General features: G+C 37.4%; 93 protein-coding genes (2 of these 93 cut by a window edge). 84 read left to right on the top strand and 9 right to left on the bottom strand.

Translation table 11 applies throughout. The annotated features are described in order from the left end of the window. Both KO505_RS06050 and KO505_RS06045 read left to right on the top strand, forming a co-directional pair. Window positions 1-219, top strand: the end of a protein-coding gene (locus KO505_RS06050; RefSeq protein WP_216054581.1) for an energy transducer TonB. It extends 327 nt beyond the left edge of the window; 219 of the gene's 546 nt are visible here — the last part of the coding sequence; the start codon falls outside the window, past its left edge; it ends in the stop codon at window positions 217-219. A 55-nt stretch (window positions 220-274) separates the two neighbouring features. Further along, window positions 275-1588 carry a tetratricopeptide repeat protein gene (locus tag KO505_RS06045; protein WP_216054549.1) on the top strand — a complete coding sequence of 438 codons (1314 nt, stop codon included), beginning with the start codon at window positions 275-277 and terminating at the stop codon, window positions 1586-1588. A gap of 33 nt (window positions 1589-1621) precedes the next feature. On the opposite strand, the gene KO505_RS06040 is transcribed toward KO505_RS06045, so the two are convergent. Both KO505_RS06040 and KO505_RS06035 read right to left on the bottom strand, forming a co-directional pair. Then, window positions 1622-4741: an ATP-binding protein gene (locus KO505_RS06040; protein ID WP_216054548.1), complete on the bottom strand. Its 3120-nt coding sequence runs from the start codon at window positions 4739-4741 to the stop codon at window positions 1622-1624. Between the two features lie 2 nt (window positions 4742-4743). Further along, entirely contained in the window at window positions 4744-6873 is a 2130-nt protein-coding gene (locus KO505_RS06035) for an EAL domain-containing protein (RefSeq protein WP_216054547.1), read from the bottom strand. Window positions 6874-7026: 153 nt separating this feature from the next. Between KO505_RS06035 and KO505_RS06030 the strand changes: the two genes are divergently transcribed. The 72 genes from KO505_RS06030 to KO505_RS05675 all read left to right on the top strand — a co-directional run bounded on the left by KO505_RS06030 (window position 7027) and on the right by KO505_RS05675 (window position 92115). Beyond that, window positions 7027-11502 carry a response regulator gene (locus tag KO505_RS06030; RefSeq protein WP_216054546.1) on the top strand — a complete coding sequence of 1492 codons (4476 nt, stop codon included), beginning with the start codon at window positions 7027-7029 and terminating at the stop codon, window positions 11500-11502. Between the two features lies 1 nt (window position 11503). Then, complete coding sequence (locus tag KO505_RS17565; RefSeq protein WP_371819960.1) at window positions 11504-12439, top strand: diguanylate cyclase; 936 nt, start codon at window positions 11504-11506, stop codon at window positions 12437-12439. Between the two features lie 125 nt (window positions 12440-12564). Continuing rightward, the gene (locus KO505_RS06020; RefSeq protein WP_216054545.1) at window positions 12565-14679 is read left to right on the top strand and encodes a methyl-accepting chemotaxis protein; all 2115 of its coding nucleotides are present in this window, start codon (window positions 12565-12567) and stop codon (window positions 14677-14679) included. Between the two features lie 95 nt (window positions 14680-14774). Next, a complete protein-coding gene (locus tag KO505_RS06015; protein WP_216054544.1) occupies window positions 14775-15098 on the top strand; it encodes a hypothetical protein in 324 nt (107 codons plus the stop codon). A gap of 89 nt (window positions 15099-15187) precedes the next feature. Further along, window positions 15188-17221: an NAD-dependent DNA ligase LigA gene (gene ligA / locus KO505_RS06010; protein WP_216054543.1), complete on the top strand. Its 2034-nt coding sequence runs from the start codon at window positions 15188-15190 to the stop codon at window positions 17219-17221. Beyond that, on the top strand, window positions 17221-17553 hold the full coding sequence (locus KO505_RS06005; protein WP_216054542.1) for a DUF3392 domain-containing protein: 333 nt from the start codon (window positions 17221-17223) through the stop codon (window positions 17551-17553). The genes ligA and KO505_RS06005 overlap by 1 nt, the downstream gene beginning before the upstream one ends. Window positions 17554-17686: 133 nt before the next feature. Then, entirely contained in the window at window positions 17687-19165 is a 1479-nt protein-coding gene (locus KO505_RS06000; protein WP_216054541.1) for a sigma-54-dependent Fis family transcriptional regulator, read from the top strand. Window positions 19166-19278: 113 nt separating this feature from the next. Beyond that, window positions 19279-19452 carry a hypothetical protein gene (locus KO505_RS05995; protein WP_216054540.1) on the top strand — a complete coding sequence of 58 codons (174 nt, stop codon included), beginning with the start codon at window positions 19279-19281 and terminating at the stop codon, window positions 19450-19452. 34 nt (window positions 19453-19486) lie between these two features. Beyond that, window positions 19487-20242, top strand: coding sequence for a cellulose synthase operon protein YhjQ/BcsQ (locus tag KO505_RS05990; protein WP_216054539.1), 756 nt, complete (start codon window positions 19487-19489; stop codon window positions 20240-20242). 3 nt (window positions 20243-20245) lie between these two features. Then, on the top strand, window positions 20246-22885 hold the full coding sequence (bcsA, locus tag KO505_RS05985; RefSeq protein WP_252731659.1) for a UDP-forming cellulose synthase catalytic subunit: 2640 nt from the start codon (window positions 20246-20248) through the stop codon (window positions 22883-22885). A 90-nt stretch (window positions 22886-22975) separates the two neighbouring features. Then, on the top strand, window positions 22976-25600 hold the full coding sequence (gene bcsB, locus KO505_RS05980; RefSeq protein WP_216054538.1) for a cellulose biosynthesis cyclic di-GMP-binding regulatory protein BcsB: 2625 nt from the start codon (window positions 22976-22978) through the stop codon (window positions 25598-25600). After that, window positions 25600-26712, top strand: coding sequence for a cellulose synthase complex periplasmic endoglucanase BcsZ (bcsZ, locus tag KO505_RS05975; RefSeq protein WP_216054537.1), 1113 nt, complete (start codon window positions 25600-25602; stop codon window positions 26710-26712). Before bcsB ends, bcsZ begins: the two co-directional genes overlap by 1 nt. Beyond that, complete coding sequence (locus KO505_RS05970) at window positions 26702-30550, top strand: cellulose synthase subunit BcsC-related outer membrane protein (RefSeq protein ID WP_216054536.1); 3849 nt, start codon at window positions 26702-26704, stop codon at window positions 30548-30550. Before bcsZ ends, KO505_RS05970 begins: the two co-directional genes overlap by 11 nt. A gap of 87 nt (window positions 30551-30637) precedes the next feature. Then, on the top strand, window positions 30638-32185 hold the full coding sequence (locus KO505_RS05965; RefSeq protein WP_216054535.1) for a BcsE family c-di-GMP-binding protein: 1548 nt from the start codon (window positions 30638-30640) through the stop codon (window positions 32183-32185). 165 nt (window positions 32186-32350) lie between these two features. Beyond that, window positions 32351-33955, top strand: coding sequence for a cellulose biosynthesis protein BcsG (bcsG, locus tag KO505_RS05960; RefSeq protein ID WP_216054534.1), 1605 nt, complete (start codon window positions 32351-32353; stop codon window positions 33953-33955). A gap of 264 nt (window positions 33956-34219) precedes the next feature. Continuing rightward, entirely contained in the window at window positions 34220-35449 is a 1230-nt protein-coding gene (locus KO505_RS05955) for a PAS domain-containing sensor histidine kinase (RefSeq protein ID WP_252731658.1), read from the top strand. After that, a complete protein-coding gene (locus tag KO505_RS05950) occupies window positions 35446-36825 on the top strand; it encodes a sigma-54 dependent transcriptional regulator (protein WP_216054533.1) in 1380 nt (459 codons plus the stop codon). The genes KO505_RS05955 and KO505_RS05950 overlap by 4 nt, the downstream gene beginning before the upstream one ends. 224 nt (window positions 36826-37049) lie before the next feature. Beyond that, window positions 37050-37397 carry a flagellar hook-basal body complex protein FliE gene (gene fliE / locus KO505_RS05945; protein ID WP_216054532.1) on the top strand — a complete coding sequence of 116 codons (348 nt, stop codon included), beginning with the start codon at window positions 37050-37052 and terminating at the stop codon, window positions 37395-37397. Between the two features lie 112 nt (window positions 37398-37509). Further along, window positions 37510-39159 carry a flagellar basal-body MS-ring/collar protein FliF gene (gene fliF, locus KO505_RS05940; RefSeq protein WP_216054577.1) on the top strand — a complete coding sequence of 550 codons (1650 nt, stop codon included), beginning with the start codon at window positions 37510-37512 and terminating at the stop codon, window positions 39157-39159. Then, window positions 39152-40195 (top strand): flagellar motor switch protein FliG, encoded by a 1044-nt coding sequence (fliG, locus tag KO505_RS05935; protein ID WP_216054531.1) that lies wholly within the window; start codon window positions 39152-39154, stop codon window positions 40193-40195. Before fliF ends, fliG begins: the two co-directional genes overlap by 8 nt. 53 nt (window positions 40196-40248) lie before the next feature. Then, the gene (locus tag KO505_RS05930) at window positions 40249-41286 is read left to right on the top strand and encodes a flagellar assembly protein FliH (RefSeq protein ID WP_216054530.1); all 1038 of its coding nucleotides are present in this window, start codon (window positions 40249-40251) and stop codon (window positions 41284-41286) included. 1 nt (window position 41287) lies between these two features. Next, window positions 41288-42625 carry a flagellar protein export ATPase FliI gene (fliI, locus tag KO505_RS05925; protein ID WP_371819962.1) on the top strand — a complete coding sequence of 446 codons (1338 nt, stop codon included), beginning with the start codon at window positions 41288-41290 and terminating at the stop codon, window positions 42623-42625. Between the two features lie 19 nt (window positions 42626-42644). Next, window positions 42645-43112: a flagellar export protein FliJ gene (fliJ, locus tag KO505_RS05920; RefSeq protein WP_216054529.1), complete on the top strand. Its 468-nt coding sequence runs from the start codon at window positions 42645-42647 to the stop codon at window positions 43110-43112. A 115-nt stretch (window positions 43113-43227) separates the two neighbouring features. After that, complete coding sequence (locus tag KO505_RS05915; RefSeq protein ID WP_216054528.1) at window positions 43228-45186, top strand: flagellar hook-length control protein FliK; 1959 nt, start codon at window positions 43228-43230, stop codon at window positions 45184-45186. Between the two features lie 140 nt (window positions 45187-45326). Beyond that, entirely contained in the window at window positions 45327-45854 is a 528-nt protein-coding gene (fliL, locus tag KO505_RS05910) for a flagellar basal body-associated protein FliL (protein ID WP_216054527.1), read from the top strand. Between the two features lie 21 nt (window positions 45855-45875). Continuing rightward, a complete protein-coding gene (gene fliM, locus KO505_RS05905) occupies window positions 45876-46946 on the top strand; it encodes a flagellar motor switch protein FliM (protein WP_216054526.1) in 1071 nt (356 codons plus the stop codon). 13 nt (window positions 46947-46959) lie between these two features. Next, a complete protein-coding gene (gene fliN, locus KO505_RS05900; protein WP_216054525.1) occupies window positions 46960-47361 on the top strand; it encodes a flagellar motor switch protein FliN in 402 nt (133 codons plus the stop codon). Next, a complete protein-coding gene (gene fliO / locus KO505_RS05895; RefSeq protein WP_216054524.1) occupies window positions 47336-47845 on the top strand; it encodes a flagellar biosynthetic protein FliO in 510 nt (169 codons plus the stop codon). Before fliN ends, fliO begins: the two co-directional genes overlap by 26 nt. After that, entirely contained in the window at window positions 47842-48597 is a 756-nt protein-coding gene (gene fliP, locus KO505_RS05890) for a flagellar type III secretion system pore protein FliP (protein WP_216054575.1), read from the top strand. The genes fliO and fliP overlap by 4 nt, the downstream gene beginning before the upstream one ends. 3 nt (window positions 48598-48600) lie before the next feature. Beyond that, window positions 48601-48870, top strand: coding sequence for a flagellar biosynthesis protein FliQ (gene fliQ / locus KO505_RS05885; protein ID WP_216054523.1), 270 nt, complete (start codon window positions 48601-48603; stop codon window positions 48868-48870). Between the two features lie 15 nt (window positions 48871-48885). Continuing rightward, window positions 48886-49659, top strand: coding sequence for a flagellar biosynthetic protein FliR (gene fliR / locus KO505_RS05880; RefSeq protein ID WP_216054522.1), 774 nt, complete (start codon window positions 48886-48888; stop codon window positions 49657-49659). An 11-nt stretch (window positions 49660-49670) separates the two neighbouring features. Next, entirely contained in the window at window positions 49671-50801 is a 1131-nt protein-coding gene (gene flhB, locus KO505_RS05875) for a flagellar biosynthesis protein FlhB (protein WP_216054521.1), read from the top strand. 83 nt (window positions 50802-50884) lie between these two features. Then, the gene (flhA, locus tag KO505_RS05870) at window positions 50885-52987 is read left to right on the top strand and encodes a flagellar biosynthesis protein FlhA (protein WP_216054574.1); all 2103 of its coding nucleotides are present in this window, start codon (window positions 50885-50887) and stop codon (window positions 52985-52987) included. Window positions 52988-53013: 26 nt separating this feature from the next. Further along, window positions 53014-54516 (top strand): flagellar biosynthesis protein FlhF, encoded by a 1503-nt coding sequence (gene flhF, locus KO505_RS05865; RefSeq protein WP_216054520.1) that lies wholly within the window; start codon window positions 53014-53016, stop codon window positions 54514-54516. Continuing rightward, the gene (locus KO505_RS05860) at window positions 54509-55363 is read left to right on the top strand and encodes a MinD/ParA family protein (protein ID WP_216054519.1); all 855 of its coding nucleotides are present in this window, start codon (window positions 54509-54511) and stop codon (window positions 55361-55363) included. The genes flhF and KO505_RS05860 overlap by 8 nt, the downstream gene beginning before the upstream one ends. 10 nt (window positions 55364-55373) lie before the next feature. Continuing rightward, window positions 55374-56096, top strand: coding sequence for an RNA polymerase sigma factor FliA (locus KO505_RS05855; RefSeq protein WP_216054518.1), 723 nt, complete (start codon window positions 55374-55376; stop codon window positions 56094-56096). A 64-nt stretch (window positions 56097-56160) separates the two neighbouring features. Beyond that, window positions 56161-56544: a chemotaxis response regulator CheY gene (gene cheY, locus KO505_RS05850; protein ID WP_216054517.1), complete on the top strand. Its 384-nt coding sequence runs from the start codon at window positions 56161-56163 to the stop codon at window positions 56542-56544. 18 nt (window positions 56545-56562) lie between these two features. Next, a complete protein-coding gene (locus KO505_RS05845) occupies window positions 56563-57324 on the top strand; it encodes a protein phosphatase CheZ (protein ID WP_216054516.1) in 762 nt (253 codons plus the stop codon). 17 nt (window positions 57325-57341) lie between these two features. Continuing rightward, window positions 57342-59453 (top strand): chemotaxis protein CheA, encoded by a 2112-nt coding sequence (locus KO505_RS05840; RefSeq protein ID WP_216054515.1) that lies wholly within the window; start codon window positions 57342-57344, stop codon window positions 59451-59453. Window positions 59454-59473: 20 nt separating this feature from the next. After that, window positions 59474-60643, top strand: coding sequence for a chemotaxis response regulator protein-glutamate methylesterase (locus tag KO505_RS05835; protein ID WP_216054514.1), 1170 nt, complete (start codon window positions 59474-59476; stop codon window positions 60641-60643). Continuing rightward, on the top strand, window positions 60636-61385 hold the full coding sequence (locus KO505_RS05830) for a flagellar motor protein (protein ID WP_216054513.1): 750 nt from the start codon (window positions 60636-60638) through the stop codon (window positions 61383-61385). The genes KO505_RS05835 and KO505_RS05830 overlap by 8 nt, the downstream gene beginning before the upstream one ends. Window positions 61386-61396: 11 nt before the next feature. Beyond that, window positions 61397-62362 (top strand): OmpA family protein, encoded by a 966-nt coding sequence (locus KO505_RS05825; protein ID WP_216054512.1) that lies wholly within the window; start codon window positions 61397-61399, stop codon window positions 62360-62362. A 9-nt stretch (window positions 62363-62371) separates the two neighbouring features. After that, on the top strand, window positions 62372-63139 hold the full coding sequence (locus KO505_RS05820) for a ParA family protein (protein ID WP_216054511.1): 768 nt from the start codon (window positions 62372-62374) through the stop codon (window positions 63137-63139). Window positions 63140-63144: 5 nt separating this feature from the next. Further along, a complete protein-coding gene (locus KO505_RS05815; protein WP_216054510.1) occupies window positions 63145-64008 on the top strand; it encodes a chemotaxis protein CheW in 864 nt (287 codons plus the stop codon). Window positions 64009-64034: 26 nt separating this feature from the next. Beyond that, a complete protein-coding gene (locus KO505_RS05810) occupies window positions 64035-64529 on the top strand; it encodes a chemotaxis protein CheW (protein WP_216054509.1) in 495 nt (164 codons plus the stop codon). Between the two features lie 71 nt (window positions 64530-64600). After that, window positions 64601-65038 carry a DUF2802 domain-containing protein gene (locus KO505_RS05805; RefSeq protein ID WP_216054508.1) on the top strand — a complete coding sequence of 146 codons (438 nt, stop codon included), beginning with the start codon at window positions 64601-64603 and terminating at the stop codon, window positions 65036-65038. 183 nt (window positions 65039-65221) lie between these two features. Then, window positions 65222-65989, top strand: a complete 768-nt coding sequence (locus tag KO505_RS05800; protein WP_216054507.1) for a flagellar basal body rod protein FlgF — start codon at window positions 65222-65224, stop codon at window positions 65987-65989. A gap of 22 nt (window positions 65990-66011) precedes the next feature. Further along, window positions 66012-66800 carry a flagellar basal-body rod protein FlgG gene (gene flgG / locus KO505_RS05795; RefSeq protein WP_216054506.1) on the top strand — a complete coding sequence of 263 codons (789 nt, stop codon included), beginning with the start codon at window positions 66012-66014 and terminating at the stop codon, window positions 66798-66800. An 18-nt stretch (window positions 66801-66818) separates the two neighbouring features. Beyond that, window positions 66819-67541: a flagellar basal body L-ring protein FlgH gene (flgH, locus tag KO505_RS05790; RefSeq protein WP_252731656.1), complete on the top strand. Its 723-nt coding sequence runs from the start codon at window positions 66819-66821 to the stop codon at window positions 67539-67541. 9 nt (window positions 67542-67550) lie between these two features. Further along, a complete protein-coding gene (locus KO505_RS05785) occupies window positions 67551-68645 on the top strand; it encodes a flagellar basal body P-ring protein FlgI (RefSeq protein WP_216054505.1) in 1095 nt (364 codons plus the stop codon). 46 nt (window positions 68646-68691) lie between these two features. Continuing rightward, window positions 68692-69102 (top strand): hypothetical protein, encoded by a 411-nt coding sequence (locus KO505_RS05780; RefSeq protein WP_216054504.1) that lies wholly within the window; start codon window positions 68692-68694, stop codon window positions 69100-69102. Between the two features lie 211 nt (window positions 69103-69313). Beyond that, window positions 69314-70384: a flagellar assembly peptidoglycan hydrolase FlgJ gene (gene flgJ, locus KO505_RS05775; protein WP_216054503.1), complete on the top strand. Its 1071-nt coding sequence runs from the start codon at window positions 69314-69316 to the stop codon at window positions 70382-70384. A gap of 1 nt (window position 70385) precedes the next feature. Then, a complete protein-coding gene (gene flgK, locus KO505_RS05770; protein ID WP_216054502.1) occupies window positions 70386-72398 on the top strand; it encodes a flagellar hook-associated protein FlgK in 2013 nt (670 codons plus the stop codon). Between the two features lie 10 nt (window positions 72399-72408). Next, entirely contained in the window at window positions 72409-73920 is a 1512-nt protein-coding gene (gene flgL / locus KO505_RS05765; protein WP_216054501.1) for a flagellar hook-associated protein FlgL, read from the top strand. A 314-nt stretch (window positions 73921-74234) separates the two neighbouring features. Further along, window positions 74235-75776, top strand: coding sequence for a flagellin (locus KO505_RS17520; protein ID WP_216054500.1), 1542 nt, complete (start codon window positions 74235-74237; stop codon window positions 75774-75776). Window positions 75777-76144: 368 nt separating this feature from the next. Continuing rightward, window positions 76145-77725, top strand: a complete 1581-nt coding sequence (locus tag KO505_RS05755) for a flagellin (protein ID WP_216054499.1) — start codon at window positions 76145-76147, stop codon at window positions 77723-77725. A gap of 169 nt (window positions 77726-77894) precedes the next feature. Continuing rightward, complete coding sequence (locus KO505_RS05750; protein WP_216054498.1) at window positions 77895-79457, top strand: flagellin; 1563 nt, start codon at window positions 77895-77897, stop codon at window positions 79455-79457. A 104-nt stretch (window positions 79458-79561) separates the two neighbouring features. Next, on the top strand, window positions 79562-80008 hold the full coding sequence (locus KO505_RS05745) for a flagellar protein FlaG (protein ID WP_216054497.1): 447 nt from the start codon (window positions 79562-79564) through the stop codon (window positions 80006-80008). Window positions 80009-80044: 36 nt separating this feature from the next. Further along, window positions 80045-81469, top strand: coding sequence for a flagellar filament capping protein FliD (fliD, locus tag KO505_RS05740; protein WP_216054496.1), 1425 nt, complete (start codon window positions 80045-80047; stop codon window positions 81467-81469). Further along, complete coding sequence (locus KO505_RS05735; RefSeq protein ID WP_216054495.1) at window positions 81469-81750, top strand: hypothetical protein; 282 nt, start codon at window positions 81469-81471, stop codon at window positions 81748-81750. The genes fliD and KO505_RS05735 overlap by 1 nt, the downstream gene beginning before the upstream one ends. A gap of 12 nt (window positions 81751-81762) precedes the next feature. Beyond that, on the top strand, window positions 81763-82137 hold the full coding sequence (gene fliS, locus KO505_RS05730) for a flagellar export chaperone FliS (RefSeq protein ID WP_216054494.1): 375 nt from the start codon (window positions 81763-81765) through the stop codon (window positions 82135-82137). A 69-nt stretch (window positions 82138-82206) separates the two neighbouring features. Continuing rightward, a complete protein-coding gene (locus tag KO505_RS05725) occupies window positions 82207-84063 on the top strand; it encodes a hypothetical protein (protein WP_216054493.1) in 1857 nt (618 codons plus the stop codon). Next, on the top strand, window positions 84056-84826 hold the full coding sequence (locus KO505_RS05720) for a phytanoyl-CoA dioxygenase family protein (RefSeq protein WP_216054492.1): 771 nt from the start codon (window positions 84056-84058) through the stop codon (window positions 84824-84826). Before KO505_RS05725 ends, KO505_RS05720 begins: the two co-directional genes overlap by 8 nt. A gap of 17 nt (window positions 84827-84843) precedes the next feature. Beyond that, entirely contained in the window at window positions 84844-85584 is a 741-nt protein-coding gene (locus tag KO505_RS05715; RefSeq protein ID WP_216054491.1) for a TylF/MycF family methyltransferase, read from the top strand. Beyond that, window positions 85581-86396 (top strand): hypothetical protein, encoded by an 816-nt coding sequence (locus tag KO505_RS05710; RefSeq protein WP_216054490.1) that lies wholly within the window; start codon window positions 85581-85583, stop codon window positions 86394-86396. The genes KO505_RS05715 and KO505_RS05710 overlap by 4 nt, the downstream gene beginning before the upstream one ends. Beyond that, a complete protein-coding gene (locus KO505_RS05705) occupies window positions 86393-87016 on the top strand; it encodes a hypothetical protein (protein WP_216054489.1) in 624 nt (207 codons plus the stop codon). The genes KO505_RS05710 and KO505_RS05705 overlap by 4 nt, the downstream gene beginning before the upstream one ends. 11 nt (window positions 87017-87027) lie before the next feature. Then, on the top strand, window positions 87028-87960 hold the full coding sequence (locus tag KO505_RS17560) for a GNAT family N-acetyltransferase (RefSeq protein ID WP_216054488.1): 933 nt from the start codon (window positions 87028-87030) through the stop codon (window positions 87958-87960). Beyond that, window positions 87945-88967, top strand: coding sequence for a hypothetical protein (locus KO505_RS05695; protein ID WP_216054487.1), 1023 nt, complete (start codon window positions 87945-87947; stop codon window positions 88965-88967). Before KO505_RS17560 ends, KO505_RS05695 begins: the two co-directional genes overlap by 16 nt. A gap of 44 nt (window positions 88968-89011) precedes the next feature. Beyond that, entirely contained in the window at window positions 89012-89776 is a 765-nt protein-coding gene (locus tag KO505_RS05690) for a TylF/MycF/NovP-related O-methyltransferase (RefSeq protein ID WP_216054486.1), read from the top strand. 9 nt (window positions 89777-89785) lie between these two features. Then, window positions 89786-90631 carry a phytanoyl-CoA dioxygenase family protein gene (locus KO505_RS05685; RefSeq protein ID WP_216054485.1) on the top strand — a complete coding sequence of 282 codons (846 nt, stop codon included), beginning with the start codon at window positions 89786-89788 and terminating at the stop codon, window positions 90629-90631. Between the two features lie 45 nt (window positions 90632-90676). Beyond that, window positions 90677-91432 (top strand): TylF/MycF/NovP-related O-methyltransferase, encoded by a 756-nt coding sequence (locus KO505_RS05680; protein ID WP_216054484.1) that lies wholly within the window; start codon window positions 90677-90679, stop codon window positions 91430-91432. After that, on the top strand, window positions 91432-92115 hold the full coding sequence (locus tag KO505_RS05675) for a class I SAM-dependent methyltransferase (protein WP_216054483.1): 684 nt from the start codon (window positions 91432-91434) through the stop codon (window positions 92113-92115). The genes KO505_RS05680 and KO505_RS05675 overlap by 1 nt, the downstream gene beginning before the upstream one ends. Here KO505_RS05675 and KO505_RS05670 read toward each other — a convergent pair. Both KO505_RS05670 and KO505_RS05665 read right to left on the bottom strand, forming a co-directional pair. Further along, window positions 92088-92861, bottom strand: a complete 774-nt coding sequence (locus KO505_RS05670; RefSeq protein WP_216054482.1) for a WbqC family protein — start codon at window positions 92859-92861, stop codon at window positions 92088-92090. The two genes, KO505_RS05675 and KO505_RS05670, sit on opposite strands and share 28 nt — an antisense overlap. Before the next feature lie 3 nt (window positions 92862-92864). Beyond that, the gene (locus KO505_RS05665; protein ID WP_216054481.1) at window positions 92865-93992 is read right to left on the bottom strand and encodes a DegT/DnrJ/EryC1/StrS family aminotransferase; all 1128 of its coding nucleotides are present in this window, start codon (window positions 93990-93992) and stop codon (window positions 92865-92867) included. 267 nt (window positions 93993-94259) lie between these two features. Between KO505_RS05665 and KO505_RS17515 the strand changes: the two genes are divergently transcribed. The 4 genes from KO505_RS17515 to KO505_RS05645 all read left to right on the top strand — a co-directional run bounded on the left by KO505_RS17515 (window position 94260) and on the right by KO505_RS05645 (window position 99195). Beyond that, window positions 94260-95825, top strand: coding sequence for a flagellin (locus tag KO505_RS17515; protein ID WP_216054480.1), 1566 nt, complete (start codon window positions 94260-94262; stop codon window positions 95823-95825). 128 nt (window positions 95826-95953) lie between these two features. Continuing rightward, the gene (locus tag KO505_RS05655; RefSeq protein WP_371819956.1) at window positions 95954-97726 is read left to right on the top strand and encodes a flagellinolysin; all 1773 of its coding nucleotides are present in this window, start codon (window positions 95954-95956) and stop codon (window positions 97724-97726) included. 93 nt (window positions 97727-97819) lie between these two features. Then, a complete protein-coding gene (locus KO505_RS05650; protein ID WP_216054479.1) occupies window positions 97820-98632 on the top strand; it encodes a flagellin in 813 nt (270 codons plus the stop codon). A gap of 110 nt (window positions 98633-98742) precedes the next feature. Next, window positions 98743-99195: a DUF2919 family protein gene (locus tag KO505_RS05645; protein WP_216054478.1), complete on the top strand. Its 453-nt coding sequence runs from the start codon at window positions 98743-98745 to the stop codon at window positions 99193-99195. Between the two features lie 24 nt (window positions 99196-99219). Here the strand turns inward: KO505_RS05645 and KO505_RS05640 are convergent, their stop codons facing one another. Both KO505_RS05640 and metK read right to left on the bottom strand, forming a co-directional pair. Then, complete coding sequence (locus KO505_RS05640) at window positions 99220-100857, bottom strand: response regulator (RefSeq protein ID WP_216054477.1); 1638 nt, start codon at window positions 100855-100857, stop codon at window positions 99220-99222. A 156-nt stretch (window positions 100858-101013) separates the two neighbouring features. Next, window positions 101014-102165 (bottom strand): methionine adenosyltransferase, encoded by a 1152-nt coding sequence (gene metK, locus KO505_RS05635; protein ID WP_216054476.1) that lies wholly within the window; start codon window positions 102163-102165, stop codon window positions 101014-101016. A gap of 271 nt (window positions 102166-102436) precedes the next feature. On the opposite strand from metK, the gene KO505_RS05630 reads away from it, so the two are divergent. Continuing rightward, window positions 102437-105250 (top strand): pitrilysin family protein, encoded by a 2814-nt coding sequence (locus KO505_RS05630; RefSeq protein ID WP_216054475.1) that lies wholly within the window; start codon window positions 102437-102439, stop codon window positions 105248-105250. Window positions 105251-105459: 209 nt separating this feature from the next. Continuing rightward, on the top strand, window positions 105460-107625 hold the full coding sequence (locus KO505_RS05625) for a M3 family metallopeptidase (protein ID WP_216054474.1): 2166 nt from the start codon (window positions 105460-105462) through the stop codon (window positions 107623-107625). An 81-nt stretch (window positions 107626-107706) separates the two neighbouring features. On the opposite strand, the gene KO505_RS17555 is transcribed toward KO505_RS05625, so the two are convergent. Next, window positions 107707-108210: a DM13 domain-containing protein gene (locus KO505_RS17555; protein WP_216054473.1), complete on the bottom strand. Its 504-nt coding sequence runs from the start codon at window positions 108208-108210 to the stop codon at window positions 107707-107709. A gap of 279 nt (window positions 108211-108489) precedes the next feature. On the opposite strand from KO505_RS17555, the gene tkt reads away from it, so the two are divergent. The 3 genes from tkt (at window position 108490) to KO505_RS05605 (ending at window position 112859) form a co-directional block, all read left to right on the top strand. Next, a complete protein-coding gene (gene tkt / locus KO505_RS05615) occupies window positions 108490-110481 on the top strand; it encodes a transketolase (protein ID WP_216054472.1) in 1992 nt (663 codons plus the stop codon). Window positions 110482-110603: 122 nt separating this feature from the next. Continuing rightward, entirely contained in the window at window positions 110604-111638 is a 1035-nt protein-coding gene (gene epd / locus KO505_RS05610) for an erythrose-4-phosphate dehydrogenase (RefSeq protein ID WP_216054471.1), read from the top strand. 57 nt (window positions 111639-111695) lie between these two features. Next, window positions 111696-112859, top strand: coding sequence for a phosphoglycerate kinase (locus tag KO505_RS05605; RefSeq protein ID WP_216054470.1), 1164 nt, complete (start codon window positions 111696-111698; stop codon window positions 112857-112859). A 95-nt stretch (window positions 112860-112954) separates the two neighbouring features. On the opposite strand, the gene KO505_RS05600 is transcribed toward KO505_RS05605, so the two are convergent. Next, complete coding sequence (locus KO505_RS05600) at window positions 112955-113686, bottom strand: glutathione peroxidase (RefSeq protein WP_216054469.1); 732 nt, start codon at window positions 113684-113686, stop codon at window positions 112955-112957. Between the two features lie 99 nt (window positions 113687-113785). Further along, window positions 113786-114862: an energy transducer TonB gene (locus tag KO505_RS05595; protein ID WP_216054468.1), complete on the bottom strand. Its 1077-nt coding sequence runs from the start codon at window positions 114860-114862 to the stop codon at window positions 113786-113788. A gap of 142 nt (window positions 114863-115004) precedes the next feature. Between KO505_RS05595 and KO505_RS05590 the strand changes: the two genes are divergently transcribed. After that, on the top strand, window positions 115005-115343 hold the start of the coding sequence (locus KO505_RS05590) for a MalY/PatB family protein (protein ID WP_216054467.1). 789 nt of this gene lie beyond the right edge of the window; 339 of the gene's 1128 nt are visible here — the first part of the coding sequence; it begins with the start codon at window positions 115005-115007; its stop codon lies beyond the right edge, outside the window.

Raw genomic sequence — 115343 nt, 5'->3', positions numbered from 1 at the left:
CAGCGTGGTATTGAAGGGTATGTGATTGTCGAATTTATGGTTGATAAAACTGGAGCTGTGAAAAATCCAGTGGTTATCGAAGCCAATCCAGAAGGTTTATTTGACAGGGCGGCAATGGATGCAGCACTTAAATTTAAATATAAACCGAGAGTGGTGAACGGTGCCGCTACGGAAGTATCCGGTGTGCAAAACCGTATTACATTTGAAATGGCCAAATAACCACGCGCTATTTCTTATTAATAAAGTATTAGGTTAAAAGTAGTTAGGATTAATCATGAAAGTATTGTTTATACGTACCACATTAGCGTGTGCCATTACGTTAACCTCGAGCTTGTTCAGTGTATTGCCTGGTATTGACATGTCTTATGTACAGGCATCTGAAGACACAAATAAAGTTGAGAAAAAACGTAAACGCACGCCAGCGTTAGGGGCAAGAGTTTACAGCCAACTAGCTAGGGCTCAAGAGGTTGCTGATGCCGGTGACATGCAAGCAGGGTTAGATATCTTAGACCAAGTTAAATCTAAGTCTTCTAGTCTTAACAGTTATGAGCGAGCCATGTTGCATAACTTTTACGGATTTATTTATTACAACGCGGGCAAAACCGAACAAGCGATTGCGGAGTTTGAACAAGTAGTGGCACAAGATCCCATTCCAGAATCATTGGAAAAGGGCACGTTGTTTTCGTTAGCGCAGTTGTCAATGGCAAGTGGGAATTACGGTAAAACCATTTCATTTTTAGACCGATGGGATGAAGTTAACCAAGGATTAGCGCCAATAAATAATAATGTATTAAGAGCGCAAGCATCATATCAATCAAAAGATTATAAAAATGCTGCTAAATATATTGAAAGCGTTATCACGCAAGCTGCGGAGCAAGAAACTGAAGCGGAAGAAACTTGGTATATCTTGCAACGTGCTGTGTATTTTGAGTTAAAAGATAATAAAAAAGTTACTGCAATTTTAGAGCAAATGGTGCGCTTGTTTAATAAACCGGAATATTGGCTGCAACTTGCAGGTATGTATGGCGAATTAGAGCAAGAAGATAAACAGCTCGCGGTAATGGAAGCGGCTTACCAACAAGGTTATGTGACGCAAAAATCAGAGTTGATGACTTTATCGCAAATATATTATTTTAATGGATTACCTTATAAAGCGGCTAAGGTATTGAGCCAAGGTATAGAGCAAAAAATAATAGAAAAAAATGCTAAGAACTTAAAGTTTTTAGCCCAGTCTTGGCAGGGAGCCAAAGAAGCGGACAAAGCAATTGCGGTGCTTAATCAATTGGCCAGTATAACCGATGACGGAAATGCAGATGTAAATATAGCTGAGATATATTTACAACAAGGTAAATCTGAGTTGGTAATTAAACATGCAGAACAAGCAATCACGAGAGGCAAACTGAACAATAGTGGTAATGCATATTTGGCATTAGGTATGGCTAACGTGAACCTTAAACAACTTGATTCAGCACTTGAAGCGTTTAAATCGGCGAAAGAAATCCCGAGTTCTCAACGTATGGCTACACAGTGGTTAAAGTTTGTTGAACAAGAACAGCAAAATATTAAACAACTCGCTGCTTTAAAATAGGTCACTAGTTCAATAAAAAAACCTAGAAGAACTCTAGGTTTTTTTGTTGATATCCACTGAGTCTGGATTAACTACTGGTTTTTTTAACCAGTTAGAAACGGTATTTCGAAAGCCAGTTACTTCCAAAGGCTTCATAATAAAATCATCCATTCCTGCTTGAATACACGCATCCTTATCTCCAGCCATTGCGCCGGCTGTCATCGCAATGATCACTATAGATGAGTTATCAGAGCCAGCTTGTCCTTTTCTTATTAATTCAGTCGCTTGAAAGCCGTCTAATACAGGCATTTGGCAATCCATTAAAATAAGGTCGAATTTGTTATCTGAGTTATTTAATAAATCTATCGCTTCTTGACCATTTGCTGCTGAAGTTATTTCTATAGGAAGAGACTCTAACAACCCTGCTGCGACAATTCTGTTAATCTCATTATCATCAACTATCAGTACCGAATGTTGGTTAGTCACATTTATTTTTTTATTGCTTTTAACGGTTGGTGCCTTTGTGATTTCATGGGTAAAAATGGAATCAACAATATTGGCAAACTGATATGGCAAAATTGGGCTTTCTGCTATTTCAAAGTGCACGTCGGTTACATTTGAATCAAATGGTGATGTAGGGTTTTGTAATATGATTAATTTACAGTTGTTTTCTGACTCACAAAATTGAGAGTAATCTTCAATATGTGTATTAAAAACTTCACTATCAACCAGCATTAAATCAGGTGCCGTTGCGTTATGAATATGTTCCTCAGCTTGTCGTTTATTTAGTAAATACACTTCAGCTTGCCAGTTTTTAAGTTGGCTTAAAAGGGCGTCATAAGGTGTTGAACTGTTACTGATCAATATAATTTTCTTACCTAACAATTTTGCACTTGATAATGGGCTTGTTCGTTTTGAAAGTAATTTTGATTGAATTGAAAAGGTAAACGTGCTGCCCACGTTTTCTTCACTTTTAACGCTGATAGTGCCGCCGAGTAGCTTAGTTAATTTTTTCGAGATAGATAAGCCTAAACCCGTTCCACCATATTGTTTATCTGTACTTGCCGTTGCTTGTGTAAATGGTTGAAATAACTTGTTTTGTTGAGCTTTACTCATCCCTATGCCGTTATCTTTAACATTGATAATACATTCTACAAGTTCAGGGTTTTGATCATTTAACTGGGTATGAGCAGAGACCAGAATTGTGCCTTCATCAGAAGTAAACTTAATCGCATTACCGATTAAATTGATTAACACTTGTTTAATTCTGTAATCGTCACTGACTAAATACTCGTGTTTCACATCACGCCAATCAAAACGTAAATCAATATTCTTTTCTTTGCACTTGATGGACATGGTTTCTATTACAGAACTGATTGTTTGGATGATATTAAACTCATCTAATTCTATATCTAATTTCCCAGACTCAATTTTAGATAAGTTTAACAAGTCATTAATCAGTACGGTTAAATTAGTAATGCTGCTTTTGGCTAACTTTACATAATTTATTTGTTTGGCTGACAAAGGGTCATTGCTTATTAACTCTAACATACCTGCTATGCCATTTAATGGTGTACGTATCTCGTGGCTAATATTGGCAACAAAAGCACTTTTAGATTGGTTGGCATTGACCGCTTCTTTAGTGGCAATTTCTAATTGTTTGGTGCGTTGTTGAACTTCAACTTCTAGTGATTCGTTATGATTAAGGATCTTCAGTTCATTGGTTTTAGATTCTGTGATGTCTCTAATTATCGCTGCTACGGAACTCGCTGATTCGGAGTCATGTGGGAATACTGGTGACAAACTCACCGAATAATATATTGGTTCTGCTTCATCGGACGTATTTATTACCTCATACAATGCGGGTTGTTTTTTGCTTATTACTTCACTCAATTGTTTTTTTGAAATTAAGTACTTCTTTTCAGTGACACCTATGACTTGGTTAATACCTTTAGTCAGAGCCATGTCTGAATTTAAACCAAATAAGTAAGTGGCTGACTCATTCCAACTTAAAATTTTTCCAGTTAAGTCAATGTTAATTATCGCATCAGATGAGCCTGAAATGATAGCTTCATAGCGGGATTGATTATCGTATAAACGTAAGATTTTATTAATATACCTTTGGTAAAATACTGCAAGTATAAAAAACAAAACAAATAGTGAACTGATGATAATCAAAACAAATTCACGTTGATCTTGCCAAATTTGGTTTATGTTATTTTCTGCCACTGCTCCAACTATATTTAAACTTCGAAAGTCGCGAAGGGACAGTCGTACATTTTTTCCATACATATAGTATGGCTTTTGGTTGAAAAGCACTTCGTGGATTGTTTCGTCGTTAATTAATTTGGTTGTATTGGTTAGTTTTGACCAAGTTGCATCATGGTTATCTAGTTCAAATCCAAAGGTCATCGCCTCGTTTTTGGCGCTAACAAAGTAACCGTCAGTATTTAATAAATATAAGTTAAAGTCTGATTTGGAATATTCATGTTGTAATTGAGCTAACAGCGATGTGGCATCTATGTTTAATATTAGAAAACCAAAAAATTGATACTCTTCGTCGAAAATAGGTCTGGCGACTCGGTAGGTAGGCCAAATGGGATCTTCAATGATCCCATATTCACGGTTTAATGTGATATCCGAAATGTAATCTTCGTTGATATGTAATTGTTCAATGGCTTTATAATAATCAGTTTCCTGCTTATTTTGTAATAAACCATCAGATAAAATGACAACTTTATTATCTTGCCGTTCTACTCGAACGAGCTCTCTTCCTGAATTCAGTTTTGTAATGTATCTAATTTGTCTAATTTCTGGATTGTTAGTGATAAAAGCTGAAAAAATAGTTTCTAATCTGTTTTTCCATTGTTTGGTCGTAGTGCCGTCAAATGGGTCGATACCCTGATTATTTATTGCTCGAGTAATTCCTTGAACTGGTGGGGTAGAGAATAAAAAATGTAACATGGCTTTATTTTCAATAAAGCGCTTGTTTAAAAAGTCATGAGTAGACTCTGTTTTAATCTCTAACTCATGCAGCAAATCGGCTTTTATTTCTTGCTTGGCTAAGTGACCATATATGGCGTAAATAATTATACAAATTAAAGCAAAGCCACCAATAGTTAGCGGTAATAATTTGTTGTATTTACTTATTGAAACATTGACTGCTTGGGACATAACTAATGCTCACTTGTTTGCTGAACAGAGGTTTTTAAAAATGCTAAAAAATCGTCAGAGGATAAAGGTCTACTGTATAAATAACCTTGACCTTTAGAACAACCTAAATCGGTTAAGGCGGTAACTTGTTCTTCAGTTTCAACACCTTCAGCGACAACATCAAGTGATAAAGAATGGCCTAAAGAGATGATGGTTTTAACTATTTCATAATCGTGTTTATTGTTTAACATATCTTTAACAAACGACATATCCACTTTCATGGTATCGACATCAAATGTTTTTAAATAAGACAGGCTTGAATATCCAGTGCCAAAATCATCAATGGAAATGTTAATCCCTAAGTTTTTTAGTATAACCAGCTTCGCTTGAGTTTCATTAATGTCACCCATTAATGAAGTTTCGGTTATTTCTAATTCTAAGTATTGTGGAGGTAATTGCGATGTACTTAACACATCGGTAATTACACTCTCAAGTTCAGAGCCGGTGAATTGAGTGGCTGCAATGTTAACTGAAACACAAATTGGCGTGCCCGAAGCAAGCCACTTAGCGGCTTCGGTACACGCTTTTAGTAAAACTTGATTGCCCAACGCGCCAATTAAATTTGATTCTTCAGCAATTGGTATAAAATCAATAGGGGAGATAAAATTGCCACTTTCATCGACCATCCTCACTAACGCTTCAGCACCAACGATAGCTTTGGTATGTAAATTAAACTTGGGTTGATAGACAACAACTAATTCATCATTAGTAATAGCGTGACGCAGTTTCAATTCAAGTGCATGGCGTTGCAATAAACCTTCTTCTAATTTACCAGAGAAAAAGCAGAAGTGATTGCGACCTTCTTTTTTAGCGCTGTACATAGCAACATCGGCATGCCTAATTAACTCTTCGGTATCAACGGCGTCATCAGGAAATACACTGACGCCAACACATACTGATACGTTATAAGGCGTGTTTTCCAAAGTATACGATTGATGCATAACAGAAACTAATTTGGATGCTAAGCTTAATGCTGGTTCGATAGTATTAATTTCATCCATTAAAATCACAAATTCATCGCTGCTATTGCGAGCTAAAGTATAAGATGGGGGTAATAAAAATTTAATTCTATCGGCAATCTGACAGATCAGTAGGTCACATAATTGGTGTCCAATGGATTCATTTAAGTATTTAAAATTTTCAATCCCTAACAATAATACGGCGACTTTTTCTCTTTTTCTTTGTGCGTTTTGTATGGCGACGGTTAAACGGTCTTGTAACAAAATACTATTCGGAAGATCGGTAAGTTGGTCATAATTTGCCAAATGACTCATTTTTAGTGCCAGCGCCGTCGCTTCACTTACATCATGGAAAACGATAATAGCGCCAATTGTTTCACCCGCTGCATTATTGATAGGTGCCGCGGAGTCCTCAACCGAGTAAACATTAAGCGTGTGCGAAAGTAACTCACTATTGAGTGCCATTCCAGCTATACGTTTCTCACTTAACGCGATATAAATAGGGTTTAATAACGGTTCTTTTGAATTTGAATCACGAAGTAACATGACCTCTTCAATTTTGATATGTGAATCTTTCTTAAAGTGCCAACCTGTCATTCTTTCTGCAATTGGATTCATAAAGGTTATATAGCCTTTAGTATCTGTCGCTATAACGGCATCACCTATGGACTCTAGAGTAATTCGTAGTCTTTCTTTCTCATAAAACAAGGCTTGTTCAGCATGTTGTAATATCTTTGATTGTGAGACTAGTTTTAACTGATTTTTCACCCTCAAGTGGCAAATTTTAGGATCAAAAGGTTTGGTAATGAAATCAATAGCGCCTTGAGCTAATGCTAACTCTTCAGCATCTGGCTGATCAACACCAGTGATAAATATGATTGGGATAGCCAGTGTAACTGGGTTGCTTTTGAGTTCTTTACAGACTTGCCATCCATCCATTTCTGGCATAGCAATATCTAAAATAATGATATCAGGACTCATTTTATTAGCCATGGCTAAGCCTTCTATCCCACTTAACGAAAAATGAATGTCGGCTAAATCGGATAAAGAATTTTGCAAAAACAGGACGTTTTGCAGGGAATCATCGATGATTAATATTTTCTGAGTTTCTAAGTATTGAGGCGATTTAAACATTGCTACACCTTCCGTGAGTAACCTTAGTTAAGCAAAACATGCAAAAACCATTTAATTAAGAACAATTATTTAAAATTAATCATAGCCTATTTTATTTATTTGACTATGATTAATTTAAATTTTTCATTTTTAAAATCAAAGGACTAATTACAAATGAGCCAAGGGAAATTAACCGGGGTAACGACGTCTATTAACCCTTTACTTGTTAGATTTTTTGTCGTTTCCATCATTATTTTCTTGAGTGGGTTATATGTTGCGGTTTCGTCTGAAAAGAACACTGTAAGCCAGAATAAATCCAAAATTAATGAACAAATAAATAAAGAGTTGGCTGCAGTTTCTGCAGATATCCTATCTGAATTGAGTAAGTACGAGCAGGCCTTGCATGGATTACGAGGCACTATCAATACGGTCAAGTTAGAAGACTTTACTCATAAACACCATCAGGAATACTTTCGCAGTCGAGATTATAAAAATGAATTCCCAGGATCCAGAGGTTTTGGTGTTATTAAAAAGGTGGAACAAGACGAACTTGCCTCATTTTTGAAAAATGCAGCAAAAGATAGAGATGGAAAGTTTGAATTAAAACAATTAGATAATCCACAAGACCCATTATTCATAATTCAATATATAGAACCGGAGAAAGACAATCTCCAAGCAATAGGTTTGGATATTGGCTCTGAACATAACAGACGAATGGCAGCGATAAAAGCTGCGATCTCTAACACAACTCAGTTGACCGGCCCTATAACGTTAGTGCAAGCAGATAGTAAAGTTAAACATGGCTTTTTATTATTGTTGCCAATTCAAAATGCCCGAGAGGCGAACGTAAACGAAAAAAGTGATTTTATCGCTTGGGTGTATTCTCCTTTATTAATTAGTGAAATTTTAGATTCTGTATCTAGCTTAAATGCTAACTTTCAAATTAGTATTTCAGATGTATATTTAAAACAAGAAACCAACTTTTATAATTCTGAGACAGACTCAGAAATTAACAAACGATTTAAATTAACCAACAGCTTAGATGTCTTTGGTAGAAAATGGCTAATCACATTATCTCCAACCATAAATTATATTGATTCTTTAGAGCTCACTCCTCCACAGTTAATTCGTAATCAAATCATACTTATCTCATTACTTTTGTCGATTTTTGTGTTTTTTATTGGCCGCACGTTATCCAAACGGTTTGAGTCAATCACTCGTAAATTAAGTTATGCAGCAGTTGTTGAAAATACCAGAGAGTCAATAATCGCAGTTGATAAAGACTTTTTAGTCTTACATTGGAATCACGCTGCAGAAGACTTATTTAACAAGTTTCAACACCTTGAAAAGACAAAATCTGAGACCTTGTTGGAGTGGTTAAAGCCATACATAAAACAGTCAGAATTAGTCAGTTACTTTAAACAAGTGAGTCGTGGTGAATCTATTTTAAACTTACCTTTTTTTGTTAAAAACGCCGAAAGTGAAACAACAAAACAATTACAAATAAGTTTAATTCCTTTAATGAAAAACGGTTCGTTTTTAGGGGCGACGGTGAGTATCAGTGATATCACCAAACTTATTCAATTACAAAACGACTTAAAAATAAAAAATGAATTGTTAGAACAACAGGTGACGGTTAAATCGGGTGAGGTAATACGCAGATCTCAGTTTCAAAGTAGTGTTTTAAATAGCAGTCAAACAGCAATTATTGCTACCAATATGGACGGCGTAATTTCGTTGATAAATCGAAGTGCACAGGATTTGTTAAAACTCAATGAAAAAGACACTGTAGACTGTTTAAATATTATTGAACTAATACAATCTACCTTCTTCGATAACGATGAACATTCCAATTTTTCAGAATGGGTTGCCAAGTTATTGGAAGATAACGCTTCAACGTTGGTCACATTTTGTAATCATAATATTGATTTAGATGTTCCTATTGAATTGACCACCACAACTATTTTAGATGAGTTTGGCAAAGAAAGTGGTTATGTATTTTTAGCTGAAGATATTCGCGAAACTCTGTCGTTAAAACGCCACGTCTCTTTGATAAATAGTGCCTTAGATAATTCTCAAGATGTCCTGTTATGGTTAGATCCGCAAGGGCATATTGTTCATTTAAATAACTATGCAAATATCCAATTAGGTTATACAAACACTTCTATTCAATATCAATCAATCAATGAAATTATCATTTATAAAGAAGATGAATCTTGGGAAGCCCTTAAAAATAATATAGACGTTAATAACAGGATCAGTTTAGAGCGTTCATATCAACAAGGTAACGGTCAAACTATACCTATGCTTATCTCTTGCTGTAAATTGATGATAGATGATGATGTATTTTATTATTTAGCGGGTAAGAATATTTCGCTTAGGTTGATTGAAGAAACGAAATTAAAAACGGCCTTATCTAATGTAGATGCCGCGAGTAAGTCCAAATCGACCTTCATATCAAAAATGAGCCATGAGTTAAGAACCCCACTTAATATTGCCAATGGCATGTTACAAATGTTGGAATTGACCGTACTAACTGACATACAACGCACTAGTGTTGATGGTGCTAAACAATCCATGAAACATTTAACTTACATCATCGATGACATTATGGATTTGAGTGATGCGGAGCGTGGGTTATTAACATTAGAAAAGACAGAATTTGTATTTGATGAAGTGTTAGACGATATAGGTTTCCACTTATCCAACTTGATTGGCGATAAACCTTTAGAAGTTCACTTTGACATGGATGCCGATGTACCTTTAATTTTGCTTGGCGATGAGAAAAAATTACGCCAAGTTATCCTAAATATAGCCGCGAACGCAGTTAAATTTAGTTTAGAAGGTGAGGTCATCATTCGAATTAGTGTAGAGCGTTTAGAAGATAATAAGGTAACCTTATTATTCTCCATTACCGATTCTGGCATAGGTATCGAGCCAGAAAAATTGGCGAAAATTTTTGAGTTATTTTCTCAGTCTGATGATTCTAGTGCTCGTCACTATGGTGGTTTGGGTGTCGGTTTATCAATAGCCCATCAATTTGTAAATTTAATGGGTGGCGAGTTGACCGTCGTCAGTAAAAAAGGCGTTGGCTCCACATTTAGTTTTAACATCGATTTAGTGGAAGTCGACTCACCAAATAGTCTAATACCCGTTAGCATTAATAAGTCGCTGAATGTACTCTTGGTCGACGACAATATTACGGCCTTAAATGTGTTAGGTAACACAATTAAGTTACTCGGATGGCAAGCATCTGTCGCTTCGAATGCGGAAGATGGATTAAGGTTATTCCAGCAAGCGATAGACAATAATAAAGCGTTTGACCTAGTTTTAGTTGACTGGAAAATGCCTGATGTAGATGGTTGGCAATTGGCTGAAAAAATAAGGGCAATCACGCCAGCTGGCAATATCCCATTGGTGATCATGGTATCTGCATTAAGTCGACAACGGTTAGCGGAAAAAGCGGCGGAATCAAAATCATTGTTAAATGGGTTTATTTCTAAACCGGTAACCCGAACTATGTTAGTTGAAGCGATTACCGATGCAGTCAGCGCTTCTCAGCATAATGTTCAAATTCAAAAAGTAACAAAAAAGGAGAAGTCGTTATTTAATAAACGAATTTTAGTGGTCGAAGATAATCCAGCCAATCAATTAATCGCTAAAACTCTATTAGAGAGTCAAGGTGCTATAGTTGTCGTAGCAAGTGGTGGATTGATAGCTTTAGAAGAATTAAATAACCATACGTTTGATTTTATCTTAATGGATATCCAAATGCCGGATTTGGATGGATATGAAACCACACGACGTATTAGAGCGCATGAACAGTATTTAACCTTGCCTATTTATGCGATGACAGCGAATGTTTCAGATAAGGATATTGCGTTGTGTTTTGAAGCAGGGATGGATGGTCATATAGCTAAACCTTTTCAAATTAATAAAGTCGTTGAAATTATCCTAGCGGCTACGTCCGGTGCGAATACTTTAACCAGTGTGGCAATAGCCAATAAAAAATTACAAGACTGTCTAACTGATGAAGCAATTGAATACTGTGTTAATAAAAACATAGATATTGAAAATAGCTTAGCAAGGTTTAATTATTTAAATGACTTATACAAACGTTCATTAGTGTTATTTCTAGATGACCTTAATGTTGAGTTAATCAAGTTAAGTGCATCTGTTAATAAGCGAATAGAGCAGGATGAGTTTATACTTTTTCACACGTTGAAAAGTACCTCAGAAAGTTTAGGTTTTAAACAACTTAGTGAATTAACAAAAGAAATAGAACATCAGATTGAACAAAAAGTCTTTGAAAGTGATGACAAACTGTCGAAATCACAATTTGCAAACGTGTATCAGTTGATGAAACAAACGGCCGATGACGTGCAAGGGTTATTACATTTATTGTTGCCAAATAAAGAGTCTGACAAATCAAAATTGACGGTTAATTTTGAAGACGTATTTTCCAGTTTGTATGAAGATGTTTTAGAGTTCAACCTTAATGCAATTGATACTTATCATAAAATAGAAGAACCGTTAAAATCCATTTCTAAACCACTTAGTGAAAAGTTAGTTGCATGTTTGAATAAGTTACAATTTAATGAGGCTAAATTGCATTTAGATGCGTTAAAAAAGCTATTAATGGAAGAGTAGTGTGATAAATAAAATTGACGTAGAAACTGAATTAAACTTAGCTAATTCAACTATTTTAGTGGTCGATGACCAACCTATTAACATAAAGATAGTAGATAAGATATTATCGAGTGAGTATAAAATTGTCGCAGCAACAAGTGGTGATCAAGCCATAGAGTTATGTAATAAAAACCCACCGGATTTAATCCTGTTAGATGTTGTTATGCCTTACATGTCAGGGATCGAAACGTGTGTGATTTTAAAACAACGATTATCTACCGCTGAAATCCCAATCATATTCGTCACTTCGTGTGAACAGCAAGATGAAGAAGAGGCTTGTTGGGAAAACGGAGGCGTAGATTTTATTAACAAACCAATTAATCCAAGCACGTTAAAAAATAGAGTTAAAGCCCACCTTACTCTCAAGTATCAGAGGGATATGTTAAGCGGCTTAGTGTTTATTGATTATCTGACTAAAGTCTATAATCGGCGTTATTTTGAAGAACATATCACTAAGTTAGAAAACAGCAGTAATCGTGAAAAACAAGATTCAGCATTACTTCTCGTCGATATTGATAATTTTAAATTGTTTAATGAGGTTTATGGCCATATCCGTGGTGATATTTCACTTAAACAAGTGGCGGTTCGCATTCAAGATACACTTATGCGACCTAGCGATTTTGTCGCTCGTTTAGGCGGAGGAATTTTTGCCGTTATCTTACCTAATACTGAACTGATTGGTGCTATTTCTGTAGGTGAAAAGATACGCCGAGCGGTTTTGGCTGAGCAAATTGCACACCCTAAATCTAGTGTTAAATTTTTAACGGTTAGTATTGGCATTTCCACTGTGTTCACTGCACAGAAAAACATAGTCACTTTGTTAGATGATGCTGAAAAATACTTAAGTCATGCAAAACAAAGCGGACGTAATATGTGTAAACACCCACAATTAGTATAAGTAGTAGGTTAGCCAAGACAAAATATAAATGTATTAAATTAACCTGTACTTGAGGAATATTGTTCTAAAGTTAATTATGTTGAAGGTCGATAAAATCTTATACGAAAGAGAAGGAACAATATTTAATGTTGCTCGGTAAACAAGCTTCTATCAAACGCAAAGTAAGTGTTTTATTTGTATTTATTGTCATGTTATGCGCTTTAGTTTTTGGCATTTTGTCGGCAATGAGCTTGTCTTCATTTTCTGATGAGCAGATCAATAGCACCAAAGTAGAACTAAAATCGTCTGTCATTAAATCAATGAAAGATGCAGGTGAACTTGCCGGTGAGCGAGTTAGTAAATTGTTAACTCAAAGTTTTGCTCCTGCATTAATGTTTGCCGAAACTTTATCCAATACAGCAATACCAAACACTCCACTTAGTCGCGAATTAGTGAGAGATATGGGGAGGTTCGCATTAAATTCAAGCCCCACGATCAGTTCTATTTATGCCCAATTTGAAGCTAACGGTTATGATAATAGGGATTCTGAATATTTGGGTTCGTTAAATCATTCCAGTCCAGCAGGCACAATTGAAACCTACTGGATACGTGAAGATGGGCAAATTGTATTTTATCCAACCGAAGATGCTAATGAAAAATACTTAGATAATAAAGATGAAAATGGCATTCGAGAAGCTGAGTGGTATTTATGTAGTAAAGATACGTTAAAACCTTGTGCATTAGACCCTTACTTATATGAAATTGAGCCAGGTAAGGAAGAGTTAATGACCACATTGGCTGCTCCTGTTGTGACAAACGGAACGTTTAGAGGCTTAGTGGGGGTTGATATTAATTTGCCTGTTGTTCAAAAATGGATCACAGAGCAAGCAAAAAGCTTATTTGGCGGTAATACTTCGATTACGTTGGTGAGTCAAAGAAAGTTGCTGGTGGCTTCTAACAAATACGCAAATGAGTTGTCTAAAAATGCATTAAAAGTAAGTGAAGAGCTTAAACGTATTTTAACTAGCGACAATGATACGATTATTAATCAAGATTATTGGCATGTAAAAGTTCCAGTTATTATTCCAGAAGCTAAAGTTGAATGGACATTAATAGTTTCTGTTCCAGAAAGTGTGGCGCTTGCGTCTATTAATTCGATGTTAAGTCATGCACAGGATAGCTTAGCTGCAGTTATTACAAGATTGGTCATTTCTTCAATCGTATTCTTAATTGGCGCAATGTTGTTTTCGATGTGGTTAGCTAAATCGATCACTTCACCAATAGAATTAGTGTCAAATTCTATTCAAAAGTTAGCTGAACGTGAAGGTGATTTAACTCAAACAGTAACTATTGAAAGTCATAAAGAACTGATTTTATTGGCGAATGGTTTTAATAAATTTATTATTAAGTTAGCCGAAATGATAGGTGCGTCTAAAGGCTACTCAAATGAGCTGGTTGGTAAATTTACTCGGTTAGAAAAAATTGCCCAAAGTGTAGAAAAAGATACGCATGATCAACAGTACGACTTAGATAATATAGCAACAGCTATGACAGAAATGGCTGCTGCTGCAAGCGAAGTTGCACAACTGGCGGCAGTAACCGCGCAAGGTGGTAGCACTGCAAATGAGTTACTTCATGCAACACAAGAAACTCTCCAAGAGAATGTAAGTGAAGTGCAGCAGTTAGAGCAAACAATGACAATGACAAGTGAACAAGTTTCTAAAGTAGCTTCACGTAGCTCAGATATAACAAGCATAGTTGAGACCATACGTTCGATTGCAGAACAAACTAACTTGTTGGCGTTAAATGCAGCCATTGAAGCCGCTCGTGCGGGTGAACAAGGCCGAGGATTTGCTGTAGTTGCCGACGAGGTGAGAAGTCTAGCGGCTCGTACTCAAACCTCTACTCAAGATATAAGTGACTTAATAGGTAATTTGCAAATTGATGTAAATAAAGCGGTTGATACATTAGATAGCATTAAAGTAACGGTTGCGAATACAGTTGAAAAAACCAGTGTTAGTTTTGAGCGTTTATCAGAAACCATGGAAAGTATTAGGAAGATAAATGAGAGTTCAGAACAAGTCGCAACTGCTGCCGAACAACAAAGTCATGTAGCTGAAGATATTAATTCTAGATTAGTGTCTGTATCAGACAGTAGCAAGGGTTTAGCTGTGTTGGGTCAAGAGTTACAAGATAACAGCCGAGATTCAAAAGAGCTAGTGGAGAATATTGAAAATCAACTGAGCCGCCTTAAGTGTTAACCAGACTTAAGGGCCTACAATTCAATTCTATGTGGAAGTCGTAAATGTTTATCATTACGGCGCTAGGCCTAATAACGATATTGTTAAGTCTTGTTATGATCACTAATCCACAATTTTGGTCAAATGCCATCATCAATTTCAGCGAAAAAAATTACTTTCATTGGTTTGAGGTAATAAGCCGGTTTATAGTTGGCGGAATATTAATTTATTTGCATGCTCAGATAGTTTATCCAATGCTTTTTCTCAGTGTTGGTTGTTTACTTTTAGCAGTAAGTTTTGGTTTAATTTTATTAGGTGGAAACAAACATCGTCAGTTTGCTCGTTGGTCAGCAATTAAATTTAAACCTGTATTTAGGCTTGCCGGTGTAGCTTCCTTATTGTTTGGAGTTTTTCTAGTTTATATATCTAACTTCAGATAGTTTTTAACATGTTCAGTTTCAATATTTGACTAAGTTTCTTTATACTCCCCATATTAAATAGTTTGCATTCTCTTTTGGGATCATCATACATGTCTACAGACCCTATTTCTCTTCGTATAACAGAGCTTATCTCTTTATTAAATACCTATAATTATCAATATTATGTTTTAGATAATCCAACCATTCCAGATGCTGAATACGATAGGGTATTTCGTGAATTACAGGCGTTAGAAGCTGAACATCCTCATTTATTAAGTCCACAGTCACCGACTCAAAAGGTAGGAGGGGTTGCGTTAAATAAATTTGACCAAGTAACGCATGAAGTACCAATGCTGTCGTTAGACAATGCGATGGCTGAAGATGAGTTTGTCGCATTTCATAAACGCATTAATGACCGTCTAAAAACCGATCAAGATTTTGAATTTTGTTGTGAGCCTAAACTAGATGGTTTAGCGGTGAGTATTTTATATGAGAATGGCAAATTAGTTAGAGCCGCTACTCGTGGTGATGGTGCCGTTGGTGAAAATATAACAGAAAATGTGAAAACCATTAAAAGCATTCCATTATCTTTGATTGGCGATAACTTCCCAGAACGAGTAGAGATCCGAGGTGAAGTATTTATGTTGTTAGATGGTTTTCACGCCTTTAATCAACAAGCCATAGAAAATGGCACTAAACCTATGGTTAACCCTCGTAATGGGGCTGCTGGTAGTTTACGACAGCTCGATTCAAAAATTAGCGCAGCTAGACCCTTGGCTTTTTATGCCTATGGTTTAGGTGTGGTCTCTGACGAATTTGAGTTAGCCGAAAGCCATTACGATCGATTGCAACAAGTGAAGTCTTTTGGTTTACCAGTTTGTCCTGAAATTACGGTAGCACAAGGTATTGATGGTGTACTCGACTTTTATAAAAACATAAGCGAAAAACGCGCATCGTTAAATTATGAAATTGATGGCACGGTATTAAAAGTAAATGACATAGATTTGCAGGACGAGTTAGGCTTTGTTGCCCGAGCGCCAAGGTGGGCAATAGCGTATAAATTCCCTGCGCAAGAAGAGTTAACTGTGTTAAACGATGTGGAGTTTCAAGTGGGTAGAACCGGCGCAATTACCCCTGTCGCGAAAGTACAACCTGTCTTTGTTGGTGGAGTAACGGTTTCCAATGCAACGTTACACAATGCTGAAGAAATAGAGCGTTTGGGCATTATGATAGGTGACACAGTGATCATTCGTCGTGCAGGTGATGTTATCCCTCAGATTGTATCTGTGGTGTTAGATAAACGCCCTGCTGATGCGAAAATCATCGAATTTCCAACTACTTGTCCTGTGTGTGATTCTCAAGTTGAAAAACCAGAAGGTGAAGCTGTTACTCGATGCACAGCTGGTCTGTTCTGTGGCGCACAACGTAAGGAAGCCATCAAACATTTTGCTTCCCGTAAAGCGTTTGATGTTGACGGCTTAGGGGATAAAATCGTTGAACAGCTAGTAGATGAACAATTAATTCAATCTCCTGCTGATCTGTTTGTGTTAACCGAACAACAAATATCTAACTTAGAACGAATGGGGCCTAAGTCAGCACAAAATTTAGTTCAAGCGTTACAAGACTCTAAATCAACAACACTGCCTAAATTTTTATATTCGTTAGGTATTCGTGAAGTGGGTGAAGCAACGGCGCTTAATTTAGCAAATCATTATCAAACACTTGAAAACATAAAAAACGCAGATTATGACAGTTTGATCACTGTCTCAGATGTGGGCGGCATAGTGGCAAACCATCTGTTGGCCTTTTTTAAAGAATCACACAATCTAGACGTTATTGAACAATTAATTGAACACGGAGTTCATTGGCCAATTATTGAGAAAAAACAAGAGTCTGAACTACCCTTGTTGGGATTAACCTATGTGTTAACGGGCTCTTTGAGTGAGATGGGACGCACTGAAGCTAAAAATGCTTTAGTATCTTTAGGGGCCAAAGTTGCAGGTAGCGTGTCTGCGAAAACTCACTTTTTAATTGCAGGTGAAAAATCAGGTTCTAAGTTAACCAAAGCACAAGATTTAGGGGTGCCGGTATTAACGGAACAGGATATGTTGGAGTTATTTAAACAACATGGAGTCAGTGTTTAATGTCTTTTGTTTATGATTTGTTGACTCAAATTGGCGGTATGCTAAGACCTTATAATAATGATATAGCTCTCGCTCTAGTGGCTTCTTTATTAGTGATCACAGGTGGTGATATCAATCGATATTTAAAAAGACAGATAAGTTCAGCCAACTTTGTAGTGCGTACCACAATCTTTATATTTGTTTGTACCTTTGGTTATGGTGCATTAACAGTATTGTTAACTAACATACTCAAAACCCAACTTGCAGCACTCTCTTCCATGTATTTAGCGATTACAGTCATCGGCTGCTTTATTGCTTTGGGCGTTTACGCTGAGCGTAAAAGACAAATATAAACGGTCGAATTAAATTGTCAAAATAAAGGCGAACCGTCAATTTTCAGGCGAATTATGCTTTTTAACACTTGCAACTCAGATCAGTCTGGTTACAATTGATTGATAATAAAAAGTAAATAGCCTGAATTAAATCATGACACAACAAATACCAGCGGTGCACAACATCTTAATATTGGATGAGAATGAACGAAGAGCTAACCTTATGGCTGGTCTTTTAGTATTCATTGGAGAACAATGTGAAGTGGTTACTGAGTCTAATTTTGCCAGTAAATGCATTCCTGAAGACGTAGTGACTTGTTGCATATTAGGTGCATTATCAAGTGGTGAGCATGAGTCTATTGTTAAGTCACAACCGGCTATCCCATTCTTATTATTGGGTGATACATTAAAATACTTATTTGAGCAAAAAAACGTCTTAGGGATCCTAAGCGAACCTTTCCTATATCCCGTCATTACACAACAAATACGCGATTGCCAAGAATACAAACGTTTAATGCCAAAGGCACCTAACGCAAATCAAGGTAACAAATTTGAAGGTTTAATTGGCAGTACGGAACCAATGAACCAAATTCGTTTTTTGATTAATCAAGTCGCCAATAAAGAAGCCAATGTACTGATCCTCGGTGAGTCAGGTACAGGTAAAGAAGTGATTGCGAGGAATGTACATTTATTATCAGGCCGTGTTGGAGGCCCATTTGTGCCAGTTAACTGTGGCGCAATACCGGCAGAGTTATTAGAAAGTGAACTGTTTGGTCATGAAAAAGGGGCGTTTACCGGCGCAATATCTTCTCGTAAAGGCCGATTTGAGTTAGCGCAAGGTGGGACGTTATTTTTAGACGAAATTGGTGATATGCCACTGCAAATGCAAGTGAAATTATTACGAGTTTTACAAGAACGAACGTATGAAAGAGTTGGTGGAACCAAAGCTATTAAAGCCGATGTTCGAGTTGTTGCCGCAACGCATAGAAACTTAGAAGACATGATTGAAGAAGGTAAGTTTCGTGAAGACTTATTCTACCGTTTAAATGTATTCCCAATTGAATCACCTTCATTGTGTCAAAGAGCTGACGATTTAGAATTGTTAGTACAAGAGTTTACACATCGTTTTGAACGAGAGCATAAAGCTAAGTTTAATTTGACGGAAAGGGCACTAGAGTCTTTAAAACAGCACCAGTGGCCTGGTAATGTTCGTGAACTTGGAAACTTAGTCGAACGTTTATTAATTATGTTTCCAAACCAAATGGTGGACGTTCATGATCTACCGCAAAAATATCGATATACAGATGACTTGCCTTTTATTCCGGAATACCCAGACGAAATCATGGAACGCCAAGCATTAATTGATATGTTTGCAGACCATAATGACCCAGATGATGATGGTACAGATGATTTTACTATGTCAGGTACTATGGTGGCGGATCCAACGTCAATGATGCTTCCTACAGAAGGGATTGATTTAAAAGAATTTTTGGCTGAGTTAGAAGTGAATTTAATAGAACAAGCTTTGCAAAGTACAGATTATGTGGTGGCCAGAGCGGCGGAACAATTGAACTTAAGGCGCACCACATTAGTTGAGAAAATGCGTAAATATGACCTCAATAAAGATGACTAAAAGTTAAATAGTTGAAATGTAGGGGGAATCCCTATGTCATTGGTATGTAACTTGAATAATAATGGACACTTAGGGATAAAACTTTAAGTATTTCATATAAATGTAAGGTTATTATGCGTATCAATGAGTTAACAGCAAATGAAGTGGTTATGTCGCAAGATATTAAAAACTTACAAGAAAGAAAACATATTGTTGGTAATATTTCATACTCTGAAATTAACCAGAAAAAAAATTGTCAAGATATTAAAGCAAACTGGATGTTACTAACGCAAACAGAACTGTTATAATTAATCTTTATTTCAAAGAGCATTTAATAACACAATGGCAAAAAAAGATTTTAAGCTGGTCGTTGTGCAAGGTATTAAGGGAGGTGTTGGCTGTACAACAATAACATCTAACTTAGCAGTTGCATTAACAAAAGTTGGTTTCAATGTGTTGGTGTTCGACTTCTGTAAAAATAATGATTTACGATTGCACTTCGGGATGGGGTTAGATAGGTTTGAAGGTTTTCACAAAAGTTTAATTGAAAATACCCCTTGGCTTAACAGTGCATTTTCCGATAAAAACGAGACCGTATTTTTCCCATTTGGTCAAGTTCCTCATACAGACTTAAACTCGCTTAATTCCTTAGATCCTAACTATTTTAACGATGTACTTAATCAAATAGATTTTGAGTCAAAAAAAACCATAGTTTTAGTTGATTATCCCTCTTATTCATCGATGTCCGATTGTTATTTTAATTTAGATTTTGATTTGAAACTAACGGTGGGGACATGTGAAGTATCAAGTTACTCAAAGCTTTCAACTAAATTTAGAACAACAACCGATCAAGATCTGTTTGTCATTAATCGATATAATCCAGAAAATAAATTAGAGTCTGACATTAGAACCTTAATTTCAACAGACTTAATTCAATTGAAATTGTTAGGGGTCATATTTGAAGATGAATTTATTCATCAAGCATTAGCGCAAAATACGACCGTGGTAGACTTAAACGAGTTTTATAAGTCATCTAAAGACTTCTATCATTTGGCAATGAGATTAAATGCTTCTTTGTTTGATGAAAACGGAGTGTAATGTTTGAGTACGATTCTTCGCTTAACTTGGAATTCCATTTTTAAATACCCGTATGAAAACGTGGTTGAAACGCTTTTACTCATTAAAAGTGAATTAAGAAAAACACAATGTTCCCTTGTTTATAAACCATTCATCATTGCTCTTTGGTTGTTTAATTGGCTTTTTTTGGGAGAGCGCGTTAAAAAGTACAGTTTAAGTATTTTCTTTCAAAATATTTGTTCTAAATACCCACATATTAAATTTATCAAATTTACCATTCCTGATTTATTGCGAATAACCATTCAGTCTATTTTTTTATTACTGTTTTTTACTGATTCACAGCGAAAGAAACGAATCATAATCCAGCAAAATAATGCCAAAATCAGTGCGACTAAGTCTGTCGTTGCCTTTTTCAGAACTTCATTTATAAATCCGGGTCGAGAACTTGTTGCGAAGTTAAATGAAAAAAATACTTCTCAAGCAAGAAATGACAGAAAAATTAGGTTCTTACGATTCAAATGGTTAAGAATTACATTAATTTTGCTCATGCTTGGACTAAGTGTTTGGGCGATTGTCGTGCCGTTTGAACCTTTAAATCAGCTTATTTTTTCATTGGTACTTTGGGTGGTTGCACTGTGGTTAAGGTCTACACCCGGGCGTTTAGCCACATTGATCATGATGATGTTGTCTATATTAATGTCCAGCCGATATATTTGGTGGCGCATGACAACGTCATTAAATATCGATGATGGCATTGGTTTTGTATTAGGCTTGGGCTTGTTAGCGGCTGAAATCTACACTTGGTTAGTGCTGGTAATGGGGTATATACAAACTGCATGGCCGTTACAGCGTCGAATAGTGCAGTTACCTAAAGATCATGAACAATGGCCATCCGTTGATATTTTTGTACCAACCTACAACGAACCTCTAAAAGTATTAATACCGACGGTATTTGCAGCACAAAATATTGATTGGCCGCATGACAAATTGAATGTGTTTGTATTAGATGATGGCAAGAGAGAAAACATAAAGACATTTTGTGAGCAAAATAATATTAATTATATGACTCGACCAGATAATTCTTTTGCCAAAGCCGGAAATTTAAATCACGCTTTAACTAAAACCAAGGGTGAATTTGTTGCCATTTTTGACTGTGACCATGTTCCGGTTCGCTCGTTTTTACAAATGACGATGGGTGGTTTTATTAAGAACAAAAATTTGGCTTTAGTACAAACCCCGCATCACTTTTTCTCTCCAGATCCATTTGAACGGAACTTGGATGTATTTAATGAAGAGCCTAATGAAGGTGAGTTATTTTACGGTCAAATTCAAGATGGCAATGATTTATGGAACGCGACGTTTTTCTGCGGTTCATGTGCAGTGTTAAGACGTGAACCGCTAGAAGAAGTAGGCGGTATAGCAACGGAAACCGTCACCGAAGATGCTCATACGGCTTTAAAACTTCATCGCCTTGGTTATGACTCATCTTATGTTAATTTAAAACAGGCTGCCGGATTAGCAACGGAAAGTATATCTGCACATATCGGTCAGCGAATTCGCTGGGCCAGAGGTATGTTGCAAATTTTTAGAGTCGACAACCCGTTATTAGGCCGAGGTTTGTCGTTTATGCAGCGCATTTGTTACAGCAATGCGATGTTGCATTTTTTCTATGGTTTGCCTAGGTTAGTGTTCTTAACAGCCCCGTTAACCTTTCTTTTATTGCACACATATATAATCTACGCACCGGTTGAAACTATATTTTTATATGTCGTTCCAGCAATATTTTTAGCTAACCTAACCAATAGCCGACACCAAGGGCAATACCGAAACACATTTTGGGCTGAGTTATATGAGTCCGTGCTTGCTTGGTACATATTCAGGCCAACATTAATTGCATTGATCAATCCTGGAAAAGGTAAATTTAATGTCACCGAAAAAGGCGGAATAGTCGATAAGGATTACTTTGACTGGGGAATAGGTGTCCCATATTTAATTTTGATTGCACTAAACATCTTAGGTCTTACTTTTGGTGTTTGGCGAATAGGTTTTGGTCCTGAAAGTGAAATAAGTACGATTATCATGAACATGATTTGGACCGTTTATAATTTAATGGTACTTGGTGGTGTAATGGCAATAATTACTGAATCTAAACAGGTTCGTATTGCACATAGAATTCAATATAAATTACCTTTTGCTATCTATACCAAAGAAGGGTTTGTCTATGAAGCAATCATGAATGACTATTCAGAATCGGGCATTGGTTTAGAGGTTGTTTCGACTGATGATATTAGGTTTAAGTTAGAGGACAAAATTACCGTAGTATTACGTAGAGATGAAATTATCCATTCATTTGAAACTACCGTTAAATTTGTATCGAATAACAAACTAGGGGTGAAGTTTGATGATGAATCAATGGATAGCTTAAGAAAATTAATTCAAGTTACCTTTTCCCGAGCTGATGCATGGGAAATTCACTCAATGAATCGGGATAAAGAAATAATTAGCAGCCGATTAGTAAGTATTTTTAAAATAGGCATGAAAGGTTACGCTAGTTTATTTTTTTATCTACATAGTTATATAAAGGATAATATGAAACCTTTATATCACATAGGACTATATCTTTTGTCGTTCCTGCCAAAATCCCCAAGGTTAACCAATAGTTAACACTTGGTTTGTCAGTTATCTATAGGTAAAATGTTTTTTTCCCCCAACTTTTTTGAAATTGTTGTTTTTGCAGTGTAAGGCTGAATTTTAATGAGATTGAAACATATATTTTTGATGTTCTTTTGTGGCTTGTTATCTTTTAACGTCATATCGAGCTCTATTTTTGTAACTACCGACACGGTTGAGCTTTTTTCAAAAAAGAATGAAAACCTAATTGGAAATTGGCCGCAAGATATGCTGTTCACTGCAGACGTGGATGACGATCGCTGGTTAGTGGTTAATGGTTACTTCTCTTCAGTTGAATGGGTTCCAATTTCAACACCTACTTATATAAAACAGTCTAATGAAGTGCAGTTAACCAGTGATGGCAAAGATCTCACGTTAACGGAAGTTGAAGGGTTTATTAAAGGCTTAGGTACGGAATTAGATACAAGCGACTCTCAAGATAGCTTGAGCATACAACAGTGGTTGGATAAGAATTACTTCGCCAATTGGGCGAAAAGTGTGCATAAGCGAAAAATGTTATTACCTCACTTAACTGACAACGTTAATCAACAAAATGCACAACTAAAAGAAAAAATTAATTCTACCTTCCGATTGAGTGACTTAGTAAATCAACAACCTTTAAAATTAAATGGTAACAAAAGCAGTGTGGACTTTTCTTTTGGTACTCGTTTAGATCGGGTGGTAGAGCAAGCAACATTAAATTTAGAATTTATCTATTCACCGACTATGGTAACAGGTCAATCTCAAGTAAAAATCTATTTAAATGACGAAGTGGCCGGCGTGATCACGGTTGACCCCAAACAGGCTGGTAAAATAGTACAGAAACAGATCGTTTTGCCGAGTTACCGCTTCCGTGAATTTAATAACGTTAAATTTGAGTTACTTGGATATTATGAAACGATGAATGGTCAATGTTTTGATCCTGGTCATTTAGGGCTTTGGTTTGAATTATTATCCACAAGTAACATAGTGTTAAATGAACATCAGCTGCCTCTGCAAAATGACTTGTCGTTATTGCCGGTTCCTTTTATAGATGCCAGACAAATGTCGAAGCAGTTAGCAACATTTATTTTTCCTAAAACGACAGACACTGAATTTGTAAGTGCCGCGACAAAAATGGCAGGTTGGTTAGGCGTGCAAGCGGAGTGGCGCGGTAATCAGTTTGATGTTTTATTTGATAAGTTACCAAAATCACACGCTATAGTGTTTGCTACCAATGACAATAAACCCTATTTTTTGAAGGATTATCCTAACATCAACCAGCCTACGGTTGTTATGGCGAATCACCCGTTATACAAAGATTACAAACTATTATTAGTATTAGGTAAAGATGCTGAGCAGTTAAAAACGGCCGCAGAAGGTGTGGCGATTGGGCATAATAATTTATCTGGGCAAGCCGCACATATTAGCAAAATTGATTACTCTAAAAAATTATTACCTTATCAAGCGCCATTATGGGTCAATAATGAACGCCCAATGAAATTTAGCGAATTTGTGAATGATGAAAATGAATTAAAACGACAAGGGGCTTATTTAGCTCCGATTCGAGTCAATATGCATATTCCAGCTGATTTGTTTATTTGGGAAACTCGTGGCGTACCAGTGGACTTAAATTATCGCTATACACCACCGGCAAAACCAGATATTTCAATGCTAAATGTGAAAATTAATAATTCATTGGTTGAATCTTTTAAGTTGACAGAAGGTGATGGTATTTGGGAAGGCGGTTCTCGTATTAGGATGCCGTTTGCGAAAGAGTTATTTAGCATGAACTCTGAGCTCATGTTGCCAAGTTTTCAGTTGGGTATTCAAAATCTAATGGAATTTGATTTCATTATAAAAGACGATCAACGTGCTTGTTTAAATGAGCCGTCACAAAAATTTGTTCAAATAGATTCAAATTCAACTTTAGACTTTAGTGGCTTTGAACATTATGCAGAAATGCCCAATATGGCTTCTTTAGCTTATTCTGGTTTGCCTTTCACGCGAATGGCAGACCTTTCTGAAACCTTGGTTATACTGCCTAATAAATTTTCAGAAGAAGAGTTAGAGCTGACATTAACGATGTTTGCGCGCTTTTCTGCGATAACAGGTTATCCAGCAACAAAAGCACAGATTTCTAAATCAGACCTTAAGGTTGAGTTAAACAACAAAGATATTATTTATATAAATTCTTTTACCGAAGAATCCAACTCAATAGATGATGGTTTAAATGCGTTAATTAAACGTAATAGTCATAGGTTAGCGTTAACTCAAGATTTGTTTAAAGACAGCCATCAACAAGAAAGGCAATTTATAGACACTAAAGAAGATGAAGTGTTTGTGTCTTTTGAAAATGAAAACTGGGGCAACATTGCAATCATGTCAGAGTTTGAGTCACCAGCCACATCAGGTCGCTCAGTATTATCTATCATGGCTTCTCGTAAATCTGGATTAGACTTGGTATCGGAAGTATTTCAAGACCAAGGTAAGTTATATTTACTAAGAGGCTCTACGGTTATTTTCCATGAAAACAAGATTGTTCATAATACCGTAGGCGAGAAGTATTACACCGGTGAATTGCCAATTTGGGCGTTCACTCGATATCAATTAGCGCAAAGACCTAATTTGATGTTAGCGATTGTATTGTTCTCGGTCTTTTTGGTTGCAATGATAGCGTGGCGTGTTCTTAGATTTGTATCGTATAAACGTGTTCATGGTGATCATTAATGAAATTCAGAGGCTTACTAATGGGATTTACTCTCATTTTAAGTTTGTCTGTATGCTCAGAAGAGGCTGATAAAAACTGGCCTCTGTGGCAGTTTTTTCAAACGCAATTTATTACCGAGTCAGGTAGGGTAAATGATCCTTATGGCGGCAAAAATATTACGACCTCCGAAGGGCAGTCATACGCACTTTTTTTTGCTCTGGTAAATAACCAGCCTGAATTATTTGACCAGTTATTAAATTGGACGGAACAACATTTATCAAAGGGAAACTTGGCGACCAACTTACCTGCATGGCAGTGGGGTAAGAATAAGCTTGGCCGCGGTAATGTATTAGATCAAAATTCTGCATCAGACTCAGATTTATGGATATTGTATTGTTTGTATGAAGCAAGCCGTCTTTGGGGTAAACCAGAATATGCACGTTTAGCGGATCAGCTTGCTATAGCGATATTGCAAAATGAAGTATATTTTGTTGCAGATGTAGGTCATTTTTTATTGCCTGGGGTATCTGGCTTTGTGAATAACAAGCGGAGTATTAAACTCAATCCCAGTTATGTGCCGATGCAATTGATGGATTATTTTGCATTCTATTTAGAAGATAAACGTTGGCGCAGTCTTCAACAAACGTCGTTGTTATTAACCATGGAAAGCTCTCCCCGAGGTTTTGCCCCTGATTGGATTCATTATGACTTATCAACTAATAGCTTTAATCAAGCCTCGAACGGAAGTTATAATGCCATTAGGGTATATTTATGGGCGGGCATGTTGTCTGATGAAAGTGAACATTGGCCATTGTTCAAATCCCATTTTGCTAAATCCGTTGGTTTTGTGAATAAATTACAGGGCGTTCCAGAGTCGATTGATATTAATATGCTTGCGTATAACAATATTGGAAATATAGGGTTTGATATTAGCTTCCTCCCTTTGGTCAGTCGATTAGAATACCCACAATTAACACAAACCATTATGGCTAAAATAGAAAAGGCTAACCTTTTAAATTCGAATAGTTATTATCAAAGTGTTTTAGCCTTATTTGGTTTAGGCTGGGCAGAAAAACGTTTTGCGTTTACTGATACAGGTGCATTGACGGTAAGTTGGAAAAATGAAAATTAATCATATGCATTGGGTATTGAGTGTCGTTTTTTGTCTTTTATTAATGAATACACATCCGGCAAAAAGTAACGAACAAGGCGTAAACGTTTTGTTGGAACAACTGTCATTTCAGATGGGACAACGTAACCTGTTTCAAGCAGAAAAAACCTTAAGTAAAATTAGTAAAGTTGCGCCTAATAACCTTATATATCTTCAAGAAAACATTCGTTTTTTGGCTGAGTCAGCTCGTTTTGAGGAAGCCAGAGTTTCCTTATTAAAAATAAAAACACGGTTATCCGTCGATGAATATAATGTTTTGTTGCAACTGCTTAATATTTACCAAAATAACCGTGAAGTATTATCTGAAGCCAGGCTACTTAATACCCGTAAACTCTATAAACAAGCCTTAGATAAATACGATGGATTATTCCAATCTAAAGACCCTCATTATTCTTTAGCGTTAGAGTATTGGGACATCATTACTGAAGTACAGCCAGAGCTGGAACCAACGGTTTTGTATAAGTTGGAAAAACTTAGCAAACAATATCCCGCTAATACTCGAATAAAATTAGCGTATTTTAAATACTCCTTAAGAGCTGGATTAAATAAGTTAGCAATTTATCAAGAGTTGTATTTATTGACGTTTAATACCGTATGGCAATTCGAGGCCAAACGATTATGGCAATATGGGCTGCTGAATACTGAAGTAACAGAAAGTAATAAAAAAGGTTTCTTGGATTATTTAGAGCGTTTTCCAAATGACACTTGGATCACTTACCATTATCAAGACGGTTTAGATGCAATCAAGCAACATAATATTTTAATGCGTGATCCAGCCTACAGAGCAAAAATAAAACTGCCAATTATGTTGGATAACGATGATCCTTTGCCAGAAATATCTTTGGCGCTAGAAACAGCTAAAACGAAATACGCTAATGACCAAGTTGTGGTCATATCTGAAGGTCGGTTGTTGTTCAGGAAAAAAGATTTTAATGGAGCCATTGCGGCTTTTAATCGTTGTATTGAACTCTTTGTGCCTACGCCGTCTGTATGTGTTTCATTGATCCGAACAACAGAGTACTGGGCGTTAATTGAGCAAGTAGAACGAGACATCGTCGAGCAAAACTTTGAATCGGCACAAGATAAAATAAATGAGTTATATAAATTTGAAGACGAAAGTAACTATCATATTTTATTAGACGGTAGATTACATGAAACACTCGGCGACCTTATTATTGCAGAGCAACTATATTTATCGCTTTTAGCATTAGACCCTTTAAGTCGCCAGGTTCTCGTTACCATAATGGAGTTTAAACTAAATCATTATGGCAAATTAAATATGGATACTTGGGTATCTGGTCTTTCACTGCAACAGACCAATGTATTACTGAGTGATTACCATGCCTTATTGATAGCTCGAATAAGAGAAAAGGCCGATGCTCGGTTGTTAGAAGGGAATGAACAAGACGCTGAAGCCTTATTACTTTCTGGTTTACAGATAGTGCAAATGCATCCATGGGTAACGTATGATTTAGCAAGGTTATATATATCGCAAGGAGACGTATCTAAAGCGTTAAATTTATACCAACCGATATCTGATAAGGTGGAAGTAAAGTACTCACACAGTTTAATTCTTGCTAGTTTAGATATGTATGATCGTGCCATTAACGTCCTCAAAAGTATCCCGTTAGAGTCGCGTACAGACAGTGTACTCAATGACATTTCTGACTACGAGTTTGCATTAGCCATGATGAAAGTCGATGAAGCAACTCAACACAACCGTTTATCTTTATTGCTAAAAGCTTCAGACAAGTACAGCAGTAACCTAGTGTATATGTCTAAGATCCAGCAAAAAATGTTGCAGTATGGATTCTTAGAACAAACTGTGCTGTTGGCATCGGCATTAGCCGATTCAAATTTAGGTTCTGAAGTGATTCAACGGGTTGATGTATTATTACGACTTGCCCAAGTTCAGCTAATAACTAAACAAACCGACCAAGCCATCGACACGTTAATCCAAGTGTATGCTGAGGTTAATCGTTCATTAGACAACAACTTGGATTTAGCTGATTTATCTCTAGACTTGCTTGAGCAAGGTGATTTGCCGGCTCAGTTAGACAATAAGTTAACAAAACTATTGGACCGTCAAACCTCTGACTACCCTAATCTTGCGGATGTTTGGGCGGATAACTTACGAATTGCTGAAGTTAATCAAGAACCAATAAAAATGTGGGAGGCGCTGTCGCATTTAGTAAAGCTAGAGCCTTCTCAATCGTATCGATTTTATCAATTATTTTCGCTATATGAAGATCATCAAGATACGTTAGACATTTCTGAACAAGTATTTAAGGATGACTATTTAATTCCGTTTATTCAAATGTATCCTTTTAATCCTGTCGGTTATGATTTTGCTTATCGACTTTATTATCGATTGCCAGAACTAAATGAAGACGCCAACAGTTTAATGAAAAAAGGCTACTACACTGCGTTGATGACAGATATTGGTGATCCTAACGAGTTCGACGTCCGACCTTTTACTACTGGCGATGAATTAATTCAACAAACCGAAACGAGTGATTTAAGTCATTTACAAAAACAAAAAATACAAGAATATTATGACTTAATGAATTCCAATGAGCGCATTAGTAAAATAGAAGTCAATCAGGGCTCATGGTTAGTTAACCGGTTTCAAACTGCGGTACGTGAACACAGTGAAAAACAGAATCAACGTTTAGAATTAGGCGTTAAGCAGTATTCAAAGTCTGGAGGACAAGGGTCATCGGAATATGATTTGTCTGTATTAAGCTTAACGTATGCAGCTCCAATGGATAACGCATGGTTAGGTATGGGCGAATGGTATATTAAGATTGATCCAACCGTATTAAATGCTGGCGTTTTGGATGTTAGAGATCCAACAAACGATACGTTTGGCACCATTGCTTTGTGTGATGACCCTTGTGATAATTTATTGTTAGAACAAAAGCGCAGCGGTTTTTCAATTGCGTTAGGATTTGAAAATGAATCCTTTATTGCTGATATTGGAACTAAACCCATAGGTTTTGAACTTGTTGATTGGGTTGGTGGCATTAACTATAACAATAGTATTTGGAATATTGGTTGGTCTATAGGGGCTAGTAAACGTCCGGTTACCAGTTCTTTATTGAGTTATTCCGGAACCGAAGATCCAAATTCTTCCATTATTTGGGGAGGAGTCAGTTTATATAATATGGGTATGTCGTTAAGTTATGATCAAGGCACAGGCTGGGGAATTTGGGCGTTAGCGGATGCAGGCGCTATTACGGGTACTGAAATTAAATCAAATCAACGCACCCGTGCCATGGGGGGCGTGTATTTAGATTGGTTTAATCGTGATTGGTTAACGGCTAGCATAGGTTTAAATTTATTTACTTGGCAATACCAAGACGATCTAAGTCAATTTACTTTAGGCCAGGGTGGGTATTATAGCCCGCAAAAATATATGGCGGCTTCAATCCCACTTAATTTTTATGGACGTTTGGGGGACTTTACTTATCAAGTTGATTTATCTATTTCTCGGTCAGAGTCAGGTGATGATGAAACTATGTTTTATCCAAATCACCCTGAATATCAAGCGGCTTTTGACTTAGTAAGTTCGGATAGTTTTAGTGGTGGGGATACTAAAGGCCAAGGTTATTCGGCGAATGCAATGATAGAATATAAGTTAACCAATCACTGGATATTTGGTACAAATTTAACGATTCAAAAGTCAGAGTTTTTCTCACCCAATAGCCTCTACTTTTACCTAAAATATTATTTTGAACCAAATCTTCAACCGGCCAATAGACGGCCAGATCCTGTGTCTATTTATATGGATTATTAAAATGATAAATAATGTGTTGGTAAACACCTTATCTTTGTTAATTGATTTAACACAAAGCACTACTTTAGTTATAGGGTCTGTTTTTACATGTCTGATTTAAATATAACGGGCTTACCACCTTTAATAAATGCGCTGGAAAAAGGCAGAGTATATTGCATTACTGTGCAGTCTAGTAGTTGGTTTGATTTGTTGATGAGCCATATTACAGGCAATAATAATACGTTATTAACGTTTCGTAACGTGGCTGTGGATTACCCTAATGTTGTTGAAAAGTATAACGATAAACAGATAGATATTATTACTGTTGAGCAAAAAAGCTTAGTTAAGTTGTCAAAAAAGATCAGTCGTTTAGTTATTGAGTTTAGCCAGCTTGGAATTAAAAATGGGGCTCTTTATATTGATGCTTCTGATCAATTATTAGGGTCAAATAAAAATAATGAACAGCTTATTACTGAGTTAAGACATTTTGCTAAAAAACAAAATGTATCGATTGTCTTGTTATTTAGTGAAGGCGATAAAGGCTCAAATGTACAAACACTGTTAACTGAACATCGTACTGATTTCTATGGTGTAATGAAGTTTGAGGGTGAAATTGACCCTAACATGTTACAAATAGACATTTGGTATACAGAAACAGGTTGTGTGGTAAATCAAAATTATCGAGTTCAAAATCTGAACGGCAGAGTCGCGTTAACTAAGTCAGATAATATAAACTTTGCGACGGAGCAATTTGAGAAGTCGAATGTCATCGTTGACGAAAATCATACTGAAATTGGTGTGATATTAAACCGCTCATGGGAATTGGCCAAAGATCAAGATGATCTGTTTAGATTGGTCAAAGAGAATCCATCGGCCACAGTAATTATTCATGGCTTAAACTCTATTTCGTTAAAAGATTTAGCAAAGAAAATATATAAATTACGACAGCTTGCTGGTGAGAACTTAAAAGTTATTGTGTTAGAAGTGAATGTCTATTTACGAATGACAGAACAGAATATTTTAAGGTGTTTAGGCGCAAATTTAATTTTGCCTCGTAAAATTCAAATTAACACCTTAACAAACATTATTAGTGCTACTGAAAATTTGGTATTTGTTGGTGATTTAACCGCTGACTTTTACGACATCTATGATGAAGAATTAATGCCTTCTCAGATGGGATATTTATCCCCTAAAGCATTTAAAGCTGAACTAGATAAATTAAGCCACAGTTCTATAAAATATGGCATAAGTAGTTCGTTAGTTATACTGAAAATCCCTTCTGGCATTGCTGCGATGGATACGATTAAATATGCCAAATTTCATCGTCACGGTGATATCTATTGCATAATAGACAACTTTGTATATATCTATTTATTTGGCTGTCGAGATGAAGACATTAACATTACGTTAACCCATATATTAGGCGCGGAACCATTGTTGATTTTCAGTTCTGGTAAACGTTATGTAACACAGGACGCCGTCGCATTACAAATTATGAAATTGCACGAATACATTGAAAATAACCCTGTGGTTGATTTTCATAGTAGAATAGTTGAGTTCACGGAACATAAAGAAAAGATGGAAAATATGCGTTCTGATAAAATGGATTACTTTGAAATAAACGTCGCCGTTCCGGCCAACTTAAAGTTGAAATAACATGAGTTTTGAAAATTTCATTATATTAACCTTTAGCATTTTAATATGCGGGATATTGGTAGGTTTGGTAATCAAAAGGTTATGGGCAAAGCTCAAACGAAGTCGTATCTATTATCTTTTAACACCCAAATTACTAAAACCTTATGCTGGAGATAAATAATTAACATGGTCCCACCAGAGTCTGAACAAAAAACGCCTTCAATTATCTTATTTTCTGAGCTAGGTGTATGGAATTTATACTTTTTATTAAAGTTGTATTTATTTGCCACGCATTCCATTAATTTTCATTTTTTGGAAAATATCGCATTTTTATTATTTATCATCGCACCGTTTCAGACGCACTTTTTATATAAACTGCGTCAAGTGGTTGTTATCCCAATGGGAATATCGCTTTTATATTATGATTCTTGGTTACCGAGCTTTGACAAATTAATCATACAGATTAAAAACCTGGCTAATTTTGATATTAGTTATTTATTTGAGTTATCCACACGTTTTTTCAATTTTGAATTAGTGGCCGCTTTTTTTGTTGTGGTTGTTTGTTATTACTATTTTAAAAACTGGATCAAGTTCACCAGTATAACCATAGGTTTATTTGCATACTTCTTGTTTATTCAGTACTACCAACCAGAAGCGGATACAAAGACACAAATCGTTCGTGCGCAAAATACCACTAACAATACGAATACACAGTCGTCAAATAGCCCTGACGAACATTTACAACAGTTTTTTAGTTACGAAGCTAAGCGTAAAATTGGTTACGACAATGTCACTATGAATCAACCGTTTGAATTGCTGTTTTTAAATGTATGTTCTTTGTCTTGGGATGACTTAAAACATACTGGATTAGATACGCATATATTATTTGATAAGTTCGATATTATGTTTCAGCAGTTTAATACTGCGACCTCTTATAGTGGTCCAGCTGCGATACGCCTACTTAGGGCGAGTTGTGGCCAACGAACGCATTCACAGTTATATTCGCCAGCAGACAATCAATGTTACCTATTTAATAATTTAGCTAAACTAGGTTTTGGTCAAAACTTACTTATGAATCATGATGGTAAGTTTGATAATTTTGAACAGTATATTAGAAAAGAAGGGGGCTGGAATGTCCCAAATCAACTAGATCCGCAATCTCCTTTGATTCAGAAGTCGTTTGACGGTTCTCCAATCTATTCTGACCGTTCTTTATTCGACCAATGGTTAGCAAAAACAGACAGTAAACCAAGCGCAACATTATATAACACGGTTAGTTTGCACGATGGTAATAAAATACTGGGCAATCAATCTAGGTTAAACAGTTTAGAAAATTTCCATCCAAGACTGTTAACCTTGTTAAATGACATTAATTATTTATTTGAAAAAATTGAACAGTCTGGTCGAAAAGTGATGGTTGTTTTGGTTCCTGAACATGGCGCGGGTATTAAAGGCGATAATTTACAATTGGCTGGAATGCGTGAATTTCCAAGTTATAATATCACTCATGTTCCTGTGGGCGTTAAGCTGTTCGGAATGCCTAAAGGTAAAGAACAAACGTTGAATGTTAGTTCCCCTACGAGTTATTTAGCTATTTCAAAACTTGTCCAACAAGTTGTTGAAAAAGATATGTTTGGCGAGCCTACATCAACTCTATCTGCCATTATTAATAGTTTGCCAACAACAGAGCCGGTTTCTGAAAATGATAGCGCTACGGTAATAAGACACAATGGTACGTATCAAATGAAGATAGGTGAGGAAGATTGGATCCAATACGGTAATGACAACTAAGATTAAGTATTAAATACTCGATAAATAGGGTGAACAAAAACGAGCTAATTAGCTCGTTTTTTTGTGCCTGAACCAATGCACATTATGGTGGTTAATGGCGCAATGTTCGGGCTTGTTTTATGGTTTAAAAACTAAGGTTGTCAATTTTTTGTTATTGGTTTGTTTTATTAAAACAAGCTCTTAACTGACTGATTTTATTGAAAATAAAAGTTGGCATAAAGATTGTTTTAATCAGTCTGTATTAGACCGGAAAGAGACAGTATTATGTCAGCAAGTATTACCGCAGTTATATCAGATAAATCGTTAGTCGATTCACCTTTAAAATTGGCTTCGTTTACTCCGATGATGGAATTAGGTTTTAACCATGATAGTGAAAGCTCCTTTGGCGCTTCGCATCAGGTATTCCGTCAATCCAAAACTAAGGACGGTAAATCCAACGAGATAAACTTATTACGTAAACGTAATGAGGAACTCAGTCATTTGGTCGACGTATTACCAAATGGGGTTGTAGTGCTCGACAATAAAGGTCAAGTCTCCCAAGCGAATAAAGTCGCAATAGAATTATTAGGTGTGCCACTGGAAGGTGAGAAGTGGCGCACAATTATCACTCGTTCATTTAAACCAAGAAGCGATGATGGGCACGAAGTGTCGTTATATGATGGACGTCGAGTTAAGTTAGATATAATGCCACTTCAGTCTGGTCAACTGATTGTTATGACAGATTTAACGGAAACCAGAAAATTACAAGATAGAATTAGTCATTTACAGCGTGTATCGGCATTGGGACGTATGGTGGCGAGTTTAGCTCATCAGATTAGGACGCCTCTGTCAGCGGCTATGTTATATGCAGCTAATTTATCTAATTCAAGATTACCAACCGATAAACGCAAAACCTTTGTCGGTAAATTGACATCGCGTTTGGTCGACTTAGAAAAGCAAGTAAATGACATGTTGATGTTCGCCAAAAGTGGCGAGAATCAAGTATTAGAACAAGTGTCTATGCAACAGCTTTTAGCGGATGTTTATCAAAGTTCAGAAGCGTTAGTCGCTCAAAATGGTGACTTTAGTGTCGAATTACCAGAACCAGATATTTGCATTTTAGCTAACAAAACCAGCCTTGCCAGTGCCATTACAAACTTAGTACATAATGCTGTGCAAGTAATTGGTAAAGGCGTTGATATACATTTATCAGCAAGGCGTATTAATCAAATACCTAATCAAGTTTGTATTTCCGTTGAAGATAATGGCCCTGGTATTAAACCAGAACAAATGGAAAAAATATTCGAACCATTTTTTACCACTCGCTCACAAGGAACTGGACTTGGGTTGTCTGTTGTTAAAACAGTCGCACAAGCACACCAAGGACGCGTCGAAGTGATTAATAAAAAAGAGGGCGGTGCAATATTTAATTTGTATCTACCAATCAAACTAACTAGCCAAACAGAAGACAACAATAGTGCGTTAGAGAATGAAGCACAGGAGAACGTAGCATGAGTCAATCACAAATATTAGTAGTTGAGGACGATTCAGGTCTTAGAGAAGCTCTTGTCGATACTTTATCTATTGCAGGTTATTCAGTAGTTGAAGCTGATTCAGCTGAATCTGCGTTAGTGTTATTAAAACAAAAAGTTATTGATATTATTATTTCAGATGTCCAAATGGGCGGATTGAGTGGACTGGATTTATTAAAGTCGGTTCGTAAGTTGTATCCCAATACGCCATTTTTATTAATGACGGCATATGCCACAATCGATCACGCTGTGGAAGCAATGAAATATGGTGCGATTGATTATATGGCCAAACCTTTTGCGCCAGAAGTGTTGTTAAATATGGTGGGGCGTTATGCGCCAGTTAAACAAGTCGAGCGACATACTCCGATAGTTGCTGATCAAAAAAGTAAAGAATTATTAAAATTAGCGGCCAAAGTCGCTTTATCAGACGCAAGTGTGATGATCACCGGACCAAGTGGTGCGGGTAAAGAGGTAATGGCACGTTATATACACGACCAATCCAATCGTTCTGATCATGATTTCATCGCGATTAACTGTGCCGCTATTCCAGACAACATGTTGGAAGCAACCTTATTTGGTTATGAAAAAGGGGCGTTCACTGGCGCAATACAAGCATGCCCAGGTAAGTTTGAACAAGCCCAACACGGCACCATATTGTTAGATGAAATAACCGAAATGGATATGAATCTACAAGCCAAGTTATTACGGGTATTACAAGAACGTGAAGTGGAACGTTTAGGCAGTCGTAAAACCATTAAACTTGATGTTCGTGTCTTAGCGACATCTAACCGTGATTTAATGTCTGCGGTACGTGAAGGTAAGTTCAGAGAAGATTTATATTATCGTCTTAATGTATTCCCAATACGTTGGTTGCCATTAGCACAACGAAAAGATGACATTACACCAATCGCATTTTATTTATTAAGCCGCCATTGTGTTGAGATGGGACGAGAGATCCCTGATTTTTCAGCCGCAGCAAAAGCGAAACTATTGAATCACTCATGGCCTGGTAACGTACGAGAACTAGACAATGTGATCCAACGTGCCTTGATATTGTGTGTTGACGATAAAATTGAAGTGGAACATATCTTATTAGAAGAGTTTGCTATCGATAATATCGCTGCAGGTATTAAAGCAGATTTATTAACAGAAGCGGCACCACAGATAGCGCCAGAATTAGAAGAGTCACCTGATTTTAAGATGGAAATACGAGATCAAGAGAATCGACTTATATTAGATGCGTTATTAGCGTGCCGAGGTAAACGCAAAGATGTAGCGGAAAAACTAGGAATTAGTCCAAGAACGTTACGTTATAAATTAGCTAAGATGCGTGAGCTAGGTATAGAAGTTCCGGCTTAATTCAGAACGTTTTAGTCCAAATCGGCTAACGCCCTATGCGATTTTATCATCACATAGGGCTTTGCTGTTTCTGCTCCATTTGTTCAAGTCAAATTTTTGTCATTCCCCAAATACGTCAAAATTTTTAATAAAACCCTTTAAAAACAACGGGTTAAAAACTGGCATTATATCTGCAAAATCCAGCTTAGTTTAAGGCGAATCGTGTCTTTAAGAGGATTTTATTTATGAACATTCAAGCTAATAATTTATATTCAGAACTGCAAGCAATGGCGAATCAAGTTTCTGGTTCTGCTCCTGCTATACGTCCTAACATGGAAGTGAATCCTCAACAGGTTAACAACACATCCTCTTCAAATTTTGGCCAGTTATTAGAACAAGCCATAAACAACGTTAACGATATCCAAGCTAAGTCGGGTGAATTAAAAACCGCGTTAGAAATGGGCGATCGTTCAGTTACCCTAGCGGAAACGGTTATAGCATCAAATAAAGCCGGCATTGCTTTTGAAGCGACGGTTCAGGTTAGAAATAAATTAGTAGAAGCTTACAAACAAATAATGAGCATGCCAGTTTAATTGGTCATCGAATTAACAGTTTCAAATAAAGGTATCTAAAGTGGCTGACGAATCAACACAAATCACATCTCCAAATGACAACGACTTATCGTCGGATGTTGTTTCACTTTCCATGGATAACATGGACATGGTGGAAGAACAAAAGTCTGGGTTTATGAATGCAATTTCTAGCGCAGAAGTTATGCGTCAGGGCGCACTTGTCATTGCCCTTACTATTTGTTTAGCCATTGCTATTTTTATTATCATCTGGTCTCGTGAACCGGATATGCGTCCATTGGGCAAGTTTGAAACTGAACAGCTAATCGAAACCCTTGATTATTTAGACGGACAAAAAATTGAGTATGTTTTAGATCAAAATGTGATCATGGTTGATGGTGATGATTATCAAAACATCAAATTGTCGTTAGCTCGTGGCGGATTAACTAATAACCCTACAGAAGGTTCTGACATCTTAATGCAAGATTCAGGTTTTGGCGTAAGTCAACGTATGGAAACCGAACGTTTAAAACATGGCCGTGAACAACAATTAGCAAGAACCATTGAAGAATTAAATTCAGTCGCCCGTGCCAGAGTATTATTGGCGATACCAAAAGAAAACATCTTTGCAAGACATTCTAAAAAACCATCAGCGACAGTTGTGATCACGCAAAAAACAGGTCGTATGTTAGCGGAAGAAGAAATCGATTCTATTGTGGACATCGTGGCTTCTGCAGTTCAAGGTTTAGATCCAGCCAAAGTTACCGTGACCGATCAAAATGGCCGTTTGTTAAACTCTGGTTCTCAAAACTCATTATCTGCATTATCAAGAAAACAGTTTGATATTGAACGTAAACGTGAAGAAGAATACAAAAACAAATTAGACTCAATCTTGTCACCGGTTGTCGGTTTAGAAAATTACACGGCACAAGTGGACGTAACAATGGACTTCACGCAAGTTCAAGAAACGCAAAAAACCTATAACCCTGATCTACCAGCAATTCGTAGTGAATTATTAATTGAAGACAATACAACGGGGAACGGTGCGTTAGGAATTCCTGGGGCATTATCCAATCAACCACCATTAGAGTCTGACATTCCAGAAAATGCATCTAATGGTATGACGAGAAGCAGCAGTGGTCGTAGCCATAAAGAACAAACTCGTAACTATGAGTTAGATCAAACGATAAGCCATAAACAAAGTCAGACCGGAGTTGTACGTCGAGTTAGTGTTTCTGTTGCAGTCGACTATTTAACGACAACAGCAGAAGATGGAACAATTCAACGAGTGCCTCGTTCACAGCAAGCTTTAGTTAATATCCGTCGATTATTACAAGGTGGTATTGGATTTGATATGAACCGCGGTGACATCTTGGAAGTCGTTACCATTCCATTTAATAAACCGGTTGATGTTGCTGATATCGAAATACCGTTATATGAACAAGAGTGGTTCCAACCGTTATTCAAACTATTAGTGGGCATGATTGTTATCATGACATTGATATTAGGACTTGTTCGTCCAATGTTAAGAAAACTAATTTACCCAGACGACTCAGATCAGTATGAAGAAGATTCGTTAGGTGGTGTAGACTTAGGTGATGCAACGTTAGACATGTTAACAACAGAATTTGATGAGGCTGATATCGGTTTCGCGGCAGACGGTTCGTTACAGTTACCAGATTTACATGGTGATGAAGACCTATTGAAAGCAGTACGAGCGTTAGTTGCAAATGAACCAGAGTTATCGTCTCAAGTAGTGAAAGGGTGGTTATTAGAAGATGAGTGATGCAGCAGCAATAGAAGAGCAAAAACCTAAGTTTGACGTAGACAAACTAGAAGGTGTTGAAAAAGCGGCGATATTACTATTAAGTTTATCGGAAGAAGATGCAGCTCAAATACTAAAACACCTTGAACCTAAACAAGTTCAGAAAGTAGGTATCGCGATGGCACAAGTTGATGACTTAAGCCAGGATAAGATATCTGCGGTTCATCGTACCTTTATCGAACAAATTCAAGATTACAGTACGATTGGTTTCCAATCTGAAGACTTTATCAAGAAAGCATTGACCGCAGCGTTAGGTGAAGAAAAAGCAGCAACATTATTAGATCAAATTATTTTAGGTGGCGGAGCTAAAGGCTTAGACTCATTAAAATGGATGGACTCTAAACAAGTTGCGAATATTATTCGAAATGAGCATCCACAGATACAAACCATTGTACTCGCTTATTTAGAACCGGATCAGTCGGCCGAAATTTTGGGGCAGTTCTCGGATAAAGTTCGAATAGACTTAACCATGCGCATCGCGAACTTAGAGGAAGTTCAGCCTGCTGCATTACAAGAATTGAACGAAATTATGGAGAAACAGTTTGCGGGTCAAGCTGGTGCTCAAGCAGCCAAAATGGGCGGCATGAAAGCCGCTGCAGAAATTATGAACTTCTTAGATACCAATATTGAAGGTCAGTTGATGGATGCGATGCGTGAACATGACGAAGAAATGGCACAACAAATCCAAGACTTAATGTTTGTATTTGATAACTTAATTGATGTAGAAGACCGCGGAATTCAAGCGATTTTACGTGAAGTACAGCAAGATTCATTAATGCGTGCGATTAAGGGGGCAGATGAAGCCCTTAAAGATAAAATCCTCAAGAATATGTCTAAACGTGCTGCCGATATGTTGGCTGATGATTTAGAAGCAATGCCGCCAATTCGAGTATCTGAAGTTGAAACCGCACAGAAAGAAATTTTGGCAATAGCGCGTAGATTAGCTGACGCAGGTGAAATTATGTTAGGCGGCGGCGGCGGTGACGACTTCTTATAATGAAGTCGTGATAACCCAATAAACCTCAATGGTTACCAACAAGAGATAACATAGTGATAGATAAATTAGGTAAAAAACCCCTAACACCAAACAGAGAATTACTTGATTTGCTGCAAGATTGGGTTGCACCAGATGTAACACAAAGTAAAAAATCTGAGTTTGTTGGTAAAACCAACTTCATGGGTACACCTTTAGAAGAGTTATACAGCAAAGCTTTATTACAAGAAGCGGTTGAAGAAGAAGACGTTAAACCGTTAACGGCTGAAGAAATTGAGCAAATTCGTCAGGATGCTTACAACGAAGGTTTTGAACTTGGTAAAGAAGAAGGTTATCAAGTTGGTGAAGCTCAAGGGTTACAAGAAGGTCATGAACTAGGCGTTAAAAATGGTCATGAGCAAGGTTATTTGGCCGGCCTAGAGCAAGGCCAATTTGAAATAAATGAAAAAATTGCTCGATTAAAAGACTTAACTCATCAGCTTTATCATCCAATTGAAAAAGTAGATAAAACCGCGGAACAACAACTATTAAACTTAGCGGTTATGTTGGCTGAATCTGTGATACGTCAAGAAATCAAAACTAATAAAGACGTATTGTTGACGGTTCTGCATGAAGCAACATCATCGTTACCTTTTAATACCGACTTTGCCGAAATACATATACATCCAGACGATCTCAAATTGTTAACTGAAACGTATTCAGAAGAAGCGATTATTGAACAAAAATGGATCATTAAAGAAGAGCCTGGATATCAACAAGGCGATATCATCGTGATGACGCCAGACTCGTTAATCGACCGTAGTGTTAAACAACGCATAAAACAAAGTATTGGCCACTTTATCGAAAAAGCAGAATTAAACAAAGAGTTGAACGACTATTCACAACAAACAACCCGCCATATACCAGAAGAAGATTTGGAGAGTAATGCGGTCTCAGAAAGTCAACATCAGCCTGTTGATACCTCAAATATAGATGAACAGGTTCCCGCACACACAACTGAAAAAATTGAAGAAATGAACGCCGCTCAAACTGAAGAGCCAAGTTTAGAGCCAAATAATGACTCAACGCTTAAGCCTGAAGGTAACGAAGGTTAAAATGATCAATATGATGACGTTAAGCCAAAAATTAAAAAAATATGAAGGCTGGATTGATGATGCCAAGCCGGAAGTATCAGGACGTTTAACCAAAGTTACAGGTTTAACTCTTGAAGCTGTTGGCTGTACGGCACCCTTAGGTGGTCATTGTCGAATTCAAACATTAAATGGTGAAGTTGACGCCGAAGTTGTTGGGTTTGAAAACGAAAAATTGTTTCTTATGCCAACGGATCAGATTGGCGGCATTATGCCTGGTGGCCGCGTCACCGTTTCTCATTCTAGTCATACTTTACCGCTATCTCTTAAGTTGTTAGGCCGGGTGATTGATCCTATGGGAGTCCCGTTAGACGGATTAGGTGCAATTGAAGCTGAGCCTAACGCGCAACAAACAAGTAAACCGTTAAACCCGTTGGCCAGACGTCCTGTAAAAACAGCTATAGATGTGGGTGTTAAAGCAATAAACGGCATTATTAGTGTTGGCCAAGGTCAAAGAATGGGGTTGTTTGCCGGTTCTGGTGTTGGTAAGTCCGTATTACTTGGCATGATGACCCGAGGTACGTCAGCGGACGTTATCGTGGTAGGACTGATTGGTGAACGTGGCCGAGAAGTAAAAGAATTTATTGATGATATTTTAGGTGAACAAGGCAGAGAAAAAGCTGTCGTAGTCGCTGCTCCAGCTGATATGTCACCCATTCGCAGGTTAAAAGGTTGTGAAACCGCCACACAAATAGCCGAGTACTTTAGAGATAAAGGGCTTAATGTCCTATTACTAATTGACTCCATTACACGTTATGCACAAGCACAGCGTGAAATTGCATTAGCAATAGGTGAGCCGCCAGCAACTAAAGGGTATCCGGCGTCGGTATTTGCGAAGTTACCTGCATTAGTAGAACGAGCTGGTAATGGAGGAGAAAATCAAGGTTCGATAACTGCGTTTTATACCGTGTTGTCTGAAGGTGATGATATGCAGGATCCTATTGCTGATGCATCAAGGGCTATTTTAGATGGACATATTGTATTGTCACGTGAGCTCGCTGACTCTGGTCATTATCCTGCCATTGATGTGGCTAAATCCATCAGCCGAGTTATGCCACAAGTGGTTAGCCATGAACATATGCAAATGGCTCTGATTTTTAAGAAGTTATTATCTGCTTACGAACAAAATAAAGATTTAATATCAATTGGCGCGTACGCCCCAGGCAGTAACCCTGTGGTTGATAAAGCGATTCAAATGAAACCGGTTATTGATGCGTATTTACAACAAACGATGAAAGAAATTACCCCTTTTGATATGTCGCTTATGCAATTGCAGCAGTTGACTAGACAATTACAACAGTAAGTTTTAAGGGAGAACGGTCATGGCTAAAGTAAATAAACAGTTGGAACTGTTGTTAAGAATTGAGTCGGAAAAAGAACAACAATTTGCCACTGAGTTACAATCGGCTCAATCATTTTTACAAGCCGGTCAAACTAAATTAAAACAAGTACAAAGTTATAAGTTAGAGTACTTAAAGCGTATGCAAGCTATGGGTGACCAAGGTGTGTTAGGCGGCAATTATCAGCATTTTCAACGATTCATCGTACAATTGGAAGCCGGTATAAAAAAACAAATTGAAGTCACTGAAACCTCTAAACAAGTGTTACAACAGCGTAAAAGTGTCTGGTTAGAGCAAAGCAAAAAAGTGAAAGCAGTACAAACCTTAATAGATAAAAAACGTAATCAAATTCAAATGGTTATGGATAAAGAAGAACAATCCATATCAGATGAATTTGCCTCGCAAAAATTCATTCGAAATAAGATCGCAGCCGCTAATCAAGTTAGCTAATCTAATGTTGGAACAAAATTTGAATAACTATGCCATGTCATTGGTTAATACTAACCATTAAATCGTTATTCGAAACGTTCAAATACTAGGTTCGTCATTCGACGAAGGAGATACAATGCTACCAAATAAAATACTATCAAATCATACTGTTAGTGAACAAAAGCGTGAAGCTGTAGCAAATCAATCCAATCAAAATAGCTCTGATCGTAAATTCGAAGACGCCATGTATGAAAGTCGTCAACATCAGTTGAATACAGAACAACGACAAGAAGCGGCAAAAAATGATCATGTACGCCAACAGCAACGGCAGCAACAAGAGCAAACGCAAGCTAGAGTTGAAAACGAGCGTAATGCACAACGAGCAAAACAATCAAATAACGCAAAAACTGAAGAGGCTAATAATCAATCTAACAAACGGATGAACCCGCGCTCTGAGACGCAACATTCGCAAGATCGAAATCAAGGAGCTGACAAAGTTGAAGTGACAAAAGATGCCACTAACGATGTGGATGATTCAAAGCCAACAGACAAAAGTGAAACTGAAATAGCAGCCGACGCTAATGTTGCAGCACAAGGTGCGGTTCACACTAATAAGGTTGATGAGTCCAATATTGATCCTCAATCGAAGAATGCAACAACAGACGATAATACAAAATCTGACATGGACGTGAGTAACGAAGTCGATAGTGCATCTTGGTTAGATACCTTCATGAAAATTGTGGCTGATAATGAGAAGAAATCTGATCAGTCTTCAAGTTCACAAACGACAGATAACGATAAATACAGTAAATCAGTCGCGGCATCAGACGGTCAAACCCGAGAGTTACCGAGCGATGAATTAATCGATATGTTATTAGAGTCTGAACAATCAGCGGTTAAAAAACTATTTTCAGATTTTGCGAGTTTAACATCACAGCAGCAAGATGACAGTGAGATTCAGTTCTCTCAATTAACCAGTTTACTTGCGGATAAGGTTGCACAAGAAGGCGAGAATAATGATGCTGAAAATGTAACCGATGACGGTGAAACTAAAAGCGCTGATCAAGACCAAATCATTTCAGATTTGTTAGCTCAAACACAAAAAAATGTATCTCAAAATACTGATTCAAATCTTGATGGGAAAGATTCGTCATTAAACGCAGAAGCTCAAAGTGAAAAAAAGCTAAATCAAGATAATGCACAGGTCATTGCTAATTCGGCATTGCAGCAACAAATTCAACAAGCACAAAATGCAGATAATACTAAACAACCCAGTTTAGTTGAACAAACAACCAAACAGAGCAATGTACTAAGTTTTGTAAATCCTGCGTTGATGCAAATAAATAAACAACAAAATGCAACTGAAATTGAAAATGGTAAATTTTCGGCGCAATTCAGTGATGAATTAGACGAATTGATGAATACCGAAGTCAAGGTTTCTAATAAAAATGAAATGAGCACAGATGCTGAATTAAAATCCATATTAGATATCCGTACGGCCAGTTTATTTGCTAATCAAATAGACAGTGGCAGCAAAGGAACCGATTCTTTTACTAAACCTGAATTGGTAGATGTTAATGGCGTTCAGTTAGATAAAACGCTTCAATTACCAAAGTTAGAACAACTTTCTCAAGCTAAGAACGAAACCTTGTTACGTGAAAATATTTTATTTAATAAACAAGAATTAGCGAATCATATGCAGCAACAAGTTGGTTTAATGATGTCTAAGAATATGAAGTCCATTGATATCCGTTTAGATCCACCTGAGTTAGGTGCGATGCAAATAAAATTAACGATGAATAATGATCAGGCGGCTGTCAGCTTTGTCGTATCTAATCAACAAGCCAAAGACGCACTAGATGCTAGTTTACCAAGGCTTCGAGAATTGCTTGAGCAGCAAGGCATGAATTTGGCTGAAAGTGACGTTCAGCATGGCAGTGCTCAAGGTGAGTCAACTACAGGGGATGACAATAATGGCGCAAACTCTGGAAACGGCATGTCTAATGATGATGCTCAGGATGATGCAAACTTACATGCCCAAGAACAATTAAATCGGGCAATAAAGTCACCTTGGAATGTTGATTATTACGCTTAAGGTGACAAGCATTGTCGAATAGTTGTGCGATTTAATAAATATAACCTAGAAATGACAGTTTATTAGGCTTAATTATTGCTTATTGTTGTAATGGCAAATACCATTGGATGATATGTAAATTAGGTAATATGGAGAGTTAGATGGCTGAAGAAAATGAAAATAATTTGACACTGGAAGAAGAAGCAAACAGTGGTAAGAAAAAGATGATGGTTATCATTATTGCCGCAGTAGTGGTCATATTATTAGCCGTTGTTGGATTTTTCATGTTTTCAGGTGGTGATGAAAGCCCAGAACAAGCCCCAGCTGCAGCAGCTGAAAGTGCACCAGTAGTTGAAGGTGCTGCACTTGGCAATGCGATGTACGTCACTATGCCTAGACCATTTACGTTTAATGTTCCTGGCACTACACGTGATCGACTAGTACAAATTAAAGTACAGTTAATGGTACGTGGTGATAATAATCATGAACTGGCAAAGCGCCATATCCCGTTAATTGAAGGGACGTTGTTAAAAGCATTTAGTACAGCAAATGCTGACGATTTAGCCACAACAGCAGGTAAAGATGCGATAAAAGCTAAAGCTGTTAAAGATGTGCAAAAAGCGGTATTTGACGTAGCTGGCTCGAAAATTGTAGAGGAAGTATTGTTTACTGGTTTTGTAATGCAGTAACAATATAACTAAGAGAGTAATATGACTGATCTTCTGTCTCAAGACGAAATTGATGCGCTACTTCATGGTGTAGATGATGTAGAAGAGGAAGAAATTGATGAATCTGACGGTGGCGGTAAAACCGGCACATTAGATTACGATTTCTCTTCACAAGATCGTATCGTTCGTGGACGCATGCCTACACTTGAACTTGTAAACGAGCGTTTTGCTCGTCATATGAGGATCAGTTTATTTAATATGATGCGTCGTACAGCCGAGGTTTCAATTAACGGCGTACAAATGATCAAATTTGGTGAATATATTCACACCTTATTTGTTCCAACTAGTTTAAACATGGTTCGATTCCGTCCGTTAAAAGGGACAGGCTTGATTACGATGGAAGCTAGGTTAGTGTTTATCTTAGTGGATAACTTTTTTGGTGGTGACGGACGTTATCACGCAAAAATTGAAGGACGCGAATTTACACCAACGGAAAGACGTATCATTCAAATGTTATTAAAACTAATATTTGAAGATTACAAAGAGGCATGGTCGCCAGTGATGGACGTATCTTTTGAATATTTAGATTCAGAAGTAAATCCAGCAATGGCTAACATCGTATCGCCTACAGAAGTTATCGTTATTAGTTCATTCCATATTGAGCTAGATGGTGGTGGCGGTGATTTCCACGTTGCCTTGCCATATTCAATGTTAGAACCGATTCGTGAGTTGCTGGATGCGGGTGTACAAAGCGATAAAGAAGACACCGATTATCGCTGGAGTAAAGCACTGCGTGATGAAATTATGGATGTTTATGTTGATTTAAGTACCCAGTTATTAGAAATGGAGATACCGTTAAGTCAAATTTTAGAGCTAAAAGACGGCGATATCATTCCAATCGAAATGCCAGAACATATTACAGTTTATGTAGAAGATTTACCGACATATCGAGCTAAATTAGGCCGTTGTCGAGATAATGTAGCAATACAGATATCAGAAAAAATTAAACGTCCAGAATCAGCCAAGTCAGAAATGAATGTACTGACTAAAGGTGGTCGAAGACTGGATGATGACTCAGAACTTCTCGCGTTAGAAGACGATTTAGTATTATAAGGGGTAAATGGCCATGAGTGATGAACAAGATACTATGGACGAATGGGCCGCAGCATTAGCAGAAGCTGAAGGTGTTGAAGATACCGATGACGGTGCGGTTCCGGCTGAGTTTGATGAATTAAAAGATACAAGCGGTGGACTAAATGAAGATGAGTCTAGAAAACTAGAAACGATTTTAGATATCCCTGTTAATATTTCGATGGAAGTGGGTCGTAGTAAAATTAGTATTCGTAATTTACTTCAACTAAATCAAGGTTCTGTAGTAGAGTTAGATCGAGTTGCAGGTGAACCTCTTGATGTATTGGTTAATGGCACATTGATTGCGCACGGTGAAGTGGTTGTGGTTAATGACAAATTTGGTATTCGACTAACGGATGTAATAAGTCAAATTGAACGTATTAAAAAATTACGCTAGTAACTTTAAACGTTATTTATTGTTAGCATCATTAAGCTTAATCGCTAATGATGCTTTTTGCTTTTCAGAAAACCCCACAAAAGTGATTGATACTGGCGCAGGATTAAGACCTGAAACCGGCAGCGTGCTGTCGATGATAATGGCACTGTTGTTTGTACTTTTTGTTATTTTTGTTATTTCATGGCTAGCCAAAAAGTTTAATTTAACACCTGCCTCGTCAGAACATTTCAAATTGATCAACAGCATGTCCTTGGGCGGGCGAGAGCGGATAGTCGTAATCGAAATTCAAGGTGAACAACATGCGATTGGTGTCACCAATCAAAGTGTTAACCACTTGTTTAAGTTAGCTGAAAATATAGAAAAACCGACTCAACAGTTGACAGATAACCATTTGATTAACAAGATAAACAAAATGTTTGGTTATCAAGCACCGGAACAAAAGCTTAATAATCCACTTAGCTCTAAAGTGAAGGACCCAAAATAGTGAAATTTATCCTTATTGGCATAATGTTGCTTTTATCTATTTTTACGCCAGATGTTATGGCGGAAAGTGGCACTATTTCAGCATTAACAGTAACGGACAATCCAGACGGCTCAAAGGAATACAGCATTACACTGCAAGTGTTAGCTATGATGACCGCCTTGAGCTTTATACCAGCGATTGTCATGTTAATGACGTCTTTTACCCGAATTATTGTTGTGTTAGCGATATTACGACAAGCGTTAGGGTTACAACAAACTCCTAATAGCCAAATTTTAATTGGTATTTCATTGTTTTTAACTTTTTTTATCATGGCACCGGTATTTGATGAGATCCATCAAACTGCAGTAGAGCCTTATTTAAATGAAGAAATAACCTCAATTCAAGCTTACGATATTGGTAAAATTCCAATGCGTGAGTTTATGTTAGCGCAAACTCGTATCAGCGATTTACAAACCTTTGCCGAGATAGCGGGTTATACGGAGCTCAATGCGCCAGAAGACTTACCTATGTCAGTGATCATACCTTCTTTTGTTACTTCTGAATTAAAAACAGCATTCCAAATTGGTTTTATGTTTTTTATTCCTTTTTTGATCATAGATTTAGTTGTGGCTTCGGTTCTGATGGCGATGGGCATGATGATGTTGTCACCAATGATAGTGTCATTACCATTCAAACTGATGATGTTTGTTTTAGTTGACGGTTGGTCTTTGGTTATGAGTACTTTAGCTAAAAGTTTTGGGTTAGGGACTTAAACTATGAGTCCAGAGATCTTCGTTGATATCTTGCGTGATGCATTATGGCTGATCATTATTCTGGTTGCGGCTATTGTTGTGCCCAGTCTGATTGTTGGTTTAGTTGTTGCGGTATTCCAAGCAGCTACGTCTATCAATGAACAAACGTTAAGTTTTCTACCGCGCCTTATTGTGACATTATTGGCAGTAATATTTGCAGGACACTGGATCACCGGGGTAATAATGGATTTTACTATCGAGTTGATCCAACGAATCCCTTCCGTGATTGGTTAATAAAGGCCACTGCTGATGGATGTCTTGCTGCAACAATTGATGCAATTTCAAGCCGATCTACTTCTGCCTATGACACGTATTTCAGCCATGATGATGGTTATGGTTGGTGTTGGTGTTAAAACCATACCAGGACCGATTAAAACCGCGTATGCCGTTGCCATTACTATTATGGTGATGCCAATGTTACCGCCATCCCCGTTTAGTAATTTATTTTCATTTGAAATGGTTATCCGTGTTGCCCAGCAGATTATTATTGGCAGTGCCGTTGGATTCATTTCCGTTATGTTTTTGCAAATATTTGTCATCGCTGGTCAAGCCATAGCCATGCAATCGGGTTTGGGTTTTGCCTCTATGGTTGACCCTGCTAATGGCATGAGTGTACCTGCGGTTGGTCAATTTTTCTTAATATTATCAACCTTGTTGTTTTGGACTATTGATGGTCATATCGCCATGATTCAATTAATAGTGCACAGTTTTCAAATTTTACCAATTGGCGAAGAGTGGCTAGCTACCGGAAGCTTTTATGATTTAGCGGTATTTGGTGGCTGGATGTTTGCTGCTGCGTTAATTTTGTCTATCGCGCCTCTTGTTGCTATGTTGGTGATTAACCTGAGTTTTGGCATCATGACGCGTGCGGCTCCACAGTTAAATATATTTTCTATTGGTTTTCCATTTACTATGATGTCTGGATTAATTGTTATGTGGATCACGTTGGAAAGTTTTGTCTTTCATTTTGAGAATAACTGGCAAATGTCACTCGAAATGATGTGTAAAATAATCGGTTGTTAACGGAGCAATAAATGGCAGATGATAGCGACGCAGAAAAAACCGAAGACCCCACCGCCAAGCGTCAAGAAGACGCCCGAAAAAAAGGTCAAATCGCCCGTTCTAAAGAACTAGGAACAACCGGAGTCTTAGTCGCTGCGGCAGCCTCTCTGCTTATGTTTGGTGAGGGTTTAGCTATCGCACTAATGAATGTTATGAAGTCTCAGTTCACACTAGACCGAGATGATATGTATGACTCAACAAAAACGTTCAAAGCCATGGGCGAAATAATCTCCGAAATTTCTATGCCAATGTTTGCAATTTTTGCGTTCATATTATTGGCTGCATTTGTGGCCAATAGTTTATTGGGGGGGATTAACTTTAGTTGGCAAGCCATGGCGCCAAAATTAAATAAAATGTCACCAGCCAAGGGCTTTAAAAGGATGTTTGGTTCACAAGCATTAGTCGAATTAATTAAATCCATCTTAAAAGTGGCGGTGGTAGCTTTTGTTGGCATTATGTTAATCAAGATTTATATCCACGATATTCTGTACTTAAGTATTCAAGACTTACCGGGCAACACACATGAAGCTACATTACTATTAGCTTGGATTTTCATGGGATTATGTTGCTCTACTTTAGTCATTGCTATGGTTGATGTGCCATTTCAAATTTGGAATCACAACAAACAGTTAAAAATGAGTAAACAAGAAGTTAAAGATGAATATAAAAGTACCGAAGGTAACCCAGAAATAAAAGGCAGAATAAGACAAACACAGCGTGAAATTTCACAACGTCGTATGATGAAAGAAGTACCCAATGCTGACGTGGTTGTAACCAACCCGACTCATTATTCTGTTGCTATCAAATACGATGTGAATAAGTCTATGGCGCCTTATGTGGTTGCAAAGGGGGCGGATTTAATGGCAATGCAAATAAGAAAAATAGCCAAAGAAAAAGAGGTGCCAATAGTTATTACACCTCTATTAACTCGTTCGATTTACTACACTACCGACTTAAATCAAGAGATCCCAGAACAACTGTTTGTAGCAGTGGCGCAAGTGTTAGCCTACGTTTATCAACTCGACTTATACAACAAAGGTAAAGGCAGTAAACCAAAAGACTTGTCTCGTAATTTACCAATACCTACAGAACTTAGACACTAATTTCACCAGTCAATACCTTGACCAATAATATGGCCTGATCTTTGCTCCATAGCCTATTAGAAGGTAGTTATACGGTAGTTGAAATGGTACTCACAGCAAAATTAAATCAAGTTTTTCATAAAGATAACATGAAGTATATCAGTGGTTTAGGTGCACCAATTTTCATATTGGCGGCCTTGGCGATGGTTATTTTACCTTTACCCGCAATCATGCTCGATATTCTGTTTTCATTCAATATAGCCCTAGCGCTCGTTATCCTTTTGGTTACGGTTTACACTTTAAAACCTCTCGATTTTGGCGCATTTCCGTCTGTCCTATTAATAGCAACTGTATTGCGGCTGGCGCTTAACGTTGCCAGTACCCGAGTGGTTCTATTAGAAGGGCACAATGGTGGTGATGCTGCAGGACAAGTTATCGAAGCATTTGGTTCTGTGGTAATCGGTGGCAACTATGCCGTTGGTTTAGTGGTGTTTGCAATTTTAGTTATTATCAATTTTATGGTTGTTACTAAAGGCGCGGGACGTATCTCAGAAGTTACGGCTCGTTTTACCTTAGATGCGATGCCTGGTAAACAAATGGCGATAGATGCTGATTTGAATGCTGGTTTCTTAACACCAGAACAAGCAAAAGCTCGTCGTGAAGAAATAGGCAAAGAAGCTGATTTTTACGGTTCAATGGACGGTGCTTCCAAATTTGTAAAAGGTGACGCTGTCGCCGGTATTATTATCTTATTCATAAATATCATTGGTGGTTTATTTATTGGCATGATCCAACATGACTTGTTGTTTGGCGAAGCCGTAGAAATTTATACCATTTTAACCATTGGTGATGGCTTAGTTGCTCAAATCCCTGGTCTTTTATTATCAATTGGTACGGCCATTGTTGTAACAAGACAAAATACCGATGAAGAAATGGGCACTCAGTTTCATACTCAGTTAGGTGTTGAAAAAGTACTATATGTTGCTGGTGGCATTTTAACCATGATGGGTTTAGTACCAGGCATGCCGCATACAACGTTTTTGATTTTTGGCGGTTTACTGTTAGGTGGTGGATATTTGACAGCTAAAGCGACGGCGGATTTAGCACTTAAGAAAATAAAAGACCAAGAAGAAGAAGATGCGGTTGATCCTAACGAAGCGACAGAGAATAAAGATGTAAGTTGGGATGATGTTTCACATGTAGATACGATTGGTCTTGAAGTGGGTTACCGGTTGATTCCACTTGTAGATAAAAGCCAAGGTGGAGAACTGTTATCTCGAGTTAAAGGCGTTAGACGTAAATTAAGCCAAGAGTTTGGTTTCTTAATCCCAGCTGTTCATATCAGAGACAACTTAGATTTAGACCCAAACACCTACCGTATTACGTTAATGGGCGTCACCATTGGTGAAGCTGAAATTAGACATGACCGAGATCTGGCGATTAACCCTGGTCAAGTATTTGGCAAAGTTGAAGGTATTGAAACTATCGATCCTGCATTTGGTTTAGAAGCCGTGTGGATTGACTCTAGTAATCGTGAGAAAGCACAATCTTTAGGTTACACAGTCGTTGACGCAGCAACGGTTGTAGCAACGCATATTAGTCAATTGTTAACCAACAATGCTTCACAATTAATTGGTCACGAAGAAACTCAAAACCTATTAGAGATGATCAGCAAAAATTACCCTAAATTGGTAGATGGCTTAGTACCAGAGATGCTGTCTTTGTCTGTGGTGACTAAAGTATTACAGAATCTATTAAATGAGGGCGTTCCAGTTCGTGACATGCGCTCAATATTACAAACCTTAGTAGAGTATGCACCTAAGAGCCAAGACTCTGATGTATTAACTGCAGCGTGTAGAATATCGTTACGTCGTTTCATTGTCCAAGATGCGACCGGTTCATCCACTGAAATTCCAGTAATTACATTAGTACCTGAGTTGGAACAGATGTTGCAACAGTCTATGCAGTCAGCTGGAAATGATGGTGCGGGCATTGAACCTGGGTTAGCAGAACGATTACAAACTTCGTTATCTGAAGCCCATAGAACTCAAGAGTTATCAGGCGAACCATCAATTTTACTAACGTCTGGGATGTTACGAAGCGTGTTATCTAGATTCATTAAACACAGCATCCCTGGCATGGTTATCTTGTCTTATCAAGAAATTCCAGAAGAGAAACAAATTAAAATAGTCAGTTCAGTTGGATAATGCCATATTCTTGACGGAGATCGAAAGTGAAAATTAAACGTTATTATGCAAAAGATATGAGAACCGCTCTAAACCAAGTAAAGGAAGAGTTAGGTCCAGACGCTGTCATTATGTCGAATAAAAAGACGGCATCAGGCATAGAGATTGTGGCTGCCGTTGATAACGAATCAGTAGTCGAGAGTGCACAAGAAATAGCACAATCCATTACTCAAAAGCCAATGCAAGCTATGTCAGCATACAGTGGTATCGTTGAAGAATCTGAAGGCGAAAAAAGAATAGCTTCTTCGCTGGCTGAGTTGTTAAACAGACAAAGCCCAGCGCAAGATAAAAAAGTCTCAGCGCCTAATACGCCGTCTATCAAATCTACAGAATTAAGTAACCGTCAAAAATCTGAACGCGCAACACAAGTATTATCTCAACAAGCTGAATCTGAGTTTGAACAATGGTTGTCAAAGGCGAGAACCACAGTTGAAGAGACAAATAATCAGCAGTATTCAACAAAAGAAACTACCATTAACAACTCTGATCTGGATGATGAACATCAAGCAAGCGGTTTACATCAAGAGATGGTGGGTAATGTAGTTGATGCCGATTTTAACAGCGAGTTAGCATGCTTAAAGTCCGAAATGAGTTCAATAAAAGAATTATTGGAGCATCAAGTTTCAGAGTTAATGTGGCAAGATGTTGAAAGAAAATCACCGTTAAAAGCCATGTTAATCTCAAAATTAAAAGATATGGGGTTATCTAAAAAAGTTTCAGAACACTTAACTCATTTCTTATCAGATGATCTAGTTCAAGAAAATGCTTGGCAACATATGTTAACTTTGTTGACTGAGCAGTTAGATACGACAACCAATGAGATCATTACCCGTGGTGGTGTGTATTCACTTGTTGGCCCAACTGGAGTTGGCAAAACAACGACAATTGCTAAATTAGCTGCAAGGTATGCACAAATTCATGGTGCAGATAAAGTTGGCCTGATTACAACAGACAGCTTTAGAATTGGTGCGTTAGAGCAATTAGCAACGTATGCAAAAATATTAGGTTGCCCTTTAAAACAAGCAAAAAACACGGAAGAATTATCTGATGCTATCTATCAGTTACGCAACAAAAAATTAATATTGATTGATACAGCAGGTATGAGTCAAAGAGATTTGAAATTAACACAAAAGCTAAATCATTTATTAACCAAATCTAGAGTTAATATTAAGAATTATTTAGTTTTATCAGCAACGTCACAAATGAGCGTATTACAAGAAAGTGTTCAACATTTTAAAACAATACCACTTTCTGGCTGTATTTTTACTAAGATAGATGAGTCACTTAGTTTAGGTGAATTAATGAGTGTTGCGATACATAATCGGTTACCAATTGGTTATTTAACCAACGGTCAGAGAGTGCCAGAAGATATAAGAGTTGCAAATAGTGAAAAAATTGTGCACAAAGCTAATCAATTGTTTGAGTTAAAACAAAAAGTTAGAAAGAAACATAATAAGGTAGTGCCAAGAGCTGTTGGCATGTATGATTGATAAAACCTGTTCTGATCAGGCTAGTGGCTTGAGATATATGTCTTTGATGAAAAAAACAAAAGTAATAGCAGTAACTGGTGGTAAAGGTGGTGTTGGTAAAACGAGTGTTTCACTAAATACGGCCATTGCAATCGCCCAAACTGGTAAAAGTGTATTAGTACTAGATGCTGATTTAGGTCTTGCCAACTGTGATGTCATGTTGGGATTAAGAGTAGAAAAAAACTTATCTCATGTGCTCTCGGGTGAAGCTGAACTAGACGATATTTTGGTTGAAGGTCCTCATGGGGTGAAAATTGTACCTGCCACTTCAGGTTCAATTGATATGGTTGAATTATCACCATCTCAACATGCCGGCTTGATACGCGCATTTAGTGAAATGAAAACGCCAGTCGATGTATTTATAGTAGATACGGCTGCGGGTATTTCAGATATGGTACTCTCATTCTCTCGTGCCTCACAAGAAGTATTAGTGGTCGTAACAGATGAACCAACGTCGATTACCGATGCATACGCACTAATGAAAATTCTTAATAGAGATCATGGCGTTGCCAAATTTAAAGTCATTGCCAACATGGTAAGGACCTTAAAAGAAGGGCAAAGCCTATTTAAAAAGTTAACCTTAGTCACAGATAGGTTTTTAGATGTTAATTTAGAGTTAACCGCTATTATCCCATTTGATGAAAATTTAAGAAAAGCAGTACGTCGTCAAAGAGCCATCGTTGATGCTTTCCCTCGCTCTCCGTCTGCCATAGCATTTAAAACTTTAGCGACAAAAATAGATCATTGGCCTGTGCCTACCCACGCATCAGGTAACTTAGAGTTCTTTTTAGAACAATTGGTCAATTGAGAGGTACGTTTTGAACAATAAAGTTGCTGCCTACGAGGCTCAAGAAGTAGATATTTCTCAATTGTTAGAGAAACATTCTGTTCTAGTAAAAAGAATCGCTCATCATTTAGCCGCAAGGTTACCAGACAGTGTTTTGGTTGATGATTTAATTCAAGCTGGAATGATAGGTTTGTTAGAAGCAGCAAAAAACTTTGATGGTTCAAAAGGTGCAAGTTTTGAAACGTACGCTGGCATTAGAATTCGTGGTTCTATGTTAGATGAAATACGTAAAGGTGATTGGACTCCAAGATCGGTTCACCGAAATGCAAGAATGATTGCAGATAGAATTTCCACATTAGAAGCTGACTTAGGCCGAGATGTAAAAGATACTGAAGTCGCTGAATCTCTTGATATATCACTCGCTCAATACCACATCATGCTTAAAGAAGCTAACGCCGGAAAAATCATCGGTATCGATGATATGGGCGTCAGTGAAGATGTGATATCAGTTAAAGAAGACTACGAAGCAGACGATACATATGTAGGCGTTGAAAGTAGTTCTTTTAAAAAATCAATTTCTTCGGCAATTAAAAACTTGCCTGAAAGAGAAGCATTGATATTATCTTTGTATTACGATGACGAATTAAATTTACGAGAAATTGGGGATGTTTTGAACGTAAGTGAATCACGCGTTAGTCAAATTCACAGTCAAGCTATGATAAGATTGCGTTCAAGATTAAAAGAATGGTTATAAAACTTGTAACTTCCTAATTTTAATTAATAATTAAGACAACTAATTTACCTCACTGGAGGATGCTTTGGATAAGAACATGAAAATTCTAGTTGTTGATGACTTTTCAACAATGAGAAGAATCATCAAGAACTTACTTCGTGACCTTGGTTTTACCAATGTACAGGAAGCTGATGATGGCAGTACCGCATTACCGATGTTACAAAATGGTGATTTTGATTTTGTAGTAACAGATTGGAATATGCCTGGTATGCAAGGAATCGATCTTCTTCGTGAGATACGTAAAGATGATAGCTTAAAACATATGCCAGTTATGATGGTAACCGCAGAAGCGAAAAAGGAACAAATCGTAGCAGCAGCGCAAGCTGGTGTTAATGGTTATATTGTTAAACCTTTTACCGCAGCTACCCTCAAAGGTAAGTTAGAAAAGATTTTCGAACGTCTAGAATAATCTTATTAGGAGTTAAATATGTCGTTAGAGACAACTCCGCAGATCAGTCTAGAAGAGGCTAAAGCGCTCGTTGTTGCGCTTGAATCTGGTGATGACCAATCTGCCAACGAAATACTCATGTCTGCAACTAGCCCTGAGAATAAAGAATTATTTGCTGAAGTTGGAAAATTGACTCGACAGCTTCATGATTCATTATCTAATTTTCAACTTGATCCTAAAATTGCCAATCTTGCTACGGATGATATTCCAGACGCAAAAGAAAGACTGAGTTATGTCATGAATTTGACAGAACAGGCAGCCAACAAGACTATGGATGCAGTGGACTCAAGTTTGCCACTGGCTGATAAAATAAATACTAGTCTGACGGAATTAAAACCTGAATGGGATAAACTCATGCAGCGGCAAATACAGTTAGGCGAATTTAAATCTCTTTGTTATAGCATTAATGAATTCATGGAAGGGGCTGTAGTCGATGCAGCTCAGATCCACACTCATATGACTGAAATTATGATGGCCCAGGATTTTCAAGATTTAACTGGCCAAGTAATCAAACGAGTTATCGAATTAGTTAAGGATGTGGAAGATAGTTTAATTCACCTACTTACCGTATTCGGCGAACCAAATGCTAATACATCGAATGATACAAATAATGCTAATGAGAAAGAGCTTTCTGCCGATAACAATGGTGTAGAAGGTCCTATCATCGATGCTGAAAATCGTGAAGATGCGGTGTCAAATCAAGATGAAGTGGACGACTTGTTGTCAAGTTTAGGCTTTTAGATTAGGGGAGCGGCCGCATGGCTTTGGATGTGGATCAAGAGATATTACAAGATTTCTTAATTGAAGCAGCAGAAATATTAGAATTATTATCTGAAGAATTAGTAGAACTGGAAAACGATCCAGAAAATGCTGGTTTGTTGAATTCAATTTTCCGAGGCTTTCACACTGTCAAAGGTGGAGCGGGCTTTTTAGCTTTAACAAATTTAGTTGACGCGTGTCACGGTGCTGAGAATGTGTTTGATATTCTCAGAACGGGAAAGCGCAAAGTAACAGCCGAGTTAATGGATGTTATTCTGCAAGCGCTTGATACCGTAAATGAAATGTTTGCTCAAGTACAAGCTGGTGAAGATCCTTCACCTGCTGACCCTGAATTATTACATGCTCTTCATCGTTATTGTTCACCAGAATCTGAAGATGAATCTACTGCGGTAGAATCAACTGAAGCTACTGCTGTTTCAGATGATAGTAGCGATATTAATGAAATCTCAGAAGATGAATTTGAAGCTTTATTAGATGAACTTCATGGCAAACCATCTACCCCAGAAAAAACAGAAGATGTTGCTCCTCAAACTACGCCAGATTTTGGCTCTGGCGATGATATTTCCGATGATGATTTTGAAGCTTTATTAGATGAACTTCATGGTAAAGGATCATTCAAAGTTGACGCGAAATCTGAGTCTAAAGAACCAGATCCTATCGCACCGCCTAATTTTGGTGGTGATGAAATAAGTGACGACGAATTTGAATCGTTATTAGATGAACTTCATGGTAAAGGTGCTTCGCCAACCAAAGGTAATAAACCTTCACCAATACCAAAAGAACCTGAACAGGCCGCTCCAGCACCTACACCACCAACACCTAAAAAGCCGGTGCCAGCTCCAGCAGCTAAACCTTCAGCACCAGCACCTGTTGCTGCTGTTAAAGCTCCTGTGAAAGAAAAAGCAGCACCCCAAGCTGAAACAACAGTCCGGGTTGATACTAAACGTTTAGATGAAATCATGAATATGGTGGGTGAGTTAGTACTTGTCCGAAATCGTTTAGTGAGTCTAGGTGTTAGTTTTGGCTCAGATGAAGCAATGACGAAAGCAATATCAAATTTAGATGTTGTCACCGGTGACTTGCAAGGTGCGGTAATGAAAACCCGCATGCAGCCTATCAAAAAGGTGTTTGGACGTTTCCCTAGAGTTGTAAGGGATTTGTCTCGAAGCTTAAACAAAGAAATCACGTTAGAGTTAGTTGGTGAAGAAACTGATTTAGATAAAAACTTGGTTGAAGCGCTCGCGGATCCATTGGTCCATTTAGTGAGAAACTCAGTTGACCATGGTATTGAAATGCCAGATGACCGTGAAGGTGCAGGTAAACCGAGAATGGGTACTGTACGTCTTTCTGCGTCACAAGAAGGCGATCACATCCTTTTAACTATCGAAGATGATGGTAAAGGGATGGACCCAGAAAAGCTGAAACAAATTGCTATAGATAAAGGGGTGTTAGATGCTGATTCAGCGGCCCGTTTGTCAGATACTGAAGCGTATAACTTAATTTTTGCTCCAGGATTTTCAACCAAAACTGAAATTTCAGAGATTTCAGGTCGTGGTGTTGGAATGGATGTGGTGAAAACAAAGATCACACAGTTAAATGGCTCAGTAGAGATTCAATCAGAATTAGGTAAAGGCACAATACTACAAATTAAAGTGCCATTAACATTAGCAATCTTGCCAACATTGATGGTAGTGGTGGGTGACCTTATTTTTGCCTTACCTTTATCAACAGTTAATGAGATCATACATTTAGACTTAACTAAAACGAATATAGTCGATGGTCAGAAAACGGTAACGGTAAGAGAACGTGCTATCCCATTATTTTATCTTGAAGACTGGTTAGTGAAAAATCCAAAATCGAGTGCGGATAGAAAAGAAGGTCATGTTGTTGTTGTGCAAATTGGTACTCAACAAGTTGGTTTTGTTGTGGACTCATTGATTGGTCAAGAAGAAGTGGTTATTAAACCATTAGATGCTATGTTGCAAGGAACGCCGGGTATGGCGGGAGCAACCATTACATCTGATGGTGGGATTGCGTTGATTTTTGATGTACCAAATTTACTTAAACATTACGCCCGTCGTTTAAATTAAAGGCTTAAATATAATATCAAATGGCTATAAAAGTATTGGTGGTAGATGACTCAGCATTTTTTAGACGCAGAGTCGCTGAGATATTAAACGCACATCCTGATTTACAGGTTGTAGGTGATGCTGTTAACGGAAAAGACGCGGTTGATAAAACTAAATCCTTACGGCCTGATGTTGTTACCATGGATATTGAAATGCCGGTGATGGACGGTATTACCGCTGTCCGTCATATAATGAAAGAGTCACCGACACCAATAATCATGTTTTCATCACTGACTCATGATGGTGCTAAAGCGACTTTAGATGCATTAGAAGCCGGTGCTTTAGACTTTTTACCTAAAAAGTTTGAAGACATTGCAAAGGATAAAAAAGAAGGGACCAAGGTTCTTCAAGACAGAGTACATGCCTTAGGTCGACGCTCTGGCATGATGCGACGACCTGTAAGAGCGCCTTCGTCAACGTTGACCAGTTCAACCTCCACAAGAACTCCTACATCTAGTTTATCCAGACCTACTTCAGGTATATCTGCTAGGTCTACAACATCGTCATTATCAAATAACTTGGGCCGTCCATCGATTAGCCGAAGTAATGTGGCTAGAAAGTCGTCAGGCAAAAGTTATAAGTTACTAGCGATAGGCACTTCAACTGGAGGTCCTGTAGCATTACAAAAAGTACTTACAAGTTTACCAAGTAATTTTAATTTACCCATCATTTTAGTACAGCATATGCCAGCAGCCTTTACACCAGCATTTGCGGTTCGATTAAATTCGTTATGTAAGATCTCAGTAAAAGAAGCTGAACATGGCGATGTATTAAGACCTGGGGTTGCATATTTAGCGCCTGGCGGTAAACAAATGTTGATTGAAGGACGAGCACCAAACGCGACGATAAAAATATTAGAAGATAATTCAGCCAAAATGACGTACAAGCCTAGCGTTGATTTATCTTTTGGTAGCGCCGCAAAAATATATGGTGGTGATGTGTTAGGGGTCATTCTAACTGGCATGGGAGCTGATGGCCGTGAGGGTTCAAGAATGTTGAAACAACGCGGTGGTAAAATTTGGGCTCAAGACGAACAGAGCTGTGTTGTTTATGGAATGCCTCAAGCGGTCACGGTTGCTGGTATTGCAGAAGAAAACATCTCATTAGATGAAATGGGGCCTGCAATTTTAAAAGAGCTAAACTATGGATAAGCTTGCCTTTACAGGCTTAGTGATTGCTATCGCTGCTGTTTTTGGTGGTTACGCGGTTGAAGGAGGTGGCATATCCGCTTTATTTCAGTTACCTGCTTTTATTATTGTGTTTGGTGGCACTTTTGGTGCCGTTATGTTGCAAACGCCAAAATCAGATTTTATTCATAGTATTACCTTGTTTCCATTAATTTGGAAATCGCCAACTTATGACTTCAATTTATATAAACTGAAACTTTGTAAATGGGCTGACATCGCTCGACAAAAAGGTTTTTTAGCGCTTGAACATCAGGTCCATACAGAAACAGATCCCTTTGTAAAAAAAGCTTTAATGATGTTAATCGATGGCGTGGATAAAGACGTGCTCAGAGAATCTTTAGAGTTAGAAGCCCAGCTAGAAAGTGAACATAAAAATAGAGCGGCTAATGTATACGAATCACTGGGGGGATATAGTCCAACTATAGGGATTATTGGGGCTGTATTAGGCTTGATCCAAGCAATGGCCAACATTAATGATCCTCTTGTCTTAGGCCAAGGTATAGCAACGGCATTTGTAGCCACAATATATGGTGTTGGCAGTGCAAATTTATTATTTATCCCTTTTGGCGAAAAGCTAAAAACACAAATCGATGAAGAACTTTTATACCGCGAAATGATCATTCTTGGTTTGCTAAGTACTGCAAACGGAGAAAACCCACAGAATATTTCTAGAAAGTTAGACGCTTATCAACGTGAATTTGTATAGAGTAATAACGTATGGGCCGACTAAGACGCGTTAGTGAGTTAAGCAAACATCCAAGCCAAGAACGTTGGATGGTTTCCTATGCTGATTATATGACCCTTATGTTTGCTTTATTTGTTGTTTTATATGCTTCTGCAATCGTGAAAGAAGATTCTTTTAATGTCTTATCAGAGTCGTTGGGCAAAGTTTTCCAAATCGCTGGCGATAAAGGCAAAGGTACTCAAGGTGAAGGTTTATTAATGAATCAAGTTGCTCAAAACGAGTTACTTGACGGCAATCACTTACTGCCAGAGAAAGGACCTAAGTTAACCACTGAAGATTTATCAATTACAGAGTCTTTAGATAAAAAACTGGGTAACCCTTTACAAGGTTTAAAACATGATATGCAAATGGCATTGTACCAATTGACTGAAAATGGATTAGCAAAGTTTGAGTTGGATGATGATTGGTTAACGATTGAGTTAAATTCAGGTATGTTATTCGCATCGGGTAGTGCCACTGCAAGCCCTGCGGCTTCTATAATTTTAAATCAAATAGCTAAAGTATTATCGAGTGTAAATAACCATATTGAAATAAGAGGTTATACGGATAGCCTTGCTATTAACAATGAAATATTTACTTCTAATTGGCAATTATCTGCAGCTCGTGCTGCATCTGTAACTAGTTTGTTAGAAGATTTTGGCATCACCCAACAACGACTTGCAATTAAAGCCAATGGTTCAAATGATCCCATTGCGACAAATGAAACCGTTGAAGGCCGAGCGAAGAACCGCAGAGTTGTCATTGCATTATCGAAATTTGGGTTAGAGAATGATGAAGTATCGGATGATAAAGTTAAATTACAACAAGATTTAACGGATAAAGTATCTAAGATGGCGTCTGATGAAGATGAGATCCAAGTTATAAAACTACCACATGGTGGTTTGAGGATCACAACCAGAAAAGATCAAGAACGAACAGCAAACGATAAAGACCAGTAGGTGAATAAATTGAAGATCTGGACAGTTGCGAATCAAAAAGGTGGAGTCGGTAAAACGACAACCGTCGTTACTTTAGGTGCTATTTTGGCCCAACAAGGCCATAAGGTCTTAATGTTAGATACCGATCCACATGCTTCATTAACTTATTATTTCGGTATTGATTCAGAAGAGCTTGAACACGGGGTATACAATGTATTTACTCAATCAGATAGCATGAGCCGTGATGATTGGAATTTATGTATCTGGGAAACGCCAGTAGACAATTTAAGTATATTACCCGCCACGATGGCCATGGCGACATTAGATGGTATTTTAAGTAAAAAGCCAGGAATGGGATTAATTGTCAAAAAAGCGCTCACTAAGTTTGCAAGTGACTTTGATTATGTCTTAATTGACTGTCCACCGGTATTAGGTGTATTGATGGTAAATGCACTTGCAGCATGTGACAAAGTATTAATTCCAGTACAAACTGAATGTATGGCGTTAAAGGGCTTAGAGCGCATGTACCGAACAATGGAGTTGATCCAAACATCTCAATCTAAAACCTACGATATTTGTGTTATACCAACTATGTATGACAAGAGAACAAAAGCATCGATTGCCGCTTATCGTGAATTACGAGATACCTACGGTAATAAAGTGTGGGAAGGTGTTATCCCCATTGATACAAAATTCAGAACGGCCAGTATGGAAAAGCTGCCTTTGCCTGTGTATGCAAAAAATGCCCGTGGTGTTTTTGCTTATTCAGAATTATTGAAAAAATTAATATCAGAGTAATATAGATGTTCGCAAGTGAAAAAGTAATGTTGGACTATTTAGGTCAACTGTTAAATGAAGATGAAAATGCGATCGAATCAGTTGGCGATAGCAATTCGTCGTTAAAACAAGCTACTCAAAATCTAAGCTCTGATTATTTGGCTAAAGCGCCACTACCTGAAAAACAACAATCCCAATTGAGACCAATTGTGTCAGCGGTAAGTAATGTAAAAGCGTATAAAGAACAACCTGAGCCGCTAATTGCAGAGCCAAATGCAGTTGAAAAGTTGTTGCAACAGGTGAGCGTTGAACAAGAATTACAAATAAATATTAAAGATGAGGCTAAATCAGTCGATTTAGTGAGTACGGAAGTAGATATTCAAAGCCAAGCTGAAGTTGTGGTTGAACCGCAGCAAAAGGCGGTTGTAGTAGACGAGTTTCCGGATAAACCATTTCAAGCTTTATTTTTTGAGGTTGCAGGCTTAGTGTTAGCCGTGCCATTAAAAGAGTTAGGTGGTATTCATAACTTAACGGAAGTGAATAGTTTGATTGGTAAACCAAAGTGGTTTAAAGGTGTCATGTTAAACCGTGAGAAAAAATTAAATGTGGTTGATTCTGCTCTTTGGGTAATGCCAGAAAAGTACGATGCAAACATGAAAGACTCGATCGATTATAAGTACTTAATAACTTTAGGTGAGAGTGATTGGGGATTAACGGCAGAAAAGCTCGTTGAAACTGAAACGATTCACCCTGACGCAGTAAAATGGCGTAATGGTCAAGGTAAAAGACCTTGGTTGCTAGGTACGATTAAAGAAAAAATGTGTGCTTTGTTGCATGTCAGCGATTTAATTGCCATGCTTGAACAAGGTGTAAATGCTAGACAAAAATAGTAGGTTTTCAATTAGGAGTTGCTCAAATGAGTGAAGAAAGAGCCCCAGTAAATCATGTAGCCGATGGCAATGACGAAGTATTGCAATGGGTAACGTTTAAGCTAGAGGAAGAAACCTACGGTATAAACGTTATGCAAGTTCAAGAAGTCTTGCGTTATACAGAAATTGCACCTGTACCAGGTGCGCCAGATTATGTTTTAGGCATTATTAATTTACGTGGTAATGTAGTGACGGTTATCGATACTCGAGCTCGTTTTGCGTTAATGCCAGGTGATGTGAGTGATAATTCTCGTATCGTCATCATCGAATCTGAAAAACAAGTTATTGGCATTATGGTAGATAGTGTTGCTGAAGTGGTTTACCTTAAGACGTCTGAAATAGATAGCGCACCAAATGTTGGTACCGAAGAAAGTGCTAAATTCATTCAAGGTGTAAGTCATAGAGGCGGTGAGCTACTAATTTTAGTAGACTTAAATAAATTAATGTCTGATGATGAATGGGACGAAATATCTGATTTATAATTATCGGATATTTATTAATTTAAGGCAGCTATCGCTGCCTTTTTTATTCTAATATTAAAAATGGTTTTATCATGTATTGGCCTGCAATAAACAGTGTTGTTATCTTATGTTTTGCTATTGTTATTATTTTAGCGTTTAGTCAAATTATACGTCGTTTAGCCGACAAACAAGCCGATATCGATGTACTGAAAAAACAGTTAGATGAGCAAAACGACAAAATAACAATATATGAAAATATCACCAACCGACAGCAGCAGCAGATAACTGATATCAATAAAAACCTAAACGCTTGTTTAGCTCCACTTGAACAATTAGAAGCCCGAATTGAAGAAGTAGCAAGCTCGACTCAATTATTGCAAAGTAATATTGACTCAGAATCCAGTGAACATAAGTTGTATGGTCGAGCTAAGAAAATGATAGAGATGGGCGCAGACATTGATGAACTCGTTGTTGAGTGTGAAATTCCTCGTGCAGAAGCGGAACTATTAATTTCTATTTATAAAAAATAAGTAATTTACATCAACATATTTATACATTTCACAGAATCAGTCTAGCTTAATCTATCCCTAGGTTATAAGCCTTTAAATACGATACAGATCTATAACCCTTCCAAATTTCATATCCTTTGGCACGTTTAGTGCAATCTCAAAACAACAGTAATAATCACGTCGAAATATTGACAGGGGACACCAATGGACAAGCTTTTATATGTATCCATGTCCGGAGCTAAACAAAACTTAATTGGCATTTCAATGAATGCTAATAACTTAGCCAATACCCGAACAGCCGGTTTTAGGTCTGATTTTGAACAACAGCGTTCTATGCAGGCATTTGGTGAAGGTTTACCTACACGGGTTTTTGCAATGACTGAACGTCCCGGCTCTAATATGGATCACGGTTCAATTTCGACGACAGGCCGAGACTTAGATATTGCGGTATCTGGTAGAGGTTGGTTAGCTGTACAAGATAAACAAGGTGACGAAGCTTATACACGAGAGGGTAATTTACAAATTACCAACGACGGTATGTTAACGACGGCAAAAGGAACACCAATCATAGGTGAGAATGGGCCTATTATTATCCCATTACCTATAGAAAAAGTCGAAATAGCTGGAGATGGAACCATCACTGTGAGACCACAGGGGGCACCTGCAAACTTCCTCGAAGTCGTTGACCGAATTAAATTAATAGAACCACCAACCGACGGCGCATTAACAAAAGGTGCGGATGGTTTATTTCGTTCTAAAGAATCAATTTTATCAAATGAATTATGTAGCTTTTGTGAAGCATCGCCAAATATCGGCATTGTAAGTGGCGCGTTGGAAATGAGTAACGTCAATCCTGTTGATGAAATGGTGCAAATGATATCTCACCAGCGCCAATATGAATTGCAAATAAAAATGATGACCAAGGCTGAAGAAGTAGATAAAAGCCAAGATCAGTTATTACGAATTGTATAAAAGAATTAATTAGGAGACTTCTATGCATCCAGCATTGTGGATAAGTAAAACGGGTCTAGACGCCCAACAAACAGATATAGCGGTTATTTCTAATAACTTAGCGAATGCGAGTACGGTTGGGTTTAAGAAAAGTCGAGCAATATTTGAAGACTTGTTGTATCAAAACATCAATCAACCAGGTGGGCGCTCTTCTCAAGATACGGAAATGCCCAATGGTCTAATGGTGGGTGCTGGTACAAAAGTTGTAGCTACTCAGAAGAATTTTTCGCAAGGTAACATGACCACCACAGATAATAGTTTAGATTTCATGATCCAAGGAAATGGATTTTTTGAAATACAACGTCCTGATGGCACCTTGGCTTATACCAGAAATGGGCAGTTTTCTATTGATGAAAATGGTCGTTTAGTCACATCTGGTGCGGGCTTCCCATTACAGCCTGAAGTTAATATTCCTGAAGATGCACAGTCAGTAACTATCTCACAGCAAGGTGAGATCAGTGTTCAAATTCCTGGCCAAGGCGCTGGTGTGGCAATAGGGCAGTTAACCATTACTGACTTTATTAACCCTGCTGGTTTAGAACCAATTGGACAAAACTTATTTACTGAAACTGGAGTCAGTGGTGCGCCTAATCAGGGTAACCCTGGACTTGATGGTTTAGGTATTGTTGTTCAAGGCGCATTGGAAACATCGAATGTAAATGTAACGGAAGAATTGGTAAACATGATTGAAAGTCAACGAGTTTATGAAATGAACTCAAAAGTTATTTCAACAGTAGATCAGATGCTTAGCTTCATTACTCAGCAACTTTAATCGAGTAGGAAAATAATTATGAATCAAATTTTTCAACAACGACTAATCAAAAATATGAACCGTTGTGGGCGTTTAATCTTAGTAACCGGGCTTGTTAGTTTTTTGACGGCTTGTGCTGTGAACCATAACGTTGAAAAAGAAGATCCATTTTTTGCTCCGATTATGCCAGAGATACCTACAGAAGACGTGGTATCTACCGGTAGTTTATACCATACGGGTTGGTCTAATGGATTGTATTCAGATACTAAGGCTAGGCGTGTTGGCGATATTATAACGGTATTGTTATTGGAAAATACTCAAGCGTCAAAAACAGCAAAAACCGAAACTAAAAAAGAAACGGATGCGAGTCTGTCGCCTTTAGTTGGTTTAAATGGACTGGCTCCTACCATTGGTGGAAATACTTTAGAGTTAGGGCTTGAGTCCGATGGCAATTTTAAGGGCGATGCTAAATCAAATCAAAGTAACAGTTTAAACGGCAAGATCACCGTACATGTGTTGAGAGTATTACCTAATGGTAATTTAATCATACGCGGTGAAAAGTGGTTAACACTTAATACAGGGCAAGAATTTATACGTATTACCGGTATTGTTCGCTCAGAAGATGTAGCGTCAGATAATACAGTCGAATCGACACGAGTGGCTAACGCTCGTATTTCTTACAGTGGTAAAGGCTCTTTAGCTGAAACTCAAGAAGCGGGTTGGTTAGCGAGCTTCTTCATGAGCACAGCGTGGCCGTTTTAGGAATACGATATGAAAAAATTACTATTAAGTTTATGTTTACTCACTTTGATCATTTCGCCGATAGCTGAGTCTGTTCGGATAAAAGATGTGGCCATGGTGCAAGGTATTCGTACTAATCACCTAGTTGGTTACGGATTAGTGGTGGGTTTACCAGGTACTGGTGAATCAACTCGGTATACCGAACAAAGCTTTAAAGCTATGTTGGCTAATTTTGGTATTCAATTACCAAGTAGCTTAAAACCTAAAATTAAAAATGTTGCAGCCGTTGTGGTAAGCGCTGAACTTCCAGCTTTTTCAAAACCAGGTCAAACCATTGATATCACGGTGTCATCCGTAGGTAGTGCAGCAAGTCTGCGTGGCGGGACATTATTACAAACCTTTTTAAAAGGTGCGGACGGTAATATTTATGCAGTCGCTCAAGGTTCGTTAGTGGTTGGAGGATTGGGAGTGCAGGGGCTAGATGGTTCTCAAGTTGTCATTAATACGCCAACAGTAGGAAGAATACCTAATGGAGCTTCAGTGGAGCGAACGGTACCAACGCCTTTTGGCAATGGTGATTACATTACTTTTAATTTAAATGAACCTGACTTTACTTCGGCAAAAAGGTTATCTGACACGATTAATAATTTGGTTGGACCTAATACGGCTAATCCAATAGATGCTGCATCAATAAAAGTATTAGCTCCAAGAGACATCTCACAGCGAGTTGCGTATTTATCGGAATTAGAAAATTTAGAATTTAAACCAGCAGATGCATCCGCAAAAATAATTGTCAACTCACGTACAGGTACCATAGTGATTGGTAAAGATGTGCGGCTAAGAGCTGCCGCTATCACTCATGGCAGTTTAACGGTCACCATTGCAGAGAATCAGCAGGTCGATCAACCAGAGCCATTTGCTAATGGTGAAACGGTTGTAACCAATCAAACCATCATAGATGTCGCTAGAGACGATACTAGAGCGTTTGTATTTGACCCAGGTGTCAGCTTGGACGATCTTGTTCGCGCTATTAATCAGGTGGGCGCAGCGCCTGGTGACTTGATGGCAATTTTAGAAGCATTAAAACAAGTAGGTGCTATTGACGGTCAACTGATTGTTATTTAACAGCTATTAAAACGTAAGAAATAACTAGAAATAAAGGGGAATAGTTATGAATTTTGCAAACACACTTGTTACCAACGTAACAGCAAACCAGGATACTAACATTGCCGTTTTGGAAATGTTAGAAATGGATACTAACCAAGAAGTACAATATCATGTTTATGAAGTTGCCTTCGCAGACAAAAAGATATTCTGCTGTTTATCTGGTGGTATCATTGCAGACAATGAAATTCAATTTACACCAATTGGCTTAGGTGCTTTTGAAGCAATGACTAATATTAAAACAGAAGTTGAGTTTGAATATTTTGCTGACGAGATTAATAAAGCCAATGGCAGTATTTCAGATCAAATTGAAGAAATTTTCACCCGCGTTCCAAATAACGCACGTGTATGTCTAATTGGTGACATTACAGGTGAATTAAAAGATGAGTTAAGTAAGTATTTTAAACTACTTCACTAATCGCATTGAACCCTTCTGATGAACCTGTCTACTCAGGCAGTTTTCATCAGGGGATTTCATTTTATATAACCACGTAAAACCTTCCTTGAATTTAATCATTGTTTTGTAAAATCCCGCGCATTTCCATCATTAAAAACCACCTAATTAACATCTTGGCTCAGTTTTTGATATATCCCATTATCGAATAATTGGAAAGTCAAAAGAATGTCAAATGAGTAAGATCGGCGATATTAACAACCACCTTGATTTAACTGGCCTACAGCAGTTAAAAGCACAGGCAACGAAAGATCCAGAAAGTAAAGAGGCGCTTAAACAAGCGGCAGCTCACTTTGAATCTATCTTTATTGGCATGATGTTAAAATCAATGCGTCAAGCTAATGCTGCATTTGAACAAGACAATCCAATGAATTCCAATACTACTAAGTTCTTTCGTGATATGTATGATCAACAATTGGCGACAGATATGGCGTCAAATGGCAGTATGGGACTTGCTGATATCATTGTTAAACAATTAAGTAATGATACTGAGAATTATAAAGCGGCAAGTACATTAAGAAATAACGCAGATTTAACTAGGCAATCATATTACCTAGACAATAAACCAACACAAACACTAACAAATGCAAATACCGATACGGTATCCAAACCTGATTCTCTGCTAAATGATTTTAATAAAGTCATTGATAAAGGCTTTTCGGCTATTGGCTCTGAAAAACCAGTGGCATCAGAACTCAGTCAAACCCAACATAAATCCAATAAGGCGCCGGTTAACTTTGAGTCTCCAGAGCACTTTGTAGATTCATTGTGGCAGTTCGCTAAGAAAGCCGCGAGCAAAATTGGTGTTAATCCAGCAGTTATCATTGCTCAATCGGCGCTTGAAACCGGCTGGGGGCAGCACATCATAAAAGATAAACAAGGTGAGTCTAGTTTTAATTTATTTAATGTCAAAGCGCACAGAGATTGGGATGGTGAAAAAGCCGCACAATCAACCCTAGAATTTGAGAAGGGGGTTGCGGTTAGAAAAACGGAACCATTTAGGGTTTATAATAACTTCACCGAAGCGTTTGATGACTTTGTAAACTTTCTTAAAAGTAATTCTAGATACGAAGGTGCTTTAGAAAAAGCAGCTGAACCGGAACAATTTTTGCAACAGCTACAAAAAGCGGGATATGCCACAGATCCAAAATACGCAGATAAAATCATTGGCATATTAAATAGCAGTACATTCAAAGATGTTGTTGGCAAAGTTATACAGTCAACGAACAGCAAGGTAGGGGCATAACATGGCAGGTGGTATTTTAGGTACAGGCGTATCTGGATTAGCAGCAGCACAATATGGTTTAGATACCACAGGTCACAATATCGCAAACGTAAATACCGAAGGGTACAGCCGTCAGCGTGTTGAAACCGTGTCCACTGTTGGTAACGCTTTTAGAAGTACATTTTTGGGTAACGGTACTCAACTTTCAGCAATCGAAAGAACGTTTAATGAATATAACTTTAAAGAAGTTATGTTCAACTCGTCGCAGTTTGAATATAACAATACCAATTATGTAAATGCTTCAAGAATAGATAATTTATTAGCGGATCCTGATACCGGCATCACTGTCACATTTGAAGAAATGTTTGACGGTATTAACGGTATTGTTGAAGAACCAACAATTATATCTGCACGTAATGTACTCATTGGCCGATCAGAAACGGTGGCTAATCGTTTTAATACACTATTTGAAGAAGTTGGTTTACAACACTTAGGTGCGATTAACGAAGAGATCCAAACATCTGTCCTAGAAATCAATTCAATGACTGAAGAAATTGCCTTCTTAAATACCAAAATTCAAGTTGAAAATGCAGTTGGTAGCCAGGGTTTTCCACCCAATGATCTATTAGATAAACGTGATTTGTTGTTAAAACGGTTAAGTGAAAAGATCCAAGTAAAAACCATTGAGTTACAAGACGGTACGATGAACGTAACTGTAGGGCAAGGTATAACGTTAGTGACGGGGGGAATTTCAATTCCGTTGTCGGCAGAAAGAAATGAATTTGATAGTAACATGATGGAAATTGGTATTTCTGCCAATTCAACGACTGAAAATAAATCAATTATCACCAATCAATTAGATGGTGGTTCATTAACCGGCTTGTTTGATACCCGAGACAACATGATACTGCCAGCTATACAAGAGCTAGGTAAATTAGCAATTGCAATTGCAGACAGTTTTAATCGTCAACAATCATTAGGTTTAGATTTAAACGGGGATGCGGGACAGAATATTTTTAGAGATATTAACGATCCTCAGGATGTATTAGCAAGAACGTTAAACTCATCAAATAATACAAATAAGACTAATTTTGAACTGTACATCAGAAATACTGAGCAGTTAACGTCTCAAGAATTTGATATGGAATACGATGGGACAAATCTTGATATCTATGACGATGCCGGTAATTTAGTACAACAGTTTGACCCTGCCGATATTGCTGCAATGTCAGCAGGCACACAGTTGATTATAGGTGATACAGGATTAGCGATGGCTATTGATGTTAATCAATTATCCGCTGGTGATGAGTTCAGACTGAGACCAACATATTATGGTGCTAATCAAATAGAAAGCATTATTGACGATCCTGAAAAAATAGCGGCAGCTGGAAATCCATTAGATATTGCGGAAGTTAATAACCCAAACAACGTTAAATTTAATTTATATGAAATAACCGGTAACTCTAGTGTGGCACCTGGACCTTTACCAGATGATTCAATTAGCATCGAAATTGATGCAACAGGTACAACATATCAAGTTCTGGACTCTGGCGGTGCGGTAATAAGTGGCCCATCGGCAATACCTGCAGACCAAATAATAGATGACCCAATCACGGGTATCCGTTTTGAACTTGAAGGTGTGTTAGCCGGAAGTGAGGTGTTCACAGTAACCCATGCTGATAATCCGGGGGTGAATGAAACTAAAGCGTTTGGCCCAGGTAACAATGAAAATATTTTAGCTATGTTAGCGTTTCAATCCGATCGAAGAATGGATGGCGGAACCAATAGTTTTTCTGAAGCTTATGCTGATCTTGTAACGTCAGTGGGTGTGGAAACTAAAAGTCGAGCAATATCAGCAGATTCTTTTGGGACTTTGTTGTCAGGTGCAGAACAAAGGTTAGCGGGTATCCAGGGAGTAAACCTTGATGAGGAAGCCGCTAATTTAATTCAATATCAGCAATCGTATGCGGCAGCAGCTCGAATAATTACGGTTGCTCGTGAAACTTTCCAAACGCTGTTATCGGCAGCGGGTTAGGGAGTAAATTATGACTAGAATTGCAACGGCTAACTATTTTGCAAGAAACATGGCGAGCTTACAGTTGAGACAATCGAATTTAGATCGTGCTCAAATGGAATTATCTACCGGTAAACAAATCATAAAACCGTCAGACGATCCAACCGGCTCGAATTCGATGATACGTTTGCGTCAAGAAATAGAAGTGTCTAATCGTTATATCGTGTCTCAAGAATCTGCGGAGCGTTTTAATTTAACCAGTGAATCAGCAGTGGCCAGCATGACTGATGTGATCTTTCGTGCTGAAGAGTTGATGTTGCAATCCATCAACGGAACAATGGATAAAAATAGTTTGGCGGCAATTGCAGAAGAGTTACAGCAACGTTTAGAGCAATTTGAGGGGTTAACTAATACAACTAACGCGAATGGTGATTTTATATTCTCGGGATTTCAAACCAATACACAAACCTATGAAGTTGATGATTTTGGTTATCGCCAATATCAAGGTGACAGTGGACAAAGAGAAGTGTTGATTGCTGCGGGTTTTAAAGTCAAAGTTGGCGATCCGGCAAGTCAATTTATCGAAAATGTACCTTCAACATCTGCGTCATATGTGCCAACAGCCAATGCCGCAAACCTGTCAAGCTCGTCAATTTCTATGGGATTTGTCACTCAATCTGCAGAATATGAACGTGCAGCACAGAATGCGCCATTTACGGTGAATTTTATTGCTGGAGCGGGCGCTGGGCAGGTGAGAGTTGAAGTGTTAGATAATGGCGGAGCCGCTATTCCGTTAGAACCAAACAAGTCTAATTTTTTAGACATTACACCGGGCGATAAAGTACAGTTTAATGGAATTGAATTTTCGACCCAAGCGAATCCAGCTCCTGTCGCAGGCGATTCATTTCAGTTTGATAGCTCATCAAATACAAGTGTCATGTGGACTTTGCAAAGAGCCATTGATGCGATGGGAATGGTCAGCTCTAGTTATACTGGCTCGCCAGATATAACAAATGCGTCAACGGCAACATTAACGGGCGGAAATATAGTGGACCCTGCCGTTGGCCATACAATTGATGATTTCACCGTGAACATCTTAGCTGGCGGATTATATGAAGTGTATGACAGTGCAGGCTCTTTAGTAGAAGGTCCTAGTGATTATACTAATGATAATAAAGTCACCTTTAATGGGGTGGAATTTGATGTTGGTGGCGTACCCGCAGCTGGAGATGTTTTTCACATTGATAGACCTGACTCACAAGCTAGAACTGACTTAGTTAGTGATTTATTAACTGAATTAAAGTCTGGGTTGACGACCGTTGATAACACTCGTTCATCAATGGGCGCTCGTTTAAATGCGATTGAAGTTGAAATGTCAGCCCAATATCGTTTTCAAGAAGTCACTAAATCAACGTTGGCGAATATTGAAGAAATTGATATATATGAAGCCATCACTAATTTAGAAATGTCGAAAACTGGACTGCAAGCATCACAGCAAAGTTTTGCAATGATGCAAAAATTATCATTGTTTGATTATATCTAATCATTATTAAGGACTTAGGGGTATTTAAACTAAGTCCTTATTTAAAATTTGGCGTCAAATTGCCGCCATCCTTCCCAATTTTGCCGATAACACAAGTTATTAAAAATCCTACTAACAAAGCCTATATTTCCACCACATCTCTAGTGTTAATTTTTAATACCCTTGTAAGTCATTGAATATAGTCGTTTTATTGAATTCCTTTGTAATTATTCTTAATAAATAAGTTTGACAAATAAGTTGGCACGTAAGATGCAAATCGTAGTTTGGAGAAAGAACTTTAGGTTATTTATCTATAAAGTTCTAAGGAGAAAACAATGGCATTATTTGTAAATACTAACGTTGCGTCAATTAACGGCCAACGTAACTTAATGGGCTCAACAAACGGCCTTGAAACCTCGATGAATAGATTGGCATCGGGATTAAGAATTAACAGTGCACGAGACGATGCGGCCGGTTTGCAGATTTCAAATCGATTAACATCTCAAATTAACGGTCTTAATGTAGCAATGCGAAATGCAAATGATGGCATTTCAATGGCTCAGACTGCAGAAGGCGCGATGCAAGAATCAACGAATATCTTGCAACGTATGCGTGATTTATCTATCCAGGCGGCAAATGCCACCAACTCAACAGTAGATAGAAAAGCACTACAAGAAGAAATTATTCAGCTTAAATCTGAATTAGACCGAATTGCGAATACCACAACATTCGGTGGACAAAAATTATTAGATGGTTCGTTTGGTGTTCAACAATTCCAAGTAGGTTCACAAGCAAATGAAACCATAGCAATATCTATTAACTCGGCTCAAATCGATGATCTAGGTAGTGCAAGATACAACATGGCAGGCTCAAACCTTGCCGCTTCGGCAAATACTACATTAGGTTCCGCTGTTGATTCAAATAGTCATTTAATGGCTACAGCAGCTGAAACATTAACTATTGCGGGTATTAATACTGGTCAAGTATCTATCGCACAAAATGATTCTGCGGCAAATATCGCCTCTAAGATAAACTCAATATTTAATACAACTGGTGTAAATGCAGATGCTAAAACGGTATTACGTTTAGAAAACTTTGCAAATGCAGCTGCTGGTGATGGTATTAGTTTTGATTTATCCAACGGTACTGCAACGGAAACCATTTCATTTACAGCTACCGGTGTAGTCGAAGATGATTTGCAAACGTTAGTGAATAAAGTTAATGAAAATGCGGCTGTATTAGGTATAGGCGCTGTATATGATGCCGCATCTACATCTATTATCATGACCTCGGAAGCGGGCGATAATATTGGTATTACTAATTGGGCTGATTCTGGCGGTGGCGATGCGACTGCTGATATTCAAGGTCGCTCTTATGCGGATGACCAAGACGTTGGTGCTGCAGTAACTTTAGATGCTGGAACGCCTGCAGATACAGATGCGACTGTAAAAGGTCAATTACAAATGGACAGTACGGTATTGTTCAGCATAAGTTCAAATACGGCTAATAGCGATTTATCCGGTTTACCTGGCGCAAATGATTTGGCACAAGCCGTTGAAGTATCAATTGAAACTATAGATGTGACAACCGCAATTGGTGCTCAAGATGCAATTGCGATTATTGATGGCGCTTTAAGTAAAATCGATAGAAATCGTGCAACATTAGGTGCGGTCCAAAATCGTTTACAATCAACTATTCGTAACTTAGCAAACATTGTTGAAAACTCTTCTGGTGCTAGAGCACGTATTAGAGATACAGATTTTGCTCAAGAAACTGCTGAATTGACTCGTAACCAGATCCTTCAACAGGCGGGTACTTCAATCTTGGCTCAGGCTAATCAGTTACCACAAGCAGCATTGTCACTTCTCCAGCAATAACGCTTGGTATTTAGCTTTAAAATATCCATTTTGTTTTCTCATAAAAAAAAGCCTTGTTTTTACAAGGCTTTTTTATTGCCGATCAGTAAAAAGTTGCCGTATTTGGCACTTGATTGCCGTTTATTATCTGCCGTTATATTTGTAATTAAGTTTGTTTTTATAGCTTTGATAGTCAAAGTTGAAAAAACGCATCCCCTTATGGATAAACGCTTTGAAAAGAACTTTTTGTTATAAATCTAGATTACTTTAACTAACTGGCACACTACTTGTATTGATATCAATAGGCGAATTAAAGTGCTGCCCGAAACCTTTTTAGGGTTCAGTGCTTGATTTCATATTATAGAAATCATACCAATCAGGAGAGTGTGATGGCGTTATTTGTCAATACTAACACTGCCTCCCTAAACGGGCAGCGTAATTTAATGGGGGCTTCAGGCGGCCTTGAAACTTCAATGCAACGTTTGGCTTCAGGCCTTCGTATAAATAGTGCGAAAGATGATGCCGCAGGTTTGCAAATATCAAATCGTTTAACATCTCAAATTAATGGCTTAAACGTCGCTATTCGAAATGCTAATGATGGTATATCAATGGCTCAAACGGCTGAAGGTGCGTTGCAAGAATCAACAAATATACTTCAACGTATGCGAGACTTATCTATCCAAGCAGCAAATGCGACTAACTCGACTGTAGACCGAAATGCGATCCAAGAAGAAGTAGTGCAGTTAAAAGCAGAGCTTAATAGAATTGCAGATACAACTACCTTTGGTGGCTCTAAATTATTAGACGGTTCATTTGGTAATCAACAATTCCAGGTGGGTGCTCAAGCAAACGAAACGATAGGTCTAGCCTTTAACTCTGCACAAACAGATGACTTAGGTAGTGCTCGATTAACGTTGCAAGGTTCTCAAATGGGTGCTGTATCATCAAATGGTGCTGATGCTGCAACGGCCGTCGCTAACTTAAACTTAGGTGCGACCTCTGAAAACTTAATTATTGACGGTGTTAATTCTTCAACCGTTGCTATAGGTCAATCAGATAGTGCGGCAACAATGGCGGCTAAAATTAATGCAGAATTTAATATAACCGGTGTTAAAGCTGATGCTCGTAACACAGTTGTATTAGAAAACTTTGCTAATTTAAATGCTGGTGATGGTGTAAGTTTTGAGTTTTCAAACGGCGATCCTTCTAAATCTTCAACAGCAACAGAGATTATCTCTTTCACCTCTACAGGTGTGTTGACTGATGACATGCAACTTCTTGTTAATAAAATTAATGAGAAATCTGCAGTTATGGGGATAGGTGCAGCGTTTGAATCAACGGGTGATACAACAGGTGCTTTACCTGCCATCAAACTTACTTCAGAAGCTGGTACTGATATCGTTATCGCGGAATTAGCCGATGATGATGCATCAGGTGCTGGTAATGCGGCAAGTTTTGATGTTATCGGTCGCAACTATGATGATTCTTCATTCGTTGGTACTGCCGTTACGGTTAGTTCTGCTGCAGCGGGCACTGATTCAATTGCAGTTCGTGGTCAAATTCAATTAGATAGTACTATTGGCTTTGGTGTGACAAGTTCTGCAACAGCTGAAATATTAGGGTCTGGAACCACGGCAAGCCGAGCCTCTGAAATTACTATTGATACTGTTGACTTAACGACAGTGGAAGGTGCCCAATCAGCGATTAATGTAATTGATGGTGCATTGGCGAAGATTGACCGTAACCGAGCAACGTTAGGTGCGGTACAAAATCGTTTAAACTCGACAATCAATAATTTGTCTTCTGTTGCCGAAAACTCATCAGCAGCTCGTTCAAGAATTAGAGATACAGACTTTGCAACTGAAACAGCTGAGTTAACTCGTAACCAGATTCTACAACAGGCTGGTACGACAATTCTTGCACAGGCTAATCAGTTACCACAAGCTGCTTTAAGCTTACTTGGTGGTTAATTAGTAAAAAAAATTAATCAGTTAACTGTTTGAAAAGCGGCAATAAAATGCCGCCTTTCGGCAGTTTTTGTAAAAAAAACATAAAATTTATTAAAGGAGCAAAATAAAGCGCCGATATAGCTAGTGACTGAAAAATAATTCAACCCGATTCGCGGGGTAGGAGAACATCATGGCTTTAACGGTAAATTCAAATCCAGCCTCAATAAATGCTCAGAATAAACTATCTGGCGCATCAGGTGGCCTATCAACATCAATGCAACGTTTAGCATCTGGTCTTAGGATCAACAGTGCTAAAGATGATGCTGCTGGTTTACAAATCTCAAATCGATTGACTTCACAAATCAACGGCTTAAATGTAGCGGTTAGAAATGCAAATGACGGCATTTCTATGGCACAAACAGCTGAAGGTGCGTTACAAGAATCGACTAACATATTACAACGTATGCGTGACTTAGCTGTACAAGCTTCGAATGCCACGAATACAACAGTAGATAGAAAAGCAATCAATGAAGAAGTAACACAGCTTAAATCTGAACTAAACAGAATAGCAGATACTACGACATTTGGTGGTCAAAAATTATTAGATGGTACATTTGGTAATCAACAATTCCAAGTAGGTGCTGATGCAAGCCAAACTATTGGTTTAGCAATTAACTCATCTCAAACAGATGATTTAGGTAGTGTACGTACAATGTTACAAGGTAGCGTGATGGGCCAAAATGGCGCAGCTAATGCAACTGACGCTGCCGGTGCGATAGCACAACTTAATTTAGCTACGGCTTCAATGAACTTATCAGTGTTTGGTGTAAATGACGCCGACATTAATATAGGTCAATCTGATAGTGCTGCTACTATGGCATCTAAGATTAATGCTGAATTTAATACAACGGGTGTTAAAGCTGATGCAAGAACGTCAGCTATTATTGAAAACCTAGCTAACATTGAAGCTGGAGACGGAATTAGCTTTGAGTTGTCAAATGGAGATCCAGCAAATGGCGCTTCTACAGCAACTATCTCTTTTAGTGCCTCTGGTGATGCTGCTACCGATATGCAAACATTAGTTAATAAGATTAATGAAGTTGCTTCTGAAACGGGTATTGGCGCTAAGTTTGAATCAACAGGTAACACTGGTGGAACCGGTTTAGCAATCGCATTAACCAGTGAAGCTGGTAATGACATCGTTATTTCTGACTTTACGGATGACTTAGGTGCAGGTGCTAATGTAGGTTCTATCACAGTAACTGGTCGTAACTATGATGGTACAGAGAATGCAGCGGCAACAGGGATTGCAATAACTAATACGGATGACTCTGTAGCTGTACGTGGTCAAATTCAGCTAGATAGTACACTTGGATTTAAAACTAGTGCTACTGCTGCTGAAATAACGACTGCTGCAGGTGTGACGTTAGCTGAAGAGCAATCAATCGACAGTGTTGATTTAAGATCGACTGCAGGTGCTCAATCAGCAATATCAATTATTGATGGCGCGTTAGCTAAAATTGACAAAAACCGTTCTACTCTAGGTGCTGTACAAAACCGTTTGAGTTCAACAGTGAACAACTTAAGTTCAATTGTTGAGAATTCATCGGCAGCACGTTCACGAATTCGTGATACTGACTTTACGGTTGAAACTGCTGAGTTGACTAAGAACCAAATCTTACAACAAGCAGGTACTTCAATCTTAGCGCAGGCTAACCAATTACCACAAGCCGCGTTGAGTCTGTTAGGTTAATAGGTTCGATAGCCTAGGTCTGACCTAGGCTATAATAACCTTAGTGATTAGAACCAATATCAGTTTACCTTGATGTTGGTTTTAGTGTTTAGGAGGATGGTAGAATGAGTGATTTAATTTCAAATACAGGTATTACGAATTCGGTTGTATCCGAAATGGTAAACAAAAAATCTGAAAAATTGAATAACGATGACGTTCAAACCAATCAAAGTGAAGCTGTAAAAGTTGAGTCAAAACAAATTGATAAAACGATTGCAGAAGCACACACGGAAAAACGATTAGCAGTTAAAGAATTAGAAGACGCCGAAGAACAGAAAGCCATAGAGGAAGTGGCGTCAAAATTGCAAGATTTTGTTAATTTGATCGACAAACAATTACAGTTTCGAGTAGATGATGATTCAGGTCGTCACGTAGTGACTGTTTCTGATAAACTGAGTGGTGACGTCATTCGTCAAATACCTTCGGAAGAAGTATTACGTCTAGCTAGAAACTTATCTGATCTAGCAGATACAGCAAATCGTTCTGGTAAAATTATCGTTACTGAAGTTTAGCCGGAGTGTTTAACGTTATAATTTGAGGTACTTAAAATGGCAACTATATCATCCCCTGGTATCGGCTCTGGCTTAGATGTAACAGGTATTGTTACAGGCTTAGTTCAAGCTGAACAAGTTCCTTTTGAAGCTCGAATTAAAGATCAAGAAGACACAACAACTAATAAAATTACCGCTCTTGGTAGTCTTGTAAGTGCAGCTGCTGCATTTGAAGATGCTGCTGCAAAATTAAACTCTAGTTCTTTATTTGAAGTAAATAAAATTACTGGCTCCAACGACTACTTTACAACATCGGTGGATTCTACTGCCGTCGCAGGAAGTTATTCTGTAGAAGTAAAATCTCTAGCTCAAGGGCAAAAACTTGCCTCTCAAGGGTACGCTTCGGATGATTTTGTCGGTTCAGGTACAATGACGATCGATGTCAACGGTGTTGATATGGAACTAACGTTTGATGGTACTGAGACACTGTCAGACATGAAAGACATGATTAATGATGCGCAAGATAATCCGGGGTTATACGCTTCAATTATTACCGATGATGACGGTCAACATTTAATTTTAAATTCTAGAGAAGTAGGTAAAGACAACGCGATTTCAATTTCGGTGATTGATGACGATGCGGATAATACCGACTCATTAGGTTTATCGGCATTTTCGTTTTTAGATCCTAATGCAGATCCTGATTCACCAGCGCCAGTTGGCAATAATATGAATCAAACGCAAGCCGCATCAGATGCTGTTATCGTTATCGATGGCGCTTTAACAGTAACGCAAAGTAGTAACGTATTTAAAGACGCCATAGAAGGCGTCACTATCATTGCGAAAAAAGTTAATGACGAGAACGATACAAATACGATATCCGTATCTCAAGACACTTCACAAGTTGGCTCTGCTCTGGCTGATTTCGCAGCGGCTTATAATACCTTTCTTGAAACCTCGGTTACTCTTGGCCGTGTAAATACGGACTCTGGTATTGTTGGACCCTTAGTTGGTGAATCGATACTCAGAACATTAACCTCACAAGTCCGAAATGTGTTAAGTGAAACTATCGATTCCCAAGGAGGAGTAAATAGTTTAGCCAGTTTGGGGATTACATCGAATCGAGAAGGCTTGTTAGAAGTTGATGAATCGGTGTTAGCCAATCAAGTAAATGATAATTTCGAGGATGTTAAAGCATTATTTGTTGGTGACAATGGCATCATGAATAAGTTAACAGATTCATTATCTGGTTATACGGGCGGTGGTGGTGTTATTCAATCTAAAATTGATAGTTATAAGTCTACATTGGACCGATTATCGATTGAGAGAGAAACCTTTGCTGAAAAAATGACAGCTCTAGAAGCTAGGTTGTATACACAGTTTAATACGATGGATTTGTTAGTTGGACAATTAAATTCAACTGGTGATTATTTACAAGCTCAATTAGATAACTTACCAGGTGTAGTAAGACAAGATAACTAATGACTGAATTTAGTGATTTAGAAAAAACCTTTAACACAGCGATATCTACTGGTGACGTTGAGGAATTACAACAGGTATTAGAATCGTTCGATAAAAAATGCAAACAGTTAATTGAGCAAGAAACGGATCAAAATACTAAAAAAGCATTAATAAATACATGCATGCAACGCCAACAAAATTGGCAAGAAAAAATAATTGAATTAAAAGCAAAAGTTAAAAGAGAATTGGCCGATATAAAATCAAACGGTAAAAAAATTCAGAAATATCTGACCTCTTATTAAGGTAAATTATTTATGCGTAGTGCGATTAAAATGTATACCCACATGAATGCGCAAACACAGTTGACCGATGCATCACCACATAAAGTAATCCAACTGCTCATGGCAGGTGCCATTGATCGTCTGATAAAAGTTTCGGCCATGATGGAGAATCAAACCGGTGGATACCATGATACTTTATCCAACGCGATTGATATTATCTTAGCTTTAAATTGTGCATTAGATATGGAAAAAGGTGGAGAAATATCTCAAAACTTAAATGCACTTTATGACTATATGCAACTTCAATTAGTACAAGCTAATATTGAAAAAGACTATAAAAAAGTAGATGAAGTCGTAGATTTAATAAAAACAATTAAAGATGGTTGGGATCAAATCTCAGATCAATAATAACTTTACTCTTGGTATAACTATTGTATAAAAGCAGGCATAAGCCTGTTTTTTTATGGAAAAATTATAGTGAAAGCTGACAACAGTACAATGACCATCCAAGAATTAGAATACGCTATCGTCGCTAAAAACTTTGCTGAAGCTGAGAGGATTCTTATTTATTTAACGACGGTTTATACAGAAGATAAAGTCGAACTTACTGCTGCACCATTTAATCGAGCGTTAACTAAAGAACAAAAGGTGTTAGAAAGCTATCAGGTTATAGAAAAATTAGCGACGTTAATTACCACTTGGTTTTCTGATTGGAGTTATACCCCTAGCAAGGAAACTTATGCATTTATCTGTTTACAAAAGTCATTCATAAACAACTTATTTACAGCGAGTTCATACCATTCTACAGATCATATTTTAACTAATTTGGCATTAATTAATAAAACTGATTATACACCCGAGCAATTACGTCGTTTGTTGTTCGTTATCACTGTAGAAACTGCTATTGATGTGCCATGGGCACAATTATTTAAACATATTCCCGACCTGACAGTGTTATCATTTTCAGGACAAATACGTTCAATTAGTATTCAAATGAGCAATCGGTGCCAACGTAATATTGGACAGTTAATTGAAGGTGCTAAACACGCACCTATAGTTCATACAAAAGATCCTGAAAATTTATCACCACTTATCGCTACATTTTTTAATTGCAGTAACCTGGCTCATCCTGAAAAGTATGAAATAAAAAAGTGGATAGTGCGTTGCTTTGAAAGTTTTATGCAGGAATATCTTACACCTGGTCTTAAAAAGCGAATAAAAAATGATGTTAAAGCTAGGCCAGACACCAATAAACCAACTATTTTAGTTTTCCACGAGTTTTATCATTACAACCATGCTATGTATCGAGGGCACCATCCAAGAATCGCCGTCTTACGTGAAAAATTTCACGTTGTTGGAATGGGAATCGATAGTCAATTTGATAGTCTAGGTCAGGAAGATTTTGATGATGTTATCGTAATTCCTGAAGCTGAAAAGCTAGACTTAAATTCGATGGTAAAGAAAATTCTGAAAGTAAAACCAGATGTTGTCTTTTATCCTTCAGTTGGCATGACTATTTATGTTCCTTTGATTGCGACGTTACGCTTAGCACCAATTCAAATAGCTTCTGCCGGTCATCCCGCAAGTACTTTCATCCCTAACATAGATTATTTTCATTGCTTGGATATCGGAATAAGTGAAAAAGTTATGGAATCTATTATTTCTGAAAAGTGGATGCCTGGTAAACGAAAAGGCTTATTTAGGAAAGAAACACCAATTAATTTAACCCCCACTCATATCAATAAAGAAATAGTGAATATAGTTGTTAATGGCGTCATCCAAAAGATATCTCATGAAGTGATAGCTGCTTGTACAAAAATTACCGAAAATTCTAATAAAAGTGTTAAATTTCACTTTTTTATGGCTCATCCTAAACAAGACATCGAATTCTTTTCTGCTAGTTCTTTACTCAGACGATTTTTACCAAATTCTGAAATACATCCATTTTTAAGTTATAACCGCTACATGAGCGTTTTGAATGACTGTGACTTTGCGATCGCAACTTTTCCTTTTGGTGGAACTAATAGTAATGTTGATCTGGTTCGTTTAAATAAACCTAAACTATTTATTCTAGATAAGAGTGATGTTTGTGGTCTTACCGATATGGATATTTGGGGTAGTTTGGATTATCTATCTGGTCTATGTAGCTCAGTGGATACGCTTGTTGACAAGGCTACAAGTTGGGTGAATGATGAAGCTATGCTAAAAGATGAAATTCTTAATATGAAAGGTGCGTGTTTAAATGAGAAATTTAACACAGCTGAGCATAGCAGTCTGAGCACAGAATTATCTGATGGTATTTATCAGTATATTTTAGAGGCGAATAATGACTAATTACTTGGATACCTTAACTCATAGAGGGTGGGTAAAGTTTGACGATGTTTTTTCTACTCAATTGGTCGATGAAATTTTGGATGAATATTTAACTAATGAACACCATTTTGTGAATATTCAAAAACAAAAAGGCATTGCACATTTAGTTGAAAATGCGACTCACCATAGTTTTGTAATTTGCAGGAAAATGTTAACACTATTAGAAAACCCAATACTTGGGAAATTTCTAACAGAGTATTTTAATGGCGCATATATTTTGAATACGATGGGCGTTAGTCGAATTACAAAAGTAAATAAAACTTATACCCAAAACATCCATCGAGACATTCGTAGTTTTTCTGGTTCAAATAAGTTGTGGTTAAATGCAATAATCTTATTGAGTGATTCTACTGAAGAGAATGGTGCAACTTGGATGTTAGAAGGTTCCCAAAACTCTCCAAATAAACCAGAAGAAAAAGAGTTTTTTGACAATGCGATCCGTGCTACTGGCAAGAAAGGGGATGTGATCTTTTTTGATGGGAATATGTGGCATGCTGCGGGTAAAAACTTAACGGAAACCGATCGATACATTATTACCCCATTTTTTTCAAAACCTTACATCAAGCAACAATTGGACTATCCAAGGGCACTTGGCATTGATTTTGGGAAAACATTAACACCACAGTTAGCTCAAGTCTTAGGGTATAACGCGATGGTGCCTGTATCTTTAGAAGAGTTTTATCAAACGGATGAAAATAGGTTTTATAAACGCTCTCAAGGTTAATTAAGGTAAAAATAATTATGCTGTTTTCATCTACAAATTTAGAAAAAAATAACTTATTAAATCTAGCTACAGATATTTTGAAGGAAAATTATTCTCGACATTTTATCGGAGATAAATTGTTTGTAGCGGACCGGGCAATGGGTTTTTTTGACGATGAAAAATTTACTCGTGTTTTTAAAGAAATTGCGAAAGCTCCTATATATCAGGGAATGGCATGGCGAATTCATACATTAGTTTGGGCAGTAAAGTCAGTAATGCATTTACAAGGCGATTTAGTAGAATGTGGTGTATTTCGTGGATTTAAATCTGATTTTTTATGTAGATACTTTGACATTGACTCATTAAATAAAAAGTTTTGGTTATTTGATACCTTTGAAGGAATCTGCGAGAAGTACAGTGACGGCTCACCAATAGATAAAGCTGAACATAATAAGCCACAGTTATATGAATTTGTACAAGAGCGTTTTTCAAATTATCAAAATGTAAATATCTGTAAAGGCGTAGTACCAGATATCTTCGATGTTACTGTTCCTGAGAGAGTAATTTTTTTGCATTTAGACATGAATTCATATTTAGCTGAAACTGGAGCTCTAGAGATTTTGTGGCCCAAAATGCCTATTGGTGCAGTGGTTATTCTAGATGATTATGGCTTTTATGAGTTTAAAGCACAAAAAGAAAACGAAGATAAATGGTTCGAGGAACGAGGTCAATTTGTTTTAGAATTACCTAGTGGTCAAGGTTTAGTGGTGAAAAGATGATAAATTCAATTTTAAACTCTAATTTGAATATTAAGTCTATTCGTCACGATATATACCATAGTTCTGGCCCTGGCTATTTTGTATTAAAAAACTTTATAACTGAAAATACTGTTAATAAGCTTAGGTCATTTTGGTTAAACACTGCTATTGATCAAAGTTTTTACGACTTTATTCCAAACAGGTCGGTGAAAGTAGGTAGCCCTAATTACTTTTATAAAAAACCATCAAAATTAGATCGAACTTATTGCTGCTTTTTATGGAATGAACCTCTCTGTCAGCAAACTCATGAACTTGCTTTAGAAATACAGCAAATCAGAAATATTGTGGAAGGGTTACCAAATTATCATGGACTTTTTGGTATTGAGGGTCATAACTTGCAATATCGAGTTTGCAACCATGTCTCGCCGGAACAAATCGTTTACCCTCATGGTGACTTTATCGAGCAAGAGCGAAAAGATGCTGGGGGGAGTCATGAATTTGACCCTAGTAGAATACAAGCAACTTTGTTTTTATCTGAACATGAAACGGATTATGATGGTGGTGGCTTTGTATTAGAGAATAATCAAGGAGAAGAAACTAACCTCGCAGCGCTTGGTATAATGCGAGGAGATTTAGTTTTATGGCGTTATGGCAATATCCACCAAGTAAAGAACATTCAAATCTCTGGCCAGCAAACTGGGTTTATGAGGATTATCTATCCTACTTATGAATTAGATTCAACTAAAACATCAAATACGAGAGCTTACAAATTAGAGGCTTTAGGAAGAGTTAACGGCAAGATGATCTATCAAGCTGAAGAAGAAAATTTATGAAAATTCCAGCAGGATATCAACCTGAATTATTAACTATTTTAGACTTTGCTGTAGAAGCTGGTATTAGGCCAGATAAAAAAATAAAAGATTATTTTACTTACGCTGCACAATTTAGTGTTGATTTTCAAACAACTACAAATCGGGCTTTAAATATACTTGAATTAGGTTCTAGCTATTTTCCTTATGGGCATGAATATTTACATTCTCTGAAGGCTCAAAATTGGCGTGGTATTGAAACTAGGCCTAAACATTATGTTATGGCTAAAAAGATCTTAAGCCATTACGAGTTAGAACACTTTACTATAGGTACTGAGCTACTAGAGCTAGATTGCCTTGATTCCGATTGCCTTATTATCCATTACGATTGGTTAGCATCCCTTTCACTGACAGAATTGACAACACTTGAACGGAATATGGAAAAAATGGATGTTGGGATTGCAGTTATTATATTGGGATTTAAACCTGATATCGCTGTTAAAAATGGCTATCGGTTTCAAACTGAACAGGAAAACTACTTGTTACTGCCAACTTGGATAAAACGTCGCCTAAATAATATGCATATGGGAATAGTCAAACATGCATTTGCGGACGGCAGTGAATGGTTAGTTTTTCATACTTAATGGATAATTTCGTGAGTGGATTCGCAACTAAAGCATTTATTAATTTTAGTCAAGGGCTCGCACCTAAGCCAGCACAGCTGTTTAATACTTTAGACGAAACAAGTTATCCTCTTTATTTAAGAGATAGCGTTGCACCTCTATACAAACCAAAATCTTTGGTCTGTTTTACGCCAATTTGTTTATCGGGAGCAACTCAATATGATGAGGTTGCAGATACGGAGCAGTTATGCCAGAAATACTCTGCGTTAGCTGGAGGGTTTATTCAAACTCGAAAGGTAGTCGATGGTATTAATGCTAACAGACCTATATTGGCAACATCATTCGGATATATTAAACAGGAAAGCCGGACAAATTATCAAATGGAGCTTGGTCTAGACCTAGATAGCTGGCTTTCTAGCCTAAAGCGTGACTCTCGCTCTCGGATAAAAAAAATCATTCGATACCAAGGCCAGTTTGAATTAATAAATACAAAAAACGTAGCCGATATAGCAGCATTTTGTAAACTCTATAGTCAAACCTCGAAAAGGAGTGCATTTTCGGAGTCTTATCAGTTCTCTGAACAGCAATGGCATCAGCTATTTACAGATGAAAATTGGCAACTATTTCTATTGAAACATCAGAGTAGAGTGGTTGCTGGTTGTGTTGTTAGCCGTGTTAGTGGTGGGTTTGATTACACCTTTATGGCACATGATCCAGGCGTCTATGATTACAGTCGAGCTATTATCTATTTTTTGTATAACTATTTATCTTCTCAGTCAAGCGGCTATTTATCATTAGGTGGAGGTATTAGTGAAAATGATAGTCTAGCGCGCTTTAAGCTCGGTATGGGGGCGGCTCCAGTCCATTTTCGTCGAATAAAGTTTGTTGTGACTAACCGGTTACAAAAAAACGTATCTACCAATCGGCTAAATGAGTTAATGGAGGATAAATGGCCACTTCTATAGTTGTGCATTTAGGGAATCCTAAATCATATTCAACCTCAATTCAGCATTGTGCATCTAAATATGAATTGTCAGAACAACTTATATACAGTGGTTTTCGACCAAACGCGGATCATAAATCTTGGTATAAATCTGAATTAGAAAGCAAACTGCTCAACGTCGGTTTACGTTATCAAAATCGATTCCACTTTAACGAAATGTTTCAACAGTACCAAGATTATGTTGGTTCACAGTTAGTGTTAGCTGAACAACAGCAACTTGATTATTTTGTTTCAAGTGAGAATATTGCAATGAAAGGGTTAACGAACGAACTTGATGCCTATGAAAAATTGCGACGTTTGAATTTATTATTTCCTGAAAGAAAAAAGTGTGTATTAATTTTTAGAAATATAAAACGTGCTGTTTATTCAATGTATAAAGAATACGTTAATCACGGCTATAGTTTTAATTTTAAGTGTTTTTTAAATGAAGTTTATATGTATCGTGAGTTTAATTTTCTCGATGCATTACTCCCTAATGTTATGTTAAAACAAATTGCTGAAACTCAATCAGATAAAACGACAATCGAATTTGTATTTACCAATAACGTGCCTAATTACACCTTATTGAAAAAAAGCTTTTCGTTTTTAGACCTAGAGGGGGAATCTCACCGCAAAAACACAAGCGAATCAATGCAAGTGTGTGAGGTAATCTCAAAACAAAACGCTAAAAACTCAATAGGTTTAAGCATGTTAGGTATGAGTGAAACTCACCGTTTATTTTGGCACGAGCTGGATAAAGACAATGACTTCTACTGGTTTAAACGTAGAGTCATCAAACAAAATATAAAAGTTGGAATACAAAGTGTATATAAATCAAATAATAAAAATCACTTTGATGAGCATTTTTATAACAGTGCGCTATACGAGTATTTAAAAGCGAATAAACAAGCAATGTTACATAACCTTGAGAAAGTTGATCAGGTACTTGTAACTAGAGGTGATATAGAAGATGTATGGCAAGGTATATAAAATTACACTACATATAACCAACTCAAACAAGAATCGGGAAAAAAATGGAAAAGCAACAGTTTAATTATAAAGGCAGAGATCAACGTCGATGGGACGTTTTAGAGCGTTTAACCAAAGAACACGATTTATCGTTAGAGGATGTACTAAAAAACTTCCCTGCATTTCTAAGACGTAGAGAACTGCCTCGCTTTTTGGCTCATTATGAATTGTTTAAACATGTAATTGATTTACCAGGATGCGTACTTGAGATGGGCGTGTCTAAAGGGGTAAGTTTAATTACTTGGGCTAATTTAATGGAGACATTTTGTCCAGGGGATAGAACTCGATTTGTCTATGGCTTTGATCATTTCCAAGGGCTGCAAGATTTTTCTGAAAAAGACGGTCAACCAGAACAAGGCAGTACTGTAGGGAACGAAGTTGGAGGTTGGCAAGCACCTGAAGCATTAGCAAAAACATTAGTTGAATTATTTAATGAAGACACCATGCCGCCCAATATCGATAGGGTTAAAATCGTTGATGGTGATATTTTTGACACCTTACCTAAATTTTTAGAGCAACAACCAGGTTTAAAGATTTCACTATTACATATGGATGTCGATTTATACAATGTGACTAAATATTGTTTAAATGAGCTGTATGATAAAGTTTGTACTGGTGGTGTGATTATATTTGATGAATATGGGTTAGTCCCTTGGCAGGGAGAAACCTCAGCGGTAGATGAGTTCTTTAAAGAAAAAGGCATTGCACCAGTTTTTAAAAAGTTTCCTTTTTCTGCTACGCCAAGTGGTTATTTCATTAAACAAGATTAGGTAACGATTTTGAATATTGGTTGTTTTAAACTCTCGGATTTTGCTGACTCCGATAAAATTATTGAAATTAAAAGTGAATTTGTTGATCAAGGGATTGTAAAAGTCTCAGGACTTTTTAATGAAGCTCAATTAGAGCAACCAATTCAAGATCTACTGGCTGTTATTAGTGATTGGTCCAATACAACAAATTTACCTAATGATCCGGATGAAGCATTTAACTTGTTATGTAAAAATAATGTTAAGTCAGCAGATATTGCTTTACGTATAGCAAAGGATTTACCTAGTTTTCAGAGCCTAATATCTAATCAAAACCTTCACTCGGTGATTGGCCATTTATTGGGTGAAAAATATTTACTTTCCCCATTTGACTGGTCGTTATTTCGAATTGACGGGGAAAGTACAAAGGTAAGCCACTTTGAATGGCACCAAGACTATCAATATAATGTTATAAGTACCAATGCGGTTACTTTCTGGATAGCCTTGAGAGATGTTGAGCATGATATGGGGCCTTTAAAATTCGTCCCTAAAAGCCATAATAAGATACATGCTATTCATAAAGAAACTGAGGTGGAAGCCAATAATCCTAACAGGATTAGGATCGTAAAAAATGATGAATTTGAACAACTAGTGCTTAATCAAACAGACGCCGGTGTGATCAAAAAAGGTGAATGTATTTTGTTCAATACTTTATTATTACACGCTAGTGGTATAAACAAATCAGAAAAATACCGTTGGGTAGCAAACGGTCGATATGCCCCTGCGAATGATAAAGAATTAATGGCGCGTGATTTTTATATGGCAAGAACAAAGTATCCTAGATTTTTTGAATCAGCACACCAAGATCTCGTAAATTAACGTTTTAATTACGGTATTAACCCTTTTAAGATATAGGAAGTAACGATGAGCAAGGAATTCAATTTTCAACATCATTTAAACAATGGTGAAGTAGAGTCTTATCAAGCATTAGTCAAACAGCTTCATGATAGCCCCATCCCGGACAACGAAATTTTAGCTAACATGGGTTTGTTTTTAAATCGCAGTTCTTTAGCAAGAATTTTGTTTTTCTCAGATTTATACAAAAATATATTAAATAATCATGGGGTAATAATGGAGTTTGGCGTTCGTTGGGGGCAGACTTTAAATTTGATGTCTTGTTTACGCTCTATGTATGAACCATTTAATACCAGCAGGAAAATAATTGGTTTTGACACTTTCTCTGGTTTCCCGTCAGTGTCTGATAAAGATGGCAGTACTGAAAAGTCTCAAGTTGGAAATTATTCAGTACCAACTAATTATGAAAAAGTACTAGAACAACATCTTCATATTCAAGAGTCTTTGAACCCTAAAGCTAATGTGAAAAAATTTGAATTAGTCAAAGGTGATGTTAGTCAAACGTTACCAGACTATCTAAGCAGACACCCGGAGACTATTTTATCACTGGTATATTTTGACTTAGATTTATACGAGCCAACTAAGTTTTGTTTGGAGCAGCTGTTACCTTATTGTCACAAAAATACAATCTTCGCGTTTGATGAATTATGTTATACCGACTTCCCTGGTGAGACTTTAGCATTAAGGGAAGTGTTTCAAGGACGTGAATATGAAATAATACGCAGCCCAATTTCACCCCAACAAAGTTATGTGGTGTTAGTTTAATGACTCAACGTTTATCGGCTTCGACTCAATGGAAAGAATACTATGCCTCGTTATCTAAGACGAATAATTTCTATCCAGAAAACTTTGTTACTCGTGTCTTTTTGTCAAAATCACCTGTCGAGTTTTTAAATGATAATTATATTGGCAAAACTATTTTAGATTTGGGGTGTGGACACGGACGTAGTATTCCATTTTTAGTTAATAATGGTTTTGCTGTGACAGGGCTAGAAGTATCAGAAGAGCAAGTGAATTTATTGAAGACTCGCTTTCCTGAACAACACTTTTTAATGGGGGTAGCAAACAATATACCTGCCTCGGATAAACAGTTTGACTATGTTTTAGCTTGCAACTCAATTTATTATTTAGATCAAGACCAAACTACACTGCATGATAATTTTGCAGAAGTGGCAAGAGTATTAAAGCCAGGTGGTCGATTTGTTTTTTCATTATTAGGCCGTCAACACAGTATTTTTGACGGCTCTGCAGAACTTCCTAATCATGTCTTTAAAATAAAAAATGACTTTTTAGGCTTTAGGCAGGAATGTCGAGTTCAAATATTTGATAAAGAATTAATCAATAATGAATTGGCCGAGTTTACGTTATTACATCATGGCGAATTATTAGAAACGGTGGCTGGAACGACAAGACATATACATTATTTTGTGGCCAGCCTTAAATTATAATTTGCAACTCTATTCTGTATTTCAGTGAACGGTAGGTTAGCGATAAGGTCTAATATTGATAAATAGTTTACGAATGTGCTGCTGTTAAACTGTTCATATTCGACTAACTCAGGTTGGATATAATTCAGCTCAATGCCAGATTTGTTAAAATTATTAGGTGTGTATAACTCTAACTTCTCAGCATTTGGAGGATTAATATAACGTGTCGCGTTTAATTGTTTGCAAATATCAATTATCCTAGCTTCCGAAGTCAGTCCCGCATCGTTCTTTATACTTGATGATAAAATAATTTTTGTATTCAAGCTCAAATATTTAGTTAATAACAAAATACTTTGGTGTAAAAAGGATGTTAGATCTGTGCCTTTAACATGCCCATAGTTTGCCTTGTCAGCTTCTAATTTGAACATCTCGCCATCAGTCCAAGATTGTAAATCATAAAATAGATTATCAAGTTGTGTGATATAAGGAGCCTTTTGGTAATTAGTTTTTAAGGTTGTAAATAACTTCTTAATACTTTCAGCAGGCTTATGTATATTGTGTTGATTTATTTTTTTATTTTGACTTATTTTTTCAATCGGTAAAGTAAATCTCTCTGAACCGATTGACGATAATATCTGATTTCTATTTATCCATCCTTTTTTGATAAAATTAACATCATCGAATATGACAAAAGTATCAGCTACATGTAGAAGCTGATAATATCCTAAGTAAGGAAAAAGATAGGGTTGCATAACAACGACATTCATACTTTATATTGAACGTTTTATAGTGTTAGAAATATTAATAATGTGATTTTTATTTAAGTTATGCATTAAGGGTAAACACAATATTTTATTAGATATTACATCGCTTACTGGTAAAACAGTAGTGATAGACTGCTGAATAAATTTGTGGTTTTTAGGATAAAAATAACGACGACTTAAATAACCATTTTGTTCTAGGTTTACTTGAGCATTAAGTAGAGCCTTTTCGGTTTCAAACCTAATTGGCATATACATAGGTGGCGTATAAGAGTCATAATTCGAACACTGGAGAGTTACAGCGCTAGCTAATTGCGAGTGATATCGTGTTAATGACTTTTCTCTGTTTTCAATTAACATTGGTAAATCGTCTAAAATACATAAGCCCATAGCAGCATGTAATTCACTCATCTTGGCATTAATACCAGCTTCTTCTACTACGCCATTCTCGCCGATACCAAAATTTATCAACCGTTTAGCTCGTTCATAATCATCTTTTGAATTAAAGGTGATAGCACCACCTTCTACGGTATGGAACAGTTTAGTGGCATGAAAACTCATGCAATGTATATCACCGTATTGTAAAACACTTTTCCCTTTAAATTTTGACAGCATCGATTGTGCTGAGTCATAAATAATAGGGATGTTATGTTTTGAACCTATTTTATCAAATGCCTCCATGTCACATGGCATACCAAAAATATTGACAGGTACAATAGCGTCAACTTTAGTTGTTGTTAGATGTTTTTCTACGACCTTAGGATCCAAGTTCCAGCTGTTTTTATTAATGTCACTTAATTGTATGTTAGCGTTCTGCCACTCTAATGCTGTTGTGGTCGCGGGGAAGGTGAACGGAGTACTGATCACCGTTTTATTAGATAAATCTTTTATTTTATACGCTAACTGTAATGCCGCGGTTCCATTGCTAACTAATAAAAGGTATTTCACTCCTAGATAGTCTTTTAACCTGTCGGTTAACTCTTTTAACAAAGGTCCGTCGTTGGTTAGCCATTTTGCATCAAATGCTTTTTCTACATAATGCATGTATTTATCTAGAGAAGGCACATAAGGTTGAGTCACTAACACTTTGGACTTAAGAGGCGATAGAGGTAACTGAACGACCTTGGATTGTTGCATAACACCTCCTAACTAATATTAATTAACTATGTAATACATTTATAAATGTAATCGTAATGACTCGTTATCTAGGCAATTTGTATACCAAACAAGGAATCGACTACGCCTCTATAGTATTAACTGTATCGGACTCGATAACTAAAAACATTAATTAAATGTATAAAACGCATTCATATATTGACAGTAAATACTAGTTATATAGTGGCGTAAAAATTGCTAATCATTCTCATAGTATAAATTTCAAACTAAATTTATTGAGTGCGAGCCATGCAAATAGCAACAAATACAACATCTCGAAATATCAGTAATGAAATGCGTGAAAACCAATTGCATCTTAGCGATAGGTTAACAAATTTAACCACTGGTAAACGTATTAATTCATCCTCAGATGATTCAGCAAACCTACAGATATCGAATAGGCTTGGCAAACATAATACTGGGATGAGTGTCGCTATAAGAAATGCGAACGACGGAATATCAGTTGTTCAAACCGCAGAAGGGGCAGCACAAGAAACCACAAACATGTTGCAAAGAATGCGTGAGTTGGCGATTCAGTCAGCTAATGCGAGTAATACAGGTCGAGATAGAGAAGCCCTTCAAGAAGAAGTCATTCAGTTAAAACAAGAACTTGATAGAATTGCCGATACGACTACGTTTGGTGGTCAGTTGTTGCTCAATGGCAGTTTTGGCTCTCAACAATTTCAAGTCGGCTCGGATGCAAATGAAGTGATTACATTATCGTTAACTTCATTACACACCTCTGACTTAACGCACAATGAATTTGCGTTAAATGGTCAGGCGACAGACAATATATATTTAGATTCAAGTTTAGTTGGTGCTAAAGCAAAATTAACATCTGAAGGTTTTGGAAATAATGCCGCAGGTCCTCAAACGGAAGTGTTAACACTGCAAGGCAAAAGCTCACAGTCTGTAGCACTGAATTCGGATGATTCTGCCAAAGCAATAGCAACAAAAATTAATGCAGAATTTGATAAAACCAATGTATCAGCCAATGCTAAAACGGAAGTAGCTCTGCATTTTCATGATGGTGTTACGACCAACAGAACCGCTTTTGAAGCAGATGAATTGGTAAGTTTCGATATAGGTAATGGCTCTCAAACTCGTACTGTATCGATTACCGCTTCCGGAAGTATGAATGAAGATATGGTTGCGTTACGAAATAAGATTAATGAAGAAGCCGCGTTAACTGGTGTTGGTGCAGAATTTGATTCAGTTTCAAACCAATTAATTTTGACCAATAACTTTGGCGATAATATCGAGATATCTAACTATTTTGAAAGCTCTGAAGGTGTTGATAATCAAGTCGCTTTAACCACGATAGATTTAAATGGTGCTTTTAGTCAATCGGTTAACATGAGTAATGATGGTTCAGCAGCTGTCATCAGAGGACATGTTGAATTAGAGTCGGTTTCTAACTTCAAAGTTAAATCGAATATTGACTTTGGTACCGTAAACAGCGCAATTGCAAGTAATACGCTTACTCACCAGTCTGTAGAAGAGTCAATTGAAAATATTGATTTAACGACGATTCAAGGCGCACAGGATGCTATATCCGCTATCGATAGTGCATTAAGTGCGGTAGATAAAATACGTTCTAACTTAGGTGGGTTACAAAATCGTTTTTCATCGACGATAAATAACTTATCTACTAATCACGAAAATAGTAACGCGGCAAGAGGGCGGTTAGTTAATGCCGATTACTCTAAAGAGGCGGCAGAACTTGCCAGACTACAAGTTACTCAACAAGCTACAACAGCCTTGTTAGGCCAGGCAAACTCTATGCAAGATCAGGCGATCCGCTTATTAGGTTAATTGAATAATATAATCATATTTTTCAATAGCTTATAAAATAATCAAAAAATAATTAAAAAAAATCCTCAAGGGCGGCAAAAAATTGCCGCTAACGTCATATGAGATATTATTTTATGTGATCCTATATAGTGATAATTAATACCAATGTGAGTTCGTTACAGATAACGGGGTTGTTCCGTAAAAACAACCGTGCGTTAACTAATACGTATAATCAGCTCTCATCAGGTTCACGTATCAACTCCGCTGCTGACGATGCAGCAGGTTTACAGATATCCACTCGGTTAACTTCCCAAATTAATGGAATGAAAGTCGCGTCAAGAAATGCAAACGACAGTATATCGATGATGCAAGTCGCCGAAGGTGCGATGCAACAAGTGACTAATAATTTGCAACGAATGCGGGATATTGCACTTCAAGCCGCTAATGCGACCAATACCGTAGTTGATAAAAAATCGCTAAATGAAGAATACCTGCAATTAAGTGAAGAAATAGATCGTATCAATGAAGCCACAACATTTGGTGGGCAACGTTTATACGAAAGCAATCGTTCATCAATTCCTGATCAGTTCGAACGAGAAATGGTTCGTGGTTTGCAAAGCACCTGGCTAGGTGAATCTGAAAAAATTATTGAGCAATATTTTGGTATTACTGGACAAGGCGAGTTGAAACTCGATTTAGAACGTGATGCCGATGATGGCACACTAGCATGGGTTACTAATGCAACTGTCGGTGGCGTTAAGCGAGTCACTTTGACTATAGATTTAGCCGAATTCAAAGATATAGATAGCATCCATAATGGTTTGGATAATTATGGTGGCACCAAATTAGATGAAATCGTTCTTCACGAAATGGTTCATGCCACAATGGTTTCAACGATGGATGAGTTTAATAACTTACCTGCTTGGTTTAAAGAAGGTGCGGCAGAAGTATTACGTGGCGGGGATGATCAAATTGCCGGAAACTCAGGCGCAGCAGTATTAGCGGCGTTTAATGCTCAAGGAACAGGAACCACAGTAACCAATAATTTAGGTGCTTATGGTGGTGGTTTTGTGGCTATGCGCTACATGGAGCATACCTTAGGGGATAGAGGGCTAAAAACGGTAATGCAAGAACTCGCCAGTGGAGCAACCTTTGATAATGCATTAAACACGGCATCAAATGGAAACTGGTCAAATGAAGCTGATTTTAGAGCTGAATTAACCGGTGCAGCTAATGATACTGGTACATATGCAAGTCGTATGGAAGAGTTTATGGCAGAAGAAATGGACTCTACCAATAAAGACAATGGTGCATTGGGTGGGGAAGACGCTAACAATGGTTTCACTCGTGAAAATGTAATGACGGGTTATGGTAGTGGTGACCGAAGCGGTACACGTGGATTTACTGAAACAATTATACTTAATGATAATGATAGTGACCAAACTGACTTTGCTGTTAATTCTAATTGGGTTGACACTAACAGAGGCGATATAGCGTTACAGGATTATGAATTAGATGTTACCAGCGCTGGTGGTCCATTACATACCTTCCAAATAGGTGCTGATGCAAATCAAACCATGCAAGTGAACTTCGGTGCCTTTAGTACAACAACTTTAGGCTTAGATAATGTCGATATTGTAAATCGGTCACAATTTGCCATCTTTGCAATTGATGATGCGTTAAAAATTGTAGATAAACACCGAGCTATTTTAGGTGCGACACAGAATCGCTTAGAGAGCACTGTTAATAATTTAAATAACGTGATGGAAAATCAAATATCTGCGCGTTCACGTATTCTAGATACAGATTACGCCACAAAATCAGCTGAATTAGCTCGCTATCAAATAATGCAACAAGCTTCGATTTCATTAATGAGTCAAGCTAACCAGTCACAAGAGTTAGCATTAACTTTATTAGGCTAGCTCTGACTTAATTAATAAAGGCCTCTAGGCTAATTGTATTCGCTATTTTATTGAACTAGACTCAGGATGTAACATTTTCTATGGGGGTAGAACATGAAAGTAGGCAGTAATAATATATCGTTATCATCTTCAAATACGTCTTCGACAAGTCTTAAAGAGCAACAAGAAAGTGCAATGAAACGCTTGGTTTCAGGCCTAAAAATCAATTCAGCAAAAGATGATGCCGCGGGCTTACAAATAGCCAACCGTCTTGCAAATCAATCGTCAGGTATTCAAGTAGTGATGCGTAATGCAAGTGATGCATTTAGTTATAGCTCAGTTGCAGAAAGTGCATTGTCAGGTATTAATGATGCTGCAGGTCGCATTAACGAACTGTCATTAAGAGCTGCTAACGCATCAATGAGCGCAGCAGATAGAGACAGTATCCAACAAGAAATAGTGCAGCTACAAGGGCAGGTGAGTGATATTCAGTCACAAACGAGTTTTGCGGGGCAAACTATTTTTACTCAATCAAATAATAATCAATTTCAAGTCGGTGCCAATGCCAATACAACGATTGGTTTAAGTCTCTCCTCAATTAATGAACAAATTGACGCGGTGAATAGTATCGATGTGACCACCATAACAGGTGCACAAGATGCCATTTCGATTAGCCAAACTGTTAACGAAAATATTAGTGGTCAACGAGGGAAAATTGGTGCGTTTCAAAATAGAATAGAATCAACAATAAACAATTTAAGTAATTCATATGTGCAATCCGAGTCGGCAAAAAGCCGCATTGAAGATACTGATTACGCTAAAGCGACAGCTGATAATATTCAAGCCTCTATAATGGGACAAGCGAATGTTGCTGTTCAAGCACAAGCCAATCTATCTAAAGGTTTGGCGTTGAAATTATTAAATTAGCCCTCATAAACTGCCCATCATTTGAAAAAATAACCTTATTTGTTATTGGCCTGGTTAACCTCAATGTTAAATGAATTGAGGTGCTAGGTTTTTGTTATGGAATAATTTAAGTGCAGTGGCAAGATTTTGACTTTGAAGGACGACTTAAGATACCACTTGGTTTTTATTTAGGGATCTTATATCTGTTACGCGGTTTTATCATATGGATCATATCGTTGACCTATTCAGATGACCGTAGTTTGTTAATTGGACTTATATATTCAAATGTATCTTTGTTTGCGTTAACCATTTTAACGGGGGCGCCAGCATTGATTACTTTTTTCGTATTTTCATTAAAAAAACAAAGGGAAAAAGCTTGGTATAAATCGATTTGGTCACTGCAAAGTAAAATGTTATTAATTGCACTTTTTACCGATTTAGTCATACAGTTTTATACGATTTCATACCATATTACTCAGGTGCATTGGGTACAAATGGTGTTACTCATACTGGGAGTTTATTTATTTTGGTATTGGTTAAAATCTAATAAACTGAAACGTTTCTTTCACAACTGGTTGTTGTAGATAAGCACAAGTAGTTGATTATAATTATAAATATTGTTGCTCCAACATCTCATTTAACTTTTCAAATCTAAGTGTCTGCGCTTCAGTTAACTCGGACTGCAGTATCGTTTTTTTACAGCGAATGATAATTGTTTTTAACTCATGATGTTCAATATTTAAATTAGACTCAATCAAAGTTTGCATTAAATTTAATGCAATAGTTGAGCTTTTGGGCATGACTTTAAATGCACTATCAAAGGCTTTAAGTGCGTCATCCAAATGACCTGCCTCAAAGAAACTTACCGCTTTATTATTTAGCTCTTTTGGTGATTCCTTAATGTCATTGCGAAGTGATTTTTCGACAGCGATGTATTGGCTAAATAAGGATGAAGCCTCTGGCGATTGGCAGTACTCCGCGAGTTCATTAAAAAGAATGTGCGATAACTTGTGTAAACCTAACTCATGGAATGCTTTTGCCAAGTCTAATACGTCATCTTGGTTGGTTTCATCAATGTATATTTTCTGATGTTCAACGCGCTTAATACTGTCAGATAACAACTCCTTAGCTTTCGCCTTTTCATTTTTTAAATTAAATAATCTAGCTTGCACAACGTCAATTTGACTAGTAATTGCATCACTTTTGAAGCTACCTTTAATACTACCTAATATACTTTGGCTAGAATGAATCAAACGTAAAACGTCTTCCTCTTCAAACGACGTTAACCCTAGATCAATGGCGGAGCGTACTGCAGATAAATATATTTGCGGCGAATCGTGAATCGAAAATTTACTATTGCGGATAATGTGATTACTGGCTTCATGTTGACATTCATAGTCATGTGTTAATCGGGCTACACTGACCAGCTCTTTTAAACGATTGATATTTCTAGGAGATATTTCCGTGGCTTGTTTTAATACAACTAATGCCTTATCAAAATCATGTAGTTTTTGGTTAATAACACTTAAATGATCCAATGCCGCTAATTTAGTTTGAGGTTGATTAAATAGTTGCTCAATTGATGTAAGGGCTTCCTCTGTTTTTTCAAGGTGGATCTGACACTCAGTTAACCCTAATAAAGCCCAAGGATGTGGATGAATACTAATGACTTTACTAAAAAAACGTTCGCCTGAATCCCAATGTTGTAATGATAAAATGATGTCACCTTTCATTTTCATTAGGTATGGGATCTTAAGGGGATTTTTATTGTTACTTATATGGTTATTTAACTTTAAATTAGCCGCTTTGTAGTCATACTGATCTAGTTTAAGTAGTACGTCTTTTATCGCTATTTTTTTACTTAAAGAACGTATTAGCCTTTTTTCAATATTTTGCGTTGTAAAAGGTTTTAAAATTACATCATCTGGATTTAACTCGATGACACTTTGACTTGATGCTAGGTCATTTTCAGAACTTAAATAAATAAACGTCATCGAAGGTAATAATAAACCTTCCGCTACAATTTGTTCGTACAACTGATATCCATCGGCGCCTTTACTAAGATCGGAAGCACAAATAATTAAATCATAACGGTTAGTTTTTAATGCTCTTAACGCTAAATATGACCGGTCAACGATATCAACGTTATCAAATCCAATATTAGTTAATGAATACTTTAAATGACTTTGGGCTAATGGTTGTTGCTCAATGATTAAAGCTGAATGTAAGTGATTTTTTAGATCCATAAAAAGTTCGTTTAGCCCTAGTCTTAACTTAATACTAGAGACTAATGAAGTGAATGCAATCAAACAAAATATTTAAATTGATTATAGGGCGATAGTTGTATTTTTCAGACAATAAAAAACCCTGACGTGCAGGGTTTTTATTAATTGTAGATTAGGTTATAAACCAGCATCCGCTCTTAAAGCTTCAACTTTATCCGTCGCTTCCCACGGGAACTCAGGACGGCCAAAGTGACCATAAGCTGCAGTAGCTCGATAAATTGGACGTTCTAAATCTAACATTTGAATTAAGCCATATGGTCTTAAATCAAAGTGTCTACGAACTAATTCAATTAATTTATCTTCGCTTAACTTGCTTGTACCAAATGTTTCAATACTAATAGACGTAGGTTCTGCAACGCCGATAGCATAAGATACTTGTAACTCAGCTTTATCAGCTAAGCCTGCCGCAACAATATTTTTTGCAACATAACGTGCCGCGTAAGCTGCTGAACGATCAACTTTTGATGGATCTTTACCAGAGAAAGCACCACCACCATGTCTTGCCATACCTCCGTATGTATCAACAATGATTTTACGACCAGTTAAACCACAATCACCCATAGGTCCGCCAATGACAAAACGACCGGTAGGATTGATAAAGAACTTAGTCTCTTTATTTAATAAGTGGGCTGGCAAAGTTGGTTTAATAATGGTTTCCATTACCGCTTCAACTAAATCATTTTGAGCAATACTGTCACAGTGCTGAGTTGATAAAACTACAGCGTCGATGCCGACTGGTTTGCCATTTTCATATGCAAAGGTAACTTGAGATTTTGCATCTGGACGTAACCAAGGCAATGTACCGTCTTTACGTACTTCAGCTTGGCGTTTCACTAATCGATGCGAATATTCAATTGGAGCAGGCATTAAAACGTCAGTTTCGTTACATGCGTAACCAAACATAAGACCTTGGTCTCCAGCGCCTTGTTCGTGTAGTTCTTTACGGTCAACACCTTGATTAATATCTGGTGATTGTTTACCTATTGTATTTAAAATTGCACATGAGTTTGCATCAAACCCCATGTCCGAATGGACATATCCAATTTCACTTACGGTTTTACGAGTTAACTCTTCAATATCAACCCAAGCGCTAGTTGTGATTTCACCACCAACCATAACCATGCCAGTTTTAACATAAGTTTCACAAGCAACACGTGCTTTAGGGTCTTGTTCTAATATAGCGTCAAGTACAGCATCAGAAATTTGATCTGCAATTTTATCAGGATGCCCTTCAGACACAGATTCAGAGGTAAATAAATGTTTAGCCATTAATAATCTCACTTTGTAAAATCCAATTTGAAACTGAATTTGAGGTTTTTAAATGTCGAATACAGCAATTTTAATACAAAAAGGATACAAACACCTAGAACTTTTTGCGTCTAGACGTCTATACGTTTTAAAATTGATGGGGTTTAGTGTTATAAAATCGTTACACTTATGTGAAGTTGTAAAAAATAGTTACAAAATAAATATAACTATTTTTGGAAATATTGATTTAGATCCTTTATAAACAGGGAACTTTAAAATAGGAACTTATTGAATGACGATTATCACTCATCTCACAAAGCCAAGGTTTAGTTTAGCTAAAACTTTATTATCTTCAGCTGTAGTCTTTACTTTATCAGCTTGTTCAAGTAACTCATCAGAATCAGATATAGCCGTAAAAGCCAATCCCAAAATGGCAACGCAAGCAGCTAAAATTGAATACGTTCGTAATGTAGAAGGGATTGATGAATATACCCTTACCAATGGTATGAAAGTGTTGTTATACCCAGATCCTGCACAGCCAAAAACATTAGTGAATATTACCTATCGTGTTGGTTCTATCCACGAAAATTATGGTGAGACCGGTATGGCTCATTTGTTAGAGCATATGTTGTTTAAAGGCTCTACAAGTTATAAAGAAATTGATAAAGAGTTTAATAAGCGTGGCATGAGAGTAAATGCTACAACTTGGTTAGATAGAACTAACTACTTCGAGCTTTTCGAGTCTAATGAAGAGAACTTAGCTTGGGCTTTAGGAATGGAAGCGGACCGTATGGTTAACGCAACCTTCTCAAAAACTGAATTAGAAAGTGAAATGACAGTTGTACGTAACGAAATGGAACGTGGTGAAAATAGTCCATTTAGAATGTTAAGTGCGCGTATGGGCTCAACAGCATATTTATGGCATAACTACGCAAACTCCACCATTGGAGCTCGCTCAGATGTTGAAAACTTTCCGTTTGCCAAACTTCGTAAATTCTACGATAAACACTACCGCCCAGATAATGCGGTATTAACTATCGCAGGTCGTTTTGATAAAAATAAAACACTGGCTTTAATCGAACAAACATTTGGAATGTTGGCTAAACCAGCAACTGAAATAGAAAAACTGTATACGGTAGAACCTGTACAAGACGGTGAGCGTATAGTGAATTTACGTCGTACAGGCGAAGTGCCTATTGTTGCTGCGCAATATCATGTGCCTTCAGCACTTCATGAAGATACGCCAGCTATTCAAGTATTAGTTCAGTTGTTATCTGATAACGCCCGTGGACGTATGCAAAAAATGTTAGTAGAGCCTGGTGTTGCATCAGGTACTGGCGCTTATTCTTATTTAAGAAAAGATCCATCAGCTCTTACTATTATTGCTCAAGGTTTTAAAGGCAAAGATATAAATGAAATGGAAGCGGCGTTATTAACATTAGCCGAAGATATTAAAACAAAGAAAATTTCAGCCACAGAAGTTGAACAAGCGAAAGTATCTATTTTAAAAGAAACGGAAGACGGGTTACGAAATGTAACTTCGGTTGGTATGGAATTATCAGAGTTTATTGCAATGGGGGATTACCGTTATATATTCTTCTTCCGCGATTTAGTTGAAAAAGTAACGGTAGAAGATGTGCAACGTGTTGCAGAGAAATATCTAATTGAAAGTAATCGTACTTTAGGCCGCTTTATTCCAACTAAAGACCCTGTAAGAGCAGAAATCACACCAGCTAAAGACATCAACGAAATTTTAGCGACTTATAAAGGCCGTGAAGCTATCGAAGCGGGTGAAGTATACGACAATAATGTTGAAAACATCACAGCTCGTTTACAAGAGTTTAATTGGACTGTGGGAACTACGTTAAGTGTTTATCCTAAAAAACTACGTGGTGGTGAAGTTCGAATCGAAATGACATTACCGACTGGTAACATTGATTCACTTAAAGGTTATGAGCAAGACTTTAAATTAATGGGCGGCCTTTTATACAGCGGTAATGCTAAATACTCTAAAGAAGATATCGCTTCTAAATTAGATGAACTTAAAGCATCCGTGAATATTAGTACTAATTCGATTGGCACTATCAATGTAAGTATTAAAGCGGTTAAAGCGCATTTAGATGACACCTTAGATTTTGTTCACGAAATGCTAGCCACTCCTTTATTTGAAGAATCTGAAATTAACATAGACCGAAATGCAACGGTAACCAGTCTAGAGTCAAATAGAAATGAGCCTTCAGCTATCGCTGCCGCTACGCTTCGTGAATCTATTAATGGTCACCCAAAAGGTCACCCGTTAGCGTTCAAAACTCTAGATCAACAAATTGATGCTCTTAATAAAGTCACACGTGCTCGTTTACAAAAAGTACATAAAGCACATATGTCAGTTAAAAATGGTCATATTGGTGTTGTAGGTGATGTAGATGCGAAAGCCTTTTCAGAAAAATTCGAAAAGTTATTCTCGGATCTTAAAGGCACTGCTAAATACGTTGAGATGAAAGGCAACTTAAAAGATATTTCAGGTATTGATAGCTGGATTGAAACGCCAGATAAAGCCAACTCTATGTTATTTATTGGTCATAGAGTTGAGTTAAATAAACAACACCCTGATTATCATGCTGCGACCGTCGCAAATTCAATATTTGGTGGTAGTGGTTTTGCTTCACGTTTAATGCAACGTATTCGTGTTAAAGAAGGTTACAGCTATGGTACAGGTTCAGGCCTGCAATTAGATTTTAATGAGCCAAACGGCTTATATTATATGCGTGCTATAGCAGCACCAGAAAATATGAAAAAAGTGGTTGCTGCGTACAAAGAAGAAGTTGCAAAAGCCGCCACTGAAGGGTTTACGCAAACTGAAGTTGATAATGCGATTGAAGGTGAGTTGAAAAGCTTACGAGTGTCATGGTCAAATGATGGCACCATCGCTAACTTATTAGCTGATAATAAACAGCTTAAGCGTGATTTAACTTGGTACACAGAATATGTGGAAAAAATGAATGCATTAACATTAGATCAGGTTAATGCTGCATTTAACAAATATATTGCTACTAAAGAGTTAAATATTTTTACAGCTGGTGACTTTGCTAAAGCGGCAAAAAAATAATACCTAAGTACAAAGTTTAATTATCTTTAGATAAAAACGGGATAAACAAAAACGCGATGAGCATTTTCATCGCGTTTTTTTTGTTTAAAACAAAATGCATTTATAACATTGGCTGTCATCGTGATAAACGTGACGTTTACCTTACTGCATCTTGTTCCAAATATAACAGTCTGATTAGATATGATAATAATTATAACAATAGGAATATCATGAAAAATAAAATAACAATTGCTGTCGCTATTGCTTTAATGGCCGGACTTACAGGTTGTGGGCAGTCTTCAAACTCCTCTGAAACGTCAAATCCTAAAAAAATTGAACAACAAATAAATAATACAGTTTTAGCAAAGTGGACTGGACCGTATTCAGGCGTTCCAGCGTTTGATACCGTAAAGCTTGCCGATCTTAAACCGGCATTTGAAATCGCCATGGCTAAAAAGTTAGCTGAAGTTGACGCTATTGTGAGTAACTCTGAACCCGCAACATTTGAAAATACTATTGTGGCATTAGAGCGTTCAGGAGCAGATTTAAACCGTATTTACACATATTATGGTATTTGGCGTTCAAATAAATCAACAGCAGAAACCAGAGCTGTTGCTGGTGAACTAGCACCTGTATTATCAACTTTCTATTCTAAAATAAATCAAAATAAAGCACTTTTTAATCGTATTAAAGATGTTTTTTTAAGTGATGAAATGAATACCTTGCGTAAAGATCAGCAACGTATGGTGACCGAGCAATACCAAGGATTTGTTCGTAGTGGCGCCTTGCTTAACGAACAAGATCAAAAACGTTACGCAGAAATTAATCTAGAACTGTCAGAATTACACACCCAATTTGGTAACAATGTATTAGCTGACGAAGAAAATTATGTAACGTATTTAACCAAAGAACAGCTAGGTGGATTACCGGAGTCAGTTATATCTGCGGCAGCTTCAGCAGCGAGTTCTATGGGGAAATCTGGGCAATACGCTATTACTAATACGCGCTCTTCAATGGACCCATTTTTAACTTATTCAACAGAACGAGCTTTACGTGAACAAGTTTGGAATACGTATTACAGCCGCGGTGATAATGGTGATGAATTTGATAATAATAAAATCATTGCTGAGATTTTAAAACTTCGTCATGAACGTGTTCAATTGTTGGGATATGACAACTATGGACAGTGGCGTTTAGAAAACCGCATGGCGAAAAACCCTGATAATGCATTTAAATTAATGAATGCAGTTTGGCCGGCAGCGATTGCACGTGTGGAACAAGAAGTTGCAGACATGCAAGCAGTTGCAAATGAAGAAGGCGCTGATATCAAAATTGCTCCTTGGGATTATCGTTTTTATGCCGAAAAAGTACGAAAAGCAAAATACGATTTAGACTCGGACGAAGTAAAGCAATACCTACAACTAGACAATTTACGAGACGCGATGTTTTATGTTGCTGGCGAATTGTTTGACTTTAAATTTACTGCTATTACCGACAATAGTGTGCCTGTATTTGACCCTGACGTCACCGTTTGGGAAGTGACAAAGCTATCAAATAATGAACACGTTGGCGTTTGGTATTTAGACCCATACGCTAGAAAAGGTAAACGTTCAGGTGCATGGGCAACAACGTATCGTAGCCATACCAGCTATGATGGTAAAACGAATGTGTTAGCGTCAAATAATTCAAATTTCATTAAAGGTGAAGCCGGTAAACCAACGTTAATCTCTTGGTCAGATGCAGAAACCTTATTCCATGAATTTGGCCATGCGTTACACTTTTTAGCTTCAAACGTAGAGTATCCTTCACAAAACGGTGGCGTTCGTGATTACACTGAATTCCAGTCTCAATTATTAGAGCGCTGGTTAACCACTGATCCTGTGATTGATAACTACTTAGTGCATAATAAAACAGGTAAACCAATCCCAGCAGATTTAGTGGCTAAAATTAAAAAGGCAGCCACGTTTAATGAAGGCTTTAAAACCACGGAGTATTTAGCGTCTGCAATTATTGACTTAAAACTGCATACAATGGATCCAACAGGTATTGATATCGACAAATTTGAGCTTGAAACTTTAGCTGAAATGAATATGCCGAAAGAAATGGTGATGCGTCACCGTACACCGCATTTTGGACATGTGTTTTCTGGTGAAGGTTATTCTGCGGGTTATTACGGTTACATGTGGGCAGAAGTTTTGACCTCAGATGCTGCAGAAGCATTTGAGCAAGCGCCAGGCGGTTATTATGACAAAGGAATGGCCAAGAAGTTAGTTGATCATTTATTCTCTGTGCGTAACGCCGTTGACCCAGCAGAAGCATACCGTGCTTTCAGAGGGCGTGACGCAAAAGTTGAAGCATTAATGCGAGATCGTGGATTTCCAATCCCTAAAAAGTAACTTAATTGTTTTAACAAACGTAATAAAAAAGCTTCAATGTTGAAGCTTTTTTTATTTATCCCAAATAGATTTAAAGATTATTTAATTAAATAAACTGTCCCCAAAACTCACTCCCACATCCGAACACCAAATACTAATACCATTTAAATCATCCAAAGTTTTATTTTCAGGCAATTGGACGGTGAAAGTTTGGTTTTCATAACGAGTACCAAATATATTGTCGCTGATCGCGAACCCTATAGGTGGGTGATAATTTTCATTTATACCGGCATACACTTCAACGATGATGCCTCCACCGTCATAATTAAAATTGGTAATTTCAATGGTACAGTCATTCAAAATAGTGGCGGTGCCACTAACACTATGGGCTAAGGTGCTTAGCTCTCCTGTTTGCCCCACCATTTCATGATCAGATGAACATTCTCTTAATTGAACCTCAGGGGTGTCCTCATCAGTTGTATTATCGGAGCCATCAGTAACTTCTATGATATCGCTCGGTTGTTGTTCTTCAAGATCAGGATCGCCACTACTGCATGCTGATAAAAAACTGATGATTAGTATTAAGATAAAGTGTTTAAAAATCACAATATTCTCCAATTGATATAGTGAACCGCTTATGGGTAAAAATGAATAACCGTGAATTAGAATGTGACTAATTTACAAGGTTGTTATCAATAGACCTTATAAGCAGACTTTTAATTACAAAGTTGATTTATTAAATAAATCGATTCAGTTAAATCAATATAATTTGCTTTATTTCATTTTTATCTTAGTTAATCACTTAGAGTAATTGCTTTCATTGGCATTTTTAGGTCAAATAGCCCCAAGCAGAACTTCACTATAATAAAAATTTCAGGATTTCACATGACGACAAAACGAGACTTAGCTAATGCGATCAGGGCATTAAGTATGGATGCGGTGCAACAAGCCAACTCAGGCCACCCAGGTGCACCTATGGGAATGGCAGATATTGCCGAAGTATTGTGGAATGATTTTTTAAAACATAATCCAACTAATCCAAACTGGGCGGACCGCGATCGTTTTGTATTATCAAACGGTCATGGATCAATGTTAATTTATTCATTATTACATTTATCAGGTTATGACTTACCTATTGGTGAAATCAAAAACTTCCGTCAATTACATTCTAAAACACCAGGTCATCCGGAATACGGTTATACACCAGGTGTAGAAACCACAACGGGTCCTCTAGGTGCAGGTGTTTCTAATGCCGTAGGTATGGCGATTGCTGAAAAAACGTTAGCGGCACAGTTTAACCGTGAAGGGCACGATGTAGTTGACCATTTCACTTATTGTTTCTTAGGTGACGGCTGTTTAATGGAAGGTATTTCCCATGAAGCAAGTTCATTAGCTGGCACGTTGAAGCTTGGAAAATTAATTGCTTTTTATGATGACAATGGCATCAGTATTGATGGTGAAGTTGAAGGCTGGTTTACTGAAGATACCTCTGCACGTTTTAAAGCTTACGGTTGGCATGTTGTTGAAGCCATCGACGGTCACGATGCCGCGGCGATAAGCGCAGCGATTGCCGAAGCGCAATCGGTTACTGACAAACCGTCAATGATCATTTGTAAAACTACTATAGGTTTTGGTTCACCAAACAAACAAGGTACCCACAACTGTCACGGTGCACCTTTAGGTGACGATGAAATTAAAGCCGCTCGTGAATTGTTAAATTGGCCACATGCACCTTTTGAAATCCCTGCAGACGTATACGCCGGTTGGGATGCTAAAGAAGATGGTACGGAATTAGAAAATGAGTGGAACGAAAAGTTTGTTGCTTATAAAAATGCACATCCTGAACTTGCTGCCGAATTTGAACGTCGTGTAATTTTAGGTGAATTACCAGAAGACTTTTCTGAGAAAGCGTATGCTTACGCATTAGAGTGCCAAGATAAAGGCGAGAAAATCGCTTCACGTAAAGCATCACAAAATACAATAGAAATGTTCGGCTCATTATTGCCTGAGTTATTAGGTGGTTCTGCAGATTTAGCGGGTTCAAACTTAACACTTTGGTCTGGCTCTAAAGGCATTCAAGATGACGCTGCCGGTAACTACATTTATTATGGTGTACGTGAGTTCGGAATGAGCGGCATAATGAATGGTATTTCATTACACGGTGGTTTCATTAACTATGGCGCGACTTTCCTAATGTTTATGGAATACGCACGCAACGCTGTACGTATGTCAGCATTAATGGGCATACAAAATATATTTGTATACACCCACGATTCAATTGGTCAAGGCGAAGATGGGCCAACTCATCAGCCAATTGAACAAGTTGCTAACTTACGTATGACACCGAATATGCATACCTGGCGTCCAGCTGATGCAACGGAAAGTGCTATCGCATGGAAGTCTGCAGTTGAATATACCGACGGCCCGTCAGCATTAATATTCTCGCGTCAAGGTTTACCGTCAAATGTTCGTACAGCTGAGCAAGTTGCACAAATTGAGAAGGGCGGTTACGTACTTGTTGATTGTGAAGGCACACCTGAGGTCATTTTAATCGCTACCGGTTCTGAAGTTGAATTAGCCGTAAATTCACAAAAAGCATTAACGGAGCAAGGGATAAAAACCCGTGTTGTGTCTATGCCTTGTACTAACTTATTTGATCAACAAGATGCTGAATATAAACAATCAGTATTACCAAATAGCGTAGTGAAACGTGTTGCTATCGAAGCGGCACACGTTGATTACTGGGCTAAATATGTTGGTTTTTCTGGGGCCGTTGTTGGTATGAGTACCTTTGGTGAATCAGCGCCAGGTAACGTTTTACTTGAGCATTTTGGCTTTACAGTAGAGAACGTAGTTAATACGGTAAAATCTTTATAAGTTAGTTCTTATAAATAAAAACTAATAGTTAGTCGATATTTATAAAATTGAAAAAGCGGGTATGATATACCCGCTTTTTGTATCTCACTTTCCAAGTTTTAATATCCAATGGAACAAATTTAATGACCCAACAAGCTCGTCCGATTAATGTTGCCATCAATGGTTTTGGCCGAATAGGTCGTAATGTATTACGTGCCGTTTATGAAACCGGTCGTGCATCTCAGGTCAATATTGTCGCGATAAATGAATTAGCCGAGCCTGAAGGTATAGCGCATTTATTAAAATACGATACATCACATGGTAAATTCGGTTTTGACGTTAAGTTAGATACGGATAAAAACTTACTGGTTGAAAATAGAAAAATTGAATTACTGTGCGTAAAAAAATTATCTGAGTTGCCTTGGCAACAACTGAATGTTGATGTGGTCTTAGATTGTACGGGGGTATATAAAAGCCAAGAAGACGGACAAGCCCATATTGATTCAGGCGCTAAAAAAGTAATATTCTCGCATCCTGCAGATAATGATATTGATGCAACTATCATATACGGCATTAACCATGATTTATTGACTTCAGAACATAACGTTATTTCAAATGGCTCATGCACAACCAACTGTATTGTTCCTGTCATCAAAGCATTAGACGATGCCTTTGGTGTAGACAGTGGCACAATTACGACCATACATTCATCGATGCATGATCAACAAGTTATTGATGCGTATCACCCAGATTTACGAAGAACCCGAGCAGCAAGCCAAAGCATTATTCCAGTAGACACTAAATTGGCTGCTGGAATAGAACGCATTATGCCGCAATTTGCCGGCCGATTTGAAGCCATTGCTGTGCGTGTACCAACGATAAATGTGACGGCGATGGATTTGAGTGTTTATGTAAACACAGATGTAGATATCGCCAAAGTGAATCAAGCCATTAATAAAGCATTATCAAATGGATTAAGTGGCATCTTAGGTTACACCGAAGAGCCTTTGGTTTCGGTAGATTTTAACCATGACCCTCATTCAGCCATTGTTGATGGCAATCAAACACGAGTGAGCCACAAACGTCTTGTTAAAGTATTAGCTTGGTGTGATAACGAGTGGGGTTTTGCCAACAGGATGTTAGACACCACATTAGAATTAAGAAAATATTTAAATTAATAATAAAATCATAAGCCACTAATTAGCTTAGTGTTTATATCAATAAGAGGAATAAAGATGTCAGTATTAAAAATGGCTGAGTTAGACTTACAAGGCAAAACGGTATTAATTCGTGAAGACCTTAATGTTCCAGTTAAAGATGGTGTTGTGACGTCAGCGGTTCGTATTAACTCTGCGTTACCAACTATTAAATTGGCGTTAGAAAAAGGCGCTAAAGTATTAGTGATGTCTCATCTTGGTCGCCCTGTTGAAGGTGAATACGATGAAGCGTTTTCATTAGCTCCTGTGGTTACATATTTAACAGAGAAATTAACAGTTCCTGTTCGTTTAGAAAAAGATTACTTAAATGGCGTTACGGCTAATGCTGGTGAAGTTGTTATTCTTGAGAATGTTCGTTTTAACGTTGGCGAAAAGAAAAACACAGATGAGTTAGCCAAACAATATGCAGCTTTATGTGATGTGTTTGTTATGGATGCATTTGGTACAGCGCATCGTGCACAAGGTTCAACTCATGGTGTTGCTAAGTTTGCACCTGTTGCTTGTGCTGGTCCTTTATTATCAGCTGAGTTAGAAGCATTAGGTAAGGCACTAGATAACCCAGCTAGACCGTTAGTGGCTGTGGTTGGTGGTTCTAAAGTTTCTACTAAGTTAACGGTATTAGAGTCGTTATCTAAAATCTGTGACCAACTAATTGTAGGTGGTGGCATCTCAAATACATTTGTTGCTGCACGTGGTTATAATGTTGGTCAATCTTTGTATGAAAAAGACTTGATCCCACAAGCTCAAAAACTAATGGCCGATCTTGATATTCCAGAAGTAACAGATGTACGTGTTGGCACAGAGTTCTCTGACACAGCAGTAGCCACGATAAAGCCAGTTGACCAAGTGCAAGACAATGAAGAGATCATGGATTTGGGTCCAGACTCTGCCCAAGCATTAGCTGACATTTTGAAAAATGCTAAAACCATTTTATGGAATGGCCCTTGTGGTGTTTTTGAGTTTGATAACTTTTCTAAAGGCACAGAAGTGGTTGCACAAGCCATTGCAGACAGTGACGCTTTTTCCGTGGCGGGTGGCGGTGATACGCTAGCGGCTATCGATAAATATGGTTTAGCGGATAAAGTTTCTTATATTTCTACCGGCGGCGGTGCGTTCTTAGAGTTTGTTGAAGGTAAAGTATTACCTGCTGTTGAAATTTTAGAGCAACGCGCTAAGTCTTAATATTAAATGCGAATATTAAGATGAAATAACAAAAGCCCAAATATGAAAATTCATATTTGGGCTTTTTAGTATTTCTTATTAAAAGCTGAGCTAAATTACTTTTCTAGGTATTCAGCTAATGCTTCACTTCCACCAATATGTTTACCTTCAACAAACACTTGTGGAACCGTTTCTTTGCCTGTCATAGCTTTTAAACTGGTTAAGCTTGCATCTTTACCCAATGTAATTTCTTCAAAAGCGTAACCAGCATTAGTTAACATTTCTTTTGCTGCTATACAAAATGGGCAATCTGGTTTTGTGAATAACGAAATCGCTTGCGGTTTTGCTGCGCTTGGGTTGATGTATTCCAACATAGTATCCGCATCAGAAACTTCAAACGGGTCACCCGGTTTTTGCGGCTCTATAAACATTTTTTCGATAACGCCATTTTTAACTAACATGGAATATCTCCATGAACGTTTACCAAAACCAACTTGAGACATGTCAACAATCATGCCCATCTTGTCTGTGAACTCACCATTACCATCAGGGAACATAGTAATATTTTGAGCTTCTTGATCTTTAGCCCAAGCATTCATCACAAAACTGTCGTTGACTGATACACAAACAATCTCATCTACGCCGTTTTTATTTAACGTTGCTGCAAGTTCGTTATAACGCGGTAAATGAGTAGAACTACAGGTTGGGGTAAATGCACCAGGTAGTGAAAATACAACAACCGTTTTGTCTTTAAATAATTCACCTGTGTTGATAGATTGCCAATCGTTCCCTACACGAACTGGAATAGTAACGTTTGGGATAGTTTGACCTTCAATTGATTTAAACATGTAATGACCTCTAAAATTGTTAATTGCGTTAACTGATGTAGTAATAATAACGCGCCACCTTAATTATTAAAATTAATTAAAATAGATGTTGATAATCGATTAAATAGATTGATTGAGTTCGATTAATTTAAAACTCGCGTGTTTTTGGCCTTCAACTAATACACTACATTGTCCCCAAGAGTCTGGGATAGTCCATTGATTATCAGGTTGGACAGTGAAAATATTTCGTTTATGTTGGCAACGTACTTCTAATTTATCTAAATCGCCATGAATATTAGTAATAGAAAAGTTATTTCTAATTAACTCATGTGTCCATACGTTTTTTGTTAATTCTCCTTGCACTAAAATTGGCGTTTCACTCTGCACCAAGAGTTGGATGTTTTGTATAATAGACTTATTACTTTTAACAAATTGTTGGGCAGCCTCGTTTTCAAATTTAGTTAAAAGTTCAAAAGTAGACATAGCCTTAGAAAATAATTGTTTCTCCAATTGGAAAATAAATAAACGATGTAAAATATCTACACTAATAGATTCCGGTAATGTACTACTCATTTGATTAGTGGCAGGTTTCGCATAGCGAGATACTTGTTTTAAATGATGGTATTGTTCATTTTTATTTTCAGTTAATAGGTAATAACGGAACTGTAAATAATGTGCCCAAGCAAGATCAGATATGTTTTTATTTTTGTAGTTATTTATATCATCGATAGATTCTTTTAATTCAGTTATGTTTTCTTCATCTAGACTTGTTGATGCTCGGTCAAATATTCGTTTGAATTTTTTAGATATTCCACTTTTACCTAGGCGGAAATCGAGTTGAACTGAATTTTGACAAGATTCTATTGCATCCCCGTTACTATTTAATGCAGGACTATAATGCCATTTCTTAACGGCTTTTTTTGCCTCGACAATAAAGTCGTTGGAACCTGCATTGTTTAATACAAGTACGTCTTCAACGTCACCATCTTTTGATACAACAAAACTTAATTGAACCCAGCCCTCTTGACCTGACCGTGCCGCTCTTGAGGGATATTTAGGCGCAATTCTTTTTACTGGCGTTGCTAATATAAGGCTGTCAATTAATCTGGAAACTGCATCTGGTTTTGTTTCAAGCTCACTTGAAAGGCCTTGAAAAGAAGCAATGATTAAGATTGAGGATAGTAATTTGTATAACATGAAAATTCCTTTTTTTATGTGAGCGGTTACTTTAACCTTTTGAAAAATAATTTCAAAATTAACTTATGCAAAATTAACAGTTGATTTTTGGACGTTTAGATGGCTATATGTGTATTATGTTATTTAAGAGTAGGTACGCCTTATGAGTTTTGATCAAGTTGTAGATAGAAGTGGCACATTTTCATTTAAGTGGGAAAGATATAAAGGCAAAGATATATTGCCGCTTTGGGTAGCCGATTCAGAATTTAAATGCGCACCGGCAATAGTTGAAGCGTTACAGAAACGTGTTGAGCACGGTGTATATGGTTATCATTTACCGGGAGAATATGAGCCTGCAATTAATGCCGTGGTTCGTTGGTTAAACGACAAACACGATTGGCAAATAAAGCCAGAGTGGATTGTATGGACTCCGGGTGTAGTACCAGCATTTAATGTGGCGTGTAAAGCCTACTGTGAGTCGGGTGATAAAGTACTAATACAA

The sequence above is a fragment of the Psychrosphaera sp. F3M07 genome, assembly GCF_018860345.1.
Taxonomy (GTDB): Bacteria; Pseudomonadota; Gammaproteobacteria; order Enterobacterales; family Alteromonadaceae; genus Psychrosphaera; species Psychrosphaera aquimarina.
This window is presented reverse-complemented; position numbering and strand designations above follow the sequence as displayed.

What these genes read in the sequence shown, in the direction of transcription:
- fliL (WP_216054527.1), top strand. Translation starts at nt 45,327, where the DNA reads ATGGCTGAAGAAAATGAAAATAATTTGACACTGGAAGAAGAAGCAAAC.
- flgH (WP_252731656.1), top strand. Translation starts at nt 66,819, where the DNA reads ATGAATCAAATTTTTCAACAACGACTAATCAAAAATATGAACCGTTGT.
- bcsZ (WP_216054537.1), top strand. Translation starts at nt 25,600, where the DNA reads ATGAAATTCAGAGGCTTACTAATGGGATTTACTCTCATTTTAAGTTTG.
- KO505_RS17515 (WP_216054480.1), top strand. Translation starts at nt 94,260, where the DNA reads ATGCAAATAGCAACAAATACAACATCTCGAAATATCAGTAATGAAATG.
- KO505_RS05970 (WP_216054536.1), top strand. Translation starts at nt 26,702, where the DNA reads ATGAAAATTAATCATATGCATTGGGTATTGAGTGTCGTTTTTTGTCTT.
- fliF (WP_216054577.1), top strand. Translation starts at nt 37,510, where the DNA reads ATGGATAACATGGACATGGTGGAAGAACAAAAGTCTGGGTTTATGAAT.
- ligA (WP_216054543.1), top strand. Translation starts at nt 15,188, where the DNA reads ATGTCTACAGACCCTATTTCTCTTCGTATAACAGAGCTTATCTCTTTA.
- KO505_RS05630 (WP_216054475.1), top strand. Translation starts at nt 102,437, where the DNA reads ATGACGATTATCACTCATCTCACAAAGCCAAGGTTTAGTTTAGCTAAA.
- KO505_RS05690 (WP_216054486.1), top strand. Translation starts at nt 89,012, where the DNA reads ATGGAAAAGCAACAGTTTAATTATAAAGGCAGAGATCAACGTCGATGG.
- fliN (WP_216054525.1), top strand. Translation starts at nt 46,960, where the DNA reads ATGAGTGATGAACAAGATACTATGGACGAATGGGCCGCAGCATTAGCA.
- bcsB (WP_216054538.1), top strand. Translation starts at nt 22,976, where the DNA reads ATGAGATTGAAACATATATTTTTGATGTTCTTTTGTGGCTTGTTATCT.
- KO505_RS05860 (WP_216054519.1), top strand. Translation starts at nt 54,509, where the DNA reads ATGATTGATAAAACCTGTTCTGATCAGGCTAGTGGCTTGAGATATATG.
- KO505_RS05600 (WP_216054469.1), bottom strand. Translation starts at nt 113,686, where the DNA reads ATGTTTAAATCAATTGAAGGTCAAACTATCCCAAACGTTACTATTCCA.
- KO505_RS06015 (WP_216054544.1), top strand. Translation starts at nt 14,775, where the DNA reads ATGATCACTAATCCACAATTTTGGTCAAATGCCATCATCAATTTCAGC.
- KO505_RS05955 (WP_252731658.1), top strand. Translation starts at nt 34,220, where the DNA reads ATGTCAGCAAGTATTACCGCAGTTATATCAGATAAATCGTTAGTCGAT.
- KO505_RS06040 (WP_216054548.1), bottom strand. Translation starts at nt 4,741, where the DNA reads ATGTCCCAAGCAGTCAATGTTTCAATAAGTAAATACAACAAATTATTA.
- KO505_RS05640 (WP_216054477.1), bottom strand. Translation starts at nt 100,857, where the DNA reads ATGGATCTAAAAAATCACTTACATTCAGCTTTAATCATTGAGCAACAA.
- KO505_RS05780 (WP_216054504.1), top strand. Translation starts at nt 68,692, where the DNA reads ATGAATTTTGCAAACACACTTGTTACCAACGTAACAGCAAACCAGGAT.
- fliE (WP_216054532.1), top strand. Translation starts at nt 37,050, where the DNA reads ATGAACATTCAAGCTAATAATTTATATTCAGAACTGCAAGCAATGGCG.
- KO505_RS05835 (WP_216054514.1), top strand. Translation starts at nt 59,474, where the DNA reads ATGGCTATAAAAGTATTGGTGGTAGATGACTCAGCATTTTTTAGACGC.
- KO505_RS05670 (WP_216054482.1), bottom strand. Translation starts at nt 92,861, where the DNA reads ATGAATGTCGTTGTTATGCAACCCTATCTTTTTCCTTACTTAGGATAT.
- KO505_RS05595 (WP_216054468.1), bottom strand. Translation starts at nt 114,862, where the DNA reads ATGTTATACAAATTACTATCCTCAATCTTAATCATTGCTTCTTTTCAA.
- fliI (WP_371819962.1), top strand. Translation starts at nt 41,288, where the DNA reads ATGATCAATATGATGACGTTAAGCCAAAAATTAAAAAAATATGAAGGC.
- KO505_RS05650 (WP_216054479.1), top strand. Translation starts at nt 97,820, where the DNA reads ATGAAAGTAGGCAGTAATAATATATCGTTATCATCTTCAAATACGTCT.
- KO505_RS05825 (WP_216054512.1), top strand. Translation starts at nt 61,397, where the DNA reads ATGGGCCGACTAAGACGCGTTAGTGAGTTAAGCAAACATCCAAGCCAA.
- KO505_RS05745 (WP_216054497.1), top strand. Translation starts at nt 79,562, where the DNA reads ATGAGTGATTTAATTTCAAATACAGGTATTACGAATTCGGTTGTATCC.
- KO505_RS05665 (WP_216054481.1), bottom strand. Translation starts at nt 93,992, where the DNA reads ATGCAACAATCCAAGGTCGTTCAGTTACCTCTATCGCCTCTTAAGTCC.
- epd (WP_216054471.1), top strand. Translation starts at nt 110,604, where the DNA reads ATGACCCAACAAGCTCGTCCGATTAATGTTGCCATCAATGGTTTTGGC.
- tkt (WP_216054472.1), top strand. Translation starts at nt 108,490, where the DNA reads ATGACGACAAAACGAGACTTAGCTAATGCGATCAGGGCATTAAGTATG.
- KO505_RS06005 (WP_216054542.1), top strand. Translation starts at nt 17,221, where the DNA reads ATGTCTTTTGTTTATGATTTGTTGACTCAAATTGGCGGTATGCTAAGA.
- flhB (WP_216054521.1), top strand. Translation starts at nt 49,671, where the DNA reads ATGGCAGATGATAGCGACGCAGAAAAAACCGAAGACCCCACCGCCAAG.
- KO505_RS05830 (WP_216054513.1), top strand. Translation starts at nt 60,636, where the DNA reads ATGGATAAGCTTGCCTTTACAGGCTTAGTGATTGCTATCGCTGCTGTT.
- KO505_RS05995 (WP_216054540.1), top strand. Translation starts at nt 19,279, where the DNA reads ATGCGTATCAATGAGTTAACAGCAAATGAAGTGGTTATGTCGCAAGAT.
- KO505_RS06035 (WP_216054547.1), bottom strand. Translation starts at nt 6,873, where the DNA reads ATGTTTAAATCGCCTCAATACTTAGAAACTCAGAAAATATTAATCATC.
- flgJ (WP_216054503.1), top strand. Translation starts at nt 69,314, where the DNA reads ATGAGTAAGATCGGCGATATTAACAACCACCTTGATTTAACTGGCCTA.
- KO505_RS05680 (WP_216054484.1), top strand. Translation starts at nt 90,677, where the DNA reads ATGAGCAAGGAATTCAATTTTCAACATCATTTAAACAATGGTGAAGTA.
- flgG (WP_216054506.1), top strand. Translation starts at nt 66,012, where the DNA reads ATGCATCCAGCATTGTGGATAAGTAAAACGGGTCTAGACGCCCAACAA.
- fliQ (WP_216054523.1), top strand. Translation starts at nt 48,601, where the DNA reads ATGAGTCCAGAGATCTTCGTTGATATCTTGCGTGATGCATTATGGCTG.
- KO505_RS05805 (WP_216054508.1), top strand. Translation starts at nt 64,601, where the DNA reads ATGTATTGGCCTGCAATAAACAGTGTTGTTATCTTATGTTTTGCTATT.
- KO505_RS05605 (WP_216054470.1), top strand. Translation starts at nt 111,696, where the DNA reads ATGTCAGTATTAAAAATGGCTGAGTTAGACTTACAAGGCAAAACGGTA.
- KO505_RS06030 (WP_216054546.1), top strand. Translation starts at nt 7,027, where the DNA reads ATGAGCCAAGGGAAATTAACCGGGGTAACGACGTCTATTAACCCTTTA.
- KO505_RS05735 (WP_216054495.1), top strand. Translation starts at nt 81,469, where the DNA reads ATGACTGAATTTAGTGATTTAGAAAAAACCTTTAACACAGCGATATCT.
- KO505_RS05750 (WP_216054498.1), top strand. Translation starts at nt 77,895, where the DNA reads ATGGCTTTAACGGTAAATTCAAATCCAGCCTCAATAAATGCTCAGAAT.
- KO505_RS05625 (WP_216054474.1), top strand. Translation starts at nt 105,460, where the DNA reads ATGAAAAATAAAATAACAATTGCTGTCGCTATTGCTTTAATGGCCGGA.
- KO505_RS06020 (WP_216054545.1), top strand. Translation starts at nt 12,565, where the DNA reads ATGTTGCTCGGTAAACAAGCTTCTATCAAACGCAAAGTAAGTGTTTTA.
- KO505_RS05800 (WP_216054507.1), top strand. Translation starts at nt 65,222, where the DNA reads ATGGACAAGCTTTTATATGTATCCATGTCCGGAGCTAAACAAAACTTA.
- fliD (WP_216054496.1), top strand. Translation starts at nt 80,045, where the DNA reads ATGGCAACTATATCATCCCCTGGTATCGGCTCTGGCTTAGATGTAACA.
- fliR (WP_216054522.1), top strand. Translation starts at nt 48,886, where the DNA reads ATGGATGTCTTGCTGCAACAATTGATGCAATTTCAAGCCGATCTACTT.
- KO505_RS05965 (WP_216054535.1), top strand. Translation starts at nt 30,638, where the DNA reads ATGTCTGATTTAAATATAACGGGCTTACCACCTTTAATAAATGCGCTG.
- KO505_RS05840 (WP_216054515.1), top strand. Translation starts at nt 57,342, where the DNA reads ATGGCTTTGGATGTGGATCAAGAGATATTACAAGATTTCTTAATTGAA.
- bcsG (WP_216054534.1), top strand. Translation starts at nt 32,351, where the DNA reads ATGGTCCCACCAGAGTCTGAACAAAAAACGCCTTCAATTATCTTATTT.
- KO505_RS05990 (WP_216054539.1), top strand. Translation starts at nt 19,487, where the DNA reads ATGGCAAAAAAAGATTTTAAGCTGGTCGTTGTGCAAGGTATTAAGGGA.
- KO505_RS05720 (WP_216054492.1), top strand. Translation starts at nt 84,056, where the DNA reads ATGACTAATTACTTGGATACCTTAACTCATAGAGGGTGGGTAAAGTTT.
- KO505_RS05705 (WP_216054489.1), top strand. Translation starts at nt 86,393, where the DNA reads ATGAAAATTCCAGCAGGATATCAACCTGAATTATTAACTATTTTAGAC.
- KO505_RS05755 (WP_216054499.1), top strand. Translation starts at nt 76,145, where the DNA reads ATGGCGTTATTTGTCAATACTAACACTGCCTCCCTAAACGGGCAGCGT.
- KO505_RS05950 (WP_216054533.1), top strand. Translation starts at nt 35,446, where the DNA reads ATGAGTCAATCACAAATATTAGTAGTTGAGGACGATTCAGGTCTTAGA.
- flgK (WP_216054502.1), top strand. Translation starts at nt 70,386, where the DNA reads ATGGCAGGTGGTATTTTAGGTACAGGCGTATCTGGATTAGCAGCAGCA.
- KO505_RS05785 (WP_216054505.1), top strand. Translation starts at nt 67,551, where the DNA reads ATGAAAAAATTACTATTAAGTTTATGTTTACTCACTTTGATCATTTCG.
- fliG (WP_216054531.1), top strand. Translation starts at nt 39,152, where the DNA reads ATGAGTGATGCAGCAGCAATAGAAGAGCAAAAACCTAAGTTTGACGTA.
- fliS (WP_216054494.1), top strand. Translation starts at nt 81,763, where the DNA reads ATGCGTAGTGCGATTAAAATGTATACCCACATGAATGCGCAAACACAG.
- fliM (WP_216054526.1), top strand. Translation starts at nt 45,876, where the DNA reads ATGACTGATCTTCTGTCTCAAGACGAAATTGATGCGCTACTTCATGGT.
- KO505_RS06045 (WP_216054549.1), top strand. Translation starts at nt 275, where the DNA reads ATGAAAGTATTGTTTATACGTACCACATTAGCGTGTGCCATTACGTTA.
- flhA (WP_216054574.1), top strand. Translation starts at nt 50,885, where the DNA reads ATGGTACTCACAGCAAAATTAAATCAAGTTTTTCATAAAGATAACATG.
- KO505_RS05675 (WP_216054483.1), top strand. Translation starts at nt 91,432, where the DNA reads ATGACTCAACGTTTATCGGCTTCGACTCAATGGAAAGAATACTATGCC.
- KO505_RS05815 (WP_216054510.1), top strand. Translation starts at nt 63,145, where the DNA reads ATGTTCGCAAGTGAAAAAGTAATGTTGGACTATTTAGGTCAACTGTTA.
- KO505_RS05695 (WP_216054487.1), top strand. Translation starts at nt 87,945, where the DNA reads ATGGCCACTTCTATAGTTGTGCATTTAGGGAATCCTAAATCATATTCA.
- metK (WP_216054476.1), bottom strand. Translation starts at nt 102,165, where the DNA reads ATGGCTAAACATTTATTTACCTCTGAATCTGTGTCTGAAGGGCATCCT.
- fliJ (WP_216054529.1), top strand. Translation starts at nt 42,645, where the DNA reads ATGGCTAAAGTAAATAAACAGTTGGAACTGTTGTTAAGAATTGAGTCG.
- KO505_RS05915 (WP_216054528.1), top strand. Translation starts at nt 43,228, where the DNA reads ATGCTACCAAATAAAATACTATCAAATCATACTGTTAGTGAACAAAAG.
- KO505_RS05710 (WP_216054490.1), top strand. Translation starts at nt 85,581, where the DNA reads ATGATAAATTCAATTTTAAACTCTAATTTGAATATTAAGTCTATTCGT.
- KO505_RS05810 (WP_216054509.1), top strand. Translation starts at nt 64,035, where the DNA reads ATGAGTGAAGAAAGAGCCCCAGTAAATCATGTAGCCGATGGCAATGAC.
- KO505_RS06000 (WP_216054541.1), top strand. Translation starts at nt 17,687, where the DNA reads ATGACACAACAAATACCAGCGGTGCACAACATCTTAATATTGGATGAG.
- KO505_RS05715 (WP_216054491.1), top strand. Translation starts at nt 84,844, where the DNA reads ATGCTGTTTTCATCTACAAATTTAGAAAAAAATAACTTATTAAATCTA.
- flgL (WP_216054501.1), top strand. Translation starts at nt 72,409, where the DNA reads ATGACTAGAATTGCAACGGCTAACTATTTTGCAAGAAACATGGCGAGC.
- KO505_RS17520 (WP_216054500.1), top strand. Translation starts at nt 74,235, where the DNA reads ATGGCATTATTTGTAAATACTAACGTTGCGTCAATTAACGGCCAACGT.
- KO505_RS05845 (WP_216054516.1), top strand. Translation starts at nt 56,563, where the DNA reads ATGTCGTTAGAGACAACTCCGCAGATCAGTCTAGAAGAGGCTAAAGCG.